The sequence below is a fragment of the Rhizobium sp. WSM409 genome (assembly GCF_057653825.1).
On record NZ_JBYGKP010000002.1, the window covers coordinates 56,349 to 168,762 of the forward strand.

General features: G+C 60.1%; 112 protein-coding genes and 1 pseudogene (1 of these 113 running past the window's edge). 51 read left to right on the forward strand and 62 right to left on the reverse strand.

The features are described from left to right. Positions 1–126 precede the first annotated feature (126 nt). The 5 genes from AC25BC_RS23800 to AC25BC_RS23820 form a co-directional block, all read right to left on the reverse strand. Positions 127–501, reverse strand: coding sequence for a DnaT-like ssDNA-binding protein (locus AC25BC_RS23800; RefSeq protein WP_128440188.1), 375 nt, complete (start codon positions 499–501; stop codon positions 127–129). An 11-nt stretch (positions 502–512) separates the two neighbouring features. Continuing rightward, complete coding sequence (locus tag AC25BC_RS23805) at positions 513–1,559, reverse strand: flagellar hook-associated family protein (protein ID WP_128440187.1); 1,047 nt, start codon at positions 1,557–1,559, stop codon at positions 513–515. Positions 1,560–1,561: 2 nt separating this feature from the next. Further along, entirely contained in the window at positions 1,562–3,022 is a 1,461-nt protein-coding gene (flgK, locus tag AC25BC_RS23810; RefSeq protein ID WP_128440186.1) for a flagellar hook-associated protein FlgK, read from the reverse strand. Between the two features lie 13 nt (positions 3,023–3,035). Further along, on the reverse strand, positions 3,036–4,328 hold the full coding sequence (locus AC25BC_RS23815; RefSeq protein WP_012755566.1) for a flagellar hook protein FlgE: 1,293 nt from the start codon (positions 4,326–4,328) through the stop codon (positions 3,036–3,038). Positions 4,329–4,655: 327 nt separating this feature from the next. Then, a complete protein-coding gene (locus AC25BC_RS23820) occupies positions 4,656–5,534 on the reverse strand; it encodes an EF-hand domain-containing protein (protein WP_128440185.1) in 879 nt (292 codons plus the stop codon). 163 nt (positions 5,535–5,697) lie between these two features. Here AC25BC_RS23820 and AC25BC_RS23825 point away from each other — a divergent pair, with 163 nt between their 5' ends. The 3 genes from AC25BC_RS23825 (at position 5,698) to AC25BC_RS23835 (ending at position 10,747) form a co-directional block, all read left to right on the forward strand. Continuing rightward, positions 5,698–6,345, forward strand: a complete 648-nt coding sequence (locus tag AC25BC_RS23825; protein WP_017996244.1) for a TetR/AcrR family transcriptional regulator — start codon at positions 5,698–5,700, stop codon at positions 6,343–6,345. Positions 6,346–6,554: 209 nt separating this feature from the next. Beyond that, positions 6,555–8,738, forward strand: a complete 2,184-nt coding sequence (locus tag AC25BC_RS23830) for a DUF1217 domain-containing protein (protein ID WP_128440184.1) — start codon at positions 6,555–6,557, stop codon at positions 8,736–8,738. A gap of 221 nt (positions 8,739–8,959) precedes the next feature. After that, positions 8,960–10,747, forward strand: coding sequence for a methyl-accepting chemotaxis protein (locus tag AC25BC_RS23835; protein WP_128440183.1), 1,788 nt, complete (start codon positions 8,960–8,962; stop codon positions 10,745–10,747). Positions 10,748–10,790: 43 nt separating this feature from the next. Here AC25BC_RS23835 and AC25BC_RS23840 read toward each other — a convergent pair whose 3' ends face one another. Continuing rightward, a complete protein-coding gene (locus tag AC25BC_RS23840; protein ID WP_017996241.1) occupies positions 10,791–11,594 on the reverse strand; it encodes a crotonase/enoyl-CoA hydratase family protein in 804 nt (267 codons plus the stop codon). 87 nt (positions 11,595–11,681) lie between these two features. Between AC25BC_RS23840 and AC25BC_RS23845 the strand changes: the two genes are divergently transcribed. The 5 genes from AC25BC_RS23845 to AC25BC_RS23865 all read left to right on the forward strand — a co-directional run bounded on the left by AC25BC_RS23845 (position 11,682) and on the right by AC25BC_RS23865 (position 15,604). Then, positions 11,682–12,266, forward strand: coding sequence for a TetR/AcrR family transcriptional regulator (locus tag AC25BC_RS23845; RefSeq protein WP_245459905.1), 585 nt, complete (start codon positions 11,682–11,684; stop codon positions 12,264–12,266). Between the two features lie 270 nt (positions 12,267–12,536). Beyond that, positions 12,537–13,376: a transporter substrate-binding protein gene (locus tag AC25BC_RS23850; RefSeq protein ID WP_128440181.1), complete on the forward strand. Its 840-nt coding sequence runs from the start codon at positions 12,537–12,539 to the stop codon at positions 13,374–13,376. Positions 13,377–13,493: 117 nt separating this feature from the next. After that, a complete protein-coding gene (locus AC25BC_RS23855; protein ID WP_017996239.1) occupies positions 13,494–14,156 on the forward strand; it encodes an amino acid ABC transporter permease in 663 nt (220 codons plus the stop codon). A gap of 5 nt (positions 14,157–14,161) precedes the next feature. Continuing rightward, a complete protein-coding gene (locus AC25BC_RS23860; RefSeq protein ID WP_011648868.1) occupies positions 14,162–14,821 on the forward strand; it encodes an amino acid ABC transporter permease in 660 nt (219 codons plus the stop codon). A gap of 12 nt (positions 14,822–14,833) precedes the next feature. Further along, positions 14,834–15,604 (forward strand): amino acid ABC transporter ATP-binding protein, encoded by a 771-nt coding sequence (locus tag AC25BC_RS23865; protein WP_012755576.1) that lies wholly within the window; start codon positions 14,834–14,836, stop codon positions 15,602–15,604. Between the two features lie 36 nt (positions 15,605–15,640). On the opposite strand, the gene AC25BC_RS23870 is transcribed toward AC25BC_RS23865, so the two are convergent. Continuing rightward, positions 15,641–16,069 (reverse strand): type II toxin-antitoxin system VapC family toxin, encoded by a 429-nt coding sequence (locus AC25BC_RS23870; protein WP_012755577.1) that lies wholly within the window; start codon positions 16,067–16,069, stop codon positions 15,641–15,643. Then, the gene (locus AC25BC_RS23875; protein WP_012755578.1) at positions 16,066–16,332 is read right to left on the reverse strand and encodes a type II toxin-antitoxin system prevent-host-death family antitoxin; all 267 of its coding nucleotides are present in this window, start codon (positions 16,330–16,332) and stop codon (positions 16,066–16,068) included. Before AC25BC_RS23875 ends, AC25BC_RS23870 begins: the two co-directional genes overlap by 4 nt. A gap of 258 nt (positions 16,333–16,590) precedes the next feature. Between AC25BC_RS23875 and AC25BC_RS23880 the strand changes: the two genes are divergently transcribed. The 5 genes from AC25BC_RS23880 to AC25BC_RS23900 all read left to right on the forward strand — a co-directional run bounded on the left by AC25BC_RS23880 (position 16,591) and on the right by AC25BC_RS23900 (position 20,239). After that, positions 16,591–17,352: a GntR family transcriptional regulator gene (locus AC25BC_RS23880; RefSeq protein WP_026157584.1), complete on the forward strand. Its 762-nt coding sequence runs from the start codon at positions 16,591–16,593 to the stop codon at positions 17,350–17,352. Further along, positions 17,346–18,131, forward strand: a complete 786-nt coding sequence (locus tag AC25BC_RS23885; RefSeq protein WP_128440180.1) for a transporter substrate-binding domain-containing protein — start codon at positions 17,346–17,348, stop codon at positions 18,129–18,131. Before AC25BC_RS23880 ends, AC25BC_RS23885 begins: the two co-directional genes overlap by 7 nt. 77 nt (positions 18,132–18,208) lie before the next feature. Next, complete coding sequence (locus AC25BC_RS23890) at positions 18,209–18,880, forward strand: amino acid ABC transporter permease (protein ID WP_011648874.1); 672 nt, start codon at positions 18,209–18,211, stop codon at positions 18,878–18,880. Continuing rightward, complete coding sequence (locus AC25BC_RS23895) at positions 18,877–19,536, forward strand: amino acid ABC transporter permease (protein WP_011648875.1); 660 nt, start codon at positions 18,877–18,879, stop codon at positions 19,534–19,536. The genes AC25BC_RS23890 and AC25BC_RS23895 overlap by 4 nt, the downstream gene beginning before the upstream one ends. Further along, positions 19,514–20,239, forward strand: a complete 726-nt coding sequence (locus AC25BC_RS23900; RefSeq protein WP_012755581.1) for an amino acid ABC transporter ATP-binding protein — start codon at positions 19,514–19,516, stop codon at positions 20,237–20,239. The genes AC25BC_RS23895 and AC25BC_RS23900 overlap by 23 nt, the downstream gene beginning before the upstream one ends. A gap of 270 nt (positions 20,240–20,509) precedes the next feature. Here the strand turns inward: AC25BC_RS23900 and AC25BC_RS23905 are convergent, their stop codons facing one another. The 6 genes from AC25BC_RS23905 to AC25BC_RS23930 all read right to left on the reverse strand — a co-directional run bounded on the left by AC25BC_RS23905 (position 20,510) and on the right by AC25BC_RS23930 (position 23,684). Then, the gene (locus AC25BC_RS23905; RefSeq protein WP_017996236.1) at positions 20,510–20,881 is read right to left on the reverse strand and encodes a type II toxin-antitoxin system RelE/ParE family toxin; all 372 of its coding nucleotides are present in this window, start codon (positions 20,879–20,881) and stop codon (positions 20,510–20,512) included. Further along, positions 20,881–21,138: a ribbon-helix-helix domain-containing protein gene (locus tag AC25BC_RS23910; RefSeq protein WP_003550229.1), complete on the reverse strand. Its 258-nt coding sequence runs from the start codon at positions 21,136–21,138 to the stop codon at positions 20,881–20,883. Before AC25BC_RS23910 ends, AC25BC_RS23905 begins: the two co-directional genes overlap by 1 nt. Before the next feature lie 109 nt (positions 21,139–21,247). Next, positions 21,248–21,754, reverse strand: a complete 507-nt coding sequence (locus AC25BC_RS23915) for an RES family NAD+ phosphorylase (protein WP_017996235.1) — start codon at positions 21,752–21,754, stop codon at positions 21,248–21,250. Further along, complete coding sequence (gene parS, locus AC25BC_RS23920; protein WP_012755584.1) at positions 21,751–22,236, reverse strand: type II RES/Xre toxin-antitoxin system antitoxin; 486 nt, start codon at positions 22,234–22,236, stop codon at positions 21,751–21,753. Before parS ends, AC25BC_RS23915 begins: the two co-directional genes overlap by 4 nt. Positions 22,237–22,506: 270 nt before the next feature. Further along, complete coding sequence (locus AC25BC_RS23925; RefSeq protein WP_017956566.1) at positions 22,507–23,241, reverse strand: PspA/IM30 family protein; 735 nt, start codon at positions 23,239–23,241, stop codon at positions 22,507–22,509. After that, on the reverse strand, positions 23,238–23,684 hold the full coding sequence (locus AC25BC_RS23930) for a YjfI family protein (protein ID WP_029871137.1): 447 nt from the start codon (positions 23,682–23,684) through the stop codon (positions 23,238–23,240). The genes AC25BC_RS23925 and AC25BC_RS23930 overlap by 4 nt, the downstream gene beginning before the upstream one ends. Before the next feature lie 103 nt (positions 23,685–23,787). On the opposite strand from AC25BC_RS23930, the gene AC25BC_RS23935 reads away from it, so the two are divergent. The 6 genes from AC25BC_RS23935 to AC25BC_RS23960 all read left to right on the forward strand — a co-directional run bounded on the left by AC25BC_RS23935 (position 23,788) and on the right by AC25BC_RS23960 (position 28,818). Next, the gene (locus AC25BC_RS23935; protein WP_017996233.1) at positions 23,788–24,843 is read left to right on the forward strand and encodes an ion channel; all 1,056 of its coding nucleotides are present in this window, start codon (positions 23,788–23,790) and stop codon (positions 24,841–24,843) included. After that, positions 24,840–25,496 (forward strand): YjfK family protein, encoded by a 657-nt coding sequence (locus tag AC25BC_RS23940; protein WP_017996232.1) that lies wholly within the window; start codon positions 24,840–24,842, stop codon positions 25,494–25,496. Before AC25BC_RS23935 ends, AC25BC_RS23940 begins: the two co-directional genes overlap by 4 nt. Before the next feature lie 35 nt (positions 25,497–25,531). Next, positions 25,532–25,933 carry a DUF350 domain-containing protein gene (locus tag AC25BC_RS23945; RefSeq protein ID WP_003550237.1) on the forward strand — a complete coding sequence of 134 codons (402 nt, stop codon included), beginning with the start codon at positions 25,532–25,534 and terminating at the stop codon, positions 25,931–25,933. Between the two features lie 12 nt (positions 25,934–25,945). Further along, the gene (locus tag AC25BC_RS23950) at positions 25,946–26,542 is read left to right on the forward strand and encodes a DUF1190 domain-containing protein (protein ID WP_012755589.1); all 597 of its coding nucleotides are present in this window, start codon (positions 25,946–25,948) and stop codon (positions 26,540–26,542) included. A 1-nt stretch (position 26,543) separates the two neighbouring features. After that, positions 26,544–27,701, forward strand: a complete 1,158-nt coding sequence (locus AC25BC_RS23955; RefSeq protein ID WP_012755590.1) for a glutathionylspermidine synthase family protein — start codon at positions 26,544–26,546, stop codon at positions 27,699–27,701. A 379-nt stretch (positions 27,702–28,080) separates the two neighbouring features. Next, entirely contained in the window at positions 28,081–28,818 is a 738-nt protein-coding gene (locus AC25BC_RS23960) for a hypothetical protein (RefSeq protein ID WP_026157583.1), read from the forward strand. A 6-nt stretch (positions 28,819–28,824) separates the two neighbouring features. Here the strand turns inward: AC25BC_RS23960 and AC25BC_RS23965 are convergent. The 3 genes and pseudogenes from AC25BC_RS23965 to AC25BC_RS23975 all read right to left on the reverse strand — a co-directional run. Continuing rightward, a pseudogene (locus AC25BC_RS23965) lies at positions 28,825–29,055 on the reverse strand (ISNCY family transposase); the annotation flags it as partial. A gap of 330 nt (positions 29,056–29,385) precedes the next feature. After that, positions 29,386–30,759, reverse strand: coding sequence for an ISNCY family transposase (locus AC25BC_RS23970; RefSeq protein WP_487778570.1), 1,374 nt, complete (start codon positions 30,757–30,759; stop codon positions 29,386–29,388). 216 nt (positions 30,760–30,975) lie between these two features. Further along, entirely contained in the window at positions 30,976–32,139 is a 1,164-nt protein-coding gene (locus AC25BC_RS23975) for a mandelate racemase/muconate lactonizing enzyme family protein (protein ID WP_113545653.1), read from the reverse strand. 88 nt (positions 32,140–32,227) lie between these two features. Here AC25BC_RS23975 and AC25BC_RS23980 point away from each other — a divergent pair, with 88 nt between their 5' ends. Both AC25BC_RS23980 and AC25BC_RS23985 read left to right on the forward strand, forming a co-directional pair. Next, the gene (locus tag AC25BC_RS23980; protein ID WP_164902996.1) at positions 32,228–32,542 is read left to right on the forward strand and encodes a hypothetical protein; all 315 of its coding nucleotides are present in this window, start codon (positions 32,228–32,230) and stop codon (positions 32,540–32,542) included. A 13-nt stretch (positions 32,543–32,555) separates the two neighbouring features. Then, positions 32,556–33,473 (forward strand): LysR substrate-binding domain-containing protein, encoded by a 918-nt coding sequence (locus AC25BC_RS23985; protein ID WP_012755598.1) that lies wholly within the window; start codon positions 32,556–32,558, stop codon positions 33,471–33,473. 190 nt (positions 33,474–33,663) lie between these two features. Here AC25BC_RS23985 and AC25BC_RS23990 read toward each other — a convergent pair whose 3' ends face one another. Then, positions 33,664–34,032: a winged helix-turn-helix transcriptional regulator gene (locus AC25BC_RS23990; RefSeq protein ID WP_017996224.1), complete on the reverse strand. Its 369-nt coding sequence runs from the start codon at positions 34,030–34,032 to the stop codon at positions 33,664–33,666. Between the two features lie 100 nt (positions 34,033–34,132). Here AC25BC_RS23990 and AC25BC_RS23995 point away from each other — a divergent pair, with 100 nt between their 5' ends. Further along, on the forward strand, positions 34,133–34,879 hold the full coding sequence (locus AC25BC_RS23995; protein ID WP_128438850.1) for an NADPH-dependent F420 reductase: 747 nt from the start codon (positions 34,133–34,135) through the stop codon (positions 34,877–34,879). Between the two features lie 164 nt (positions 34,880–35,043). Here AC25BC_RS23995 and AC25BC_RS24000 read toward each other — a convergent pair whose 3' ends face one another. Further along, positions 35,044–36,036, reverse strand: coding sequence for a LacI family DNA-binding transcriptional regulator (locus tag AC25BC_RS24000; RefSeq protein ID WP_017996222.1), 993 nt, complete (start codon positions 36,034–36,036; stop codon positions 35,044–35,046). A gap of 214 nt (positions 36,037–36,250) precedes the next feature. Here AC25BC_RS24000 and AC25BC_RS24005 point away from each other — a divergent pair, with 214 nt between their 5' ends. The 6 genes from AC25BC_RS24005 to AC25BC_RS24030 all read left to right on the forward strand — a co-directional run bounded on the left by AC25BC_RS24005 (position 36,251) and on the right by AC25BC_RS24030 (position 41,484). Continuing rightward, the gene (locus AC25BC_RS24005; RefSeq protein WP_128438849.1) at positions 36,251–37,198 is read left to right on the forward strand and encodes a sugar ABC transporter substrate-binding protein; all 948 of its coding nucleotides are present in this window, start codon (positions 36,251–36,253) and stop codon (positions 37,196–37,198) included. Between the two features lie 131 nt (positions 37,199–37,329). Further along, complete coding sequence (locus AC25BC_RS24010) at positions 37,330–38,451, forward strand: ABC transporter permease (protein WP_012755602.1); 1,122 nt, start codon at positions 37,330–37,332, stop codon at positions 38,449–38,451. A gap of 2 nt (positions 38,452–38,453) precedes the next feature. Beyond that, complete coding sequence (locus tag AC25BC_RS24015; protein ID WP_012755603.1) at positions 38,454–39,254, forward strand: ATP-binding cassette domain-containing protein; 801 nt, start codon at positions 38,454–38,456, stop codon at positions 39,252–39,254. Between the two features lie 21 nt (positions 39,255–39,275). Next, complete coding sequence (locus tag AC25BC_RS24020) at positions 39,276–40,073, forward strand: TIM barrel protein (RefSeq protein ID WP_012755604.1); 798 nt, start codon at positions 39,276–39,278, stop codon at positions 40,071–40,073. Positions 40,074–40,102: 29 nt separating this feature from the next. After that, entirely contained in the window at positions 40,103–41,125 is a 1,023-nt protein-coding gene (locus tag AC25BC_RS24025) for a Gfo/Idh/MocA family oxidoreductase (RefSeq protein ID WP_128438848.1), read from the forward strand. 32 nt (positions 41,126–41,157) lie between these two features. Next, on the forward strand, positions 41,158–41,484 hold the full coding sequence (locus tag AC25BC_RS24030) for a MurR/RpiR family transcriptional regulator (protein WP_012755606.1): 327 nt from the start codon (positions 41,158–41,160) through the stop codon (positions 41,482–41,484). A 310-nt stretch (positions 41,485–41,794) separates the two neighbouring features. Here the strand turns inward: AC25BC_RS24030 and AC25BC_RS24035 are convergent, their stop codons facing one another. From AC25BC_RS24035 to AC25BC_RS24045, 3 genes are read right to left on the reverse strand one after another with little or no spacing between them, the layout of a single operon-like run. Continuing rightward, entirely contained in the window at positions 41,795–42,088 is a 294-nt protein-coding gene (locus AC25BC_RS24035) for a type II toxin-antitoxin system RelE/ParE family toxin (RefSeq protein ID WP_012755607.1), read from the reverse strand. Then, positions 42,088–42,342, reverse strand: coding sequence for a type II toxin-antitoxin system ParD family antitoxin (locus tag AC25BC_RS24040; RefSeq protein WP_128438847.1), 255 nt, complete (start codon positions 42,340–42,342; stop codon positions 42,088–42,090). The genes AC25BC_RS24035 and AC25BC_RS24040 overlap by 1 nt, the downstream gene beginning before the upstream one ends. A gap of 47 nt (positions 42,343–42,389) precedes the next feature. Beyond that, a complete protein-coding gene (locus tag AC25BC_RS24045; protein WP_245459810.1) occupies positions 42,390–42,680 on the reverse strand; it encodes a hypothetical protein in 291 nt (96 codons plus the stop codon). A gap of 137 nt (positions 42,681–42,817) precedes the next feature. On the opposite strand from AC25BC_RS24045, the gene AC25BC_RS24050 reads away from it, so the two are divergent. The 3 genes from AC25BC_RS24050 (at position 42,818) to rsgA (ending at position 45,713) form a co-directional block, all read left to right on the forward strand. Beyond that, complete coding sequence (locus AC25BC_RS24050; protein ID WP_012755610.1) at positions 42,818–44,002, forward strand: MFS transporter; 1,185 nt, start codon at positions 42,818–42,820, stop codon at positions 44,000–44,002. Between the two features lie 447 nt (positions 44,003–44,449). Next, entirely contained in the window at positions 44,450–44,626 is a 177-nt protein-coding gene (locus AC25BC_RS24055) for a hypothetical protein (RefSeq protein ID WP_003549623.1), read from the forward strand. A 34-nt stretch (positions 44,627–44,660) separates the two neighbouring features. Then, positions 44,661–45,713, forward strand: a complete 1,053-nt coding sequence (gene rsgA / locus AC25BC_RS24060) for a ribosome small subunit-dependent GTPase A (RefSeq protein ID WP_128438845.1) — start codon at positions 44,661–44,663, stop codon at positions 45,711–45,713. A gap of 86 nt (positions 45,714–45,799) precedes the next feature. Here the strand turns inward: rsgA and AC25BC_RS24065 are convergent, their stop codons facing one another. Both AC25BC_RS24065 and AC25BC_RS24070 read right to left on the reverse strand, forming a co-directional pair. After that, the gene (locus AC25BC_RS24065; protein ID WP_128438844.1) at positions 45,800–46,048 is read right to left on the reverse strand and encodes a hypothetical protein; all 249 of its coding nucleotides are present in this window, start codon (positions 46,046–46,048) and stop codon (positions 45,800–45,802) included. Between the two features lie 327 nt (positions 46,049–46,375). Beyond that, positions 46,376–47,434, reverse strand: coding sequence for a LacI family DNA-binding transcriptional regulator (locus tag AC25BC_RS24070; RefSeq protein WP_017996211.1), 1,059 nt, complete (start codon positions 47,432–47,434; stop codon positions 46,376–46,378). A gap of 246 nt (positions 47,435–47,680) precedes the next feature. On the opposite strand from AC25BC_RS24070, the gene AC25BC_RS24075 reads away from it, so the two are divergent. From AC25BC_RS24075 to fba, 6 genes are all read left to right on the forward strand, one after another. Then, complete coding sequence (locus tag AC25BC_RS24075) at positions 47,681–48,664, forward strand: autoinducer 2 ABC transporter substrate-binding protein (RefSeq protein ID WP_012755619.1); 984 nt, start codon at positions 47,681–47,683, stop codon at positions 48,662–48,664. A 127-nt stretch (positions 48,665–48,791) separates the two neighbouring features. Continuing rightward, the gene (locus tag AC25BC_RS24080; protein ID WP_128438843.1) at positions 48,792–50,306 is read left to right on the forward strand and encodes a sugar ABC transporter ATP-binding protein; all 1,515 of its coding nucleotides are present in this window, start codon (positions 48,792–48,794) and stop codon (positions 50,304–50,306) included. After that, positions 50,299–51,327, forward strand: coding sequence for an ABC transporter permease (locus AC25BC_RS24085; RefSeq protein WP_128438842.1), 1,029 nt, complete (start codon positions 50,299–50,301; stop codon positions 51,325–51,327). Before AC25BC_RS24080 ends, AC25BC_RS24085 begins: the two co-directional genes overlap by 8 nt. Continuing rightward, positions 51,327–52,313: an ABC transporter permease gene (locus tag AC25BC_RS24090; RefSeq protein ID WP_128438841.1), complete on the forward strand. Its 987-nt coding sequence runs from the start codon at positions 51,327–51,329 to the stop codon at positions 52,311–52,313. The genes AC25BC_RS24085 and AC25BC_RS24090 overlap by 1 nt, the downstream gene beginning before the upstream one ends. Before the next feature lie 11 nt (positions 52,314–52,324). Further along, the gene (locus AC25BC_RS24095; protein WP_012755623.1) at positions 52,325–53,173 is read left to right on the forward strand and encodes a sugar phosphate isomerase/epimerase family protein; all 849 of its coding nucleotides are present in this window, start codon (positions 52,325–52,327) and stop codon (positions 53,171–53,173) included. 379 nt (positions 53,174–53,552) lie between these two features. Then, the gene (gene fba / locus AC25BC_RS24100; protein WP_113545731.1) at positions 53,553–54,617 is read left to right on the forward strand and encodes a class II fructose-bisphosphate aldolase; all 1,065 of its coding nucleotides are present in this window, start codon (positions 53,553–53,555) and stop codon (positions 54,615–54,617) included. Between the two features lie 7 nt (positions 54,618–54,624). Here the strand turns inward: fba and AC25BC_RS24105 are convergent, their stop codons facing one another. The 7 genes from AC25BC_RS24105 to AC25BC_RS24135 all read right to left on the reverse strand — a co-directional run bounded on the left by AC25BC_RS24105 (position 54,625) and on the right by AC25BC_RS24135 (position 63,305). Then, positions 54,625–56,376, reverse strand: coding sequence for a glycerol-3-phosphate dehydrogenase/oxidase (locus AC25BC_RS24105; protein WP_128438840.1), 1,752 nt, complete (start codon positions 56,374–56,376; stop codon positions 54,625–54,627). Between the two features lie 37 nt (positions 56,377–56,413). Next, entirely contained in the window at positions 56,414–57,943 is a 1,530-nt protein-coding gene (locus AC25BC_RS24110; RefSeq protein WP_128438839.1) for an FGGY-family carbohydrate kinase, read from the reverse strand. Between the two features lie 37 nt (positions 57,944–57,980). Beyond that, on the reverse strand, positions 57,981–58,823 hold the full coding sequence (locus tag AC25BC_RS24115) for a DeoR/GlpR family DNA-binding transcription regulator (RefSeq protein WP_003562490.1): 843 nt from the start codon (positions 58,821–58,823) through the stop codon (positions 57,981–57,983). A gap of 150 nt (positions 58,824–58,973) precedes the next feature. Then, positions 58,974–59,921 (reverse strand): D-ribose ABC transporter substrate-binding protein, encoded by a 948-nt coding sequence (locus AC25BC_RS24120; RefSeq protein WP_128438838.1) that lies wholly within the window; start codon positions 59,919–59,921, stop codon positions 58,974–58,976. Between the two features lie 111 nt (positions 59,922–60,032). Then, complete coding sequence (locus AC25BC_RS24125; protein ID WP_003562489.1) at positions 60,033–61,085, reverse strand: ABC transporter permease; 1,053 nt, start codon at positions 61,083–61,085, stop codon at positions 60,033–60,035. A gap of 22 nt (positions 61,086–61,107) precedes the next feature. Next, positions 61,108–62,652, reverse strand: a complete 1,545-nt coding sequence (locus AC25BC_RS24130) for a sugar ABC transporter ATP-binding protein (protein WP_128438837.1) — start codon at positions 62,650–62,652, stop codon at positions 61,108–61,110. Then, positions 62,649–63,305, reverse strand: a complete 657-nt coding sequence (locus AC25BC_RS24135; RefSeq protein ID WP_012755628.1) for a DUF2291 domain-containing protein — start codon at positions 63,303–63,305, stop codon at positions 62,649–62,651. The genes AC25BC_RS24130 and AC25BC_RS24135 overlap by 4 nt, the downstream gene beginning before the upstream one ends. A gap of 415 nt (positions 63,306–63,720) precedes the next feature. On the opposite strand from AC25BC_RS24135, the gene AC25BC_RS24140 reads away from it, so the two are divergent. The 11 genes from AC25BC_RS24140 (at position 63,721) to AC25BC_RS24190 (ending at position 73,706) form a co-directional block, all read left to right on the forward strand. Then, entirely contained in the window at positions 63,721–64,038 is a 318-nt protein-coding gene (locus AC25BC_RS24140; protein ID WP_157628364.1) for a hypothetical protein, read from the forward strand. 57 nt (positions 64,039–64,095) lie between these two features. Continuing rightward, positions 64,096–65,676: an FGGY-family carbohydrate kinase gene (locus AC25BC_RS24145; protein ID WP_012755629.1), complete on the forward strand. Its 1,581-nt coding sequence runs from the start codon at positions 64,096–64,098 to the stop codon at positions 65,674–65,676. 26 nt (positions 65,677–65,702) lie between these two features. After that, positions 65,703–67,214, forward strand: a complete 1,512-nt coding sequence (locus AC25BC_RS24150) for a glycerol-3-phosphate dehydrogenase (RefSeq protein WP_012755630.1) — start codon at positions 65,703–65,705, stop codon at positions 67,212–67,214. Positions 67,215–67,225: 11 nt separating this feature from the next. Next, positions 67,226–68,158, forward strand: coding sequence for a sugar phosphate isomerase/epimerase family protein (locus tag AC25BC_RS24155; protein WP_128438836.1), 933 nt, complete (start codon positions 67,226–67,228; stop codon positions 68,156–68,158). 70 nt (positions 68,159–68,228) lie between these two features. After that, complete coding sequence (locus AC25BC_RS24160; protein WP_128438835.1) at positions 68,229–69,164, forward strand: sugar-binding transcriptional regulator; 936 nt, start codon at positions 68,229–68,231, stop codon at positions 69,162–69,164. A gap of 101 nt (positions 69,165–69,265) precedes the next feature. Then, the gene (locus tag AC25BC_RS24165) at positions 69,266–70,042 is read left to right on the forward strand and encodes a DeoR/GlpR family DNA-binding transcription regulator (RefSeq protein ID WP_128438834.1); all 777 of its coding nucleotides are present in this window, start codon (positions 69,266–69,268) and stop codon (positions 70,040–70,042) included. Continuing rightward, positions 70,039–70,809: a triose-phosphate isomerase gene (locus AC25BC_RS24170; protein WP_128438833.1), complete on the forward strand. Its 771-nt coding sequence runs from the start codon at positions 70,039–70,041 to the stop codon at positions 70,807–70,809. The genes AC25BC_RS24165 and AC25BC_RS24170 overlap by 4 nt, the downstream gene beginning before the upstream one ends. 11 nt (positions 70,810–70,820) lie before the next feature. Continuing rightward, a complete protein-coding gene (gene derI, locus AC25BC_RS24175) occupies positions 70,821–71,276 on the forward strand; it encodes a D-erythrulose-4-phosphate isomerase (protein ID WP_017996196.1) in 456 nt (151 codons plus the stop codon). 352 nt (positions 71,277–71,628) lie between these two features. Continuing rightward, positions 71,629–72,669 carry a non-homologous end-joining DNA ligase gene (gene ligD / locus AC25BC_RS24180; protein ID WP_128438832.1) on the forward strand — a complete coding sequence of 347 codons (1,041 nt, stop codon included), beginning with the start codon at positions 71,629–71,631 and terminating at the stop codon, positions 72,667–72,669. Positions 72,670–73,036: 367 nt separating this feature from the next. Continuing rightward, positions 73,037–73,270, forward strand: a complete 234-nt coding sequence (locus AC25BC_RS24185) for a BrnA antitoxin family protein (RefSeq protein WP_113545621.1) — start codon at positions 73,037–73,039, stop codon at positions 73,268–73,270. A gap of 40 nt (positions 73,271–73,310) precedes the next feature. Next, on the forward strand, positions 73,311–73,706 hold the full coding sequence (locus AC25BC_RS24190) for a hypothetical protein (protein ID WP_012755637.1): 396 nt from the start codon (positions 73,311–73,313) through the stop codon (positions 73,704–73,706). A gap of 91 nt (positions 73,707–73,797) precedes the next feature. On the opposite strand, the gene AC25BC_RS24195 is transcribed toward AC25BC_RS24190, so the two are convergent. The 7 genes from AC25BC_RS24195 to ligD (AC25BC_RS24225) form a co-directional block, all read right to left on the reverse strand. Further along, the gene (locus AC25BC_RS24195; RefSeq protein ID WP_012755638.1) at positions 73,798–74,697 is read right to left on the reverse strand and encodes a carbohydrate ABC transporter permease; all 900 of its coding nucleotides are present in this window, start codon (positions 74,695–74,697) and stop codon (positions 73,798–73,800) included. 12 nt (positions 74,698–74,709) lie between these two features. Then, positions 74,710–75,642 carry a carbohydrate ABC transporter permease gene (locus tag AC25BC_RS24200; RefSeq protein WP_012755639.1) on the reverse strand — a complete coding sequence of 311 codons (933 nt, stop codon included), beginning with the start codon at positions 75,640–75,642 and terminating at the stop codon, positions 74,710–74,712. Between the two features lie 84 nt (positions 75,643–75,726). After that, positions 75,727–77,031, reverse strand: coding sequence for an ABC transporter substrate-binding protein (locus tag AC25BC_RS24205; RefSeq protein ID WP_128438831.1), 1,305 nt, complete (start codon positions 77,029–77,031; stop codon positions 75,727–75,729). Between the two features lie 150 nt (positions 77,032–77,181). Continuing rightward, positions 77,182–78,249, reverse strand: coding sequence for an ABC transporter ATP-binding protein (locus tag AC25BC_RS24210; RefSeq protein WP_012755640.1), 1,068 nt, complete (start codon positions 78,247–78,249; stop codon positions 77,182–77,184). Between the two features lie 154 nt (positions 78,250–78,403). After that, positions 78,404–79,390, reverse strand: coding sequence for a D-erythronate dehydrogenase (gene denD, locus AC25BC_RS24215; protein WP_012755641.1), 987 nt, complete (start codon positions 79,388–79,390; stop codon positions 78,404–78,406). Positions 79,391–79,411: 21 nt separating this feature from the next. Next, positions 79,412–80,137, reverse strand: coding sequence for a FadR/GntR family transcriptional regulator (locus AC25BC_RS24220; protein WP_003562459.1), 726 nt, complete (start codon positions 80,135–80,137; stop codon positions 79,412–79,414). A gap of 206 nt (positions 80,138–80,343) precedes the next feature. Further along, positions 80,344–82,989 carry a DNA ligase D gene (gene ligD, locus AC25BC_RS24225; protein WP_128438830.1) on the reverse strand — a complete coding sequence of 882 codons (2,646 nt, stop codon included), beginning with the start codon at positions 82,987–82,989 and terminating at the stop codon, positions 80,344–80,346. Between the two features lie 177 nt (positions 82,990–83,166). Here ligD (AC25BC_RS24225) and AC25BC_RS24230 point away from each other — a divergent pair, with 177 nt between their 5' ends. Next, positions 83,167–84,933 (forward strand): SLC13 family permease, encoded by a 1,767-nt coding sequence (locus tag AC25BC_RS24230; RefSeq protein ID WP_128406702.1) that lies wholly within the window; start codon positions 83,167–83,169, stop codon positions 84,931–84,933. 61 nt (positions 84,934–84,994) lie between these two features. Here the strand turns inward: AC25BC_RS24230 and AC25BC_RS24235 are convergent, their stop codons facing one another. The 7 genes from AC25BC_RS24235 to araD form a co-directional block, all read right to left on the reverse strand. After that, positions 84,995–86,050 carry an Ldh family oxidoreductase gene (locus tag AC25BC_RS24235; protein WP_128438829.1) on the reverse strand — a complete coding sequence of 352 codons (1,056 nt, stop codon included), beginning with the start codon at positions 86,048–86,050 and terminating at the stop codon, positions 84,995–84,997. A gap of 76 nt (positions 86,051–86,126) precedes the next feature. After that, on the reverse strand, positions 86,127–87,647 hold the full coding sequence (locus AC25BC_RS24240; RefSeq protein ID WP_012755645.1) for an ABC transporter substrate-binding protein: 1,521 nt from the start codon (positions 87,645–87,647) through the stop codon (positions 86,127–86,129). Positions 87,648–87,833: 186 nt separating this feature from the next. Continuing rightward, positions 87,834–88,739 carry a 5-dehydro-4-deoxyglucarate dehydratase gene (locus AC25BC_RS24245; RefSeq protein WP_012755646.1) on the reverse strand — a complete coding sequence of 302 codons (906 nt, stop codon included), beginning with the start codon at positions 88,737–88,739 and terminating at the stop codon, positions 87,834–87,836. A 17-nt stretch (positions 88,740–88,756) separates the two neighbouring features. Beyond that, positions 88,757–90,274 (reverse strand): aldehyde dehydrogenase (NADP(+)), encoded by a 1,518-nt coding sequence (locus tag AC25BC_RS24250; protein ID WP_012755647.1) that lies wholly within the window; start codon positions 90,272–90,274, stop codon positions 88,757–88,759. Positions 90,275–90,454: 180 nt separating this feature from the next. Further along, positions 90,455–91,165 carry a ribonuclease activity regulator RraA gene (locus tag AC25BC_RS24255; RefSeq protein ID WP_128438828.1) on the reverse strand — a complete coding sequence of 237 codons (711 nt, stop codon included), beginning with the start codon at positions 91,163–91,165 and terminating at the stop codon, positions 90,455–90,457. Positions 91,166–91,185: 20 nt separating this feature from the next. Beyond that, positions 91,186–92,376: an L-talarate/galactarate dehydratase gene (locus tag AC25BC_RS24260; protein WP_128438827.1), complete on the reverse strand. Its 1,191-nt coding sequence runs from the start codon at positions 92,374–92,376 to the stop codon at positions 91,186–91,188. Between the two features lie 9 nt (positions 92,377–92,385). Then, positions 92,386–94,122, reverse strand: coding sequence for an L-arabinonate dehydratase (gene araD / locus AC25BC_RS24265; protein ID WP_017996183.1), 1,737 nt, complete (start codon positions 94,120–94,122; stop codon positions 92,386–92,388). 143 nt (positions 94,123–94,265) lie between these two features. Between araD and AC25BC_RS24270 the strand changes: the two genes are divergently transcribed. Beyond that, complete coding sequence (locus AC25BC_RS24270) at positions 94,266–94,985, forward strand: GntR family transcriptional regulator (RefSeq protein ID WP_003562449.1); 720 nt, start codon at positions 94,266–94,268, stop codon at positions 94,983–94,985. A gap of 25 nt (positions 94,986–95,010) precedes the next feature. Here AC25BC_RS24270 and AC25BC_RS24275 read toward each other — a convergent pair whose 3' ends face one another. The 8 genes from AC25BC_RS24275 to AC25BC_RS24310 all read right to left on the reverse strand — a co-directional run bounded on the left by AC25BC_RS24275 (position 95,011) and on the right by AC25BC_RS24310 (position 101,845). Continuing rightward, positions 95,011–95,958: a 2-hydroxyacid dehydrogenase gene (locus AC25BC_RS24275; protein WP_128438826.1), complete on the reverse strand. Its 948-nt coding sequence runs from the start codon at positions 95,956–95,958 to the stop codon at positions 95,011–95,013. Next, on the reverse strand, positions 95,955–97,589 hold the full coding sequence (locus AC25BC_RS24280) for an ABC transporter ATP-binding protein (RefSeq protein WP_128406695.1): 1,635 nt from the start codon (positions 97,587–97,589) through the stop codon (positions 95,955–95,957). Before AC25BC_RS24280 ends, AC25BC_RS24275 begins: the two co-directional genes overlap by 4 nt. Then, positions 97,582–98,508 carry an ABC transporter permease gene (locus AC25BC_RS24285; protein ID WP_017996180.1) on the reverse strand — a complete coding sequence of 309 codons (927 nt, stop codon included), beginning with the start codon at positions 98,506–98,508 and terminating at the stop codon, positions 97,582–97,584. The genes AC25BC_RS24280 and AC25BC_RS24285 overlap by 8 nt, the downstream gene beginning before the upstream one ends. 3 nt (positions 98,509–98,511) lie before the next feature. Further along, the gene (locus AC25BC_RS24290) at positions 98,512–99,426 is read right to left on the reverse strand and encodes an ABC transporter permease (protein ID WP_012755654.1); all 915 of its coding nucleotides are present in this window, start codon (positions 99,424–99,426) and stop codon (positions 98,512–98,514) included. Between the two features lie 167 nt (positions 99,427–99,593). Next, positions 99,594–100,460: a DMT family transporter gene (locus AC25BC_RS24295; RefSeq protein ID WP_128438825.1), complete on the reverse strand. Its 867-nt coding sequence runs from the start codon at positions 100,458–100,460 to the stop codon at positions 99,594–99,596. Between the two features lie 273 nt (positions 100,461–100,733). Next, on the reverse strand, positions 100,734–101,015 hold the full coding sequence (locus tag AC25BC_RS24300; RefSeq protein WP_020487077.1) for a hypothetical protein: 282 nt from the start codon (positions 101,013–101,015) through the stop codon (positions 100,734–100,736). 173 nt (positions 101,016–101,188) lie between these two features. Next, positions 101,189–101,653: an NUDIX hydrolase gene (locus AC25BC_RS24305; protein WP_128438824.1), complete on the reverse strand. Its 465-nt coding sequence runs from the start codon at positions 101,651–101,653 to the stop codon at positions 101,189–101,191. Between the two features lie 24 nt (positions 101,654–101,677). After that, positions 101,678–101,845, reverse strand: coding sequence for a hypothetical protein (locus AC25BC_RS24310; RefSeq protein WP_164902768.1), 168 nt, complete (start codon positions 101,843–101,845; stop codon positions 101,678–101,680). 185 nt (positions 101,846–102,030) lie between these two features. Between AC25BC_RS24310 and AC25BC_RS24315 the strand changes: the two genes are divergently transcribed. Continuing rightward, positions 102,031–102,711: a redoxin domain-containing protein gene (locus AC25BC_RS24315; RefSeq protein ID WP_128438823.1), complete on the forward strand. Its 681-nt coding sequence runs from the start codon at positions 102,031–102,033 to the stop codon at positions 102,709–102,711. A gap of 99 nt (positions 102,712–102,810) precedes the next feature. Here AC25BC_RS24315 and AC25BC_RS24320 read toward each other — a convergent pair whose 3' ends face one another. The 9 genes from AC25BC_RS24320 to melA form a co-directional block, all read right to left on the reverse strand. Further along, positions 102,811–103,881 (reverse strand): ABC transporter ATP-binding protein, encoded by a 1,071-nt coding sequence (locus AC25BC_RS24320; RefSeq protein ID WP_128438863.1) that lies wholly within the window; start codon positions 103,879–103,881, stop codon positions 102,811–102,813. 67 nt (positions 103,882–103,948) lie between these two features. After that, entirely contained in the window at positions 103,949–105,247 is a 1,299-nt protein-coding gene (locus AC25BC_RS24325; RefSeq protein ID WP_128438822.1) for a D-tagatose-bisphosphate aldolase, class II, non-catalytic subunit, read from the reverse strand. Then, the gene (locus AC25BC_RS24330) at positions 105,244–106,197 is read right to left on the reverse strand and encodes an SIS domain-containing protein (RefSeq protein ID WP_128438821.1); all 954 of its coding nucleotides are present in this window, start codon (positions 106,195–106,197) and stop codon (positions 105,244–105,246) included. Before AC25BC_RS24330 ends, AC25BC_RS24325 begins: the two co-directional genes overlap by 4 nt. A gap of 11 nt (positions 106,198–106,208) precedes the next feature. Continuing rightward, positions 106,209–107,042, reverse strand: coding sequence for a carbohydrate ABC transporter permease (locus tag AC25BC_RS24335; protein ID WP_206615923.1), 834 nt, complete (start codon positions 107,040–107,042; stop codon positions 106,209–106,211). Positions 107,043–107,065: 23 nt separating this feature from the next. Then, entirely contained in the window at positions 107,066–107,983 is a 918-nt protein-coding gene (locus AC25BC_RS24340) for a carbohydrate ABC transporter permease (RefSeq protein ID WP_012755663.1), read from the reverse strand. Further along, complete coding sequence (locus AC25BC_RS24345) at positions 107,980–109,236, reverse strand: ABC transporter substrate-binding protein (RefSeq protein ID WP_032996979.1); 1,257 nt, start codon at positions 109,234–109,236, stop codon at positions 107,980–107,982. Before AC25BC_RS24345 ends, AC25BC_RS24340 begins: the two co-directional genes overlap by 4 nt. A gap of 30 nt (positions 109,237–109,266) precedes the next feature. Beyond that, positions 109,267–110,226 (reverse strand): N-acetylglucosamine kinase, encoded by a 960-nt coding sequence (locus AC25BC_RS24350; RefSeq protein ID WP_017996171.1) that lies wholly within the window; start codon positions 110,224–110,226, stop codon positions 109,267–109,269. Continuing rightward, positions 110,223–111,017, reverse strand: coding sequence for a DeoR/GlpR family DNA-binding transcription regulator (locus AC25BC_RS24355; RefSeq protein WP_017996170.1), 795 nt, complete (start codon positions 111,015–111,017; stop codon positions 110,223–110,225). The genes AC25BC_RS24350 and AC25BC_RS24355 overlap by 4 nt, the downstream gene beginning before the upstream one ends. Positions 111,018–111,205: 188 nt before the next feature. Next, a protein-coding gene (melA, locus tag AC25BC_RS24360) for an alpha-glucosidase/alpha-galactosidase (RefSeq protein ID WP_128438820.1) crosses the window boundary here: on the reverse strand, positions 111,206–112,414 show its 3' portion. 108 nt of this gene lie beyond the right edge of the window; the window shows 1,209 of its 1,317 coding nt (coding positions 109–1,317); its start codon lies off the right edge, out of view; it ends in the stop codon at positions 111,206–111,208.

Sequence of the window (112,414 nt, forward strand, 5' to 3'; positions counted from 1 at the left end):
GTCTCCCCTATGGGAAAGTCCAGACTGCCGCAACGGACGAGCCATATGCAAGACCGGCTTATGCCATGCTTCCTGGTGGCGCGGCCGTGATCGCGCCGCTATTCGGAAGATATTTTGCGCCTTCTGTCAATGCGTTACCGGATGCGGTTCGGGTGACAGCACTGCGCCATGGCGCCAGTCGATCAGCCGGTCGATGCGCGCAATCTTGTGGAAAACCTCAAAAACGTCGAAGGACGTGCCTTTCTCGATGTGGGCTGCCAGCAGCGCGCAAAGCTCAAATATTTCAGGGGGCGTACCGGTCATCTCGACGCCGTCATCCGTGAAGACACCCGATCGCGGCCATGCCCGCGTCTGTTGCTCGTCGAGTTTGCTGCCGACGAAGGGGATCGTATCGATAATGCCGGAAGCGAGCGCGAAGGCCGCTTCCGCCACGATTTCGGAACACGTCGTGTTGGGCTCCCTCGCTAAGGCCGGTATTTGCATCCGCTTGAATTCCCGCATTTTTCAATCCGTCAGAGATAGTTGACCAGGCTCAGGCTCTGGAGTTTCGAGACGAGCGTGTAGGCCGTTTCCAATTGCGTCTGCAGCTGGTTGACGAGCGTCGAAGCCTCATAGGTATCCACACCCTGGAGATCGACGAGGTTTCCCTGAAGCAGAGTGGATTGAGCGTCGAGGGCGTCATTTGCCTTTTCGAGCCGCTCTTGCGCGAGGCCGAGTTCGCTTTGCTGCGTCACGATCCCGGAGGTCGCCTGCGCCGCATAGGCGATCGCCTTGGATGCGACGGTGCTCTGTGCGTCGGAGCTGAGATCCTGGCCGAAGAGGGCGGAGACGACGACGGATGCCAGCGCGAGATAGCGCATGCCTTCGGAATTGGCGTTGGTCGACGAGGTGATGGTTTCCGATCCGCTAATCCGGCTCGTCATGTCGGTGCTGGAAGCGGTCGACCAGCCGTCGGAAGTGTCCGTCCAGGCGCTCTCGGAGAACATCGGCTCGACCGTGTCCGTGATGAAGCTGCCAATTTCCTCGCCTGTCAACTCGTTGACGTCTTTTCCGAGACCGGTTGCATAATCGTTCAGCGCCGAAACGATCGCATCCGAGACCGCCGAGGATTGATCGCTCAGAGGCTGGCTGTCGAGGTTCGTCCCGCCGAACAGGAATTCGCCATTGACCGACGTGTTTGCCGTCGAGACCAACTGCGAAATCGTGGCGCCCGCCGTCTGCAGGGCAACGGCGATGCTTGTCGTATCCTGGCTCGCCTGGAGCGCCGTCAGGTTTGAGACCAGGCTGTCGCCGGCATCCTTGAGGCTCGAAAGGGCGGTTTGCGATGCGTCCATCCGCAACTCGACGACGGCATTGCTCGTCTTGAACGAGGCAGCCTGGGCGATAGCGCTGGTGAGATTGATCGACTTTGCAGCGCCGTTGCCGAGGGATACGCCGATATCGGCGTAGGTTCCCGTCGTTGCTTCCGTCGAGGCCTGCTGCAGCTTGTTTTGGGACTGGCTGATGGTGAGCCGCAAAACATTCTGCATCGCCGATGATGAGACAAAAGATGCTTTCATGACTAGCTCGCTATGTCGAGGAGCGACTGGAACATCTCGTCGATGACGTTCAGGATCTTCGTCGCCGCTTTGTAGGATTGTTCGATGTCGAGAAGCAGCGTCAGTTCCTCGTCGAGGTTGACGCCGGTTTCGTTGGAATAGGCCTCGTCGGAGCGTGACAAGGCCGCAGCCGTTGTTTCGGAGGCCGACGTGGCATCGCTTCGATATTGTTCGAGCCAGCCGATGGAGGCGCTGGCGTAGTCCGTCAGGCTTTGTGACGTGGAGAGACCGGCGTCGGAAGAGAACGAGCGCTGTTCCGTCAGCGCCTGATACAGGGCGTCGAGATTGTCCGAGAAGCCGCTGTTTCCCGCGGTGTTGAGATCGGTGATGCCGCTGATGGAGCCATCGCGCAGCTTTGTCGCATCACCACCCTCGCTCGTGACGACGGCTAGATTGACCGCGATGGTGGAGGCGATCCCTGTCGTATCGTCGGAAGCAGCAGGTGTTGCCCCGGTTGCGCCCGGCGCCGTCGTCCACACGAAAAGTCCCGGCGCGCTCGTGCTGCCGTCGGTTTCCGAGAAGATCTGGACGAGCGATTTGGCGATCTCGTCGAGTTGGGCCTGGAATGTCGGGGCGATCTCGTCGCGAAGCTGCAGCAGCGCCTGCAGGCTGCCCGAGGCACTCGTCGTCGATCCCTCGCCGGCGTCGAGCGCAACACCGTCGATATAGATGGAATTGCCTTCGGTTCCGGCAACGTAGGTTGCCGTCGATACGAACGTGACGGTGCGGGGAATGGTCTCGAACAGCACGGTGCCATCAGAGGTATAGAGCGCCATATCGTTATCGTCGCGCACGGTTGAGGTGACGCCGACGAGCGAGGAGATCTGCTTCAGCAGCTTTTCACGCTCGTCGAGTGCCGAGGATGTATCGGTGCCGGTCGCTGTCGCCAGCTTGACCGCATTGTTGGCCGCCTCGAACTGCGACAGCAGCGTATTCAAGGTGGAGACCTGTGTGGCGATCTCCGCATCCGCCTCGGCTCTGATCGACTGGACGCCGTCGCTTGCGGTATTTAGCGAATTGGCGAGATCCTGCGCGGCGGTCACGGCCGATTGCGCGGCGGTCGTGCTGCTCGGCGACGTGCCGAATGTCTGGAGCGCCTGCTGGAATGCCGTGAGATAGGTACTCGGCGAGGTCTCGTAGTCATTGCCGCCCACCAGCGACTTCAGGCTTTCGAGACCGGTCACCAGCGTCTGCTGGGCGCTGTCCTTGGCATTCGTTTGCAGATACTGGGCAAGCAGCGCAGTTTCCTGCGCCCGGCTGATGCTGACGACCTGGGCGCCGGAAAGAGACGTCGTAACCGACGCCTCCCGTCTCACATAGTCGGAATTTCCGACATTGGCGATATTCGTCGAGATGACGCTGCTTTGCTGGCCCGTGGTGTTGAAAATACTTTGCACGCTGTTCAAGGCGGAGGTGAGCGACATGCCGGCGCCCTCCCTATCGTTTCAGATTGACGAGGACATCCATGATATCGGAGCCGGTCTGAAACACCTTGGAATTGGCGGTATAGCTTCGCTGCGCCTCGATCATCTCCGTCAGTTCGCCGGCGAGATCGACGTTCGAGCTTTCGAGAGCGCCGGACTGGATGGAGCCGAGCCCGTTCGTCTGCGGGAAGCCGGTGACCGTGACGCCGGACAATCCGTTGGCACTGTAGACGTTGCCGCTGAGCAGCGTCAGATTGTCGGGGCTGGCAACCGTCGCGAGAGGGATCTGATAGAGAGCCTTTGTCGCGCCGTTCGCATAGGAGACCGACACCACGCCGTCCGTACCGATAGACACCGAACTCACGGCACTTGCGGCCTGGCCGTCTGCTGAGCCCGTTGCCGAGAAGTCGGAGGAAAGCTGGGTGAAGTCGGAATAATCCATGGTGATCGTCTTGGCCGTCACCGGATCGACGATGTCGGTGTCGGTTGCCGAGGTCAGCTGGCCATCGGCGTCGAAGGAGAGCGTGGCAACGCTCACGGCATCGGAAGAGTAGGGAAAGGACGTCGTGCTGCCGGTGGATGCATCGGCATTGCGGTAAACGGCAACCTCCCAAGTGCTGCCGGTGACCGCGCCGCTCGCGTCCGTCGTGACGCCGGTCTTGGTGAAGTAATAGTCGTACTGGACGGTGCCGCCGAGGCTGTCATAGGCAACCAGCGACATCTTCTGCGTGTCGTCGGTGACGCTTGCCGTGTTGGCGCTCGGCAGCGTCGTCGTATCCGTGACGACGGTCGCTTCGGAGTTCAGGTTGCCGCTGAAGTAAGCGCTGCTCGAAGCGACGGCGCTCAAGCCCGATTGGGATACGTTGACCGGCACCAGGCCGTCGAAGCCGTTGACGACCACCGCCGGCACGCCGGAGTCATAGGAATATCCCATCAGCGTGAAACCGGCGCCGTTGACGAGATTGCCGTCGCTGTCGACCGAGAAGTCGCCGGCCCGGGTAAGCACAGGCGTGCCGTCGGCGCTTTCCACGATGAAGAACCCGTCTCCCGAGATCGCCAGGTCGTAGGCCGAGGTCGTATAGGAAATGTCGCCCTGCTGAGAAATCGCCTGGCGCACGGATGTCTGAACGCCGCCTGAATTATAATTGCCCGAGGAAGACGGCAGAACCAGTGACGAAAAGGACGTGGAAACGGCTTTGTAGCCGGTGGTGTTCGCATTGGCGATATTGTCGGAGACCGTGCTCAGCCGGTTTGCCTGGGCGCTCATGCCGGAGACGGCGGTTTTCATGCTTCCAAAAATGCTCATGGCTCGATTCCTTTATGGTCTGGGAACATGCCATGTGACGAGGGGCTTCCAGGGCGCCGGGATTGCGGGCGCACGACATCGCTGGCGCCGGGCAAGGCCGACACCGGTCGATGATCTGATTGTCTGGACTGACCCCGTGATGGCGATAGGCGCTTCGGCTCATCCGCGCGCTGGTTATCCGTGCGCCTGTGACGGCGCACCATTCGAACGTTTCCATATTTCGCAAGCGACCCGACTGAAGGCTCTGCCGGCTCGACTGCCGGTTCGCTTTAAAACCGTCTCAGTGCGGATCCTCCAGCGCCCGCAATGGCGACGGCTTAACGACCGTCAGCTCGTGGACTGTGCAGACAATAAACCGGTGCCTGACGCGTCGAGCAGACTAAAGAGCTGGCTCGCCTGGCTTTCGGTGACGTCGTCCGACTCACCCGCCATAAACTCGTCCAATGTCACAAGCCCGTCTCCGTCCGTATCGAGATCGGAGAGCAGGGATGCAAACTGGTCATCGTCATCGTCAGCGGACGGCGGCGGTCCTTCGGGACGTTCCGACCGCTGAGCGGACATGGCCTCGGTCAGCGTATCAACCGATAGCGAGCCGGAACTTTCGCTGTCGAAGCTGTCGAACAGCGTGCCGGCCTGCTCCTCGCTCACATCGGACGGCCGACCTGCAACGAACTCGGCTTTGCTCAGCTGCCCGTCGCCGTCGGTATCGAGATCGGAGAGCATGGATGTAAGATCGTCATCGTCGGAAGGTGGCGGGGGTGGCGGCCCCTCGGCACGTTCCGACTGCTGAGCGGACATGGCCTCGGTCAGCGCATCGACCGACAGCGAGCCGGAACCTTCGCTGTCGAAGCTGTCGAACAGCGTGCCGGCTTCATCCTCCGACACATCGGACGGCCGGGCTGTGACGAACTCGGCCTTGCTCACGTACCCGTCGCCATCGCTGTCCAGCTGCGCAACGTCCATGTCTGCGCTGCCGTCCTGCTGCTCGCTGGAAGCGGACTGACCGGCGAGGCCGTTCATCGTCAACGACATCAACTGCGACATGAGTTTCTCAGCGCTGTTGGTCGCGTCTTCGCTGAGCTGCTGGCTTGCGGTTGATTTTTTTGCCGAAACCGTATTACAGGATAGGATGTCCTGGGATGCTGACGTCGAACTCTTGCGGTACGAATAGGAAGAGATCGACGTTGCGGCAGAAATGGTCGTCATAAGCGCTCCATCGATAGAGGGTGGGGATGCAACGCATTACAGAACTGATGAGTTCTCTAAATCGAAATTACTAATGCCACAACCGAAAAAATCGTCCCTCAGAAATCGTAGTCTCCTTTCTGCGGGCGTCGGCTTGCGCTTCGTTGAGGCGGTCTAGATCATCATGGATGTTGCCGACGAGCCCGTAGATGAGCCGCGCAAGCGAGGCCGGCCGAAAGTCTCCAGCGACGAGGACAAGCGGGCGCATATCGTCGAAATTGCCCGCCGCGTTTTTGTAAAATGCGGCTATGCCGGAAGTACGACCGCAGTCGTCGCCAGCGAGGCGGGTGTTTCAAAACAGACGCTTTACAAGCTGTTTCAGAGCAAGGAAGAGCTGTTTGCCGCTGTGGTCGGCGCGCATCGGCGCCTGATGCTCGACCTGCCGCGGCCTGCTGAAGATATCTCGATCGCCGAGAGCCTCGAACGCATCTTCATGATCGATATGGATGAGGACAAGGACGCGGATCGTGCCGGTTTCCTGCAACTCGTCTTTCGCGAGGCGGGGCAGTTTCCCGAGCTCGTCGATATTCTGCAGCGCGAAGGCATGCTTGCCAGCCGGCAGGACCTCACCGACTGGCTGAGCCACCGTAGGGCGGAAGGCAAGTTGTCGCTTGATGATCCGGCCAGCGGAGCCCGGATGCTGATGGATATGATTTTCGGCGGCATGGGTCCGCCGGAAGGGCGCGCTCAGGCCTGGCCTGATCGGGCGGTGCTCCTTGCCCATCTCAGGCGTTGCATTGCAATCTTTGCGGCGGGCGTCGGGGCCGCTTAACGCGATGGAGCCGCGATCCCTCGGCTTTCGACCTCCTATTGCATTTTCGAATAATTATAGTACCATGCGGTTCTATTAAATTGATTCGGCCGCATGAAATGCGGTCCGTATGCGCCATGAGCGGCGGCAAACATCTCAGCAAACATGAAAAGTTTCAACCGTGACTGCCGGCAGGCTTTCGCGCGCGCGCTCATGCAAAGGGACAGACGATGGTTTCCACCTATGTGAGCTACCTCTCGGTCGCCAGAAATCTGAACGCCAGTCTCTCGAGTGTGGCTTCGCAGGCAACGGTTTCCCGCGACAGTGCCTATTACAAGGAAAACATCGACAAGGTCACGACCGTCGACGAGTTCATGAGCGATTACAAGCTCTATTCCTATGCCATGAAGGCCTACGGCCTTGAAGACATGACATATGCCAAGGCCTTCATGACGAAGGTGCTGGAGAGTGACCTCAGCGATTCATCGAGCTTCGCCAACAGCTTGAGCGACACCCGCTATGCCGAGTTTGCCGCCGCCTTCAAATTCGCCGGCGAGACGAAGACGGCGCAATCGGACGTGCAGCGGGACAATCTGCTCGATGCTTATGAGGAGTCCTTCGACACCGAGGCGGACGACATCGCGGACGCGACGGACTATTTCGAAGAGAATATCTCGTCGATCACCTCGGTCGACGATCTCCTGTCGAGTTCTAAGCTGAAGAACTATGTGCTGACGGCTTTCGGGCTCAGCACCGAATATACTTCGACCAGCTTCCTGAAGAGTGTTTTGACGAGCGATCTCGAAGACGCCGATAGTTTCGTCAACCAGCTCGACGACGCGGTCTATGTCAACCTGGCGAAGGCCTTCAACTTCAACGAGGACGGCTCGACCGACGGCGACGTGATGTCGGAAGATCAGATCTCGCTGGTCACGAGCGCTTATGCGGTGGCCTCGGCGACGATCGCTTCCTCGGAAACCGGGGAGGCCTATGACACCTACTTCGCGGCGCAAATCGGCAACATCACCTCCGTCGATGAGTTGATGAGCGACGACAAACTGGTTTCCTATCTGAGAACTGCCTACGGGCTTACCGATAGCGAGACCGACAACTTCATTTCCGCGGCGCTGAAAAGCGCCGACGTCGCCGACGCGATCGGCTTGTCCGACCTGCACGACGCCTTCAATTTCGATGAGGACGGCGATCTTGCCGATGGCGACACCGCCCAGACTTCAGACCAGACCGCCACGACCACGGCAGCCTTCGACGAAAATTATCAGGTGCTGGTCGCCAACGCCAGCACGGAAGATGCCACCGACAACTATACGACACGCATCGCCAGCGTCACCTCGATCGATGATTTCCTGGTATCGAACGATGACGATGATGACGACGACAACGACGATCTTCCGGAACTGTGGGAAATGGCGTTGCGCGCCTATGACATAGACCCGGACAGCGTTTCGAGAAGCGAAGTTCGGAAAATTCTCGAAAGCGATCCCGCGGACTCGAAAAGTTATGTCAACAGCCTCGACGACGACCGGTTCGTAGCCTTTCGCCAAGCCTTCAACTTCGACGACAATGGTGATGTCACCGTTCCCTTGCAGGCCATGTCGGAGTCCGTCGTCGACGACTATGCCGCCTATTATAAGCAGAACAAAATCCGCTACCTCGAACGCGACGAACTGACCGAGGCGACCGATGCAGCGAATGACGAGATCACCTATTTTCGCGAGCAGATGGCGACGATCACGACGGCCAGCGAATTTCTGGCCGACGATCGTTTGGTTAGCTTTGCGCTTGAGGCGAAGGGGCTCGACCCTGATGATGTCACGTCGGACGAGTTGGAGAAGATGTTTTCTTCCGACCTCGACGACGAAGACAGTTATGTCAACAAGCTGGACGACAATCGTTTCGCCGAACTCGTCGGCGCGTTCAATTTCGATCAGGACGGCAATATTTCCGCCGATCCGACCGGGACTGTGCAGCAGCGCGGCGATGTGCTGGAGACGATCGACGCCTATGTCAGGCTGACGCTCGAAGACGACCAAGGCGATAGCAACACCGGCGTGCGCCTTGCCCTTTACTTCCAGCGCAAGGCGCCGGAGATATCGAGCGCCTATAACATTCTAGGCGACAGCGCGCTCTTCGAGTTCTTTACGACGACCTTCAACCTGTCCAGTTACGTCTCGAACATGGACGTCGACAAGCAAGCCGAGATGGTCGACAATTTCATCGACATGAAGGATCTGTCGGATCCTGACAAAGTCGACGATCTGATCAAACGCTTCACCGCCATGTATGACATGGCCAACGGCACGGGCACCACGTCGTCAGCCCTTTCGATCCTGACCGGCTCGGCGACGATAAGCGCCGATACGCTGCTTGCTATGGCGCAATTGAAAAGCGGTTGAGCGGCAAGCCCCTTCCTCGGGGAGCCTGACAGAGGTGCATTGCCATCCACGGCAGGGCAGGGGGCCGGCTGCCTTTGCCAGGATGTGCCTGATCAACGCAGCGCTGGTTGAAAAGAAAATATCCTGCGCGTTATATTCATAATTAAATCCCCGTTAATAAGCATAAGCGAATATTTGCGACATGGCTGGCCCAACAGCAATGAAATCTAGGGGGATTGCGCGTGAGTATTCTTGGTCGTGGTGCAAATGCTGTGGCGGCTCTTGCCGCTTTATCAAATTCGCAGGCCATGATCGAGTTTGACTTATCGGGCAAGATCCTCACCGCGAATGAAAACTTCTGCCGGGCGCTCGGCTACGAGTTGAGGGAGATCGTCGGAAAACATCACAGCATGTTTGTCGAACCTGCCTACGCATCCTCGGCGGAATACAAGGCTTTCTGGACAAAGCTGTCAGCGGGGAAATTCGATCAACAACAATATAAGCGGGTCGGAAAAGGCGGGCGCGAGGTCTGGATCGAGGCATCCTACAATCCCGTGTTCCGACGCGGGAAGCCGGTCAAGGTTATCAAGATTGCAACTGACATCACTGCGCAGAAGCTGAAGTCTGCCGAGGATTCGGGCAAGATCGACGCATTGTCCCGGGCTCAGGCGATCATCGAATTCACGCCGGTCGGCGAAATCCTGACCGCGAACGACAACTTCCTGTCCGCGCTAGGTTATTCGCTTGCCGAAATCCAGGGCAAACATCATTCGATGTTCTGTGAAGCCGACTACTCGAGGTCGGAGGCTTATAAGGAATTCTGGCGGAGACTTGCGAGCGGCCAGCTGGTCGCCGACGAATTCATGCGTGTGGGCAAGGGCGGACGGAAGGTCTACATCCAGGCTTCCTACAATCCGATTTTCGACCTGAACGGCAAAGTGTTCAAAGTCGTGAAGTTCGCAACCGATGTCACGGCGCGCGTCGAAAATGTCGAACAACTTGCCCGTTGCCTGACGAATCTTGCGGACGGTGACCTGTCGCAGATGATCCAGAAGCCTTTCATTCCTTCGCTGGAAAGGCTGCGTGCCGACTTCAACAGCGCCTCGGAGAAGTTGAAGGGTGCAATGGCAACGGTTGCCGAAAATGCCAAGGCGATCTCAGCCGGTTCCAACGAAATCCGCACAGCCGCCGACGACCTGGCAAAGCGTACCGAGCAGCAAGCGGCATCCGTCGAGGAGACGGCCGCCGCCCTTGAGGAAATCACGACGACGGTCAAGGATTCGAGCCGCCGCGCCGAGGAAGCCGGTCAACTCGTGGGGCGCGCCAGAAATCACGCCGAGCATTCCGGCCAGGTGGTGCGTGACGCCATCGGAGCGATGGACCAGATTGAAAACTCGTCACGGGAAATTTCCAATATCATCGGAGTCATCGACGAGATTGCCTTCCAGACGAACCTTTTGGCGCTCAATGCCGGCGTCGAGGCGGCACGAGCTGGGGAGGCCGGCAAGGGGTTTGCGGTCGTTGCCCAGGAGGTTCGTGAGCTGGCGCAGCGGTCGGCGAAAGCTGCCAAGGAGATAAAGAGCCTGATCACAGCGTCCGGTTCCCATGTCGCAAACGGCGTCGCCCTTGTCACGAATGCCGGATCCGCGCTCCAGGAAATCGCCACTCAGGTTCACGAAATCAATACCAACGTCACGGCGATCGTGGAGGCGGCGCGCGAGCAATCGACTGCGCTCGGTGGGATCAGCCAGTCCATCAACACCGTCGACCAGGGAACGCAGCAGAATGCCGCAATGGTCGAAGAGCAGACGGCTGCAAGCCATGGTCTCGCACGAGAGGCTGCCGCGCTCTTCGAGCTTCTTGAACAGTTCCGTTTCAACGATGCGCCGAGATCCAGGTCTTCGTTTGCGCCGGCGGATCGTCACCCTGCCGCACCGACGCCTTTGAAAGTCGTTCGTACTTCGCCCCTCGCGTCCATCCAGCGCGGGTCGGCCTCCGTCGCGCTGAAGTCCGACTGGGAAGAGTTCTGATTACGCTGGCTGAGCCATTCTCAGCAGTATTGGCGACAATCAATCAATCGAGCGACCACGAGCCGGGATAGTTCGGCTTGCGGCGCTCGATCCACGCGTCGAGCCCTTCGCGCAGATCGGCGGTTGGCGCCATGCGGGCGAATTGTTCGCCTTCGATCAGCAGCCCCTCGGCAATGCTCTGGTTGATGCCGCGCGTCACCGCCGTCAAAATGCTCGCCGCCGCCAGCGGTGAATGACGCAGAATGCGCCGCGCGAGATCGTGGGCTGCCGGCATGAGAGCGTCATGCGGGACAAGCTGGTTGACAAGGCCGAGTTCGAGGGCGCGCTGCGGGGAGAATGCATCGCCCGTCAACAGCAATTCGAGCGCGCGCTTACGCCCGGCCAGCCTTGGCAAACGCTGCGTTCCGCCAAAGGTCGGCGGCATTGCGAGATTGATCTCAGGCTTGGCGAACAGGGCGCGTTCGCTGGCGATGGCGAGCGGCACTGCCTCGGTGATCTCGCAGCCTCCGCCAAAGGCAAGGCCGTTGACGGCGGCGATGACGGGTTTGTGGTAGGCTTCCAACCGCGCTGTCAATCGCTGCCCGCGCGCGACGAAATCGCGCATGGCGACATCGGCGCCCTGCGCCACGCTTTCTGAGAATTCGTAGATATCGCCGCCCGCCGAGAATGCCCGCTCGCCGGAGCCGGTGAGGATGACCACCCGGATTGATCTGTCGGTTTCGATGGCGTCGAGGATCGCGAGCAAGCGGTCTATCAAGGCGTAATTTAGCGCATTGAGTTTTTCCGGGCGATTGAGAGTGAGCATGGCGATTCCGTCGCGGCTGTCGATCAAAACAGTGTCGGCCATTCGGTTTTCCTTTCCGGTATGCTGCGTCAGGAGAGTATGCCGCCGCCCGATGCTTGTGTATACTCACTAGTCGGTATACATAGCGGCATGATCTCACCTGCAGTTCCAACGCGCGAACGCATCATCTCGGCCGCCGCCAAGCTGTTTTACAACGAGGGCATCAGAAGCGTCAGCGTCGATGCGGTGGCTGAAGAGGCCGGCGTCACCAAACGCACCCTTTACTACCATTTCGCCAGCAAGGACGATCTCATCGGGGCATATCTGGAGGCGCGCGATCAGCCCAACCTCTCTCTATTCAAGCGCTGGTACGCGGAAACGGCGGGCGAACCGGCGGATAAGGTCCAAGGCATTTTTCGCAATCTCGCCCGCGCGGCCCGCCATCCGAAATGGAAGGGCTGCGGCTTCCTGCGCACCTCTGCGGAACTCGTCAATATGCCCGGCCATCCAGCCATGAAAGTCGGGATTGAACACAAGAAGAGGGTCGAGACGTGGTTGCGGGTCACATTCGAGGCGGCCGGGATCAAGACGGAAGCGCCGCAGCTCGCCCGGCAGATCGTCCTGCTGCTCGATGGCTCGTTCGCCGTCGTTCTGTTGCATCGCGACCCGACCTACATGGAAGCCGCCGGCGAGGCGGCGGGTTCACTGATCCGCGCTGCAATCGCAAACCGGTAAGGCGCCGGATCCTGAGGCGCTCGCCGTAAAGAGCACATCTTGCGCCCTCGGCATGGCCTGAGGTCGCTGAGCGGGAAGGGCATGATGTTGAGCCTCTAAACAACAGAACAATGCTGCACTGCCGAAAAAATCGCCACGCGCGCCACTGCGCGTTTTTTCAGCATGGCCCATTGACAATTCACCCTTGATGGCACTTGATAACGTTGTTCCAGTAAAACAGACATGCGTCCATTATACTGGAACAATAGAAACCATGATAAGGGGAACGCCATGACTATTTCCTTTCGCACCGGCGTGATGTCGCTGGCCGTCGCCGCTCTGTTGTCCACCCCTGCGCTGGCCGACGGCAGCAAACTCGATGAAGTGCTGGCCCGCGGCCATCTCGTCCTCGGCACCGGCAGCACCAATGCGCCGTGGCACTTCAAAAGCGCCGACGACAAGCTTCAGGGCTTTGACGTCGACATGGGCCATATCATCGCCAAGGCGCTCTTCGGCGATCCTGAGAAGATCGAATATGTGAACCAGTCCTCCGACGCCCGCATCCCGAACATCACCACCGACAAAGTCGACATTACCTGCCAGTTCATGACCGTTACCGGCGAGCGCGCCCAGCAGGTTGCCTTCACCATTCCCTATTATCGCGAGGGTGTCGGACTGATGCTCAAGGCGGACGGAAAATATGCCGACTACGCAGCCCTCAAGGCGGCCGGTTCCTCCGTCACCATCTCGGTTCTCCAGAACGTCTATGCCGAGGCGATGGTGCATGCGGCGTTGCCGGAGGCGACCGTCGATCAGTACGATTCCGTCGACCTGATCTATCAGGCGCTGGAAGCGGGACGCGCCGATGCAGTCGCCACCGACCAGTCGTCGCTCGCCTGGTACATGACGCAGAATCCGGGCCGCTACAAAGATGCCGGCTATGGCTGGAATCCGCAGACCTACGCCTGCGCCGTCAAGCGCGGCGATCAGGATTGGCTGAACTTCGTCAACACCGCCCTGCACGAAGCCATGACCGGCGTTGAATTCGACTTTTACGCCAAGTCCTTCAAGACCTGGTTTGGCAAAGATCTGACGCCGCCGCAGATCGGCTTCCCGGTCGAATTCAAGTAACAGCCATGCGGAGCGGGACATGTTTCCCGCTCCGCATTTAAAGAGTGAAAGCATGACGCCGTCCGAAAACCGCTCATATTTTTCGGCATCCTGCTCTGGTCTGAAAGGGCGGCCCGTATGGGTTACACGTTGAATTTCGCTGCCGTCTGGCGCAACTTCGATTATCTTTTGAGCGGGCTCGCGCTCAGTCTCGGCCTTGCGGTGATCTCGATCCTGATCGGGGCCGCGATCGGCCTTGTGGTGGCCTTCGCGCTGACCTCCAAAAGCCGCTTTGCGGTGGTGCCGGCGCGAGTTTATGTCACTGTCATTCGCAACCTGCCGATTCTCGTCCTGGTGCTTTTCGTCTTTTTCGCGCTGCCGCAAATGGGTTTGCGCCTCGACAAGATAAAAAGCTTCGTCCTGGTTCTGTCGCTTTATTCCGGCGCCTATCTGGCAGAAGTGTTCCGCGCCGGGCTGCTGTCTATTCCAAGAGGGTTGACGGAAGCGGGGCTTGCCATCGGCCTGACGGGGATGCAGATCCGCAGCTCCATCATCGCTCCGCTGATGCTGCGCAACGTGCTGCCATCACTGTCCTCGACGATCATCTCGCTCTTCAAGGACACCTCGCTCGCCGCCGCCATCGCCGTGCCCGAACTGACGTTTGCTGCCCGCAAGATCAATGTCGAGAGCTTCCGCGTCATAGAGACCTGGATGGTGACGTCAGCGCTCTATGTCGCGGCCTGTTTCCTCATCGCCGCCGTGATGCGCTTCGTCGAGCGCAGTCTGGCCCTGCCGAGATAGACCTGATGTCCCACACTTTTCTCGAACAACTCTGGATCGCCCGATACGTCATCATGAACGGCATCGGCGTGACCGTGTCGATCTCCCTGCTGGCCATCCTTGCGGGTTCCATACTTGGCGTTTTCGTCGGTTTGGCGCTCGTCTATGGCGGCGTTGTTTTGCGGCTGGCCGTGCGTGCCTATACGGATATCATCCGTGGCACGCCGGTGCTCGTACTGGTGCTGGCGAGCTACTACGTCTCCGCCGCCGTCGGCCTCGATCTCGGGCCGTTCTCGGCCGGGGTGCTCGCCCTTGCCATCTTCTGCTCCTCCCATGTCGGCGAAATCGTGCGCGGAGCGCTTCAGGCAATCCCGAAGGGCCAGACCGAAGCCGCCAAGGCGATCGGCCTGACCTTTACCCAGACTTTCACCTCTGTGCTGTGGCCGCAGGCCATGCGCCAATGCCTGCCGGCCTGGGTGAATACGGCGGCCGAGATGGTGAAAGCCTCGACGCTGCTCTCCGTCATCGGCGTTGCGGAGCTTCTCCTACGCACGCAGGAGATCATCTCCCGCAATTTCATGAGCCTCCAGTTCTACTTCCTGGCCGGTGGTCTCTATTTCATCATCAACTACGGCATCGAGCACTTCGGCAAATACGTCGAGCGCAAGACCGCCCTGCCGTCCTGAGGAGTTCCCCCGATGGCCAAGACCATTCTCGACATCCAGGGTCTGCGTAAGACTTACGGCATCCACGAAGTCCTCAAGGGCGTCGATTGCGCCGTTGAGGAGGGCGAAGTCATTTCCATCATCGGCTCGTCCGGCTCCGGAAAGACCACCTTGCTGCGCTGCATCAACATGCTTGAGGAATTCCAGGGTGGCACGATCAGCCTCGACGGCGAGGAGATCGGCTACCGCGCCGAAGGCGCAACGCGGCGCCGCAAGAGCGAGAAGGAGATTGCACGCCAGCGCGCGCTGACCGGCATGGCGTTTCAGCAGTTCAATCTCTTCCCGCATATGAGTGCCGCTGAAAATGTCATGCTCGGCCTCGTCAAGGTGAAGAAGATGACGAAGCCGGATGCCCGCGCCATCGCGGAAAAATGGCTCGATCGTGTCGGCCTTTCCGCCCGCTCGAGCCATTATCCCGGCCAGCTTTCAGGCGGCCAGCAACAGCGCGTCGCGATCGCCCGTGCCATCGCCATGTCGCCGAGGCTGATGCTGTTCGACGAAGTGACCTCGGCGCTCGACCCGGAACTGGTTGGCGAAGTGCTCCAGGTCATCAAGGGGCTTGCCGCCGACGGCATGACCATGCTGCTCGTCACCCACGAGATGCGCTTTGCCTACGACGTTTCGTCACGCGTCATCTTCATGAACCAGGGCGTCATCTGCGAGGAGGGCGATCCGAAGGACATGTTCGTGCATCCGAAGACCGAACGGCTGGCGGAATTCCTCAAAACCTCGAGTTTCAACTAGACGAAAAGATCCCGTGGCGGTCCGCTCTGTGGATCGTCACGGGCGCTCGGTCCAAGGGTGGACAAGCTCGATCCCAAGGCCCTCGAAATCCTTTATATTGCGCGTGGCGAGGGTGAGATCGTGAGCAATCGCGGTGGCGCCAATTAAGCCGTCCATTGACGATAAGCCGCGTCCGCTTCGCTTTGCGAGCCCCATCAGGTCGCCCCAGGCTATCGCAACCGGCTGGTGCACAGGGATGACGCGCTGCTCGAAGCGCTGCGGCAGATCCTGGGCAAGCCATTCAGCCAGCGCGTCGCGCTTTCGCCCGCTTTCCATCAATGCGACACCACGCCGGATCTCCGCGATCGATACGGTGCTGATGAATGAGCGATCCTCGTCGAGACTGTCCAGCCATTGTAAGACATGTGCATCGGGACGCGGCCTTGTCACCTCGGAAAGCACATTGGTGTCGAGCAGAACTCTCACAGCTGGAGATCACGCGGTTCGTCGCGTTCACGCTCGAGATCGAGATCAGCGCCCCGCAGCGGCGATTGCATCAGAAACTCTGCGAGGGTGCCCTTGCGCGCGGTCTTCCGCTGCCATTCCTCGGCTGAAACGACGACGACGCTTGGTTTACCATTGCGCATGATCGTTTGCGGCGTTGCTTGCGCGCGTTGGATAACCTCAGACAGTTTGGCCTTCGCACTGGCGACGGTCCAACTTTTATCCTCTGGTCGTGATGGCTGCATTCGCTATATCCTGACTATAGTGACTAACATGACTATATAGGTCGAGCCGGTCTTGCCGCAAGCAACTCTTCCGATAGGGAAGGGGCTTCGTCGGTTTCGCGCGGCCGGCGCTGATTGGGGCTTGCAAGGAATTGCGGGCATGCGCTCAAATTACGCCCAGTCTGCATTCCCAGCGTGCAAATTCCAGGGGAGGGATCCGAGACATCTTGGAAGTCCTGAACGCCGAATTTTGGCACGAGCTTTGCTTTCCTGTCTTGTATGCAAGATAGCCAGACATCTGAGACCACGCAGAAGACCATCGAGGAGACGATCGTCTCCGGGATTCTTTCAGCCAAGATTCGGCCTGGGACGCGTCTCAGTGAAAACCAGCTGGCAACGCTCTTCAGCGTGTCTCGAACCCGCGTCCGTGAAGCCATGATGCGCTTGGAAACACGCGGTATCGTGCATGTCAGTCCGAGACGAGGCTGGTTTGTTGTCGAGCCGTCCGCTGAAGAGGCGATCGCGGTCTATGAGGCACGGCGCGTCATCGAGGCGGGATTGTTGCGCAGCATGCGCGTATTGACGAACGAGGGACGCGAAGCTCTCGACGCGCATTTGAACGAGGAAAAAAGCGCAATGGCTGCGGGCGACCGCCAGCGCCTGACCTATTTGATGGGCGATTTCCACATCCGCATCGCAGAATTGAGCGGGAACGCCATCATCGTCGATATCCTCCGTGATCTCACCGCGAGGACGATCCTCATTTCGATGCTCTATCAGTCTGAATTTCATGCAGCACAGTCCCATGACGGACACTGCCGCATCTTCGAGGCCATGCAAGCGGGCTATTTCGTCAGAGCTGCCGAGCTCTCTATCGAACATCTGGACGAAGTGGAAATGGGCCTCGACCTCACCACACGGCCCGATCCGCTCTCGGAACTGCGCAGTTCCCTGTCACTTCCTCGCAAGACCGTGCCCTCGGTCTCCCAACTGTCAGACCCAAAAAACCACAACTTCAAAGGAGCAATTAAAACATGCTGACAAGACGAGTCTTCTTCGCAATCGCGACCCTGGCTGCAACCTTCGGCTTCGGCTCCGCGTCTTACGCCGATGCTCTTGCCGACATCACGGCGCGCGGTACGCTGCGTGTCGCCGTCCCGCAGGATTTTCCGCCCTTCGGTAGTGTCGGCACCGATATGGCGCCGATGGGCTACGATATCGATGTGGCCAATCTCATTGCCGAAAAGCTCGGCGTCAAGACCGAGCTCGTGCCGGTCACCAGCGCCAACCGCGTTCCCTATCTGCAGACGAACAAAGTCGATCTGGTCATATCAAGCCTCGGCAAGAATGCGGAGCGCGAAAAGGTGATCGATTTCACCACGGCCTACGCACCCTTCTTCAACGGCGTGTTCGCACCGGCCGATGTTTCGATCGCCAAGGTGGAAGATCTCGCCGGCAAGAGCATCGGCGTCACGCGCGGCGCTGTCGAAGATCTCGAGCTGACGAAGATCGCGCCGGCCGACGCGACGATCAAGCGCTACGAGGACAACAACGGCACCATCTCGGCCTTCCTGTCCGGCCAGGTCGACACCATCGCGACCGGCAACGTCGTGGCCGCTGCGATCCTCGCCAAAAATCCTCCCAAGCGCCCTGAGATGAAGTTCCTCATCAAGAACTCGCCCTGCTACATCGGTCTCAACAAGGAACAGGCAGCTCTTCTGGAGAAGGTGAACGGCATTATCGCCGCCGCAAAAACCGATGGCGCGCTGAACGCCATATCGCAGAAGTGGCTCGGCGCCGATCTCCCGTCGGATCTCTAAGGGCCGGTCTCACGGATGTCATCCCGCGCCCGCGCGGGATGACATGACGCTCCGTCGCCACAAGAGGGGACAATTCCTTGAGTTACCATTTCGAATTCGGCTGGCTGCTTGAATATTATCCTGAGATCATCAAGGGCATACTGATCACGCTGGAGCTTATCGCGATCGGCGGAGTGCTCGGCATATCGCTCGGCATCTTCTGTGCCTGGGTGCGTGCACTCGGCCCGGCCTGGCTGAAGCCTGTCGTTGCGACCTATGTCGAACTGATCCGCAACACGCCGTTCCTGATCCAGCTCTTTTTCATCTTCTTCGGCCTTCCGTCGCTCGGCTTCAAGCTTTCCGAACTGACGGCCGCCAACCTCGCGATGGTCGTCAATCTCGGCGCCTATAGCTGCGAAATTATCCGCGCGGGCATCCAGGCAACCCCGAAGGGCCAGTTCGAGGCAGGCGAGAGCCTTGCCATGACGCGCTTCGAAACCTTCCGGCATGTCGTTCTCGTGCCATCCCTGCAGCGCATCTGGCCGGCACTGTCGTCGCAAGTGGTCATCGTCATGCTCGGCTCATCAGTCGTCTCGCAGATCGCCGCCGAGGATCTGACCTTTGCCGCGAACTTCATACAATCGCGAACCTTCCGCGCCTTCGAGGCCTACATCGTCTCGACAGCCATCTATCTTGTGCTGGCGATCCTGCTTCGGCAGCTGCTGGCGGTGGTCGGCGGGTTCATTTTCCCGAGGAGAGCAGCACGATGATCGAGTTCACACTCTGGGACATCCTGCGCAACCTGCTGCTCGCCACCCGCTGGACGATCCTGCTTTCGCTGGTCTCGTTCATCGGCGGCGGCGTGGTCGGGCTGGGGCTGCTGTTCCTGCGCATCAGCAAGCGCAAGGCATTCAGGACAGTCGCGAAATATTATATCGAGCTCTTCCAGGGCACGCCGTTGCTGATGCAGCTCTTCATCGCCTTTTTCGGTCTCGGCCTCTTCGGGATAGACGTGCCGGCCTGGCTTGCTGCGGGTTTCGCGCTGATCTTGTGGAGCGCTGCCTTCCTCGCCGAAATCTGGCGAGGCTGCGTCGAAGCGGTCGTGAAGGGTCAGTGGGAAGCCTCCGCCAGCCTCGGCATGGGCCGGTTGCAGCAGATGCGTTATGTCATCCTCCCGCAGGCGCTGAGGGTCGCCATACCGCCGACGGTCGGTTTCTCCGTTCAAATCGTCAAGGGAACGGCGCTGACCTCGATCATCGGTTTCGTCGAATTGTCGAAAGCCGGCACGGTCGTCACCAATGCCACTTTCCAGCCCTTCACCGTCTACGGGCTCGTCGCTCTCATCTACTTCGCCCTTTGCTGGCCTTTGTCAAAAAGCAGCCAGATCCTGGAAAGGAAGCTCAATGTCGCTCATCGAAATCACTGAAGTCCGCAAGAGCTTTGGCACCACCGAGGTGCTGAAAGGCATCAATCTCGATGTGGAGGCTGGCGAAGTCATCGCCATTATCGGCAAGAGCGGTTCGGGCAAATCGACCCTGCTTCGCTGCATCAACGGCCTGGAGACCATCACTGACGGCTCCATCTCCGTGGCCGGCGCGCAGCTCCTCGATGATGAAGTGCATCTGAAGGCACTGCGCCTCAAGGTCGGCATGATCTTTCAGCAGTTCAACCTCTTCCCGCACCTGACCGTCGGCGGCAACGTCATGCTGTCGCAGACCGTGGTAAAGAAGACGCCGAAAGCCGAAGCCGAGGCGACCGCCCGCAAGATGCTGGAGCGGGTAGGGCTGGGTCACAGGTTCGACGCCTATCCGGACGAGCTCTCGGGCGGCCAGCAGCAGCGTGTCGCCATCGCCCGCGCGCTCGCCATGCAGCCGACAGCACTTCTCTGCGACGAAATCACCTCCGCGCTCGATCCGGAACTGGTCGCCGAAGTTCTGGCCGTCGTGCGCGAACTCGCCGCCGAGGGAATGACCCTCCTGATGGTGACGCACGAGATGAAGTTCGCCCGCGACGTCTGCAACCGCGTCGTCTTCATGCACCAGGGCCGAGTCCATGAAGCAGGCCCGCCGGAGGAAGTCTTTGCCAATCCGCAGACAGCGGAGTTGAAGCAATTTCTCGGGGTCAACTAAAGCATGTCGCGCAAAAGTGCGCAGCGGTTTTGCGACAACGACATGCGTAAAAACAAAGAGCTAAAGCGCGACAAGCGAATCTGAAAGATCGCGACACGCTTTAGGAGGCAGTGAGAATAGCCGACTTGGCGGATCGAGCATTTTTATGGCGTGCTGCGTTTGCGCGTCGACTATCCGCTTGGTCTCGGTAAGCGGGGCGCCTCTCGCCTATCTAACGCGGCTTGCTGCTGGATCTGCTGCCGCGCCGCCGGTGATCGCGGCCGACCGTCCTCAGGACTTCGGCCGAGGATGTCCCATCAACGCTTCATACTCTCTGTCGGTCAATCGTTCGATTGTCCTCAGCTGTGCGGGAATATCCATCCGCTCATGCAAGACCGCGGCAATGACGAAGGTTGAGTCGTCAACGACGATGTATACGGCGTAATGGTGCTCTATCTTGTGGAGCCGGAAGAGCGAATTCCCGGCGCGCTCGTCTTTCTTTATCCTTACGCGGGCGTAGGCTTCGGGGATGCCTTCAAATCCCGCCCGCAGCAAGCGGCCATATGCTTTGGCCTGTTCGGTGGACCATTTTCGCGCCGTTTCGCGGACTGCCAGACGGTAGTTATCAAGGGCGGTCGGCAGGATGAGAACGCGAGGAGCCACTAGCGCAGTTCTTCATCCAGCTCCGCGTCGATAGCATCCAGAGCGGAAAGGGGCAGCATCTCTCCGCGCCGGAATTCCTCTTCCGCCCGCAGCAGCGAGCGGATGGCATAGCGGCGATCTTCTTCGCGTGCCATATCTTCGCGAATAAGGGCGCGTACATATTCGCTCGGCGTCGTGTACTGGCTCTTCCCGTTGGCGCGCATATCGACGAAGGCGCGCATTTCATCGGGCAAACTTACATGCAGGCTGCTGGTCATGAAGCACCCTCCTTATCAAATTCCTGAAATTGTTCTGCATCCGGGTCGCGATGTCAATATTTGACATTGAATTCGGTCCCTTCCAAATAGCCCCGTGGCTCCAAGACGTTCATGACGTGGGCGGATGCAGCCGCGTATCGAGGGCAAATGACTCCTGGAACTTCAGCGCATAGGCGCCCGTCGCACCGCCTGCCAGAAAAATCAGGTTCCAGCTATGCCGCGAGACCGCGCTCGGGATCGCAACGAAACGATGTTGTCGAAGCAAATCGTCTCCGAAGATCTGCTGTCCGGCGCTGGGAATGCCCGGGCGCAACCAGTTGGGATTGGGCACGTTTCCCGGATCGACAACATGGATATCGCCAGCATCGGCAATGACAGCTGCCGTCATCCTGTGCGCCACGGTGTCGAGCGCCCGGAACCCGTTGTGGACCGCGACTTCAAGGATCGCCGTCGCGGGATCGAGCGAGCAGTAGACCGCGCGAACCCCCTTGCTGTTCCAGCGGCCGCCAACCCGATAGGCGCCTTCTCCGCTATCCCAAGTCGGCGCATGGACAGCCTGATCGAGCCGCCACGCGACCAGCTCGGTCCCGCCGAGCGCGATCGGCAAAAGGGTCATGCATAGACGCCGTATTCCAGGCGATCGAGATGATCCTCGACAAGCTCGACACCAGCGGGCGTCCCGAGAAGATCGATCGGGCGGCGCTGCTCAAGTCCGACTGCCGGACGCTCCAGCCATTGTTCGGCTTCTGCTTGCGATCCGAAGATATCCGTTGCCTTTGCGAGGATCTCGGCGAATTTCCACGCGCGGCCGCTCTGTTCCTGGCTGAGCGGCTTGGAAGGCGTGTCCTTCCGCCGCTGCCAGGTGCGCAAGCTCATGCCCACCGCCTTTTCGAGGGACTCGTTCTTGCCGAGGACGACGAGAGTGCCGACAAGATGATCCAGTGCTGTTGCAGGCAGGCCGTGCAGGAGCAGCTCATGGGCGTCGAGGGCATTGGTCAGGCTACGCGACAGAATGCGCGAACCGCCGAGCAATGCTTCGATTTTTTGCAGTTCTCCACCGCCTGCCGCTGAAGAGGGTGCTTTTGCTGCGACGGCCATGATCTTTCTCCTGCGTCATCTGTCGCTTTTTATATGTCATGTGTCGCGACAAATTTCAAGATCTGACGGGCGTATCCGGCGTATCGGCCGCGGAACCGTGCCTTTCTCGCTGCCGGCGCCAAACAAGCGGGCAGGCGTACATGGCACCGCCTGCCAAGGGCAGCTTGCAGCGGATTGAAATGCCGCGATCCCCACAGAGGCTGGGTCGCGGCGCTCCAATTCCGTAAGCGCGCGCGGCAATGGCAGGCAGGGCTGCCGCTCCCGGGATTATCAGTCTTTTTTGCTGGTCGGCGCTGGCAGCAAGATGGGCTCTACCGAATGTTTCGGTGCCATCAGCTGTGCAAGAATGTCATCGGCCGAGTGGCTCGAACTGCCAATGCCGGCCTCGCGCAGTTGACGATCGAGGTCGCTGCCGTTTTCCAGCGCGGCCAGTTCAGCACCGGCTTCGATGCGGCCGGCAGTGATTTCCTGGCGTTTCTTGATGCGTTCGAGACTTTCGACGGCGCTACCGAGGCGGGTATTGATGCCCGACTGGCTATGGGCGATCGCCGATTGAGCGCGCAGCAGCGACTCATTGGCTTTGACATTCCCCACCTCGCGCTTCATCTGAGCAATGCGCGCTTCGGTCTCCTGGATCGTGCGCAGCATCTGCTGCTGGCGAGGCAGCAGCCGGTCGAGCTCTTCCTGGTCGCGCTGCACTTCGGCACGGATACTAGCAATGCGCTGAGCCAGACCTTGAGCGAGATCCGTGCGGCCCGCGGAGATCGCAGCGCGAGCGCTGTCGGTATCCTTGGTCTCCTTGGCGCGGTTTTCGTCAAGTCGGCGCATGACGCTCTTGTTGGACGCCATGATGCCGGCAAGATCGGATCGCGCACTGCGCAGCGACTGTTCAGCGTCGCGGATTTCTTGATCAAGGACGCGCATGGACTGGCTGTCGGCGGCCGCTTCCGCTGCCTCGTTAATGCCGCCGCGAATGGCGGTGAAAATCTTGCCCCAAGTGCTCACGCTGCAATCTCCCCGCTTTTCCACTCTTCAATCATGTGTGCCGCATCGACGGCATTGGCAGCCAGAATCGCGACTTCCTCGACCACCGTCTCGGCCGGCGAGCGGGCTGACAGCGAGCCGAACAATTCATACCATTCCTCACCGTCGATTGTGGTGATGCCGAAGCTGGAGAGCGGCACGAACTTATGGGTCTTCAGCACCATCCGTTCGAAGGCTTCTCGATTGGACACGTCCTTGCACGGCACCAGAACAGCGCTGACGAGGATGTCGCGCTCCCCGCTCACCGCGACGAAGACGTCGAGATCGCCCTTTTCCTTAAGAGTCACGCATATGACGTCGCCCTGTTCGGGTACGGCTACATCCACATCGCCCAGTGCGTCGGGATCGGCGGCGAACAGGCGCGTTAAAGTGGTGAGGTTCCAGGTCTCCAAAAAGTCCTCCATCGGTTGGAACGTCAAAATATTTGGGTAATCGGTTTGCAACTTAAAGATCTGGTGCGCTAAATAAATTTCGCTAGGGTACGCGTTGGGAACGGGGGCGAATCGCTTGCCATTTATCGCTTCATTGATGCGGCGTGTATATCTCTCGCTCAGCGAATTGGCCTGGTCAGCCCTTTTTGTTATCCTCGTGATCCACCTGGTCGCTTCTTACCTGCTCTTCATGCTTGCCGGCGAAGCCGATCTCGTCGGCAATCCGGTCGACTTTCTTTATTACTATATGGTGACGGCAACGACTGTCGGCTATGGCGATCTTTCTCCAAAATCGGGGGCCGGCCGATTAATTGCCGTCCTGTTCGTTCTTCCCGGCGGCATTGCCATCTTCACCGCTGTTCTTGGCAAGTTGTTGACAAATATCGGTACGATCTGGAGGAATCGCATGCGCGGATTGGGTGATTACAGCGAACGCGCCGGCCATATCATCGTCCTGGGCTGGCAAGAGGGGCAGACATACCAGACGCTGCGGCTGCTGCATGCCGAACGGCAGGCCAACGAGCCGATGAGTGTTCTGGTTGCCAAGGACCTGCCGGAAAATCCCGCCAGCAATTACGCCGACTATATCAGAACCGAGCGGCTTGCCGATGCCGATGCTCTGGTGCGGGCCGGAGTGGCCCAGGCGCGCGCGATCATCGCGCGCGGTGCAAATGACGACGAGACGCTGGCCGCCGTGCTGATTGCCGAAGACCACGCGCCCAATGCCCATATCGTGGCCTATTTCGCCGACGACCGCACGGCACAGATGGTCAAACAACGCCGGCCGCGCGTCGAGGCGGTGGGCTCGCTCGCCGAGGAGCTGCTGTCGCGTTCCGCACGTGATCCGGGCTCTTCGGAAATCGCCGCACGGCTGCTGTCGGCCGCTTCCACCGACACGGCGTTTTCCCTGCCGGTGCCGCCTTTGCAAACGCCGCTACTCTATGGGGACGTGTTTTTAAGGCTCAAGCGTCAGCATAATGTGACGCTGGTGGGCATGCTGAGCCAGGGCATGACCGACCTCAATTGCCAGGACGAGACGCTGATGCGGGGCGGCGAGACCCTTTACTACATCAGCGGAATGCGGCTAGATCCCGCTGCCATCGCTTGGGCTCGAATGGGAGAGGTATCATGATCGGCTGGTTCGGCAGAGACAAGAACGAAAGGCCCTTACCCAAAGAACTTGGCCCGTTGAGCGCCGCCATCGGCGGGGCGTTGGAGATCGATTTCCTCTCCCTCGAAGCCGATGCTTTGGCCGGCCAGCCGGCCATGCCGCTGCCACGGAGCGGCCCGTTCATCATTGCCGCCTACGGTGAGGTTTCGCTCGATGCCGCGACGGTTCTGTCGCGCTATTACGATGAAGACCATCGGATGATTCAGGTGATGTCGACGTCGGGCCAGCCGGGTGATGTCGACGACATCAGCTTTTATCAGCCCTGGGACAGCGTCGTGCCTGCCGGGCAGGGCGAATGGAACCGCTGGACCGGGCCGGACGGCCTGATCGGTCAGCCAAGCTACGATGCCGATGGCATCCTCTATAGCCGCTTCTGGGGCGAGGGCACGGAACGCACCCCATTGGCGGAGTTTGTCGAGAAGGTCGACGACGGTGAGGCGCAGCGCTCCATTCACCAGACCTGCATGCTATATTATCGCCCGCTTGGCTCGACGCGCGAGATGCTTTTGATCAATGTCGAGCGCGACCTCGATCTCGGACAGAGCCAGGCAGGCAGCTCGGTGGAATTTCTGATCGGCTATGGACTCGCTCCGGCCGATGTTCGCCGCGTCTGAGGGGATCCTATCAATTTCAACGGAGGACTTTTTCAATGCTCGATTACGTGGCGGGTCTGCCTGCCTTCCTCGGCTATTTCGCCGTTGGTCTTGCCGCTTACGGCGTTTTCGCGGTGATCTACACATTCCTGACGCCGCAGAAGGAAGTCCAACTCATTCGCGCAGGCAATCTTGCCGCCGTCACGGCATTCTTGGGCGCGCTTGTTGGTTTCAGCCTGCCGCTGGCTTCGGCCGCAGCCAATTCGGTCAGCATAGTCGATTACATCATATGGGCGGTGGTCGGCATTCTGGCGCAGATCCTGGCTTACTATATTGCGAATTTCACCATGACGGATCTGCATGAAAAGATCACTGCCGGCGATATCGCCGCGGGCATATGGGGCGGCGGCATCGCGCTGGTCATCGGTATTCTCAACGCCGCCTGCATGACCTATTGAGGGGAGGGAACGATGCGCAGACGTAAGAGCGGGCACAAACGACCTTTCCTGGCCCTCGGCACCATCGCTGCCTCGACCCTGGCCCTGTCCGGTTGCGGCGATCAGACTCCCTCGGAGACAATGTTCACCTCCGTCGACCAATGCGTGACTTCCGGCATGGACCGGCAGGTCTGCCAGGCCGGCTATCAGGATGCCATGCGGGCCCATCTCGCCGCCGCGCCGCGCTTCAACGGCATGGCCGCCTGCGAGGCCGAATACGGCTCAGGCCAGTGCACGGAACAGTCGGCCAGTGCCGTCCCCAACAATACCGGCGGAGGCGGCAGCTTTTTCGTACCGTTCCTGACGGGCTACATGCTGTCTTCCGCACTGAACAACATCGGCGGCTATTACGATTATCGCCGGCGCCAGGAGGAGAGTGGCTCCTACGGCTCGACGCCGATTTATCGCAATCGCTCGGGGCAAACGGTGACAACGACTGTTCGCTCGGGCGGTCGCAACGACACCGTGACTGCGCCCTCACGTCAGAGTGTCAAGCCGGTCAACGTCAACACCCGCACCGTCGCCCGTCAAGGCTTCGGGGGCCGTTCGTCGTTCAGTTTCGGCGGCTGACATGAAGCGCATCACCCTTCCGGCGCGTCCTGATTGGCTTGACAAGGCGCGCGCCGTCGGCTTCGGGTTTCACGTCATGTACGGCGAGCCTTACTGGCTCGACGATGCCGCCTATACATTCACGCTCGATGAGATCGAGACACGGATTGAAGAACCGAGCCAGGAACTGCACGACATGTGCATGGATCTGGTCGATGATATCGTCAGAAGCGAAGAGTCGCTCGACAAGCTGGCTATTCCGGAGGACCTGCGCGATGTGGTGCAGCGCTCCTGGCAGCGTCGCGACCGGCACCTCTACGGCCGGTTCGATCTTGCTTATGACGGCACTGGCCCGGTTAAGTTGCTCGAATATAACGCTGATACTCCCACTTCGGTGTTTGAGACAGCCTATTTCCAGTTCAACTGGCTGACCGACCAGGTGGCTTTGGGTATCCTGCCCAAGGATGCGGACCAGTACAATTCCTTGCAGGAAAGCCTCGTCGAGGCGTTCGAGCAATTTTCCAAGGAGCCGATCTTCCACTTCGCGGCGATGACCGACAATGAGGAGGATCGCGGCACGACGGTCTATCTGATGGACTGTGCAGTGCAGGCCGGCCATCGCGTCGAGCTTCTGGACATCCGCGAAATCGGCATCGATGCACAGGGCCGTTACACCGATCTCAAGGATCGGGTGATCGACCGCTGCTTCAAGCTGTATCCGTGGGAATTCATGCTGCGCGAGCCGTTCGCCCGCGACCTCGTGCGCTCGGGTGATGTTTTCGTCGAGCCCGCCTGGAAGGCCGTGCTTTCCAACAAAGGGCTTCTGCCTCTGCTCTGGCAGCGCCACCCCAATCATCCCAACCTGCTCGCTAGCTATTTCGCAGACGACCCGGCGGCGTCCAGTTTGAGCGATTATGTGCGCAAACCACTGCTGTCGCGAGAAGGCGAGAACGTCACGATATTCCGAGATGGCCGGGAATTGATTTCCGCCCCCGGCGATTATGGCGACGAAGGCTTTATCGTCCAGGCCTATGCTCCGCTTTTCGAAAGCGATGGTGGCTTCGCCGTGCTCGGCAGCTGGATCGTCGGTGATCGCGCCTGCGGTCTTGCCGTCCGCGAGGATCGCTCGCGCATAACCGCCAACTTGTCGCGTTTCGTACCGCATGTCATCGTCGGATAAGAGAAGGTATATCGCGCCATGCGCGGCTATCTTCTTTTAATCGTCGAGCGACGCAGCCCCAGTTTCAGCGGCGATGTCGCACTTGGAAATAGAATGTACCCCCTACAGACCGTGTGGCGGCAGGGTTGGAATGTCCGTTTGTGTGCAAAGTAGAAGTGTCACTTTGGGCGCTTCTTCAGCCATTTGCAAATGCGTCACTCGGCATGTCCACTTGCGCTGAGGCAAGCCCCCGACCGGACCGGCTGGACCGGGTTGCAAGGGAAGGGAGGGGGCGGGTGAGATGCTCCCCATCGGCTTTAGCTTTCTCAGTGGCAATTGTTCCGTCGCCGGTTGTACTATTGGCAGCTGTCTGTTGCAGGGTAGGGATCAAAGCCGCACGATGCTTCCAGAAATCAAGCTGCAGGGTGACATCGACGTCGCCGCGCTGTCACCACTTCTTCGCGGGATGATCCTTTCGGTTGCCTATGCTGACGGTGAGGGTGGCATAGGATTGACTGCGACCGGCGCCATGAACCGCAAGTTCGTGCATTGGGCCGCTGTGCACTTCCTCTGGCCAAGCTTCACAGCCGAAGACCTCTACAGCATGAACAAGGTGCTCAATGAAAGCGACATGCCGCCGCTTTGGGTCGTGCGCGACATGACCCGCCACCTGAAGCTTCTTCGCCGGAAAAAGGATGTGCTGCTGCCAACTAGACGAGGCCGGGAGTTTTTGGCAAAACCGCAAGCCTTCTTCGATCTGATCGCCACGGATTATCTCTACTCGTATGTCCACGAAACCGATCGTGAAGAGGAGGTGCGGGCGCGGTTACGCTGGTGGCGCCTATTCCTCAATCTTCTCAATATCGCGGCCAGAGAAGGTTGCACGTCAATGGAGGTTGTGGAGATCCTCTATCCAGACCTGGCGCCTCTGTCGGACACCGAAATAACCCTGGAAGCCTGGAAGTTGAAATCCGATCTCCAGCACGGCGTCTTTCGACGCTTATGCTGGCTCGGCTTGCTCTATGAGGCACGAGAGGGGCTCACTCTTCTCCAGGACGGATCCTTCCACAAGACGCCACTTTGGGCAGCCTGCCTGCAGTTGGAATCGGATACGCAAAGCGACATCGGCGTGCACTGACGAACTTCATTCCGTTGGCTGCCTCATCAACGCCTTCTGCCTTTTGGGAATCACCTCCGGATCATTCATGAAGTCCGTCCGCCGACCAGGCTTGCGGCCGCGCTTGTGATAACCATTGCCCTGGCTGCCATCGGGAATGCCGAACATATGATCCGTCTGGCCGGCGCGGCGAGGGCCGCTCTTGCTGCGCTGCTGTTCCCGCCCAGCCTGCAGCTCGGCGACGATGGAAAGCATGTCTCGACCAGACTGGAGGTCGTCATCCTTGCTCCCAAGGTTGGCATTGACCAGCGCGTCGAGGCGAGACTGTCGCATCTCTAACTGGCCCAACTGTCGCATTACTAAAAGCCCTTACACAACTGTGGCGGGGAAGTTGGAATGTCCGTTTGTGTGCAAAGTAGAAGTGTCACTTTGGGCGCGTCTTCAGCCATTTGCAAATGCGTCACTCGGCATGTCCACTTGCGCTGAGGCAAGCCCCCGACCGGACCGGCTGGACCCGGTTGCAAGGGAAGGGAGGGGGCGGGTGAGATGCTCCCCATCGGCTTTAGCTTTGACAGTTGGAGCAGCCAGTCATTCCGCCGCATCGAGGTCAGAGAGTGCTTGTCGCCGTCGGGCAATGACGGCGGGATCGTTCATGAAATCCGTCTTCCGACCCGGCTTGCGGCCCCGCGGCGTGTAGCCATTCTTCTCGCTGTTGGTCCTGACCTTGGGCGCCGGCAGTTGCTCCTGACGCTCCTTGATATAGGCCAGGACATCGCCGAGCCGCTTGTTCTCGGTGATCGCCGCATGCGTCACCCGCTGGTCCTTGTCGAACGTCTTGTAGGGCAGGGAATGACCTTTCCAGCGCACGTCCAGCCGGCCATCGGCATAGGCGTAGGTCTCGACATAGCGACCCGCCAAACCGCGCGTCACCTCGCTCTCCTCCAGCATGATCCGCTGGCGCTCAAACGAAAACGTCAACTGCGATCCGACATAGCGCTGCTCGCGCTTGCACAGAATCTCGCTGAGCCGATCCGGCGCCAGATTCATCGGCCGGTGCAGATTATCGGACCGGGCAGGGACAATCGCAAACCGGGCATTGTAGTCCTCCATGAAACCGGACAGGAAAGCGTTGCCGTCGTCCATGCCGGAAATCCCCGCCAGCCGCAGTTCCTTGACCAGTCGATCCTGCAACGTCCGGTTCATCCGCTCGACACGACCCTTCGCATGGCTCGAATTTGCGCAAAGAATCTCGATGTTTAGCTCACAAAGCGCCCGCCCGAACTGGGTCATGCCCTGGCCACCCTTGGCCTCCTTCTTCGCCACCCGGAACACCGAATGCTTGTCGGAGTAGAAAGCCACAGGCGCGCCGTGATCGCGCAGGTAAAGCGCCAGCGCCTCGAAATAGCTGAAGGCGCTTTCCGAGCGCACGAACCGCAACTGCATCAGCTTGCCCGTCGCATCGTCGACGAACACCAGCAGCGAGCATGGATCACCGCGGTCCTCGAACCAGCGATGCTCGGACCCGTCAATCTGCACCAACTCGCCATAGGCTTCACGCCGCAAGCGCGGCTGATGAAACGTCCGCCGCTGCTTGCGCGAGAGCCACAGGCCCGCATCCACCATCCAGCTGCGCAACGTCTCACGCGACACCCGCAACCCATCGCGCTCGGCAAGCTTCTCGGCCGCCAAGGTTGGTCCGAAGTCTGCATAGCGTTCGCGAACCAACGTCACGGCGTAATCCCGAACACCGTCGCTGATCCGGTTGTTCGACGGTCGGCCGATCGCCTTGTGCCGGATCGACGCCGCACCACCCGTGTTGATCCGCTCCAGCAGACGACGCACCTGGCGCGTACTCAGATCAAGCACATGTGCCGCCGACGCCATCGTCATCCGGCCGGCGATCACTTTCGATAGAATCTCGATCCGCTGCAGATCACGCTCGCTCATCGCAATCAGTCCCATCCGCAATCTCCCAGGTCATCAAACAAGGGGAGAGTGACATTCCAACTTTGCAGAAACAGGACACTTTAACTTTGCGGCTACAACAACTGTATCGCATAAGATAGCTTATGGAACAAAGTGATTGCACTGGCGTACGCGTGATCAGCGAACCGAAGTTCGTTAGACTATGCTCTTCATCGCGATCGCGCGACCGTCCTGGTCCCCCGGAACACGCGACTATTCGGCGAGTTCGCGCATGACCTTGATAAGGTCGGACTTGCCTTCGAAGCCGATGCCCGGCAGCTCAGGCATCGTGATATGCCCGTCGATGACCTTTACGCCGTCCGGGAAGCCCCCGTATGGCTGGAAGAGATCTGGATAGCTCTCATTGCCACCGAGGCCGAGGCCGGCCGCGATGTTGAGCGACATCTGGTGACCGCCATGCGGGATGCAGCGGGACGGCGACCAACCGAACTGGCGCAGGACGTCGAGGGTCCGGAGGTATTCGACGAGACCGTAGGACAGGGCGCAGTCGAACTGCAGGAAGTCGCGGTCGGCGCGCATGCCGCCGTAACGAAGCAGGTTGCGGGCATCCTGGTGGGAGAAGAGGTTCTCGCCGGTTGCCATGGGAGCGTCGTAGAATTCGGAGATGGCCGCCTGCAAGGCGTAGTCGAGCGGATCGCCGATTTCCTCGTACCAGAAAAGCGGGTAGTCACGCAGCATCTTCGCGTAGGCGATGCCAGTCTCCAAATCGAAGCGGCCGTTCGCATCGACCGCGAGTTTCGCCTCGGAACCGATCTCTTCCAGCACGGATTCGATGCGGCCTCGGTCCTCGTCGATCGAGGCGCCACCGATCTTCATCTTCACGACATTGTACCCGCGGTCGAGATAGCCGCGCATCTCCTTGCGAAGCGCACTGTTGTCCTTGCCGGGATAGTAGTAGCCGCCGGCGGCGTAAACGAAGACCCTGGGGTCCGCCTCGCGGCCCTTCTTGTCGGCCAGCATGCGGAAGAGAGGTTTACTTTCGATCTTCGCAACCGCATCCCAGATGGCCATGTCGATGGTACCGACAGCCACGGAGCGCTCGCCGTGACCGCCGGGCTTTTCATTCATCATCATGGTCGACCAGATCTTGTGCGGATCGAGGTTGGTGCCGGCGTCGTTGATCAGGCTGTCCGGGTCTGCCTGCAGGATGCGGTCCTTGAACCGTTCGCGGATCAGGCCGCCCTGGCCATAACGGCCGTTCGAGTTGAAGCCATAGCCAACGACGCGGCGGCCGTCCCTGACGACATCGGTCACGACGGCAACGAGACTGGCCGTCATCTTCGAAAAGTCGATATAGGCGTTGCGGATGGGCGACGCGATGGGCTTGGTAACTTCGCAGACGTTTACGATACGCATTTTGATCTCCGGTTTCTGAACATTTGGATGTCTGGCTAGTGCTGGGCTTCGTCAGCGACAACAGTGATCCGGCGGGGAACGTCCCCGCGTGTTCGGCGTCGACGGTGGCCCGGTCAAAAGCCCCTTCCCACTTGGCGATGGCTATTGTTGCAACCCCGTTGTCGATGAGGTTCATGAAGCGATCGACGCCGAGCAGGAGGATGAGACCTGCGATGGGAATGGCATGAAAGCTGGGCAGCGTGGCAGCAAGGGTAACGAAGCCTGCGAGGTGACCGAGATCGATGGTGACTTCATTTCTTCCTCCCATTGCCGTCGCGTCTCCAACAACGGCGTTCCTCAACGCAACATTCGCGAACAAGCGATTGACCGTCCAATGCCGTTTCGGCTTCAATTGATGCCGTAAGTGAGAGGATGAGATGGATACTGCCTGGCTTTTGGATTTGCGAGCTCTCGCCGACACCCTCAATTTTTCGAGGGCGGCGGAGTTGCGCAATATTACGCAGCCCGCCTTTGGTCGCCGGATAAAGGCCTTTGAAGATTGGAGCGGATCCGTTCTGGTCGACCGATCAACGCACCGCATCAGGATTACGCCTGCTGGCGAAATTATGCTTGATGCCGCAAATGACATTCTTCAAAGGATCGAAAGGGCTACCCACGACTTGAACCAGGAACGATCCGCCACTGCGACCCTGACGTTTGCGGCGACGCACGCTTTATCCTTCACCTTTTTTCCGGGTTGGGTGCAAAGTCTGGGCTCGTCGGTAGCGACAGTGCCAATCCGGCTTCTTTCCGACAACATGAATGAGTGCGAAAAGATGATGGCGGAAGGCAGGGCGCAGTTTCTCCTGTGCCACTTCCATCCAGACAGCGAAATTCGTTTGCATGAAGCCGACTTCAAGTACATGGAACTTGCCAGCGACGTTCTTGTCCCCGTTGCTCGAAGAGGCAAGGAGGGCGCGCCAATCCATAAGTTGCCCGGTACACCGGAGATTCCCGTCCCTCATATATCGTTTGACGAGAAATCGGGAATGGGCCGAATACTGGCGGCCAACCTTTCGCCGGTCGAGAGCGAATTGCATCTGGTGCGCGTCTTCACATCGCATTTGGCAATGGTCTTGAAAGCGCTGGCACTTGAGGGAAAAGGCGTGGCCTGGATACCGCGCAGCCTTGCCAGCTCTGAGCTGGAACCAGAAGGGAACCTGGCAGTCGCCGGCGACGAACGGTGGATGGTGCCGGTCAAGATCGTACTGATCCGATCGAGGACCCGGATGACGGAGTTGGCAGAGAAATTCTGGATGACGGTCGAAAGTGCATCGAAGCGAACGCCAGTATGAACAGTCTTTACTTGCGACCCGTGGCCCCTCATAGGGGGCAATTGAATTTGATTTGGCATTCTATTTTGCAAGCCAGGGGCAAAGGTGCGTGCTTCTTCCCGTACTCGCCGGAACCGTGAGAACGATTGACGAGGACCTACTGGCCGAGCCACTCGATAAATGGATCCGCGGACTTCAATCCTTCGCCGCTTCAGTCACCATTCATGCCAGCGCGTCGCAGTAGTGCCCAGTCGATCAACGCTTCCATCGCCGGACCCAGTGCAACACCAAGTTTGCTTAAGTTGTACTCTACCCGTGGGGGCACCTCCGGATAAACGGTTCGTACGATTATTCCGTCCTTCTCCAGCTCTTTCAGTTGTTGGATGAGCATTTTCTGGTTCACGCCGTCGACACGCCGTTCCAACTCAGAAAAGCGGAGGGGACCATGCGCTGCAAAGAGCTGGCAGATGATGACAGTCTTCCACTTGCCCTCGAGAACCCGCAGCGCCTCACTGGTCGCCGCAGCCCATACCTTCCGCTGCTCGGGATTCTGGCAGTTCCAGTCGTGCTCAGTCCGCATACATACCTCAATCGGCGGTAACACACCAAAAGGTGGGTTCTTGCCTGCTTAGCTATCTACTCCTATTTTCATTAGTACAGAAATGCGGAAGGAATAGCTTATGAAAATCGGCATCTTTGGCACCGGCAATATCGGCGGTACCCTCGCACGCAAGCTTGCCGCCGCAGGGCATGATGTCCGGATCACCAATTCAAAACCCTCCGAAAAGCTCAACGCATTCGCTGCTGACATCGGCGCGACCCCGGTTGATGCACAGGGTGTGGTGGATGGCGCTGATATGATCATCTTGTCGATCCCATTCCCGGCCGTTGCAGAGCTTCCGCAGGATCTATTCGCAAATCTTGCCGCCAACGTCCCGGTCGTCGATACGGGCAACTACTATCCTGGCATGCGCGATCCGCACATTGCCGAGATTGACGACGGATTGCCGGAAAGCGTCTGGGTTTCGAACCAGATTAGCCGCCGCGTTATCAAAGCCTTCAACAACATTCTGGCTGCGACCCTTGCCGATGGCGGGCGTCCGGTTGGTGCACCCGATCGCATTGCAGCGGCCGTTGCGGGCGACGACGAGGCTCAGAAAAGAATCGTCATGGGCATCGTGGACGAGGTCGGTTTTGATCCCATCGATTCAGGGTCTCTCGACGACTCCTGGCGCCAGCAGCCGTCGACGCCCGTCTATTGCTGCGACTGGAACGTCGAGGAGACGCGCAAGGCCCTTGCTCAGGCCGTGAAGGGAAAGGCCGCTGCAACGCGGGATAAATTGCCCGAACAATTCGCGGCACTCGGCCCCAACCCAAAGCACGCCGATGTCATCGCCTCCAATCGGGAGAACAATGCCCCGGCGTAAGGAAATTAACCAACGACACCACTCATCAGATGCCCAGTGTCTCTGGTTTAGCAAGCTTACGCGTTAAAGCGCTCACTTGCTCGAGATATTTGTTTGAACGATGTGGTTTTCCGCGTGGAGGATTTTGCCCAAATACGTTTTGGCCTATTCTATTGCTTGATCAATCAGGCTGAATCTCTCACCACAAGCTTGCCTTGGAAATTAACTGTCTCCCTCGGCGCTCTTTCCAGAATCATGTCTATTGCCGCTTTGACCATCTGGTCGGTGGGTTGCTCGTAGGTTGTAAGGCTGTATGCGGGGGATGCCGCAGGGGCAGCGTTGTCGAAGCCCACAATGGCGAGATCATCCGGCACACGTAAGCCGAACTCGCTTCGGGCAACATCGATCGCTCCGAACGCGAGAGCATCGTTTTCGCACATGAGGACATCGATCCGGTCTTCCGGCGCAACGTTAGACAAATAGTCCCGGGCGGCTTGCGCGCCTGCTTCTGCGCTGTAGCGCTCGGCAGACATTTCTACGAGTTCGACGCCGAGAGCGGTTCGCCAGAACGCCTTGAAGTTTCTCCGCCTGCCAAGCGCTGTAGACAATGTAAGCGCCCCGGCCATAAATCCCGGTCTCCGATATCCCCGTTTTAATAGGTGCTCGCCGATCTCGGCAATCGCCACGACGGCATCGCAGGAGATGGCGGGAACACCTTCGATCTGGCTATCTCGAGCAAGAACAAACATCGGAGGCCCGCCGCGTCCCAGCTTATGATCCGTCAACATCTCGTCGCGAAACGCTGTGCCAAATAGCACGATCGCATCAACCTGCCGCTGGTCGGCATTCAATATGGCATGCACGTGGCTGTAGTGCTGATTGATATTGATCAACATGGTCACGAGCCCCTCCGCCTGCAGGCTGGCGGTTAGCTTTTCAAGAAACGGAAGCTTGTGCGGGTTTGCGAAGTCATCAACGAGAACCGCGACCTGATGTGTAGAATTGGTGGCAAGGCTCCTGGCCAACAGGTTAGGCCGATAATTGAGCCGCTCTGCCGCCTCCAGCACTTTGGCTTTGCTTGCTTCCGTGATCGAGGCACCCGGCGTAAATGCGCGGATGACCGTCCACTTTGAAACGCCGGCCTCCATCGCCACGTTCTGCGCCGTCGCTCGCTTCATAGTCGAACCTCTCCGTTTCGAAACGTTTATTCCATTTCTGCCGGAACGCGAAATGAATGGTTGATTTCTTTTAGCAAGAATCTTATAGCTATGCACGTTTGCTACCGGTAGCATAAAATGTGCACCCGGTAGCAAATTGGAGGACGCGCCGTCTGAGGCGTTTTTGGTGGTTCTCGCGCTAGGAGGCGCGGGACACCCTTTGGGAGGAGTTTTTATGAAATCGTTTCTTCGTAAAATTGTGCTGGGCGTTGCCGTGGTTAGCGCACTTGGCGCTGCATCTGGCGTTGCCATCGCACAGGATATCAACATCATCGCCGTAACGCACGGCCAGGCCAACGACCCCTTCTGGTCGGTTGTTAAGAACGGGGTAAGCGCCGGCGCCAAGGATGCCGGTGTCAGCATCGACTATCGTGCGCCGGAAACCTTCGACATGGTGGCCATGAGCCAGCTGATCGACGCCGCCGTCAACCAGAAACCAGCCGGCTTGATCGTCTCGATCCCGGATTCGTCCGCATTAGGCCCGTCGATCCAGAAGGCGGTCGCCGCCGGCATTCCGGTCATTTCCATCAATTCCGGCTCCGACGTTTCGAAGTCACTGGGAGCGCTTCTCCATGTCGGCCAGGACGAATACAGCGCCGGCAAGGCAGCAGGTGAAAAGCTCAAGGAGATGGGCGGCAAGGTTGCCATCTGTGTCAACCAGGAGGTCGGCAACGTCTCCCTCGATCAGCGTTGCCAGGGCTTCTCCGACGGCTTTGCAGGCAGCGTTACGGTCCTGCCCGTCTCCAACGATCCGGCGGACGTTCGGGCCAAGGTGAAGGCTGCACTGAGCTCGAACGCCGCAATCGACACGATCATGGCACTCGGCGCAAGCACTGCCGGCGAACCGTCTCTGGCTGCCGTCGCCGATGCAGGCATGACTGGCAAGATCAAAGTCGCCACTTTCGACCTTTCTGCAGACTTCCTGAAGGCTGTCGCTGCTGGCGATGCCGCTTTCGCCATCGATCAGCAGCAGTTCCTCCAGGGCTATCTGCCCGTGGTCTTCCTCGCAAACTATGCCAAGTACGGCCTGATCCCCGGCGGCAACGTGCCTTCCGGTCCGAACCTGATCACCAAGGAAAAGGCCGCCCAGGTCGTCGAACTATCGGCAAAGGGCATCCGCTAATCCACGACTGCCGAAAGGCGTGATTGTCGAACACCCTCCCCGCTTTCGAAGAGGGTGTTCGACAGACGACGTGCGCCGTGAGGAATGCCCTCGGCGCTTCGGCGAATTGCATCCATTGGGAGGTAGGTATCATGGCTCCGATCGAGCAAAAAATAGGAGATGCGTCAAACTCCGACGAGCGCATCAAACAGGTGGGCTTTCTCACACATATGATGCGTCGGCCCGAGCTCGGCGCGGTTGCTGGCCTCGTCCTGGTGGTGACGTTCTTCTTTCTTACCGCAGACCGTTCGATGTTTTCGCTTTCAGGTGTGATGACGATCCTGGCCCCAGCCTCACAGCTGGGAATTCTCGCCATTGCGGCAGCTCTGCTGATGATTGGTGGCGAGTTCGATCTTTCGATCGGCTCGATGGTGGCCTTCGCCGGATTGATCTTCGGCGCGGCCCTGACCAATTTCGGTCAACCGCTCTGGATTTCCATTATCATCACGATGCTGCTTGCAGCCGCCATGGGCGCGGTGAACGGACAGATTGTGATCAGGACACGGCTGCCGTCGTTCATCGTCACGCTTGCCTTCCTCTTTATTTTGCGGGGTCTAACCCTTGTTGGCCTGAAATGGGCGACAGGCGGCTCAACTCAGCTTCGCGGGATAGGTGAGGTCGTCGGCGACGGTCCCTTGAAGCGCCTGTTCTCAGGCGTCGCCTTCCAGGATCTTTTCAGCTGGCTTGCAGCCCATGGCCTGATCGAGAAGTTCGACAACGGCGTTCCGAAAGTCACGGGCGTGCCGGTGTCCGTGGTCTGGTTCATCGCCATTGCCGGGCTCGCCACCTGGGTTCTTCTGCGCACCCGGATCGGAAACTGGGTTTTTGCCGCCGGCGGCGATCCCAATGCGGCAAGAAACTCCGGGGTCCCGGTCGATCGCGTGAAGACGGGGCTCTTCGCGCTCACAGCCTGCGCCGCGGCGCTTGTGGCAATTATCACCGTGCTGGATGCCGGCTCGACGGACGCGCGCCGCGGTTTCCAGAAGGAGTTCGAGGCGATCATCGCTGCCGTGATTGGCGGATGTCTGCTGACCGGCGGTTATGGATCGGCGATCGGCGCCTTCTTCGGCGCCATCATCTTCGGTCTCGTCTCGATCGGCCTGACCTACACGAAGTTCGACTCGGACTGGTTCCAAGTCTTCCTCGGCTCCATGCTGCTGCTGGCCGTTCTCTTCAACAATTTCATTCGCCGCAAAGTGACAGGGGAGCGCTGATCATGACTGATAACCAATCAGAAACCGCTCCGCCGGTCATTGAGGTCAAAAATATCGTCAAGCACTACGGCTCCGTCATCGCGCTCTCGGGCGTTTCGATGAAGGTATCACAGGGCGAAGTGCTCTGCCTGCTTGGAGACAATGGAGCTGGGAAATCCACACTCATCAAGACGCTGTCGGGTGTGGTCCGTCCCTCGGGCGGCGATTTCCTGGTCGAGGGCAAGCCGGTCGCATTCACCAGTCCGCGCGATGCACTCGATGCCGGCATCGCGACCGTCTATCAGGATCTGGCGATGATCCCTTTGATGTCGATCACTCGAAACTTCTTCATGGGACGCGAACCCGTGAAAGGCATTCCGCCGTTTCGCCATGTCGATTTCAAGTATTGCAGCGAGGTGACTCGCGAGGAGATGCACAAGATCGGCATCGATATCCGCGACCCGAACCAGGCGGTCGGCACCCTTTCCGGCGGCGAGCGGCAATGTGTGGCGATCGCGCGGGCCGTTTATTTCGGAGCCAAGGTGCTCATCCTCGATGAGCCGACGTCCGCATTGGGCGTTGCCCAAACCTCGATGGTGCTGAAGTACATCCATCAGGTTCAGCAGAAGGGCCTCGCTGTGATCTTCATCACCCACAATGTTCGCCATGCCTTTGCTGTCGGCAATCGTTTCACGGTTCTCAATCGCGGAAAGACGCTCGGCACTTTCGACAAGAGCGAGATTTCGCTTGAGGAACTGCAGAACCTCATGGCTGGCGGCAAGGAACTGCAGGTGCTCTCCGCCGAACTCGGCGGCACGATCTGACATATTGCATGAGGAACAATCATGAAAACGACTACAAAAACATCACCTTTCACGCTAGCGGTCTGCGCCGAAATGGTGTTTCGCTCCCTGCCCCTCCTCGATCGGTTGAAGCGCATCACCGAACTCGGCTTCCAGGCGGAAATCTGGGATTGGACGAAACACGATATCGAGGCGATCGCAAAGTCTGGTGCCACTTTCTCGTCAATGACAGGATACGTGACCGGCACGCTGGCAGATGACGCCGGAGCCGATGAGCTGCTGCGCACTGCGCGCCAGTCGATCCCGATCGCCAAGGAACTCAATTGCCCGCGCCTCAACTTGCATGGCACGGGGCTCGACGGACAGGGCCTGCCCGTCGTCAAGTCCGAGGTCGTCACCGGCGCCATGTGGCTGAAGGCCGCCGATACGCTAAACCGCATCGCTGATCTCGGCGAGGAGGAAGGCGTTACCTTCGTCCTCGAAAACCTGAACGAGGCTGTTGACCATCCAAAGACGCCGTTTGCCAAGGCCGCCGACACGCTTGCATTGGTCGCGGCCGTCAACCGGCCGTCGCTGAAGCTCAACCTGGATCTCTACCATGCGCAGATCGGTGAAGGGAACTTGATCGAGCTTTGCCGCACCGCTCTTCCACATATCGGTGAAATTCAGGTCGCCGACGTTCCCGGCCGCAAGGAGCCGGGCACTGGTGAAATCAACTATCCGGCGATCGCACGCGCCCTGAACGAGATGGGCTACCGGGGCACGATCGGCATGGAAGCCTGGCCATCCGGCGATGACGAACTTGCTCTTTCCCGCTTCCGCGACGCGTTTTCCCTTTGATCCGACAGCAGCATTTTCAGGAGCTTTCCATGCCCGCCCACCGTCCCGTCAATCTCGCTCTCATCGGTGCCGGCCGCATCGGTTCGTTCCACGCCGAAAGCGTCGCCCGGCGCCTGGTTGATGCCAATTTGCTCGCCGTCGCCGATCCGGCGCCGAGCGCTGCCGAAAAACTGGCGGCAGCGCTCGATGCACCCAAAGCCTATACCAGCGTGTCGGAGCTTCTCGCCAATCCGGAGATCGATGGCGTCATCATCGCCACGCCGGCGCGTTTCCACACGAGCGTCGTCGTGGAAGCCGCGCGGGCCGGAAAAGCGGTCTTCTGCGAAAAGCCGATGGCGCTGACGCTCGGGGAAGCAGACGAGGCTATCGCTGTCACAAAGGCTGCGAAGGTGCCACTCCAGGTTGGCTTCAATCGACGTTGGGACCAGGCTTTTTACGAGGGCCGCGCAGCGATCGACGCTGGCAAAGTTGGTTCCGTCCAACTTCTTCGCTCGTTGACGCGAGACCCGGGTCCCTACGACGGCAACCCGGAAAAGACGCCGCTATGGACGATCTTCTATGAGACACTGATCCATGACTTCGACACGCTGCTGTGGCTGAACCCGAAAGCAACCCCGATCGAGGTGACGGCGATTGCCGATGCGCTCGTGGTACCGGACTTTGCCAGAAAGGGTTTTCACGACACCGCCGTCGTCACCATCCGCTTCGACAACGGTTCGATCGCCGTGGCGGAGGCGAATTTCTGCGCCATGTACGGCTACGACATCCGCGGCGAGGTCTTTGGCTCCGGCGGCATGGTGACGATGGGCGATGTACGCCGTTCCTCGATGACGCTCTACGACAAGAACGGAGTTTTGAACGATACCTGGCGGCGTGACACGGATCACTTTGTCCACGGCTACACCGCCCAGCTCGCCTCCTTCGTCGAGGCCATAAGGACAGGCACCGTCACTGGCCCGACCGGTGAAGATGCCCGCAATGCGCTTGCCATCGCGCTTGCCTGCATCACGTCGGTTACCGAGCGCAGGACGATCCAGCTTTCCGGTCTCTAGGCCGGATCGCAAAAGACGGAGTGTGCCACGAAATGCCGCAGCATATCCGCAGTCTGAGCAGCCCGCCGGCTAGTTTCGAAGAGCTGAAGTGCGCTATCGCCTGCCGCCAGGTCACCTTCCCTCTTCGTGTCGAGAATGTCGCGAAGAGGGTCCTGGCCAAACCGGAACTCATGGCCTTTGCTAGCACGACCTCAATCGCGAACGACTGCGGCGTCTCCGTCTCTACGGTCATGCGCTTTGTTGCGCATATCGGCTTCCACGAGATCGGGCAGGCACGCGCAATTTTCAGAAATGAGTTGCGCCGCCGCCTGGCTGTGTTGTTGCCCGGGCCGGGTATGAAAAACGGGAGCGATGGGTAGATGGCCGTCGCCACAGTCGGTACGCTCAAGCGCAGGTTCGTGCTTTACGCTTGATCTGAAGATTAGTCCGATGAAGGCCACTGGCGCATTCATTGGTGGGTTCCTGTGCGTCACCACCCGCGGCCGCCCTACTCGCCACTATCGGTTTGAAAGCGGATAGGCCCTCGCATTGAAGGAAAGCGAGCGCGGACCCGTTGTCCTAGTCACGTGGGATAACAATGATTTATGGATGCCAGCTCATTTGAGAGGCGTTACATTCCTGGCTACATGAACCCGATGCAACTGTGCTTATGCGCTCAATCGGCGAGGCCTAACCAGGATCGCCGGCCCAGTCTTCATGTCCATGGCGTATTCGGATCACGAAAATGGCTCCGTTCTCTTCGATCCGGTAGACAACGAGATGCGCTTTGAACGGATGGATCCTAACGTGCGGCCAAATCTCTTCTCGTTCACGCGCCATTTGCGGATTCGCGGCAATCAGGTCAAGCACCGCGAACAGCTCGTCATGATACCTTCTAGCCTGTGCAGATCCGAAAATGCGGACACTTTGCTCGGCGATTGCAATGATGTCCTCTTCCGCTTCGACAGAAAGGCTAAAACGCATTATCTGCTGCCGCAGGTCGTTTCCGCGCGCGCGACTGCCGCTGCAAAGAGTTCGTCCTTCGAGCGACAGCCAACACCACTTTTGACACCTTCGTCGACAAAGCGTTGCATGGCAGCAATCTTATCACTGCGTGCTTGGTCCCTGCGAATCAAGTCGCGCACATAGTCACTGGCATTGGAATATCGCCCGGTCCTCGCTTGCGCCTCGACCCAATCTTTCATTGGATCTGGTAAAGATACGTTCATAGTAGCCATTCAAGCCTCCATACTGCGCATAGGTTAAGTGAAATTGGCAAAGTTTGTCAAACTGGCTCCTCATTCTCTATATAGGCGAAAAGCGACGCACCTGGTTTGGACCAAAGGAGATCGTTGGGAGGCTTGATGTGAGATAGCCCCACGAACCGCGCGGGGTTGCAACCGATCCTGCCCGAGGAAGGCAGCAAGTTCGGCTTGAAAACACGTTGCACGCAGGCCTCGTCCGGCACGAGCACATGGTTCTTGCTCTCAAGCGGTACGAAGCTCGCATTCGGAATCGCGGCGGCAAGCTTGCAACCTTGATCAAGCGGCACGCGCACGTTGCCGCGGCTCGGCAAATCGCGCCGGTCCCCAATATCACATTCTCCGACGCATTCCCTCAGAAACCAGTTTCGATCTTGGGCTCTGTGAGATAGACATCCCAGGTCCATACGCGCGTGTTTTGCGTCGACGCGTCAATCCCCGGAGTTGCATCATGAAAATCGCCCCGCAGCAGCGGATCTATGTCTGCTTCTTTCTCTTCGCTGTGTCGCTGGGGGCGCTGCTGTCGAGGATGCCGGATTTGCAGGTTGCACTTGGCGTCAATAAGTCCGAGCTTGGGTTGACCCTGATAGGGGCTGCGATCGGCGCCTTGATTTCGTTGACTTTGTCTTCGCCCTTGATCGCCCGGCTCGGCGCGCGTACGACGGCATTCATTACTGTTCTCGGCACGTCTGCGCTGCTATCTCTGGTGCCGTGGATTGGTGCGGCGCCGGTCGTGTTCTGTGTGCTTTTCGTCGAGGGGCTGCTCGCCGGGGCGCTGGAGATCAATCTCAATGTTGAGATCGACCGTATCGAAGCGCAGCTAGGACGCGGTGTGATGAACAGGGCGCATGGTTTCTGGAGCCTCGGCTTCTTCGTCACAGCACTTGTCTCCTCGGTCGTTCGCCAAGCCGGGATTTCGATGGAACTCCATCTCGCCGTGACCTTTGTCGCGGTTGTTGTCATCGGCATCTGGGCGATTTCCGGCATGCGGAATGCGCCGGCGCGGATCGCGTTGCATGAAGGCAAGGCACCGCTGGTAGCGCTTCCCACCTGGGGCCTCATGCCGCTGTGCGTGATCGGCATCGCGGCCTTTCTCGTCGAAGGCGCCGGGATCGACTGGTCGGCGATCTATATGCGCGATGTGTTTTCGGTCGAGCCCTTCATTGGCGGACTGGGATTGACGCTCTTTACCTTCTGCATGGCGCTGGCGCGCCTGTTCGTCGATCCGCTGGTCGATCGGTTTGGCGCGCGGGCCGTCGCCACGATGTTGCTTGTTCTTTCGGCCATCGGCATCTGCGCCGTGTCGGGGGCGCCGCATCCCTATGTCGCGCTGGCGGGCTTTGCCTTGATGGGCGCCGGCTGCAGCGCGGTCTATCCTCTCGCTGTCTCGGCGGCGGCCCAACGCACCGATCGCGCGGCGTATCTCAACGTCGCCGCCCTCGGCCAAATGAGCTTTGTCGTCTTTTTCCTGGCGCCGCCGCTGCTCGGTTTCATTGCCGAACATGCTGGCATACGGACATCCTATCTCGTTTGCCTTCCCCTTATCATTTACGCGCTCTTTTCGGCCAAGGCGCTTGCTACGCGCCGGGCTGCCGGCGGCGGTAGCGCTGCGACTGCTCGGAGCGTCAACGGGTAACGGCCTGGGCTACCGGTTTTGGCCGCGCGATTGGTTCGGCGAAAACCCGAGGACGTCGTTGCGGCGTGCTCGGTGCTCTCCCTAAGCAATACGGCTGGCTCTGCTGGTCGAAGTAGATCGCCTTGCGAGTCGCGCGTCTGGTCGAGGGAAATGCGGGCGCAGGCGCGAGGCCACTTGCTTGCCGCCGAGTTTGTTGACGGCAAGGGTATCTGAGCCGGCGGGCTCGACCACGTCGATTGGGCGATCGCCCTCGCCATCGTGCCCATTGATCACCGGTAATACAGCCTGGCGGTGGCTCTTTGTCGAATTTGCAGACGAACGGTGGTCTGGACGGTATCGAACTGGCGTTGGCTAATCGTGAAGCACCTGATACGTCATAGACCGCTGAGTATGAGGTATTGGCACCATCTTCAGAGACAACCCTCGGACCGGACAGGAGAGCTTTTGATGGGCTGGAAAACACCGAAGATCGAATACGTGAACGGCTATAAGATCGTTGAAGTTGAGGGGCCTGCCTTCAAAGTCTACGATGGCGACCGTCAACTCGGGGACGATTTCCCCTACCCCGGCGAAGCTGCTGCTTACGCAACCTCGTTGCCAAAACGGGATCATCCACGCAGCTAGGCAAAAAGCCGCGGAAGATCATTGAAAACCCTTTATGGCAGCCTTACCGAAAGTGGAACAAGATTTGACCAGCTCCCAACTTTCTTCACCGCTAGAACTGCTTGGGTGGTCTGAATTCTTCGCGGACCAGGTCCAGCCCAGCGAAGCGGACTTGATCCCCCGACGCATCGCTTCAGTTCACCGGGCACGCATCGAGGCAATCGATGTCACCGGGCCGGTCGGACTGGAATTTCCATCCAATACCAGTACTGGTGACTACGCCGTGGGCGACTGGGTTCTTGCCGATGCATTGACTGACATGCTTGTCAGACGTCTCGATCGAAAAAGCGTCTTTCAACGACGCTTGGAAGGCGGGCGTGGCCAGCAACTTGTTGCCGCCAACATCGACACCCTGTTGATCGTGACCTCGTGCAATGCCGATTTTAATCTTGCTCGGCTGGAACGTTACCTGGCCATGGCCAACCAGGCCGGGAGCAATCCGGTGATTGTGCTGACAAAGGCTGACACCGCGGAGGATGCCGGCCTGTTCCAGGCCCAAGCCGAGGCCTTGCAACGCGATGTGCCTGTCATTGCCTTGAATGGGCGCTCCGCGGACGCCGTTTCCCTGTTAAGGCCCTGGTGCGGCGTTGGCCAGACGGTTGCGCTAGTGGGATCTTCTGGTGTCGGAAAATCAACGCTGGTGAACACCATGACCGGGCCTGAATCTGACACAAAGCAAAAGACAGGCACCATCCGCGAATATGACGCGCAGGGCCGACACACCACCACGGCGCGATCCCTGCATGCAATTTCAGGGGGCGGCTGGGTCATCGATACGCCGGGAATAAGAACGCTTTACGTGAGTGATGTTGCCGACGGTATAGACACCCTCTTTGCTGAAATAACTGAACTGGCGCCGCTGTGCCGCTTTCGCGATTGCACCCATGCCCATGAACCTGGGTGCGCGGTCCAGGCAGCTGTCGCAAGCGGTGCCCTGGGCGTCGATCGCCTCGAACGCTGGCGGAGCCTGCTTGCCGAAAACAGCGACCGAACACCGGTCGTGAGCGGACCCCGCGGCAACAAAATCGTTCGCAAGAAGAAATATTGAAAGTGTTGAACGTTTGCGACGGTGCTCATCGGCGTCAGCCACAATCCGCTACCTGAATTGGCTGGGCTGGAGGATGGCGTGAGCGCTCAATGATTGGGATTGCGGTCAAGAAGAAGACCCTGCAAGCGGCTGCTCCCGCTAGTGAGGGATATGTCCTTGAACAGCCGCGATATGAGACGCGGTCGCAATCCTTGCCTCTCATCGATGAGGAGGAATGACATCCTCTTTAGCTCGATCGTGATCACGCCTGCATTGTCATGGCGACAATAATTCCCGGAATCCATCGCATGGAATCCATTTTCCACCGCCCAGGCGGCTATCATATCCGCGTTCATCAAGGTCCTGCTTTAGGAGATGCGGACATGCTGTCTCTAGCTGTCCCGCTCGCGCAAATCGCTCGCAGTTCTACGGATACCGTAACTGAATCGCTCTAATCCAGCCAAATCCGTCCAAGATTTCAGTTCCTGGTCAGGTGTTGCGAGAAAGACTCGAAGCACTCGTTGTAAATCGGTACCACTCAGCCGAGGCCCCGCCCGTTTTAGTGCTCTTGAAGGGGTGTATCGGCGCGCGGCACTAGGGTCATCAGGCGCGCCTATGTGGTGCAAGCTGCACGCCCAGCATCCTCCCCCATCGTTGATCGTAGCGAAACGCGGCAGGACGCATTACTCAATATCTTTCAGCGCATCGAGCGGGCCGGTCAGCGCCGTGCGGGGTGGGACGAGCGTCGGCCGCACCAGATGCGTGATTGGCGGCCCGCGGCCCGCATCGAGGATCGCAAACCCCTTGGTGATCATTGCCTCGCTGTCCTGCCGGATCATGAAGACGGGGAAAGGCAGGAAGGAGCCGAAGGGATCGTAGTCATAGCAGCCGACGACGATATCGGCGAAGGTCTCGTGCGGGTGCAGCGCGAGGAAGCGCATCAGCCCTTCGAGATTGATCGAGGAATTGACGAAGAATGCGCGCGGCAGCTTTCCGTGGCCTTCGTAGAAGGCTTCGAAGGCGCGGGCCGTCATGGCGGGTGAATAGCCGGTCGGCTGGATGCAGACGTCGGGATCCGCGCCCAGCAATGCGCGCTTTACGTCCCGGAAACCGCGAATTCGCTCATGGCTGGCATGGTCGTTGCGGCCGCCGAACAGGTACAGATCGTCGGGTGAAAGCGGGCCATCCTCTTGCGAGCGCTCGATGATCGCCTGTGTCAGCATGCGCGCACCTTCATGATTGTCGCTGATGATCGACGGCGCCAGCGTGCCCGGCAGATCGATGTTGACGTGCTTCAGCCCAGCCTTTTCGCAAACCTTGTGCACGCCATCCGGATCGGTTGCGCCGGCGATGAAAAGCTCATCGATCGAATAGGAGATCAGCGTCTCGACGACCTTGCGTTCCTCCTCCGGATCGCGACAGGCACTGACGACGAGGGGGCACTGGCCACGGCTTCTGACCTGCGCCTCGAAAGACTGCGCCATGGAGGAGAAATAGCGGTTGTCGTGCACCGGCAGCAGAAGACCGACGAGACCGGAGCGGGACGAACGCAGGCCACGGGCCTGCAGGTTTGCCGTATAGCCGTGCTCGTTCGCCAGGTTCTGAATGAGCTGCGCCGTCGCCTCCTTGATACGCCTCTTCCGCCAGCTCCCGTTCAGCACGGCGCTCACGGTCGAAGGCGACGCACCCGATAGCATCGAGAGATCGTAGATCGTCGCCTTCTTCTTGCCGATGTCGGTCATATCTCGCCTTTCCTTTGTCGCTTCCCTTAGAAACAAACCCCTCTTGACGAAAGCTCTACCTTGATCGATAGTCATTGCACCATCGATTGTGCAAAAAAGAAAGATCGATTGTGCAAAAGATGGTTCGCCGGAGGAGGCGGGATGGGAGGCAAGGGTATTCCCTCGCCAAGAAGCAACCAGGAAAAACCTGCCGCGAACCGGCCGGTGGTCGTCGTTCGTATGAGCGACCTTTGAGGAGGAGTGAGGATGAGGAGCCTTATCGTAGCGGCATTTGCCGCATCGCTGTCGCTTGCCGGGGCGGTGGTCGCGTTTGCGCAGGACGCGCCGAAAGTCGGCGTTGTCGTCAAGATCGGCGGCATTCCCTGGTTCAACGCGATGGAAGCCGGCATCAAGGAACAGGGTAAGAAACTGGGCGTCGATGCCTTCATGATTGGCCCGACCAGCGCCGACCCGGCGCTGCAGGTGCGCGCCATCGAAGACCTGATCGCCCAGGGCGTCAAGGTTATCGGCGTGGTCCCGAACGATGCCAAGGTGCTCGAGCCCGTACTCACCAAGGCGCAAGCCGCCGGCATCAAGGTCATTACGCATGAATCGCCCTCGCAGAAGGGCGCCGACTGGAATTTCGAACTCGCATCGGCCACCGGTTTTGGTGAAGCGCATGGCAAGCTGCTCGCTGAGAAAATGGGCGGCAAAGGCGAATATGCCGTCTTCGTCGGTTCGCTGACCGTGCCGCTCCACAATGCCTGGGCGGACGCCGCAATCGCCTATATCAAGGCAAACTACCCAGACATGAAACTCGTCGGCGAGCGCTACGGCGTGGCGGAAGACGTCGACAAGAGCCGCTCGACGGCGCTCGATCTCATCGCTGCGCATCCGGATCTGACCGGCTTCCTCGCCTTCGGTAGCCAGGGTCCGATCGGCGCCGGGCGCGCTATCGAGGAACGCCGCAAGACCGGCAAGATCTTCGTGCTCGGCCCGTTCTCGCCAGGCCAAGGCCTGAAGCTGATCAAATCAGGTGCGATATCGGGCGGCTTCATGTGGAATCCGAAACAGGCCGGCGAAGTCTTCGTCACGCTCGCCGATCGCCTGATCAAGGGCGAGAGCGTCAAGGAAGGTGATGACATTCCGGGTCTCGGCGTGATCAAGCCTGTTGGTAACGACATCATCGTCGATCAGCTGCTGCCGATCAACAAGGATACGGTCGACGACCTGGCCGCTATGGGCCTCTGAAGAGGCCCCCTCCCCGGGTGTCGGGCCGGTCCATGTCGACCGGCCCGGCGTTCGGGAAAAGAGAGCGGTATTCGGCCATGGCCGGACCATTGATCTTTCATGGCATTCGACTGGACAGGCAACCGGCATGAGCACGGCAACGGATGATGGTGTGAAGGCCCAGCCGCTTCTTTCGCTTCGCGGCATCAACATGACATTCGGCGGTGTGAAAGCGCTGAAAAACGTCTCCTTCGAAGTCTTGCCCGGCGAAGTGCATTGCCTCGCCGGTGAAAATGGCTCCGGCAAGAGCACGCTGATCAAGGTGATCTCCGGCGTCTATCGGCCTGCTGACGGCGCCGAGATCGTCTTCGATGGCGAGACGATATCCCACATGACGCCAGGCATGGCTCAGTCCCGCGGCATCCAGATCATCTGGCAGGACCTCGCGCTCTTTCCGGAGATGAGCGTGGCTGAGAATATCGCCTTCCAGACCCTTTCCGGTTCGCGCCCGCGCTTCGTCAATTATGCCGCGATCCGCAGGATAGCCGAGGACGCGCTCGCCCGGCTCGGCATCACCCTCGACGTCGACAGACCCCTCAAGGACTTCGCCATCGCCCAGCGCCAGATCGTCGCAATCGCCCGCGCGCTGGTCGGAGAGGCCCGCATCGTCTTCATGGACGAGCCGACCGCCTCGCTCACCCAGTCCGAGACCGATCATCTGCTGGCGATCGTGCGCACGCTGTCGGCTTCGGGCGTTGCCGTGGTCTTCGTCAGCCATCGTCTTGCGGAAGTGCTGGAAATCTCCTCGCGCATTACGGTGCTGCGCGATGGCGCGCTGGTCGGGGTCTATCCGGTGGAGGGCATGACCCAGTCTAAGGTCACCGAGCTAATGACCGGGCGCACCTTCGACCAGAACGTTCGCGCCCGCGACCGATCGCAGAACCCGGTCCTGCTCTCCGTCAGCAAGCTTTCCCGGGCTGGCGAGTTCGAGGACATTTCCTTCGATCTGCGCCGTGGCGAAACGCTCGGGATCACCGGCCTGCTCGGCGCAGGGCGCACCGAACTTGCGCTGACGCTCTTCGGCATGCGCCGTCCCGCCGCCGGAACGATCGTGCTGGAGGGAAAGCCGATGCGCTTTGCCTCCAACCGCGAGGCGATCACATCAGGTGTCGCCTATCTCTCCGAAGACCGCCTTTCGCTTGGTCTCAACCAGCCGCAATCCATCGCCGACAATCTGGTCATGGCCTCGCTCAACCGTATCCTGGGCGGCCGGCTCATTTCGCCGGAAAAGAAGCGCGCGCTCGTCGCGCGCTGGATCGCCGATCTCGGCATCAGGATCGGCAAGCAGGACGATGCGATCTCGACGCTTTCGGGCGGCAACCAGCAGCGCGTCGCGATCGCCAAATGGCTCGCCACCGATCCAAAAGTGTTGATCCTCGATGCGCCCACCGTCGGCGTCGATGTCGGCGCGCGCGCCGGCATCTTCGAAATCGTTGCGCGTCTGGCCGAGGCGGGGCTTGCGATCATCCTCATCTCGGACGAGGTGCCGGAGGTCTATTTCAACGCCGATCGGATCGTCCATATGGAAAAGGGCCGGATCGCCGGCTGGCACGATCCCCGCACGACCACACTGAAGGACCTGGAGGCGGCGGTCTATGCGTAAGCTGTTTCTGGCCTATACGACCGAATTCGTGCTGTTTGCCGTCATCATCGCGATGAGTGTTGTCCTCGCTTTTACGACCGACCGCTTCTTCACGCTCGGGAATGGGTTCGACCTGCTTAATATCAGCGCGGTCAACATCATCTTTGCCGTCGGCCTGCTCGTGGTGCTGATATCAGGCGGGATCGACATCTCCTTCGCCGTCGCCGCCTCGATCGTACAATATGTCACCGCACTTGCGCTCGAGAGGATCGGCGGCGGTGGATGGCTATCCGGCTTCCTGATGGCGGCCGGCATCGGCATCGTGCTCGGCATGATCAACGCCTTCCTGATTCATCGCTTCCGCATCATCTCGATCGTCGCGACGATTGCCACCTTCAACGTCTATTTCGGCCTGCTGATGTTCTTCACCAAGGGCGTGTCGATCTACAATCTGCCCGACTGGCTGACGAGCCGCGTCATTATCTACGAGCGCGAAATGGCCGATGGGAGCTGGGCTGAGATCACCTTGCCGGTTGTCGTCATGGCCGTCTGCACGCTCGCCACCTGGTTCTTCATTACCCGCACGACGACCGGACGGCAGCTCTATGCCTTCGGCGACAATCCGGAAGGCGCGCGCCGCTTCGGCATCAATATCGGCGCCATGCAGTTCATCGCCTTCGGCTGGCTTGGATTGATGGCAGGCATCGCCGGTCTCATGCAGGCGCATTATGCGCAGGAGGTCGTGCCGAACGCACTTTATGGCCGCGAGCTCGATGTCCTGGCCGCAGTGGTGCTCGGTGGGGCGCGGCTGGGCGGCGGCAAGGGCTCGGTGCTCGGTTGCGTGCTGGGCGTGCTGCTCGTCTCGATCACCCAGAACGGCCTTAACCTAATGGGCGTCTCGCCCTTCGCCTTCAAGATGATCGTCGGCGCGATCATCCTCGTTGCGATCACCTTGTCGAGCGCCCGCATCGGCAATCTGGTGCCGGTGTTTGCGACCCGCAAATCGACCGGTGACAGGACTGTAGACAGAGGAGAGAGCTGATGGACGCGCTCGCCGCCCGCTTCAACGCCGTCTTCGGGGCCGACATGGCCGGCCCCCTCGCCGCGCTGGCGGCGGTGCTTGTCGTCTTCGGCTTCGCCTCGCCGCATTTCCTGACGGCCGCGACCTTCGGATCGGTCGCCTTTCAGCTTCCCGAGCTTGGCGTCCTGACGCTCGCCATGCTGATGCCGATCCTCACCGGTGGCCTCAACCTTGCGATCACCTTCACCGCCAACATCGCCGGCCTGACGCTCGCCTGGACGCTGCAGGCCAATGGCGGCATCGATGCAGGCCCGGGCGCCTTTCTGCTCGGTTCGGCTCTGGCACTCGCCATCGGCGCGGCAAGCGGCCTGGTCATGGGCCTCGTCATCGCCTTTACCCGCGCCCATCCGATCCTCGTTTCGCTGTCGATGATGATCTTCCTGCGCGGCCTCGGCGAGTTTCTGACGCGCGGCGGCGATATCTCGGGCTTTCCCACCTTCGTCGCTCCGATCGGCCACGGCAGCATCCTCGGCATCCCCGTCCCGTTGTTGATCCTGATCGCCTGTGTGATCGCCAGCCACATCCTGCTCTCGCGCTCCAAGCTCGGCTTTTCCACCTATATGATCGGCTCCAATATCGAGTCTGCCCGCTATTCTGGCATCAACACCCGCAAGGTCCTGGTGCTGGTCTATATGCTTTCCGGCGTGATGGCTGCGGTTGCCGGCATTATTATGCTTGCGCGGTTCAATTCGGTGCGTGTCGGCCACGGCGAATCCTATCTGCTGATCACCGTGCTCGCCTGCTTTCTCGGCGGCATCAATCCCTTCGGCGGCTTCGGCCGCGTCCTGCCCGTCTTCGTGGCGCTCATCGTGCTGCAGCTCCTCTCTTCGGGGCTCAACCTGCTCGGCGCCAACCAGCACCTCACCACTGCCGTCTGGGGCATCCTGCTCATCGTCGTGATGGTGCTGCGCTGGCTCTCGGCCAAGTTCATCAAAATCGTCAAATAGGAGATACGACCATGGAAGGTTTCGGCGTTCACACCAGCATGTGGACCATGAACTGGGATCGCGCAGGCGCCGAAAAGGCAATCGCCGGAGCCGTGCACTACAAGATGGACTTCATCGAGATCGCGCTGCTCAACGCGCCGGCCGTCGATGCCAAACACACCCGCGACCTGCTTGAAAAGAACGAGCTGCGCGCCGTCTGCTCGCTCGGCCTGCCGGAGCACGCCTGGGCCTCCGTCCGCCCGGATGCGGCGATCGAGCACCTGAAGGTTGCTATCGAAAAGACTGCGGAAATGAACGCCGAGGCGCTCTCCGGCGTCATCTTCGGCGGCATCGGCGAGCGCACCGGCCTGCCACCGACGCAAGGCGAATACGACAACATCGCCAAGGTGCTCGACGCAGCAGCAAAACACGCGAGGAAGTACGGCGTCCAGCTCGGCGTCGAGGCCGTGAACCGCTATGAGAACCACCTGATCAACTCGGCGCAGCAGGCCGTCGATATGGTGGAGCGTGTCGGCGCGGACAACGTCTTCGTTCACCTCGACACCTACCACATGAATATCGAGGAGAAGGGTGCGGCAAACGGCATCCTGATCGCCCGCGACCACCTCAAGTATATCCATCTTTCCGAAAGCGACCGAGGCACGCCGGGCTACGGCAATATTCCTTGGGATGCGATCTACGCCGCGCTCGCTGCGATCGGCTTCAAGGGCGGACTTGCGATGGAGAGCTTCATCAATATGCCGCCCGAGGTCGCCTATGGCCTGGCCGTCTGGCGCCCCGTCGCACGCGATATGGAAGAGGTCATGGACAAGGGCCTGCCATTCCTGCGCAACAAGGCGGAACAATATGGTCTTATCTGACCCCAGTTGCCGGATGTCGCCCATTCGGTTGCATCAGCTTTAGATCGAGGCTGATGCTGGCCGTCTGCCATTGGTCACAAGCCGCAACCGTAGCGTCCACATGGGGTGTTGACTGAAGAGATCTCGCCATCGCTGGCAGAGGACCGTGTCGGCGGCCCGCCTCTTCAGCACATCCCCTGAATATCACTTGGCCTCGGGCAGGCGAAATGACTGTCAAGAAATATCATACTGTTTGTGATATTGTTATTATTGCTTGTTACATTCTTTCTCCTATGCCATTTTGCCTATTAAAATAAGAGGCTTGAACGGCTCACGCCCGGGCTCTAGTTTCGAAGAGATGGCGGCGTTTCGATCGACCATCGATATGGGGGAATCTTGGATGGCACGCATTACGCTGAGGCAACTGCTCGACCATGCTGCGGAGGAAGGCTACGGCGTTCCCGCTTTCAACATCAACAACATGGAGCAGGCGCTCGCCATCATGGAAGCCGCCGACGCGTGTCATGCGCCGGTTATCATGCAGGCGTCGCGCGGAGCCCGCGCCTACGCCCATGACATCATGCTGAAGCATATGATGGATGCTGTCGTTGAAATCTATCCGCATATTCCGGTCTGCGTGCATCTCGATCACGGCAATGATCCCTCCAACTGCATGACGGCGATCCAGGCGGGCTTCACCTCGGTGATGATGGATGGTTCGCTGAAGGCCGACGCCAAGACGCCCGCCGACTGGGCCTATAATGTCGGCGTCACCAAGATGGTGACCGATATGGCGCATTTCGGCGGCATCTCGGTGGAAGGCGAACTCGGCGTTCTCGGTTCTCTCGAGACCGGCATGGGCGAGGCCGAGGACGGCCACGGCGCCGAGGGCAAGCTTTCGCACGACCAGCTGCTGACCGATCCAGACGAAGCCGTGAAGTTCGTGCGTGAAACCAAGGTTGATGCGCTTGCCATCGCGATGGGCACATCGCATGGCGCCTACAAGTTCACCCGCAAGCCGGACGGTTCGGTGCTGGCGATGAACGTCATCGAAGAAATTCACCGTAAGCTCCCGAACACGCATCTTGTCATGCATGGCTCGTCCTCGGTCCCGATCGAGCTGCAGGAGATCATCAACAAGTATGGCGGCCAGATGAAGCCGACATGGGGAGTGCCGGTCGAGGAAATCCAGCGCGGCATCAAGAATGGCGTGCGCAAGGTCAATATCGACACCGATGGCAGAATGGCGATGACCGGTCAGATCCGCCGCGTGCTGCAGGAAGACCCAAGCGAGTTCGACCCGCGCAAATATCTGAAGCCGGCAATGACGGCGCTGACCAAGCTCTGCAAGGAGCGGTTCGAACAGTTCGGCACTGCCGGCATGGCGGGCCGCATCACGCCGCTTGCCGTTTCGGAAATGGCGAAGCGTTATAAATCCGGTTCCCTCGATCCGGCTTTCTCTTGAAACTGGGTTAGCCTGAGGCCGGGCGGGGTGCCTTTTCCGGCTCGGCGGCCGCAGGCTTGCCCGTCAGCGTTTGGCCGTGGAAACGGCTCAGCTGGCTGACAAGCTCTTGGATTTCGCTTGCCGTGCGTTCGCCGTCCCAGCCCAGCGCTGCCTCGGCAACGCCGGCGATTTCCCGCAAGCCTTCCAGCGTCAACCGACCCTGGATCGCAAGCGTCGTGCGGCGCATCACGATGTCCGACAGGTGGATAACGAGTTCATTCCGGGCGATCCAGTCGATCTCGCGGAGGCTGTAATGCGGCGCACCCGTCAGGCGCTGTTCGTCGGAATAGCTTGAAGGGGAAGAAAGCAGGGCCGTTGCCGTCGTGCCGTAGCGGCCGAGCAGTTCGTCGGCTCGCTCGGCAACAACAGCGCCGCGCGCCGCGGCATCGCTGATCCAGGCGTGACGCTGCTCAGCATCCGCCGGAAAGGCCTTACCGCCGCCGATCGCCAGATAGCGTGTCGAATGGCTGCGGCTGCGCTGTAGCCGGGAGAGAACGGTGTCGGCGACCTCTTCCGCAAATCCGCGGAACGTCGTCCACTTGCCGCCGACCAGTGAAACGATCGGAAACGGTCTGCCGCTTTCTGGCTCCTTTACCGGCGCGGAGTGATCGCGGCTGATCAGCCCCGGTGCTGTCGCATCCGATGCCGGCAGCGGGCGGATGCCGCTATAGCTGTAAACGATCTGATCGCGATCGAAGCGAAGCGTCGGCAGCAGCGAGCGGATGCTTTCGAGGAAATACTCCGTTTCCGGCTCCTCGCAGGAGACATTGTCCGGATCACCGGCCGGAATGTCGGTCGACCCGACCAGGGCCAGCCCGAGATAGTCGTAGACCAGGCAAATGCGGCCGTCGTCGGCCTCGAAATAGATCATATGGCCGTTGAGGCTTCGCACCAATTCGGGATGGTTAAGCAGGATATGGGAACCCTTGGTGCCGCCGATCAGCCGCGATGGAGCGCCGAGCAAAGTGTTGACCTGATCGATCCAGGGACCTGCCGCATTGACGACCAGCTTGGGAGCGACGCTGAACTCGCGGCCATCGGGCTGACGGAAGGTCAAACGCCCTTCTGAAACGGCAGCCAGTGTCGCGAAATTTGCCGTGAGGCTTCTCGCGTTCGCGTCGAGACCATCACGCACGAGCTCATAGACGAGCCGCTCCGGCCTGCTGATCTTGGCGTCGTAATAGATGCCGCCGGCGACGATGGCGGGGGTAATATGCGGCATTTCTCTGCGCGCCTGTTTCTTCAGGATCAGCCGGTGGCGCGGCATGACCTGATCGCGCGAACCGAAGAAGTCGTAGAGCCGAAGCCCGATCTTGATGAGAACCGCACCACGGCTGCGTGGCGCCGTCTTCGACCCAAAGAGCGTCCGGATCGCTGCCCAGATGCCGCGGGTCCAGGAAAAGACCGGAATGAAGGTCGGCAGCGGCTCGACGCAATGCGGCGCGTTCTTGAGCAGGAGGTTGCGCTCAAGCGTCGACTGCGCAACCAGTCCGAACTCACCCGTTTCCAGATATTTCAGGCCGCCGTGAATAAGCCGCGATGGTGCGGCGCTCGTGCCGGAGCCAAAGTCGGCCTTGTCGACGATCAGGCAATTGACACCCTGTAGTGAGAGGTCGCGGAACAGGCCGGCACCGTTGATGCCCGCCCCGATGATCAAAACGTCGATATCGTTCTCGCCGAGATTCGAGAAGCGCTGCTGCAAATCGGAGGTCATGCTCATCGTCCTAAATCGCCCGCCGCAGCAGGCATCTATCTTTTCAGTTTGCCGATTGCTCCGGCGCAAGCGCGGCAATCCTAGGCCAAAGGGGGACCATCGCGTCGGCAATGTCGCGGAACACCTGATAACGCTTTTCATAATCCGCGCTGCGCACTGCATCCGGCCGGCAAGTCTTCGCGATGGAGGCGGTGTCGCGCGGATCGCTCTGCGGATCGGCAAAGATACCCACGCCCGAGCCGGCACAAAGCGCAGCACCCCAGGCGGCCGCCTCATCCGTCTCGGTTACCGTCACTGGCATGCCAAGCACATCGGCAAACATCTGCACGACGGCAGGATTGCGCGAGACGCCCCCGGCGAGCCGCACCTGATCGAAGGCAAAGCCGTCGCGAAGCGCATCGACATGGATGCGATGATTGAAAGCGATGCCTTCAAGCACGGCGCGCAGCATGTCGCCGCGGTCGTGCCATCCACCGAGCCCGAAGAAACCGGCGCTGGCGGCTGCGCCATAAGGCGAGCCGAACAGATAGGGATGGAAGAGCGCCGTCGAGGGGCGCTCGAAGGCGGCGTCGATCTCGGGCGCCAGCAGGGCGTGGATCGAGTTGCCTTGGACCTCGCCATTCGTTCGCTCGGCAGCGCAGAGCGTATCCAGAAACCAGTCGTAATTGGCTGTCGATGCCGGGGAGATCGACATGCTGTTCCAGATCCCGGGCGCAATCCCGTTGCGGCAGAACCAGCGCCGATCGACACGCGGTTCCGACGAAAGCGTCTCGTTGATCGAATAGGTCCCGGCAATGACCGCGACAACGCCCTTGGCATAGCCCCCTGCCCCGAGCGCCGAGGCGGTGACATCGTGCAGACCGGCAACGACAGGCGTCCCTTCGGCAAGGCCCGTCAGCTGCGCGGCTTCACGGGTCACGCGTCCGACCATCTGGTCGGAGCGCGAGGCTGGTGGCAGGGCGTGGACGAGATCCTGCAATCCAAACAGCCGCAGGGCGTCCTCACTGTAGTTCTGCGTTTTGACATTGGTGAAGGAGGTGCTGGCTTCGGTGCGGTCCGTACCGATGATCCCGGTCAGGCAGAACCGCAGCCAGTCCTTGCAGCTGCAGAAATGGCCAATGCGCTTGTAGCGCTCAGGCTCCATGTCGCGGATCCAGGCAAGCAAGGCCGATGGAGCGGAGACATGCGGGATCTGCCCGGTCAGCTCGATCGCCAGGTCGGCGACATCGCTCTGCGTCCACCGGTCGACGATCGCCCCTGCCCGGCTGTCCAGCGAAAGAATGGCCCGGCCGAGCGGCTTTTGGGCGTGATCGAGCAGGTAGATGCCGTCTCCATGTGCGGTAGCGGCAATGCCCTCTATGTCGCTTGCCGGTCGCCCGCTGAGCGAAATCGCTTCGCGGATGGCATCGGCCGTCGCGTTCCACAATTCATCCATGTCACGCTCGATATGGCGGGCCTTCGGAATGAACTGCGTGACGCGGCGCCGGGCGGCTGCAAGCGGCGTGCCGTCGATATCGAAGATGACCGCCTTGGTGACTGTCAAACCACTATCGATCCCGAGCAGTGTCGGCATTTAAATTTACCTCACGAGGAGCAACGGGCCGGCGCCGTCAGGAGCGCCCTCCGGCGCCCTTGGCGATGACCACGTTGATATCTCTGGACCGCATGCGGTCGATGTGCACCGGCTGGGTCTTGTCGTCGACGATAACGACGTCGAACTCATCCAGTGCTGCGAAACTGTGGAGCGCACGCCGTTCGAACTTGGTATGATCGGCAAGCAGGATGCGCTTTACGGAGCAGTCGAACATGGCGCGCTTGGTATCGACTGTCTCGGGAGACTGGTGCAGCACCGTGCCATCGCTGATCGCCGACATCGAGATGAATGCGACATCTGCCCTGAGAGCCTTGATCTCGTTGATGGTCATGCGACCCATGAAGGCATTGCACCAATTGTAATATTGGCCGCCGAGGGCGAGCAGCGTCACGTCGTGCAGGCCCGTCAGCGCATTCATCAGGGTCAGGGAATTGGTAATTGCGGTGACCGGTACCTTCGAAGGCAAATGCGCCGCCATCTGAAGTACCGTGGTCGAGTCATCGAAAAAGATCGCCTGTCCCGGTTCGACGAATTGCATTGCCGCCTCGGCGATCAGCTTCTTTTCCGCCGACTGGCGGTTGGAGCGGTAGACGTCGCTGGATTCGATGAGATTGGTCGCAGCCGCAGTGACGATGCCGCGTGTCTTCCTGAAGAGGCCGCGGCTGACGAGTTCATCGACATCGCGGTGAGCCGTCATCAGGCTGATCCCAAAGCGGTCGGTCAGGTCTTCAATCCGCATCGAGCCTTCACCCATCACGGCTTCTGCAATCATGCGGCGGCGCGCAATCTGGCGCGTCTGCCGGCTGTCGCTGGTGAGCTGGTCCAACAGATCGTCGTCCCGGCTGGTCTTCTGTGTCACGGGTCACCCCTGTCGCTGAATAATGGATCCCAGCTTCGTACAGCGATTGCCGCGCCAAGGCAAAAAGGCGAAACACAACTGGCGGTTGGACCGCCGGCCGTAGCTTCGAGCATGAAAATGAGGGCGCTCTTGCGAGCGCCCTTTACCGTTTTACTGCGACAGGACGAACGGGCCAGTGTATTTGTCGATGTTGTCCTTGGTGATCAACAGGCAATCGAAGAGCTGCTTCTCGCTCTTGGCACCCGTGTTACCCGTCTTGATCAGATTGTCGGCCTGCTTGACCGCTTCTTCGGAAAAGACGGCAACCGGTTGGAGGACGGTGTATTGGAGTTCGCCCGCCTTGATGGCAGCAACGGCATCCGGTGAACCGTCGAAGCCGCCGACCTTCACATTGGCGAGCTTGCCGGCTTCCTTGAGTGCGGCAATCGCACCAAGCGCCATTTCGTCATTGCCCGAGATGACGCCGACGATATCCGGGTTGGCCTGCAGCATGGACTGCATCTTGTTGTGGCCCTGGGTGCGGTCCCAGTTGGCAACTTCCTTGGCGACCTTCTTCAGATCCGGATACTGCGAAAGGACAGTCTCGTAGCCATTCGACCGCGTTGCCGCGTTGTTGTCGGACGGAGCGCCGAAGAGTTCGGCATAGTTGCCCTTGTCGCCGATTGCTTCGACCCATTGCTGTGCGCCGAGGGCGGCGCCCTGTGCGTTGTTGGAAACAAGCTGCGCCTTGGCCAGGCCTTCCTGGTTGATTTCGGCGTTGACGAGGATGACCGGGATGCCGGCAGCAACGGCCTTCTTGACCGCACCGACGGAACCGTCGGCGTTTGCCGGGTCGAGGATAATCGCCACCGACTTGTTGGTGATCGCCGTATCGATCAGGTTGCTTTCGGTATTGGTGTCACCCTTGTGGGCGTTGACCGAGGCCGTATAGCCGAGCTTCTCGGCGGTTGCCTTGGCGACATTGCCTTCCGTCAGCCAATAGGGATTCGACGGATCGTTGACGATGATCGTCATCATGCCCGCTGCCCAAGCCGAGCTTGCCAGAAGCGGTGCTACGGCCGCGGCGGTTAGAAGTATGCGCATGCCTTTCTTAAACATAGTCTCTCTCCCATTCGTGAGCTCAGTTATTGCCGGTGATCCGGCGTTGCTTTCCCCAATCGGCTTTCTGGACTCCAGGCTGCCGTCGTGGATAAGTTTCGGTCTCAGCCGTCAGGACGATTTGACCCGGCGGCCGTATTGGATGCTGTTCATGAGGACGGCGAGAACGATCACAGCGCCGGTAAATACTGTCTGCCAGTAGGCCGAGACACCGATGATCACGAGGCCGTCCGAAAGGAAACCGATGACGAAGGCGCCGAGCATCGTGCCGCGAACCGTACCGCGGCCGCCGGTCAGCGCCGCGCCGCCGATGACCACGGCTGCGATCGCCGTCAGCTCGTAGGTTGTGCCTGCCGTCGGGCCGGCGGAGGTCAGCTGCGAGGAGAGGACCAGGCCGGCGATTGCGGCACAGACGCCCGAAAGCACATAGACGATGATCTTCACGCGCTTCACCGGAACGCCGGAGAGATCGGCAGCACGCTCGTTCCCACCTGAGGCGTAGAGCCAGCGGCCGAAGGCGGTGCGGCTCAGCACGATGCCGCAAATGATGGCGAGAACCGCAAGCACGATGACGCCGATCGGAATGCCTGCGAGGCGGTTGAAGCCGAGCCAGTCGAAGCCGGTATTGCCGAGTTCCGGACGGCCACCGAGATTGTTGTAGGTCAGGCCGTTTGTCATCAAGAGCGCGATACCGCGGGCGACGTAGAGCACGCCGAGCGAGGCGACGAAGGCCGGCACCTTGAGATAGGCGATCAGCACGCCGTTGACCGCACCGACCAGCGCGCCGAGCGCACATGTGATGACGACGACGGCCCAGACCGGCGGGTAGAGGATGACGCCGAAATAGGTGAGCGTGACGCCGTGCATCAGGAAACCGGCAATGCAACCCGCAAGCCCCAGTGTCGAGCCGACCGACAGATCGATGCCGCCATTGAGGATAACGAGCAGCATGCCGATCGCCAGAATGCCGAAGATCGCGACGTGCGACGCCATGATCAGGAAGTTGTTCAGCGTGAAGTAATAGGGCGACAGGAACGAGAAGACCGCGATGATGACGATCAGCGCGAAGAAGGCCCGGCCCTCCAGGATGAGACGCACGATATTGGTGTTGCGCTTCGGCCCGCTGGAAACTGATTTCTTTTCGGTGACGTTCGTGACTGACATAATCAGTGCTCCATAATCCAGGCTAGTGCGCGATCACGGCTTCGCCGGAGGCGGCCATGATCTTTTCCTTGGTGACATCCGAGCCGAACTCGGCCGATATCCTGCCGCGGTGCATGACGATGATGCGGTGTGCGATACTCAGGCATTCATTGACTTCGGACGTCGAATAGATGACCGCCAATCCCTGCTTGGCGCGCTCCGCGAGCAATTTGAAAACTTCCGCCTTGGCGCCGATGTCGATGCCGCGGCTTGGCTCATCAAGCAGGATGACCTTCGGCTGGGTTGCCAGCATCTTGCCGATGACGACCTTCTGCTGGTTGCCGCCGGAGAGCGAGCCGATCGAAGCCGCACCGCCATCGGTTTTCACATGCACCCGCCGGATCGCGTCATTGACGAGATCGCGCTCCCGATGGCCGGAGGTGAAAAGCCCTTTGGTGAAGGCGCGGATACTCGCAAGCGACAGATTGGAGCCGACCGTCATCGTCTGGACGAGGCCGTCGCGCTGGCGATCTTCGGGCACGAGCACGAGACCGCTGGCAATGCGCCTGGCGATGCTGAGCGCACTGACGTCCTGTCCTTCGAGCAGAACCTGTCCGCCACTTGCGCGCAGACGTCCGGCAATGCACTCGAGCAGTTCCGTGCGCCCCGCCCCCATCAGCCCGTAGATGCAGACGATTTCGCCGGCACGCACCTTGAGAGACAGACGATCGACTGCATTATAAGCAGCGCCGGAGGGACCGGGGACACTGAGGTTTTCGATGGAAAGCGAGACGTTTCCGAACGGGTGATCCTCCGGTGGGCTGCCAAGGTCGAAATTCTCGCCGACCATGTTGCGGACGATCCATTCGAGATCGATATCCTTGCGCTCGGCATAGGCCGTCATGTTTCCGTCGCGCAGAACGACGGCGTGATTGGTGATCTGCAGCGCCTCTTCCAGATGATGCGATATGTAGACGATCGACACGCCGCGGCTCGTCAGGTCGTGGATGACCTTGAAGAGCACTTCCACCTCCGTCGCGCTCAGCGCCGAGGTCGGCTCGTCCATGATCAGGATGCGCGAATTGACGGAGAGTGCCCGTGCAATCTCGACGATCTGCTGCTGGCCGAGGCGAAGATCCTCGACGCGCGTCAGCGGATCGATGTCTTCCTCGAGCTCTTCCATCAGCGCCCAGGTCTGACGCTCCTCTTCAGCGAAGTCGACGACACCGCCCTTGATGATCTCCCGGCCCATGAAAATATTGTCGCGGACACTCAGATTGGGGGCCAGGCTGAGCTCCTGGTGAATGATCGAGATCCCGCACTCGCGCGCATGGGTCGATGAGCTAAAGCTGATCGGTGAGCCGTCGAGAATGATCTCGCCGGAGCTTGGCTGCGCCACACCCGAAAGGATCTTCATCAAGGTTGACTTGCCGGCGCCGTTCTCTCCGAACAGCGTTGTGACCTGGCCGCGATGGATGTCGAAGTTCACTCCCTTGAGGGCGTGAACGCTGCCGTAGGATTTTGCGATATGGCGGGCGGCGAGGACGACCTCGCCTTTCGGCCCGTTGTTGCGTTGCGGCTGGCTCATTTGAGCTCAACCTTCACCGGCGTGACCAGCCAGTTCTTCGGGTTGATGAGCTTGAAGACGCCGACCACGGTCGCCTGCTTTCCGTCCAGGGCGTCAGCATCCAGGCCCGCAAAAACCGCCTTCTTCATCTCGTTATTGATGGCCGAGCCGGCATCCTGATACTGGATCTGGTTGGTAAACTGGCCGAATTCGATGGTGCCGGTTGCATCGCGGAGGTCCGTGCCGTTGACCGCAGGGCCGGTCTGGACACGGACCACCGTCTCGGGAGGCAACCCATCGATCTTCATTTCGTTGGTGTTCGACTTGCGGGCGCCGAAAACGCCGGTCAGCGTGACGGGAATGACCGGTCCGGTGCTCGTCGCAGTGCCGTATTTCTCGGCCGCCGCCTTCTTGTCGGCGGCAATGGCGGCCGCGAGATCGGCGGCTGCAATCGCCCGCTCCTCGACATTTGCCTTGATCTTCGGGAATTGCTCGGCGCCGAAGGTTTCCGGAGAGAATGCCTGCTGGCGCACATCGTTTTCGGAGCCGATCTTGACCACCGTCGTGTCGAAGGCGATCGCTGCAACGACGATGACCGCCAACGCCGCGCTGACAAGGAGCCCGCGATTGCCGCTGCTCGGCTTTGATGCTGCATGATCGGGCGAGGTACTCATGTCCGGACGGCCTTTGGCTTGGAATGGCAAGATGGAGAGGGCTAGCGAGATGATGATCGCAGGCGGCCTGGAGCATTGCGCCGCACCGGATCACAAACCGGCGGGCCACCCGCAAGAGCGCAACTCTGGACGAATATTCGCATTGGAAGCCTCCTCAACAAGACCGGCGGCTGTCTCCTCCAACCGCCTGGGCCTGCAAATTCTCCATCAGGAAGCGCACTTCCGTGATAGAAGTATGTTAGTTATGCCGTAAATCATGTTATATATTTTATCAGCTGTCAACGGCACTTTCGCGGCAACTCGACTGGAATGCACGACCTCACATCTTGTTAATCACGCTGCAGCGCAGCAAAAAGCGACGGAAAATGCAGACATTTTGACATTTGTCACTCAGCCGTAAAGTGGCGCCATCCATATGTTTTTAATGCAATATACGACAGATGAAACATTGCGTGCACTGCCGCTTTTGATGCCGCCCCCCGCTGGCGCGACGGCGCGCAAGCAAACTCCTTGCTCTTCTATTTTAGATGAAAAAAATTACATCGCTAGAAAAATTTTACTGGCATTGTGGTATCTTTATGTTATCTTTTCGAGCGAGCTCAGGGAGGTTTCAGCTGCGCGCCGTCTGGAATTTGTCAAAAGCGGCGCGCTTGCCGTTGCCCATGGACGAGCCGACGTTGGCAGCCGGATGCATCATCCCAGAGAGTTTAGGGATCGGGAGGACTTCAGATGAATTTGATGCGCGTATTGCCCGCCGCGGCGCTTGCTGTGGTGGCGAGATAGGCCTGCGATGACATCGACCCAGAAGATCATCATTGGCATAGATGCCGGCACCTCGGTCATCAAGGCCGTCGCCTTCGATCTGTCCGGCCGCCAGATCGCCACGGCCTCCGTTCGCAACCGATACGCCACCGGAGACGATGGGTCGGCAACGCAGTCGCTGGATCAGACCTGGCTCGATTGCGCCAGCGCGTTGCTTGGTCTCGGCGAAAAAGTCGCCGATCTTGCGTCACGCACCGCAGCCATCGCCGTCACCGGACAGGGCGACGGCACCTGGCTCGTCGGCCGCGCCAATAGGCCCGTTGCCGATGCCTGGCTATGGCTCGACGCGCGCGCCGCAACGACGGTTACGGCACTCGCCGGCGGAACGCAGAATCGTGCCCGCTTCGAGGCGACCGGCACCGGCCTCAACACTTGCCAGCAGGGTGCGCAACTCGCCCATATGGACCGCTTCACGCCGGATCTTCTCGATCGGGCGGAGACGGCACTGCACTGCAAGGACTGGCTCTATCTCAACCTAACAGGCGTGCGGGCAACCGATCCATCGGAGGCAAGTTTCACCTTTGGCAATTTCAGGACGCGCCAGTATGATGCCGTCGTCATCGACGCGCTCGGCCTTGACCACAGGCGCGGGCTCCTGCCCGAAATCATCGACGGCAGCGAGATCAGTCACCCGCTGACATCGGAGGCGGCGAAGGCCTGCGGGCTTCTTGCCGGAACGCCGGTCTGCCTCGGCTATGTCGACATGGTGATGACGGCGCTTGGTGCAGGTGTGCGCAGCGGCGCTCGCAACGCTGCCTGCTCGACGATCGGCTCCACCGGCGTGCATTTGCGCGCCAAGTCCGTTGCCGACGTTCAGCTCAATCGCGAGGGCACCGGCTATGTGATCGCCCTGCCTATCCCCGGCATCGTCACTCAGGTCCAGACCAATATGGGCGCCACGATCAACATCGACTGGATCCTTAATGTCGCCGCCTATCTGATGGCCGAGGCAGGCAAGCCTGCTTTGCATGCAGACCTCATTGCACGCATTGACGGCTGGTTTGCAGAAAGCCGACCGGGGTCGGTACTTTACCACCCCTACATTTCCGAGGCGGGCGAACGTGGGCCTTTCGTCAACGCCAATGCGCGCGCGGGCTTCACTGGGCTTTCGATGCGTCACGGCTTCCCTGACCTGCTGCGCAGCGTGGTCGAAGGGTTGGGTCTTGCCACCCGCGACTGCTACGCGGCGATGGGTGCGATGCCCGAAGAACTGCGGGTCACAGGCGGGGCAACACGCTCCGTCGCCCTTCGCCGTTCACTCTCGGCCGCCGTTAACGCACCGATCCGCCAGTCGCGCCGCGAGGAGACGGGGGCGGCCGGCGTGGCGATGATGGCCGCGGTGGCTGTCGGCGTCTATTCCAGCATGGACGATTGCATTGCCGACTGGGTGACGCCGCTGCTCGGCGATCCGGAGACACCGGATGCCAGCGAGGCCCACCGGTTCGACCGGCTCTTTTCTGCCTATACCGATGTGCGCCAGGCAATGGCGCCCGCCTGGGACAAGCTTGCCGCAGCCGCAACGACGTCGCCGGTGGGCGCGCAATTCTGATGCAGCAGGCATCGAAGGAGCATGACATGACCGAACCCGAACTCCTGGATCTCTTCGTCATCGGCGGAGGCATCAACGGCGCGGGGATAGCACGCGATGCTGCCGGCCGCGGCCTGAAGGTCGTGCTGTGCGAAAAGGACGATCTAGCCCAGGGAACCTCGTCGCGCTCGGGCAAGCTGGTGCATGGCGGCCTGCGTTACCTCGAATATTACGAATTCCGCCTGGTGCGTGAGGCGCTGATCGAGCGTGAAGTGCTGCTCAACGCCGCGCCGCATATCATCTGGCCGATGCGCTTCGTCCTGCCGCACAGCCCGGAGGATCGCCCAGCATGGCTCGTGCGGCTCGGCCTCTTCCTCTATGATCATCTCGGCGGCCGCAAGAAGCTGCCCGGGACCCGCACGCTCAACCTGCTCCGCGACCCGGAAGGCACGCCGATCCTCGATCAATACACACGCGGCTTTGAATATTCCGATTGCTGGGTCGACGACGCCCGCCTCGTGACCTTGAACGCGGTCAGCGCAGCGGAAAACGGCGCTCTGGTTCTCACCCGCTCGCCGGCCGTGTCGGCCCGTCGCGAGAATGGCGGTTGGACCGTGGTCACGAAAAGCAACGCCACGGGCGAGATGCGAACCTTCCGTGCCAAATGTCTGGTGAACTGCGCCGGCCCCTGGGTGATGGACATCATCAATCGCGTCGCCGGTTCGAACTCCGGCCGCAATGTCCGCCTCGTCAAGGGCAGCCACATCATCGTGCCGAAGTTCTGGGCAGGCGCCAATGCCTATCTGGTGCAGAACCACGACAAACGCGTCATTTTCATCAATCCCTACGAGGGCGACAAGGCGCTGATCGGGACGACCGACATCGCCTACGAAGGCCGGGCCGAGGATGTCGCCGCCGACGAGACGGAGATCGAGTATCTGCTCAAGGCGGTCAATCGCTACTTCAAGGAAAAGCTGCGTCGCCACGACGTGCTGCACAGCTTCTCCGGCGTGCGCCCGCTGTTTGACGATGGCAAGGGCAACCCGTCCGCCGTTACCCGCGACTATGTCTTCGATCTCGACGAGACAGGCGGCGCTCCGCTGCTCAACGTCTTCGGCGGCAAGATCACCACATTCCGCGAGCTTGCCGAACGCGGCATGCAGCGTCTCAAGCATATTTTCCCGAATATGGGAGGCGACTGGACTGAGAAAGCGCCGCTGCCGGGCGGCGAGATTCCGAATGCCGATTACGAGAGCTTCGCCAACAGCCTGCGCGATATTTATCCCTGGATGCCGCGCAAGCTCGTGCATCACTACGGCCGTCTCTATGGCGCCCGCGCCAGGAATGTGGTTGCCGGTGCGACGGGCATAGAAGGGCTCGGACGGCATTTCGGCGGACAGCTCTATGAGGCCGAGGCCCGCTATCTCGTCGCCACGGAATGGGCCGAAACGGCGGACGACATCCTCTATCGCCGCACCAAACACTACCTCCATCTGAACGAAGCGGAGCGCGCGGCCTTTGGCGAGTGGTTTGCTTCAACCCGCCTTGCCGCCGCCTGAAGGATGCCGCCATGCCGCTGACCCTTTCGCTCAATACCAATCCGCTGGTGAACCGCTTCGCCGACCCAGACGATCTGATCGATACGGTTGCGCGTGACCTGCGGATCCGCGACCTTCAACTGACCCACGAGTTCATCAATCCGAGCTGGCAGGCGCCCGTGATCAGCCGCCTGACGCGCACGATGAGCGCTGCACTGAATCGCACCGGCGTGCGGGTCACCTCGGGCATGACGGGCCCCTATGGGCGCCTCAACCATTTCGGACATCCGGATGCCGATGTGCGCCGCTACTACGTCGACTGGTTCAAGACCTTTGCCGACATCACCGCCGATCTCGGCGGCCATTCGGTCGGCACGCAATTTGCGATCTTCACCTATAAGGACTTCGACGATCCGGCCAGACGCGAGGAACTGATCAAGATCGCCATCGATTGTTGGGCCGATGTCGCCGATCATGCGCGCGCCGCAGGCCTCTCCTACTTGTTCTGGGAGCCGATGAGCATCGGCCGCGAGTTCGGCGAGACGATCGGCGCTTGCCTGTCGCTGCAGGAGCGTCTAACAGGCGCCGGGATGGCTATCCCGATGTGGATGATGGCGGATATCGATCATGGCGACATCACCTCCGCCAATCCCGACGACTACGACCCCTATGCCTGGGCACGCGCCGTCCCGCCGGTATCTCCGATCATCCACATTAAACAGAGCTTGATGGACAAGGGCGGGCACCGGCCCTTTATCGCCGAATTCAACGCCAAGGGCCGCATACAGCCGGCAGCTCTGCTCCAGGCGCTGGCCGAAGGTGGGGCGAAGGACAATGAAATCTGCCTGGAACTTTCCTTCAAGGAACGCGAGCCGAACGATCGCCAGGTCATCCCGCAGATTGCCGAAAGCGTCGCCTTCTGGGCGCCGCATATCGACACCGGCGTCGCTGACTTGAACATCTGAGGCGGAGATCTTTAAAAGGCAGCACTGCGATACGGCGGAATCGCCGCATGACCTTCGAAAAGGAGCCGTGATGACGGACGCCGATGATACGCTTGCCGTGCGTGCTGCCTGGCTTCACTATGCCGGTGGTCTGACGCAGTCCGATGTTGCTCGCCGCCTCGGCGTGCCGTCGGTAAAGGCCCATCGCCTCATCGCCAGAGCGGTCGCCGATGGCGTCGTCAAAGTCACCATCGACGGGGATATCGTCGAGTGTGTCGAGCTGGAGATGCGGCTATCGGAACGGTTCGGGCTTCAATATTGCGAGGTCGCACCCGATCTCGGCGAGGAAGGCTTGCCACTGCGCGCACTCGGCCATGCCGGCGCCGGCTATCTCAAGCGCGAGATCGAGCGCGGCGACAATACGGTCATCGGCCTTGGTCATGGCCGCACGCTTTCCGCCGCCGTCCAATATATGCCGAGGGTGAGCGCGAAGAACCTGCGTTTCGTCTCATTGCTTGGCGGGCTGACACGAAATTACGGCGCCAATCCCTATGACGTGATGCATCGCATCGCCGAAAAGACCGGCGCCCATGCCTATGTCATGCCGGTTCCCTTTTTCGCCAATACCGGCGAGGACCGCGAAGTGCTGAAGGCGCAGCGGGCCGTCAAGGAGGTCTTCGACCTTGCCAATAATGCCGACCTGAAGCTCGTCGGCCTGGGCACTGTCGATGCCGAGGCGCAGCTGGTTTTGTCCGGGATGGTCGAACCCGGTGAAATCGACGACATTGCCACTGCCGGCGGCGTCGGCGAGATCCTCGGACATTTTTTCGACGCCGACGGCCACATCCTCGACACCGCGCTGACGGCACGCACGCTCTCTGCGTCTTTTCCCAAGACCAAGAAAGAGCGGCTCGTGGCGCTGGCGGGCGGACAGTCGAAGGTGCCGGCCATCCGGGCAATTTTGAATAGCCGCCGTCTTTTCGGGCTGATCACCGACGAACGAACCGCGCAGGCGCTGCTGAGGTAGCTACGGAAACACAACAATATTTTGATCGCAAAATCACAGAATAAATGTTGATTATCACGCAAACTCCGTTATCTTAACATTAAGCGAGGGTGGAGACCGGGATGAGGCGGGAAGAGCGGCAGCAGTTGATCGTCAACCTGCTCGTCGAAAACAAGACCGTCGATCTCGACGACCTTGCCGATCGCTTCACTGTGTCAAAGATGACGATCCATCGCGATCTCGACGATCTCGAGCAGGCCGGCGTCCTGCGCAAGGTTCGCGGCGGCGCGACCATTGACGCCGGAACGCAGTTCGAAAGCGACTTCCGCATTCGCGAACGCCAGGGCAACGAAGCCAAGCTGGCTATGGCTCAGACCGCGCTGGAACTGGTCGAACCGGGGATGACGGTGATGGTAAATGACGGCTCGATGGCGGCCGTGCTCGGCGAAATGCTGCTGCAGAAGCGGCCGCTGACCTTGATCACCAACAACGCGGCGATCATGGAGCGGTTGAAAGGCGAAGCCGGCATCGCGCTGATCGCGCTTGGCGGTATCTATTCGGCGAAATTCAACGCCTATCTCGGCGTCGTCACCGAGGAGGCACTGTCGCGGCTGAGGGCCGACATCGCCTTCATTTCAACGCCCGCCGTCAGCGGCGGGCGCGCCTATCACATGGACGATAACGTCGTGCGCGCCAAACGGGCGATGATCGCGTCGTCGACCAGGACCTGCCTTCTGGTCAACCATCAGCGCATCGGCCACACCGCCCTGCATGTCATGGCGGACCTGGCCGACTTCGACGCGATTATTACCGACAGCGCACCGGATGCTGCTGTCCTGGAAGAATTCGAGCAGGCGGGCATTACGCTCACCATCGCATCAACGCAGGATCCGACATGACCGAAAAGCCGCGCTTCTGGATTGGCACCAGCTGGAAGATGAACAAGACGCTTGCTGAAGCCGAACACTTCGCCCGCGGTCTCGAAGCTGCCGACGCCGCACGCGACCCGCGTATCCAGCGCTTCGTCATTCCGTCTTTCATCGCCGTGCGCGAGGTCAAGGCGATGCTTGCCAAAACTTCGGTGAAGGTCGGCGCCCAGAACATGCATTGGGCCGACCAGGGTGCCTGGACCGGCGAAGTCTCGCCGGTAATGCTGAAGGACTGCAATCTCGATCTCGTCGAGCTCGGTCATTCGGAACGGCGCGAACATTTTGGTGAGACCGACGAGACTGTGGGTCTGAAGACTGAAGCGGCCGTTCGCCACGGTCTCGTTCCGCTGATCTGCATTGGCGAGACGCTTTCCGACCGCGAAAGCGGAAAGGCTGCCGACATCCTCGCGACCCAGGTGCGCGGCGCGCTTTCGAAACTTTCGGGCGCCCAGAAAAGCGCCGAAATCCTGCTCGCCTACGAGCCGGTCTGGGCGATCGGCGAGAAGGGCATTCCGGCGACTGCGGATTATGCCGATGCCCGCCAGTCTGAAATCATCGCCGTTGCCGAAACGGTGCTGGGCCGGAAGATCCCCTGCCTTTATGGTGGGTCGGTCAACCCGCAGAACTGCGAAGAACTGATTTCGAGCCCGCATATCGACGGGCTCTTCATCGGCCGTTCGGCCTGGAATGTCGAAGGTTACCTCGACATCCTGGCCAAATGCGCCGCCAAACTCTGAGGAGAAAGACAATGAAACTTGCCATTGCAGGAGACAGCGCCGGCGAAGGCCTCGCCAAGATTCTGGCTGACCATCTGAAAGAGCGCTTCGACGTCTACGAAGTCTCGCGCACGAGCGCCGGTGCCGATCCTTTCTACGCCAACCTCTCGGACCGCGTTGCCTCAGGCGTCATCGACGGCACCTACGACAAGGCGATCCTCGTTTGCGGCACCGGCATCGGCGTCTGCATCTCGGCCAACAAGGTTCCGGGCATCCGCGCCGCCCTGACGCACGACACCTATTCTGCCGAGCGTGCCGCGCTTTCCAACAATGCGCAGATCATCACCATGGGAGCCCGCGTCATCGGCACGGAGCTTGCAAAGTCGATCGCTGACGCGTTTCTTGCCCAGACCTTCGACGAGAACGGCCGCTCTGCCGGTAACGTCAAGGCCATGGATGATCTCGACGCGAAATACAGCGCCCGCTGAAGAATGACGATGCCGGGCAGGGGTGTGTTCGATGTCACTGAGGCCGCACCCGAGGACTGCTCGACCCGATCCAGATCCGGCAGCGAATTCGGGACGCGGAATACGGGAGGCATCTCCGCGTTAAGTCGTTGAATTGAGATTCGTTTCGACTCGGAACAATCCGCCGTGTGATTCGGTTGAGTCGCGTTGTTGCCATCGAAGCGAAGAAGAAGCAGATGAAAAAGCCGAGCAGGACAAAGTCCAAGGCTGGGGAAAAGCAAGGGCCGGCACCGGGCAATGTCATCAGAATCATGAGTGCTCGGCGCAAGCCGGTCGAAGTGGAAAACCGCTCGGGGAGGCGTCAGACTTAATCATGAAGCGCACGCGCCGCCCACTGCCCTTGCTCGACGAGTCTCACTCAACGCTGCATTCTCGTCCGATCCGCAGACGCGATCCTGACCAGCCCAGCCTGCCCTTCGATCCAATGCCATCGCGCGTCGAGCCCTGCCTCGCGCTGCTGAAGCCGACTGTGCCCATTGGGCCGGATTGGCTCTATGAGGTGAAGCTGGATGGCTATCGATTGGCAATCCACGTTGAGCCGAAGGGCGTGCGGGTCATCACCCGTGGCGGCCATGACTGGACCCATCGCTTCCCCACCATCGCCGCGGCAGCGAAAGAGCTTGGCGTAACGACCGCCATTCTCGACGGCGAGGCCGTTGTACTCGATGATAACGGCCGATCGGATTTTGGTGCCCTGCAGCGTTCGCTCGGCGGGCGGGGAGGCAAGCGAGTATCGACCGAGTCGATCCTCGTCGCCTTCGACCTTCTCTATCTCGATGGACACGATCTGACCGGCACCGAGCTTGACGTACGCCGACACCTGCTCGAAGACCTGATACCGGGCGGCGACGATCAGACGATCCGCCTCTCCGAGCAGATAGAGCTGCCGGCCGAAGAACTCCTCGAGCACGCCTGCCATCGTCATCTGGAAGGTATCATCGCCAAGCATCGCGACCGGCCCTACGGCAGTGGCCGTACGGGCGACTGGCTGAAGATCAAATGCGTCCAGAGCGAGAGCTTCATGATCGTCGGTTATGAGCAGTCCGCATCCGCCCGCGGCGGCATCGGCAGGCTACTGCTGGCCGGCAGACGAGGGCTCGACTGGATTTACGTTGGCTCCGTCGGAACTGGTTTCGGTGCCAGGGATGCTGAATACCTGAAAAAGACGCTGGACCGGTTAAAGACCAACCGGCCGGTCGTTCCGCTGAATGGCAAGCGCCTCGTCCTCGTCCAGCCGACGCTGATCGCTGAGATCGAGTTTCGCGGCTGGACGGATGACGGCAATCTCCGCCATGCTTCGTACAAGGGGCTGCGCGAGGTCCAGGATAATGCCGCAGTCTTCGATATGACCTAACCGCTCATACTTTTCGGCTTCATGCTCTAGATTTGAGCGCTTGCAGCAGGTCAAAACGTCGATCAGAGGCCCTTCAGAAGAAGCCCAAAAATGTGCCGTCCATTGGAATATATCGACGCTCACGTAAACACCGAGCGGACGAAGGCATCTCCTGCGCTCATGAGTTGCTGTATCGCAAAAAGGCTGATTGATGGTCAGATTCTCGGCAGGTCTGGCATCCAGAACCTGCCGGAAAGGCTCTAGCAGACCGGCGGTCGAGCAGGTCGGCTAAATCGTCCTGATAAAACAAGCTAAATAGTCGACGAAGCAGCCGAGATCCCGTATGCCGCTCATATGTCGATCCGACAGGCAATAGAAAGTCACAACGATGGCAAACACGCCCCGCAGACCTGTCAATCCAATGGATGCTGCCGAAGCGTTGTTCAAACCCGCGAAGAAGAAGCCCGAACAAGCTGTTGAGCGGCCAGCGCTGCCGAATATCAAGGAGCTCGTTTCGCTCAAGATCGACAGTGATGTGCTTGCCCTTTTCCAGGAAGATGGCCCCGGTTGGCAGGATCGGATCAACGATACATTGCGCGCCGCGATGAAGAACAGGCTCTGACCCTGTTGCGCCATCTTGTCCGCCACGGGTGGTCGCTGTGATGCCGAATGCGCTGCACCGGCTTCTCCGCAGTGGCGTTGTCCATGTTCTCTTCGCCTTTTTGGCAATGGGCAGCTGGGCGGTTTTCGCCAATCTCGCGCACGCCATGCCATTGCCGCTCTATGCCGGCCTTGTGCAGGGGACGATATCCGCCTGCCTGACGCTGTTCCTGAAATCTGTGATCGACTGGCTTTCGAAGCGCTTCGTCGGATCTGCGCGATTTTGGGCGCCGCCTCTCATTGCTTGTCTCGGCTCCGCCAGCATTCTCGTGGCAATCCATGCGGCGACCGGTACACCGGAAATACTCAAGACCATCGCACTTCCGCTGCTCGTATCGACGAGCTACGCGGCGATTTACAACTATTCGATCTCGCCAAGACGAGGTTTCGATACATAACGGGCAGGCAACTGATCCCATTGGCGGACACGCCTCCTGCGATAACAAGCAGTCGCATGCTGGAGGAAGCAAGGCGTGTCCGCGGTACATGTCACTCCTTCACTGCCCCGGTCATCGATGAGACGTAGTAGTCCACGAAGAACGAGTAGAGGATGACCACCGGGAGCGAGCCGAACAATGCGCCCGCCATCAGTGCCCCCCATTCGAAGACGTCGCCGCGCACCAGTTCGGTCAGCACGCCGACCGGGATGGTTTTGTTTTCCGACGACTGGATGAAGGTTAGCGCATAGATGAATTCGTTCCAGGACAGCGTGAAGGCGAAGATGCCAGCCGAAATCAGTCCGGGTACGGCGAGCGGCAGGATGATCTTGGTGAGAATCTGCCATCTGTTGGCGCCGTCCACCAGCGCGCTTTCCTCCAGCTCGAATGGGATCGAGCGGAAATAGCCCATCAGCAGCCAGGTGCAGAAGGGAATGAGGAAGGTCGGATAGGTGAAGATCAGCGCCAGCCGCGAGTCATAGATCCCGAGCTTGAAGACGATGAAGGCAAGCGGGATGAAGAGGATCGACGGCGGCACGAGATAGGCGAGGAAGATGACGAGGCCAACCGAACGGGAGCCTGTAAAGCGGACGCGCTCGATCGCATAGGCGCCGAAGACTGAGGCTACCAGCGAGAGGAAGGTGGAGCAGACCGCGACCAGCATCGTGTTCCACAGCCAGCCCGGATAGGATGTCTCAAAGAACAGGTATTTGACGTGATCGAGCGTCGCGCCTACCACCCAGAAGGGGCTGTAGTTGCTGTAGTCGGTCAGCTGGTCGTTCGGCTTCACCGCGGTGATCGCCATCCAGTAGAACGGGAAGAGCAGCACGACGACGAAGACGGCCATCGGCAGGTAGAGCATCACGATCCGCCGCGGCAGGCGGTTCAGATAGCTCATGCCTTCGGCATTGTCGGTCACGACCTGATCGGCGGCGTTTGAATTTATCGACATCGTCACTCTCCCCTAATCCTGGCCGCCCTGTTGCCATTTGCGCCGTTGCAAGCCGAAGAAGCTAAACATGATGGCGCCGAGCAGGAAGGGCACCATGGCGACTGCGATGGCCGCACCTTCTCCGAGCTGACCGCCCGGAATGCCGCGCTGGAACGATAGCGTCGCCATCAGATGCGTCGCGTTGACCGGTCCCCCCTTGGTCAGCACGTAGATGAGCTGGAAATCCGTAAAGGTGAAGAGAACCGAGAAGGTCATCACAACGGCAATGATCGGCGTCAACATCGGCAGCGTCACATAGCGGAACCGTTGCCAGCTCGTGGCGCCGTCGAGAGAGGCGGCCTCCTGCAGCGACGCCGGAATCGTCTGCAGCCCCGCAAGCAGCGAGATCGCCACGAAGGGAATGCCGCGCCAGACATTGGCGACGATGACGGATATGCGCGCATTGATGGGGTCGCCGAGAAAATTGATCGGTCCGTTGATCAACCCCAGCTGCATCAGCGACCAGGAGATGATCGAAAACTGGGAATCGTAGATCCACCAGAAGGCCAGCGCCGAAAGCACCGTCGGCACGACCCAGGGAAGCAGCACGATCGCCCGGAAGAAGGACTTGAACGGTAGGTGCTGATTGAGCAGCATCGCCAGCCAGAGGCCGAGCGCGAATTTCAGCACCGAGGCAACGGAGGTATAGAGAATGGTGTTGAAGACCGACAGCCAGAAGACGCTGTCGTCCATCAGGAACTGGTAGTTCTCCAGGCCGATGAAGACGCCGTCGCGGCCGATCCTCGTATCGGTGAAGCCGAGCCAGACACCGAGCCCCAGCGGATAGGTCAGAAAGCAGACGAGGAACACTGCCGCTGGCAGCATGAACAGGAAGCCGAGAACATTGTTGTTCTGCAGGAGCGAGGAGATCGGCCCGCGTCTATCCTCCGGATTCACCATCGACATTGCTTATCTCCCAGATTGCACTTGAACTCTCAGAGGACGTTGCGGCATGCCGCAGCCGGCATGCCGCTTGCTTTGAAGCGCGGCTCAGACGCGGTAGTAGCGGTTGGCCCGCCGTTCAGCTTCCTTCATCGCATCCTCGGGCGACATCTGGCCGGTGACGGCGGCGGCATACATGTCGACCAGAACGTAATCGGCCATGGTCGCTGCCGAGGCATAACCGAGTGGGCCGGCATAGCCGTTCGGACGCAGCTTTTCCGAGGCACGTGCATAAGGCGCGTGGATCGGATCGGATGTCCAGATCGGGTTCTTGGCGAAAGCCTTGAGCGGCTGGCAGCAATAGGCGCTTGAGCCCTGGATCCAGGCATTCATCTGGTCGGCTTCCATCATGAACTTGATGTAGGCCTTCGCCGCTTCCGGATATTTCGTATGCTTGAAGAGAAGCAGCGAGCTCGTCTGGAAAAGCTCGACGCTCTGGCCAACCGGGCCGATCGGGAAATTCGTCGTGCGGATGTCCTTGGCGATCTCGGCGAGCTTCGGGTCGTTCTTGGCCGTGTAATAGACCGAGACGCCGTTGGCGATCAGCGACACCTGGCCGGCGAGGAAGGCGCGGTTGTTGTTGACGTCCTGCCAGCTTTCCGTGCCCGGAATGAAGGTCGCATAGAGTTCCTTGGCATAGTTGATCGACGCCAGCGTTTCCGGGCTGTTGATCGTCACCTTGCCGCCTTCGTCGACCATCTTGCCGCCATGGCTCCAAAGCAGCCAGTGGGCGTAGTTGTTGCCGTCGCCGACGGCCTTGCCGTGCGGGAAGCCGGCCGGCGTGCCCTTGGCTTTCATCGCCTTGCAAAGCTCGAGGAAGCCTGCCGTGTCCTTCGGGAACTCGCTGAAGCCAGCTGCTTTCACGTGAGTGTCGCGATAGACCACCGCATTGCCGATTGCCGCCAGCGGCATGGCGATGAAGGTATCGCCGCGCGCGGCATAGCCCTTCACACCGTCGTACCAGCCGCCATATTTGTTGCCGAGATAGTTGGCGAGTTCGGTCAGGTCGACCAGCTTGTCGGGATACTGGTGAGCGTCGTCGAACCAGCACATGATGAGGTCCGGGCCGGAGCCGACATTGGCCGCGACGGCAGCCTTCGGGCGTATATCTTCCCAGCTTTCCTTGTCGATGCGCACCTCGACGCCGGTCGCTTCGGTGAACTTCTTGGTGTTTGCAATCCAGGCCTCCTCGTCGCCCTTGACGAAGGGTGTCCAGCGCAGCAGCCGCAGGCTGGCGCCGCTTTCCGGCGTGTAGGTCGGTTCAGCCTGCGCGAAGGTCGGCCGGATGCCGAGGCCGGCGGCGCCGGCGACGGCAGCCGAGGCGGCAAGAAAGTCACGTCTTCTGATCCTCATGAGATTCCTCCTCATTAAAAAGCGGGTGCGAACTCCCCGTCGTTCACTTCCCGCTTGGTGAACGACGGTCCTTGCATCCCTGACAGGGGATGCGTGCCTGTCTGCGGGTGACGAGAGGGCTCCTCCGCCCCGCGCCGCCGCCGGCCGGCCTCAGTCTGTCAATCTCCGCCCGGTTTCGGTGTCGAAGAGATGAACATGCGCGGCGTCGATAGAAACGCGCAGGGTTTCGCCCGGCCGCGCGCTGACGCGTTCGCGGAAGACGCAGCTGAGGTCGCTGCCGCCGAGCCTGAGGATAAGATGCGTCTCGTAGCCGGTCGGCTCGATCACCACGATTTCGCCGGGCAACCCGTTGGCATCGAGTAAAATGTATTCCGGGCGCAGCCCGTAGACGAGGTCGCGGCCGATGGCGTCGGCTGGCGGATTGGCGACCGGGAGCGCAGTGCCGTCGGATGCCCTGAAACTTGTCGGGTTTTCGGGTTCGAGCCTGCCCTTGATCATGTTCATCGCCGGCGAGCCGATAAACCCGCCAACGAAGAGATTGGCCGGCTTGTCGTAGAGCTCGAGCGGTGTGCCGATCTGCTCGACGACGCCGTCATGCATGACGACGATCTTGTCGGCCATGGTCATGGCCTCGATCTGGTCGTGGGTGACATAGACCGTCGTCGTTTTCAGCCGCTGGTGCAGTTCCTTGATTTCGGCGCGCATGGCGACGCGCAGCTTCGCATCGAGGTTGGATAGCGGTTCGTCGAACAGAAAGACTTCCGGATCGCGGACGATCGCCCGCCCCATGGCGACACGCTGGCGCTGACCGCCGGAAAGCTGGCGCGGATAACGGTCGAGCAATTTGTCGAGACCGAGGATGCCGGCGGCATATTTCACCCGCTTCTCGGCTTCCGCCTTCGGTGCCTTGTTCAGCATCAGCGAGAAACCCATGTTCTCCTGTACCGTCATATGCGGATAGAGCGCATAGTTCTGGAACACCATGGCGATGTCACGGTCCTTGGGCGGCAGCGTGTTGACCACGCGCCCGCCGATCTTGATCTCGCCGCCGGAAATATTCTCAAGTCCCGCCAGCATCCGCAGAAGAGTGGATTTTCCACAACCCGACGGGCCGACCAGGATCACGAACTCCCCGTCGGCAATGTCGATATCCACGCCTTTGATGACCGGAAATGTCCCGAATGATTTCCGCACATCCGCGAATTGAACGCCTGCCATACCCACTCCTCCCAGAAATCGAGCGCTACATGCTATGTATTCGTATTTTCGTATCTCTTGCCGGCGGCCTTATGTTCTCAAGTCCTTTGCCAGGGCAATCCCGAATATGCGGGTGTGCCCTGGCGGCACTCTCCTCCTATGGGGCGGCTCAACCTCATTTGGACGCACCCGGAGCGTCTTCGGCGAGGTAGACCTCGATCAGCTCGTCCACCGTGGTTTCGGCGACGAAACCCAGTTGCGTCGCCCGTTCGGGCGTAAAGGACTTCGGCCATCCGGCGACGATCCCTTCAATGACCTCGTCGCGGCGACGATCGATCAACTCCGCCGCCTCGGGACCGGCAGCACGGCGTAAGGCGGCAATCTGGTCGGCAACGGTGGCGGCGACGCCCGGCATGGTGAGCGTGCGCCGGACACCCAGCGCCGCGGTGTCGAGCGTCGCCGCATGGATCAGGAACTTGATGGCGGAACGCGGGCTTGCCAGCCAGTGCTTGACCGTTTCCTCGACCGGAAGAACAGCCCGCTGGCCTGCAAGCGGTTCACGCAGGATTCCGGAAAAGAAGCCCGATGCGGCGGCATTCGGCGCACCCGGCCGGATCACGATGGTCGGCAGCCGGATTCCGACGCCGTCGATAAAGCCGCGCCGCGAATAGTCGGCAAGCAGAAGCTCGGAAATCGCCTTCTGGACTCCGTAGCTGGTCAGAGGTGCGAGCACGTAATCATCGGGAATGGGATCGGGAAACGGCGAGCCATAGACCGCGATCGACGAGGAGAATACGAACCGGGGAACATAGGCTTGGCGGCTTCCTTCCCGGCGGATCGCTTCCAACAGCAATCGCGTGCCGTCGAGATTGACCTTGTAGCCGAGGTCGAAATTGCGCTCGGCTTCGCCGGAAACGATCGCGGCGAGATGGAAGATCACATCGGCCCGGCGAGCCGCCAGGGCTTCCGCTGCGCCGCTTTCGGAAATATCGGCAGCCAGCGCTTCCACCGGCGCAACGACACCGGCGGGTATCGGCGGAGGCGCGATATCCACGAGCGTCATGCGCGTGATTGTATCGCCGCCGAGTGACCCGCTGCGCCCCAGCGTGGCTGCGAGCTTCCGGCCGATCATTCCTCCCGCCCCGATAATGAGAATATGCATCGTGTTTCGCCTCCTTGCGAACTACGAGAAGAGTAACTTGGTCGTCGTATAAATACGGGTTTCGTGGATTGCGAAGGCCGTGCATGCGGCATCCGGGTCCCGCGTCTCCAAACCAGCGAGGATCAACCGGTGATCGGCGATGCTCGTGGTGATCGTTCCGGGCTGCGATACGACGCGCCTTCGGTGGCTCAGAAGATAGGAATAGAGGTCGGCGGCCATATCAGCCAGCACCGCGTTGCCGCTGGAACGGTAGATAACGGTGTGAAATTCCCGGTCACATATCAAAAAACGCACAGGATCGTCACAGGCGGCCTCCTGCGCTGTGATCGACTTGCGGAGATAATCAAAAGTTGAAGGCTCCATCTTGAGCGCGGCAGCCCTGACGACCTGCGCTTCAATAAGAAGCCGGGCCTCATGAACATTGTCGAGACTGTAGGCCGCGATGTCGCGATAGCGCGCAGCCTGGACGGCCAATTCGCCGACGTCCTCCGATGCCACTACCGTGCGCGTTCCGTGCACAACCGAGAGAATCCCATGGGTGGAAAGGATAAGGATCGCCCCACGGACGGTCTCGCGGCTGACCGAGAGTGCGGAGGCGAGTTCACGTTCGCTTGGCAACGGATCGCCTACCTTGAGAATGCCGGTGGCAATGAAGGTCGCAATCTTCTGGACAACGAAGTCTTTCATCGACTTCTTCGGCGCTCCACCGAGCGCCGCAACGTCTTCGAGCATCGCTCGAACGTCCATTGCTTTTCCCCTCCCCGCTCAGGTCCACTGGTCCGGTAAGTGGACCAGTAGACCTGAGCGAAAGAGGATTGTCAACGCATGATGGCTGCGATTTACCCACCGATATTTGGAGCAGTTTTTTGAATGGCAATATCAGCGCGCCGAGAAAATTCACGCCGAGAAAGCCGGCTGATCACAGTGCCGGACGGTCCATAGTCCGATAACGCTCAAGCCACTTTGGAGACTTTGCCGAGCCGCTTGATCGCCTGTTCCAGCGGACGCTTGCCATCGCCGTAATCCTCCCAGGCAGAGGACTTCGACAGCAGCGTCGGGACGGTGCGAATGGTGAAGCGCTTCGGGTCAAGATCAGATTTGACCTGGGTCCAGGTCAGCGGCATCGAGACGGTGGCACCCGGCCGGGCGCGCGGCGACAAAGGTGCAACCGCCGTCGCCATCCGATCGTTGCGCAGATAGTCCAGGAAGATCCGGCCATCCCTCAGGCTCTTCGTCATCTTGATCAGATAGAGTTCGGGATTGTCGCGTGCCATCTGCTGGCAGACGTCGTGGGCAAATCCCTTCGCTTCGGCCCACGAAAGCGGCTTGCGTTTGTTGATCGCAAGCGGAGTGACGACGTGCAGACCCTTGCCCCCAGTGGTCTTGCAAAAGCTGATCATTCCCAGCGCGTCGAGACGGTCCCGCATTTCGCGGGCCGCCGAAACGACCGCGGAGAAGGGCACATCCGGACCTGGATCAAGGTCGAAGACGAGCCGGCCGGGCACCTCAGGCTGACGCGGTTCGCAATTCCAGGGATGCAGCTCGACGGCGCCGATCTGCGCGACGGCAGCAAGGCCTTCGATACGGTCGATCTGCAGGTATGGTTTTTTGTCGCCGAAAACCTTGACCAATTCGACAAGATTCGAGGTGCCGGGCATCGCATGACGCTGAAAAAACTGCTCGCCGCCGATCCCGTCGGGTGTACGGATGATCGAACACGGACGTCCCTTGATGTGCTCGATCAGCCACGAACCGACGGCTTCGTAGTAGCAGGCCAGGTCCTCCTTGGTAACGGTTTTGCCGTCATTGGCATCCGGCCACAGCGGCTTGTCCGGGTTGGAGATCAGCACCCCCATGACCTCGGCCTTGGCGCCTTTTTTGCGGACGGGTCTGGTTTTCGCCTCCACCGTCGGCTGTGGCACGTCAGTTTGCGCGGGCTTTGCCGGCCGTTCGGCCTTGACCTCTTTGGCCGGCTTGTCTTCCCGCAGTCCCTTGAAGGCCGCCTGCCGGACAATGCCGTCTGCGGTCCAGCCTGCGAATTCGATTTCCGCCACTAGCTCGGGTTTTAGCCAGATGACCTCGGCCTCCTTCTTCGGCGCGCCGATGCCGGTGAACGGCGATTTCGCCGTCTCGAGCGCTTTCAACTTCGGAAGCAGCGTTTCCACTTTCTTCGCGCCATATCCCGTGCCGACGCGGCCGACATAGACGAAGTGGTCGCCGTGGTAGACGCCGACCAGCAGGGATCGGAATTTCCCGTTGGTCTGGGCATAGGCGCCGATCACCACCTCGTGGCCGGAGCGGCATTTCGACTTCGCCCAGCTTTCGGTGCGGCCGGATTGATAGGGTGCATCCGCCTCTTTCGAGACGATGCCTTCCAGTGAAAGCTTGCAGGCAGACTGGAGAACTGCATCACCGCCGGTGTCGAAATGCTCGACGAAACGGACGCGCGGATCATCGCCGGCGTCGGACAGAAGGCTTTGAAGCCGCGCCTTGCGCTCGATGAGCGGCAGCGATCGCACATCCTCGCCACCCTCATAGAGAAGATCGAAGGCGAAATAGACGAGCTCGCCGGTCTTGCCTTCCGAAAGGGCCGCCTGCAGGGCCGCGAAATCAGGAGCGCCATGATCGTCGAGGGCGCAGATCTCGCCGTCGATGATCGCATCGGGCAGTGTCGATGCCGCCTCGGCGATCTCGGGATATTTTGCCGTCCAGTCGAGCCCTTTCCTGGTCTTCAGCGTCGCCTCGCCATCCAGCACTCGCATCTGGATCCGGTAACCGTCGAATTTGATCTCGTGAACCCAGCCAGTGCCTGCCGGAGGGCGTTCCAGTGTCCGGCAGAGCTGCGGCGCAATGAAATCCGGCAGATCGACCTTTGTGGCCGGTTTCGATTTCCGACCGCCTCCGGTGTCGTCTTTTCGCTCTTCGGCAGCCAGTCCGTGATTGCTGTCCCAAACGGCATCAGCCTGAACGTCGCCACCCTCGATCATGAAAGGCCTGGGCTTTCGTCCCTTGCCGCCGGCAATCATCTCCATGGTTCGGCCGGAGGCGACAGAGGTGTCGTTCTCCTCGAGGACCGCTTCGCCTTTGTTTTCGACGGAGAACTCATCATGGTGTTTGATGAGCAGCCAATTTGTCCGGTTGCCGCCGTTGCGATCATTGCGCATGCGCACCAGCACGAAGCTACCGTGCAGGCGTTTGCCTTCCAAGGTGAACTTGAAGTCACCCTTGGCGAGGGCCTGCTCGGGGCTCTTCTTTCCTTCCGGTTCCCAATAGCCCCGGTCCCAGAGCATGACCGTCCCACCGCCATACTGGCCCTTCGGAATGGTGCCTTCGAAGTCGCCATAGTCGAGCGGATGATCCTCGACCTCAACTGCCAGCCGCTTGTCGTGCGGGTCGAGAGACGGGCCTTTGGTGACCGCCCAGGATTTGAAGACGCCATCCAGCTCGAGCCGCAGGTCGTAGTGCAGCCGGGTGGCATCATGTTTCTGGATGACGAAGCGACGGCGATTGCTGCGCGCGAGGCGTTTTTCACCGCTCGGCTCATCCGTTTTTTTAAAGTCGCGCTTCGACCGATAGGTCGATAGTTTGTCACTGGCCATGGTCGTTCCCGAAAGCAGCCCCGACAGCGAAATGCCGCCTGGCGGCTGGAAGTTCCATCAGGGTGCTCCTCCAGCCGTCAGCGGATGAAACGGCTGGGATAGACGAGAAAAAATTTCTCGGCCTCGCCGCATCGTTCTCTTGCTTGAAACGTTAATTGCTACCACCGGGATGCAAACATGCGCGCTGATCAATGGCTATCTCTTCTCATCATCGCGCTGATGATGGGCGCGTTCCTGTGGGGTCGTTATCGATACGATATAGTCGCCGTGAGCTCTCTTCTCGCTGCAATCATTGTCGGCATCGTTCCCGCCAAGAATGCTTTTTCCGGCTTTTCCGATGACATTGTCATCATCGTTGGCAGCGCGCTCGTCGTCAGTGCGGCGATCTCCAGATCGGGGATCATGGATGTCGCCTTGCGCCGATTTTCTCCCGAACGACGCGGACCACGGATGCAGCTGATCATTCTGGTTGCCATTGTCGCAGCCCTGTCGGCTTTCATCAAAAACATTGGTGCGCTGGCGATCATGATCCCGGTCGCTGTGCAGATGGCCCGGAAATCACGCGTATCACCGTCGATGTTCCTGATGCCGATGTCTTTCGCCTCTCTGCTCGGAGGGCTTATGACGCAGATCGGCACGTCGCCGAACATCATCGTTTCCCGGGTGCGCGAGGAGATCACCGGGCAGCCGTTCATGATGTTTGACTATACGCCTGTCGGCCTGGCGCTCTCGGTCGCCGGCGTTGTCTTTCTGGCGCTGTTCTACAAGCTGCTGCCTGAAAGATCACGGGTCGAAACGTCGATGGATGAGGCGGTGGCGATCAAAAACTACACGACCGAGGCCAAGGTCACCACGCCATCAGGGGCGATCGGGCGGTCCGTCAGCTGGCTGCAGAAGCCGGCGGGCGGCGATGCGATGGTGACTGCGATTATCGGTGGCAACGGCCAAAGACGAACGCCCCTTCCCGACACGGTGCTTAAGGATGGCGACCTTCTTATTATCGAGGGGGAGCAGAGCGCCCTCGACAAGATCGTCAGTGAAGCCAAGCTTCAACTGTCCGACCGTAAACACGAGCCTGAGACGCGCCAAGACATCAGTTCAGTCGAAGCTATCGTTGGCGAACATTCCCGCTTGATCGGCGTCAGCGCAAAAGACGTTTCTCTCTTTCACAATACCGGCCTCAACCTTCTTGCCGTCAGCCGCCGCGACAGGCGCTTCACCGAGCGCCTGGGCGAGATCAAGATTCGCAATGGCGACGTCGTGGTCTTGCAGGGCGACTTGCAGAAACTACCGGATCTTCTACGCGAATGGGGATGTTTGCCGCTGGTCGAACGAGATATGAAGCTCGGCAACGCCCGCAATGGCATGATCCCCGTCATTATCCTGATGGCAACGATGGGAGCAACAGCCTTCGGGGGCATTCCCGTTGCGACAGCGTTTTTCGCCGCCGCTTTTCTGATGGTGGTCACCGGATGCGTTCCTTTGCGGGAAGTTTATCAGCATCTCGATGCGCCCATTCTGATCATGCTGGCCGCTCTCATTCCGATCAGCGACGCGCTCAGGACCACAGGAACCACCGACATCATCGCGGACCTCCTCTCGCGAACCGCCGAAATGCTCCCGCCCTTCGGTGCTTTGGCTCTGATCCTGGTTGCGGCCATGGCCGTAACCCCGTTTTTGAACAACGCAGCGACGGTTCTGGTCATGGCCCCGATCGCCGCGACCTTTGCCGAGAAGCTGGGCTTCAGGCCCGATGCCTTTCTGATGGCGGTGGCAATTGGAGCCGGCAGCGACTTCCTCACGCCCATCGGACACCAGTGCAACACGCTGGTGATGGGACCGGGCGGATATCGTTTTGGTGACTACGCCCGACTGGGTCTGCCGCTGTCGCTCATTGTGGTGCTCGTCAGCGTGCCGATCCTGTTATTGGTCTGGCCGATCTGATTGCACCTGACACCGGATGTTGCGGTGACCGATAAGAAATTTCGAAGCAGAGTTGTGTTCCTCACGCGGTGACGTCGGGAATAGGCAAGCCTAGGATCTCGGCATGTTTGCAAAGCTTTTGCCAAGCTGCATCGCCGACCGGCACGCCCTCTTCTAACGCCGAGCGGCGCTTTTGCGCTGCGCTGTCGCCCGGCATGCGAACGGGGCCATTGTTCCAGGGCGCCGGAGGATTGCTGCGGCAGGCAGAGGCGAGAAAGTCAGACTGCGCTGTAAAGGCATCGAGCCCGGCAAAAAAAGCCGGATCGATGACCTGAAGGAAGGCGCTTTGCGAAAAGACACCGGATGGCGTGTTCGCCCGTCCCTTGCCGGAAAGCCCCTGCCCCAGCAACTCGACGATCAGTCCGAGCCCAAAACCCTTGTGCCCCTTCAACTGGCCGCCGAGAGGCATCATCGTCCCGCCCCGTTCCGTCACCTCGCGCGGATCATCGGTCGGCTCGCCTGCGACAGTGAAAGCCCAGGCCTCAGGAAATTTCTTGCCGGCCTTCGCCAGGTTTTGCGTCATGGTCGTGGTGGTGATCGAGGCCGAGACGTCGATCAGGATCGGATCCGCAGATGTCGGGAAGCCGGCCGCCATAGGGTTGGGCGTCAGAAGCGGCTTCGTGCCGCCATAGGGCGCAACGCGGCTCGCCGCGGGATGCGAGACCGACAGCTGTACGATGAGGCCCCGTTCGGTTACCTGCCGCATGAAGGCTGAAAGCGCGCAGGTATGGTGGCAGTTGCGGATCGCGGCGGTGACGACGCCATGATCGCCGACCCGTTCGCAGGCCTGCTCGATCGCCTTCGTCAGCAGCCATGCGCCCGGCAGGGATTTGCCGTCCCAAACAAAGGCTGCGCCGCGGTCATTGACGATCTCATAGCTGCCGGACTTTGCCAGCGAGCCGTCTTCCAACGCCTCGACATACCAGCTCAAAAGACTGACGCCATGGGTTTCGTGGCCGATCATGTCGCCTTCCACCAGGATGGCGGCAGTCGTTTCGGCCTTGTCGGCCTCCATGCCGGCGCGGGTCAATATCTGCTTTGCGAATTGAGTCAGGGCAATGCGGTCAATCAGCGGCATCGGCGTTTCTCCCTCACGTCATGGAAAGCACGGGCCGCTGTTTGCGGCGGCCCGTGGTTAAGTGCGGCATACCGGCTTACTTGAAGCGGATCTGCGACAGCTGCAGTTCGGAATTCGTCGCGATCGTCGGCTTGAAGTCGAGACGCGGCGAGACGCGGGTGAAACCGACCATGTGAAACATCGGGATGTCGGCGATGATTTCGGTGTTCACCTTGGCGAAAAGCTCCTTCCAGAGTTTTGTGCGCTCGTCGCCGGTGGCAGACGTCGCCTTGGCGATCAGCGCGTCAACGGCCGGATCGCGAACCATGGAGTGGGAACCGTCGGTCGCGTATTTCACGAATGCGGTGAAGACGGGGTCGCCGGTCGCATTGTCGTGCTGCGACTGGGTCAGCGTCGGACCGGAATCGGCGACAAAGGGTGCAACGAAGTAGCCGTTCCACACGGACACGTCATACATGTCGAGCTTTACGTTCAAGCCGACTTCCTGAAGCATCGCCATCATCGCTTCCATCGCTTCGGTTGCGTTTGGATATTGTCCATTGCGACCGATGATACGGATCTCACGATCGACCGGGACGCCGTCCGCTTTCGCTGCTGCGACCAGTTCCTTTGCTTTTTCGGGATCATAGGGCCAAGCGGGGATATCGGCATTGTAACCGATCGTGGTCGGCACAACGAGCTGTGTCGCGATCTTTGCCTGTTCGGGGAACAGCGTTCCGAGCATCGCCTGACGATCGATGGCGAGGTTCATCGCTTCGCGGATGCGCCGGTCGTTAAGGGGTGCTGCGCGCGTATCGATGCGCAGCGATGTCGTTTCCGAATTCGGGTAGGCGAAATCGGTTTCCTTGTTGGTGGCATCCTGTACGGATACGGCCGGAACGATATCGGCTTCGCCAGCATCGACCATGGCGGCTGCAACGGCGCTGTCTGAGCGGAACAGATATGTCGCCTGTTCCACCTGGGGTTTCTCCCCCCAATATTCCGGATTGCGTTTCAGCACGATTGACTGGCCGATTTCCCATTTGTCGAACGTATAAGGGCCAGTGCCAATCGGCTTGCGGGTGAATTCGTCGGCTGGTGTCGCCTCGGCCGATTCCACAGCCATCACCGTCATCAGAAGCGGAAGAATCGGCTGCGCCGGTTTTGTTGTAATGCGGATCGTGTTGGCATCGGGCGTTTCGAAGCTGAACTCCGTGCCGCCGAAATATTTGCCGCCGGTCTCACAGCTGAGCTTCTTATTCTTGTTGCGCTCGATGGTGAATTGGACATCCTTGGCGGTGAACGGCTTGCCATCGTGCCATTTGACATTCGGGCGCAGCTTGAACTCCCAGGTGTCGTCATCGATCTTCGACCATTCCGTCGCCAGGCGAGGTTTGAGGCCGCCATTGACGTAGTCGAACTCCACCAGCATCTCGTTGACGTTTTCAGAAATGACCCGGCCGACGTCCTGGCGCGCTGCCATACAGGGTTCGACGACATCGACGGTTTCGGCAAGCACAACAGTGACGTTGCTCTTGGCATCCTGAGCGTGTGCCGTACCGCCGCTCAACGCGAGCACCGTTGTTGAAAAGCAGGCAGCTAACAAATGCAGTTTCATTTCGTTCTCCTCCCATGCGCCTTTGGCGCTCCTCACAGTGAATCTGCGTCCCGTTTCCGGTGCTCCGGCATCTATCTCCTCATAGTTCTACAAAGCACAAGTGCACTAATATACTAGTTAGCGACGGCCTTCAACCCTGGCGCTCCGAAGCACGGAGCCCTCAACCGTGTCTGGAACCCTTCATTTTTACTGGGCCGAAGCAATCAGTTGGCGCATCATCTCGACTTCCTCGTCGGTGAGATCCGTCAGCGGCGCCCGCACCGGTCCCGCCTCAAAGCCGCGCAATCGCACGCCTGCCTTGACCGCGGATACCGCATAACCGGCTTTGCGATCGCGAATACGGGCAAAGGGATAGTAGAAATCGCGCAGCATCTGTTCACAGGCAGCGTCGTCACCGGCAAGGAATGCCTTGTGGAATTTCAATGCCGTTTCAGGCACGAAATTGAAGACCGCGGAGGAATAGGTCGGCATGCCGGCTCCGCGATAGGCCTGGGCAAACAGTTCGTGTGTCGGCATGCCGCCGATATAGGAAAGGCGGTCGCCGAGCGCGATCGTGACACGGCGCACTGTATCGATGTCACCGGTTCCATCCTTGAAGCCGATCAGATTCGGGCATTCGTCGGCAAGCTGAGCAAGCTGCTCGGCCGAAACCCGCGCCTGGCCACGATTATAAACGATAACGCCCATATTGGTGGCCTTGCAGACGGCCCGTACACGCGCGGCGATGCCATCTGCCGGCGCCTCGGTCAGGTAATGCGGCAGCAGAAGAATGCCGTCGCCACCGGCCGCCTCGATCTCGCGCGCCATGTCACAGGCAATCCGCGTGCCGTAGCCGCATCCGGCAATAACCGGCGCGTCACCGGATACGGCGCGGGCGGCCTTTACCACCTCGACCACCTCGCCCGGCGTCAGCGAGAACAGCTCACCGGTGCCGCCGGCAACGATCAGGCCGGCAACGGGATAGGACGACAGCCATTCCAGATGCGCTGAAAACGGCTTGGCGGCAAACCGGTCCTCGGCATCGAAAGGAGTGACGGGAAAAGACAGCAGGCCGTTGCGAATGATCTCGCGAAGTTCCGTCGGGGCGATCAATTTGGTACTCCTCGGTTTCAGTTGCGCAGGTCTTGCGGCAACAGGTCGGCGGGGAAATTCTGATAGGCGACGGGGCGCAAAAACCTGCGGATCGACATGGTTCCGACGCTGGTCGCGCCGAAGTTGGTCGAGGCCGGGTAGGGTCCGCCATGCACCATGGAATCGACAACCTCGACGCCGGTTGGAAAGCCGTTGACCAGCACCCTGCCGGCCTTCCGTTCGAGGATTGGCAGCAGGTCGCGGGCAAGGCCCAGATCGGCGTCGTCCATATGGATCGTCGCGGTCAGCTGTCCCTGAAAGCTTTCGGCAAGGGTGAGCAACTTTTCAGGCGAGCCGACGCGCACGACGAGGCCGAGAGGACCGAATACTTCTTCGCTGAGCGAGTGATCGGCAAGCCAGGCCGAGCCGTTGGTCTCGAACAGGTTCGGCGTTGCTTCGCGGCCAGCACTCTGTGCCGCCAGAACCGGCGCGACAGCATTGCTTGTCCGCATGCGCTCGACACCTTCGTGATAGGCCGAGGCGATGCCTTTGGTCAGCATCGTCTGCGGCGCCACCTTTTCAAGAGCCGCCTTGGCGGCACTGGTGAACTTGTCCGCTTCCGGCCCATCGACGACGACGGCGATGCCGGGTTTGGTGCAGAACTGGCCGGCACCAAGCGTCAGTGAACCGGCCCAGCCTGAACCGATTGCCTCGGCCCGGGCAGCGGTAGCGGCCGGCAGCAGGAACATCGGATTAACGCTGCCGAGTTCCCCGAAAAAGGGGATCGGCTCAGGGCGCTGGGCGCAAAGGTCAAAGAGCGCCCTTCCGCCGGCAAGTGAACCGGTAAAGCCAACGGCTTTGATGGCCGGGTGCGTCACCAGCGCCGTTCCGACATCACGACGGCCGCCCTGGATCAGGCTGAAGACGCCGGCCGGCATTCCAGTGCGCTCGATAGCGGCTGCAATCGCCTCGGCAATGATCTCACCTGTGCCGGGATGGGCCGAATGTCCCTTCACCACGACCGGGCAGCCCGCGGCAAGCGCGGCTGCCGTATCGCCGCCGGCCGTCGAGAATGCCAGCGGAAAATTCGAAGCGCCGAAGACGGCGACCGGGCCGATCGGCCGTTGCACCAGACGGATCTCGGGCCGCGGCGCCGGCTGCCGATCGGGTTGGGCTGCGTCGACGCGTGCGTCGAGATGCGCGCCCTTGCGGATATGGTCGGCAAACAGTTTGAGTTGGCCGGTGGTGCGGGCGCGTTCGCCGTTGAGCCGGCCCTCCGGAAGCCCGGTTTCCTGCGTTCCGATGAGGGTGACGGCCTCGCCGCGCTTGTCGATCTCCTCGGCGATTGCCTCGAGGAAAATGCCGCGCTCCTCGCGTGTCGTTGCCGAAAACACTGCAAAAGCAGCTTCGGCGGCGCGGCAGGCGCGGTCGACCAGTTCCGTTGTGCCGACAGCAAAGTCATGTGCCTGCCCATGCGCCGGCTCTGACCGAAATGTCGTCGTTCCGGCAATCCACTCGCCGGCGATGAAATGCCTGCCTGAAGGGGTCCAGCTCATTGTTCTTCTCCTCGGCGGAGCCTCGCTCCGTCCTGATGCGTGAAGTGTTGTCCAAGTTTGGGTCGCCTTAGAACAGGATGATTTTAGGCCAAGTCGGCCTAAAATCTGAATCCTGTTCTAAATTAAATAGGTAGAGCATGATGTCGTCCGAAAACCGCTCACACTTTTCGGCATCATGCTCTAGCGGCCATTCGCCTTCCGCCATTCGGCAAAGAGCGTCAGATTGCTTTCGTCGGTGGCCGGGTAGAGGCCGATGATCGTATGACCTTGCTTGACGCGCTCGGTGACGAAATCTTCGTAAGCGGTCATCTCGACCGCTTCATCAGCGATCTCGTCGGCGATCTCAGCAGGGATGACGATCACGCTGTCGTCGTCGCCAACCATGATGTCGCCGGGGAAGACCGCCACATCGCCACAGCCTATCGGCACATTGATGTCGATTGCCTCGTGCAGCGTCAGGTTCGTCGGGCTGGAGGGACGATTGTGATAGGCGGGGATATCAAGACCGCCGATGGTCATGGCGTCCCGGAAGCCGCCATCGGTGACGACGCCGCCGCCGCCGCGCATCATCAGGCGGGTAATCAGGATGTCGCCGGCAGAGGCTGCGCGCGGATCCTTGCGGCTGTCCATCACCAGAACAAAGCCTTCCGGGCACGTCTCGATGGCGAGCCGTTGCGGATGTTTCGGGTTGCGAAAGACATTCATTGCGTTACGGTCTTCGCGCGCCGGCATGTAACGCAGCGTAAAGGCTGGTCCGACCATATTGCGGCCCTTTGGCTGCACCGGCCGAACATCCTGGATCGTCTGGTTTCTCAGACCGCGCTTGAACAGTGCCGAACAGAGCGTTGCGACAGAGACACCCATCAGTTTATCACGGGTTGCGGGGTTCATTTGCTTCTCCTCGTTCTCATTCAGGCGCCGAAACTGCGCGTTTCCACGGTCCAGTCGCGGGCTTTGCCCGTCAGGCTGCAGCCGAGCCCCGGACGGGCCGGCACGATCATCCGGCCGTCCTTGATCTCGAGTTGTTCGTTAAACAGTGGCGCCAGCCAATCGAAATGCTCTACCCACGGCTCATGCGCATAAGCGGCGGCCAGGTGCAGATGGATTTCCATGGCGAAATGCGGGGCCAGGCGCATACGTTTCGCCTCGGCGTGTGTGCAGATGCGCAGAAAGGGCGTGATGCCGCCGACCCGCGGCGCATCCGGCTGAATGAAGTCGACCGCATCGGCCCGGATCAGCGCCATGTGTTCGTCGGCGCTTGCCAGCATTTCGCCGGTGGCGATCGGCGTGGCGAGTTCGCGTGCCAGTGCCGCATGGCCCTCGGCGTCGTAGGCATCGAGCGGCTCTTCGATCCATTCGAGGTTGAGCGGTTCGACCAGCCGGCCGAAACGCAAGGCCGTCGTGCGGTCCCATTGCTGGTTTGCATCGACCATCAACGGGACACGGCCATCGATATGGCTGGTCACCGCATCAAGCCGGCGAAGGTCGATCATCGGGTCCGGCTGTCCGACCTTGATCTTGATGCCGCCTATACCGGAAGCGATCGAGTGGTCGATGGCATCGCGGATTTCCTCGACGCTCGATGACAGGAAGCCGCCGGAGGTGTTGTAGCAGGCGACACTGTCGCGATGCGCGCCAAGCAGTTTTGCAAGCGGCAGGCCGGCGCGTTTCGCCTTGAGGTCCCAGAGGCAGATGTCGATGGCGGCGATTGCCTGCGTTGCAATGCCGGAGCGGCCGACCGAGGCCCCGGCCCAGCAGAGCTTGTCCCAGATGCGCGCGGTATCGTTGGGGTCTTCGCCGATCAGGTTGTCGGCAAGCTCGCAGGCATGTGCATAAAGCGCAGGTCCGCCTGCCCGCTTCGAGTAACTGAAACCAAGCCCACTATGGCCAGCCTCGGAGACGATCTCGCAAAATAGAAAGGCCACCTGGGTCAGCGGCTTCTGCCGGCCGGTCAACACCTTGGCATCGCTGATCGGCCGCGCCAAAGGCAGGTAAGCGAGCGACAGGGTGACCGATCGGATGGCGTCCAGTTTGGACGGACCGGCAGCGAAGCCAGCCTTGGGCGGCTGTGCGGGGATCGTGCGTTGATTGGGATCAAACATCGTGGTGCCTCAGTTGATGGCCGGTTCCGGCGTCTTGCCACCGAATTCGGTTGTCAGGAAATCAAAGTCGCAGCCTTTGTCGGCCTGCTCGATATGCCCGGAGAACATAAAGCCGTAACCGCGTTCATAATGCCGCGTCGGCGCCACCCAGGCGGCCCGCCGCGCTGTGATCTCTTCTTCGGAAACCAGCATATTGAGGCTGCGTGCCGGAATATCAAGCTCGACCATGTCCCCCGTCCTCAGCAGCGCCAGAGGCCCGCCAACATAAGATTCCGGTGCGACATGCAGCACGCAGGCGCCGAAACTGGTTCCGGACATGCGGGCGTCCGAGATGCGTACCATGTCGCGCAGGCCGAGTTTCAACAGCGCCTTTGGCATCGGGATCATGCCCCATTCCGGCATGCCTGGTCCGCCCTGTGGGCCGGCATTGCGGAGAACGAGAACCGTGTCCGGCGTCAGCGGATAGTCGGGATCGTCGATGATCTTCTTCATCTCCGCATAGCTGTCGGCGACCAGCGCCGGGCCACAATGACGATGGAATTTTGGGTCGCAGGCCGCCGGTTTGATGACCGCGCCGTCGGGACACAGGTTTCCCTTGAGCACGGCCAGCGAACCTTCGTGATAGACCGGGTTCGACAATGGCCGGATAACGTCGTCATTGTAGATCTTCACCTGGTCGAGACCATCCACCAAGGGTTTTCCCATAACGGTAATCGCGCTGGGATCCAGCTTGTCGCCGAGCTGCTTCATCAGGGCGCGCAAGCCGCCGGCATAAAAGAAATCCTCCATCAGATAGGTCGAACCGGAAGGCCGGATGTTGGCGAGAACCGGCGTCGTACGACCGATGCGATCGAGATCATCGAGCTCCAGCGGGACGCCGGCGCGTCGCGCCATGGCGATCAGGTGTATGATGGCATTGGTGGAGCAGCCGGTCGCCATGGCGACCGTGACCGCGTTGTCGACAGCCGCCGGAGTGATGATCTGGTCCGGTGTCAGATCCTCCCACACCATATCGACGATGCGCCGGCCACAGGCCGCAGACATGCGCTGGTGGTTGGCGTCGGCAGCCGGGATCGAGGATGCGCCCGGCAGCGTCAACCCCATAGCCTCGGCGATCGCCGTCATCGTCGACGCCGTGCCCATGGTCATGCAATGGCCGTAACTGCGGGCGATCCCGCCTTCGATGCCCTGCCACTCCTCCTGGGTGATCGTGCCGGCGCGGCGCTCGTCCCAATATTTGAAGCCGTCGGTACCAGAACCCAGCGTCTTGCCGGCATAGTTGCCGCGAAGCATCGGGCCGGCCGGCAGATAAATGAAGGGAATGCCCATGCTGACTGCGCCCATGACAAGGCCTGGTGTGGTCTTGTCGCAGCCACCCATCAGAACGGCGCCATCGACAGGATGGCTCCGCAGCAGTTCCTCAGTCTCCATCGCCAGCATATTGCGATAGAGCATCGTGGTCGGCTTGACGAAGTTTTCGGAAAGGGAAAGAGCGGGCAGTTCCATGGGGAACCCACCCGACTGAAGAATTCCCCGCTTCACCCATTCGGCGCGTTCACGGAAATGCATGTGGCACGGCTGCGCATCGGACCAGGTGTTGATCACGGCAATGATCGGCTTTCCCTGCCAATCCTCCGGCGCGTAACCCATCTGCATGGTCCGCGACCGGTGGCCGAACGAGCGTTGATCATCCGGCAGCATCCATCGGGCGGACCGCAATTGCTCGTAGGTTTTCCTCGCGGTCACGGCTTTCTCCCACCTTTTCGCTTGCTTACTTCAGCGTTTGCACCAACTGATATTTTAGTTTGACATATATATCAATGGCAAGTTTGCGTTCTTGTGCATTAGGTCATGCAAAGCTATGAATGGACTCGAATAGGACGCCTCAGATGAATTCCCAGTTCGCCTCTACATTCGGCCTGACCGCGCCCGGCTTTCCAGTCGTTGCCGGCAGTACCGTCCAGCGGGTCTATGATGACCTGCGAAAGCGTATCATTACTATTCAGCTGCCGCCGGACACCACACTGTCGCGCACTGAGCTCACCGAGACTTATGAAGTCAGCCAGACGCCCATCCGCGACGCATTGCAGCTCCTCAAACAGGAGGGTCTGGTTCGCATTTATCCGCAGTCCCGCACTGTGGTGACCAGGATCGACGTCCTGCAGATTTACGAGGCACATTTCCTTCGCGTGGCGCTGGAAACGGAAGTTTGCCGCCGCCTCGCAACCGATCCGGATCCGGATCCGAGCGTCGTTACCCGCGCCCGGTCGATCATCAAGATGCAGGCGGCAGTCGCCGACGACGTCGATCAGGTCGCGATCTTCCAGGAACTCGACGAGCTCTTTCACCAGACATTGTTCGCAGGCGCAAAGCGCAGCAGCCTCCACCAGTTGATACGCGAGCGGTCCGGCCATCTCGAGCGCATTCGTCGCCTGCATCTGCCCGAGAAGGGCAAGATCGTCAGCATTCTCGATGGGCACCACGCCATCATCGATGCGATTGCCGCGCGCAACGAACAGGGTGCGGTCGATGCAATCCGTGAACATCTCAGCCAAACCGTCGCAAAAGTGGAAGACCTCAGGAAGGAGTTCCCGGACTACTTCGTCTGATCTGCCGCGCCGCGGGTTTGCCGGATCAATTGACCGGCGTCAGCAGCGGCCTGCCTGCGAAGAAGGCGGCAAGGTTGTCGACCGTCAATTGCGCCATCCTGTCGCGCGTTTCCTCGGTACCGCTGGCATGATGGGGATAGAGCACAACGTTGTCGAGCGCTGCAAAGCGCGGATCGGGATTGGGTTCGTTGAGGTAGACATCGATGCCGGCCGAGGCGATCCGCTTTTCCTGCAAGGCCTTGATCAAGGCCGGCTCGTCGACCACGGTGCCCCGGGCAATGTTGATGAAGCTGCCCGTCGGTCCGAGCGAATTCAGCACGTCCGCCGAAATCAATCCTTCGGTCGAGGCCCCGCCAGGCGTCGCGACGATCAGGATATCGGCCCAGTCCGCAAGTTTGACCGGCGTGTCGAAATAGGCAAAATCGTTGCCGGCTTTCTTCGTCCTTCCATAATAGCCGACCGTCAGCCCGACAGCTTCGCATCGCTTGGCAATCGCCATCCCGATGCGGCCGAGGCCGACGATCCCGGCCTTCTTGCCCCACGTCGATGTCGTCAGCGGCATCATGCCCTTCTGCCCCCAATCGCCGGAGCGCACATAGCGATCGCCTTCCGGCAGGCGCCGGCGTGCCGCCAGCATCAGAAGCAGTGCCATGTCAGCAACGTCGTCGCACAGCACCTCGGACGTGTTGGTGAGCTTGATGCCGCGCCGTGTCATCGCCTCGACGTCCATCTGGTCGTAGCCAGCCGAGGAACAGGCGGCGAGCTTTAATGCCGGCAATTTCGAAAGCAAGGCTTCGTCGATCGTCACATGGCCGTTGCAGACCAGGGCGGAAGCGATCGGGCCGGCTTCCCGCAAGAGAGCATCGCGCTCTTCGCCTTTGACAAGATCCAGCCGGTGCAGCGTGTAGGTCTCCTCCAGGATCGCCATCTGATGGGGCCGGAGCGGATAGGCGACGATGACATCGGGCTTCATGCGGAAACGAGTCCTTCCTGTCGTTGGCGGGCGGCGCGTCGGGTGGCCTGGATCTCCGGATCGGGGTCGAGGCTCGCGGCAAGAAGTGCCTGCGTGTAGGGGTGGGAGGGCGCGGTGAAGATCTGTTCGACCGGCCCCTCCTCGACAATCTCGCCGGCCTTCATGACGATGACACGATCGGCGAAATCGCGAACCACCGGCAGGTCGTGCGCAATGAAGAGGTAGGACAGGCCGAATTCGCGACGCAGGCCCTCAAGCAAGGCGATTACCTGCGCCTGGATCGACACGTCGAGCGCCGAAACCGCCTCGTCGCAGATGATCAGTTTCGGCTCCATCGCCAGCGCCCGGGCAATCGCGATGCGCTGGCGCTGGCCGCCGGAAAACTGATGTGGATACCGGTCGGCCATATCCGGTTTCAGGCCAACCTTGACCAGCAGTTCGGCCACTCTCTCCTTCCATCTCGCTTTCGGCAGGATATCCGGGTGAATGACCCAGGCCTCTGAAATCAACCGGAACACGCTCATCCGCGGGTTCAGTGACTGGGTCGGATCCTGAAAGACCATCTGCAAATCGCGACGCAGCCCGAATATTTCTCTGGGGGTCATCGCAAGCAGATCGTTGCCGCGATAGAGAACCTGGCCCTCCTGCGGATCATCGAGGCGAACGATTGCCCGGGCAAGGGTCGACTTGCCGGAACCGCTCTCGCCGACAACGGCAACCGTCTCGCCGGGCATGATGACGAAATCCACGCCCTTCAGCGCCTGGAATGCGCCGAAACTCTTTTTCAAGCCGATGGCGCGCAACAACGGCTCGCCCTGCCGGTCACGCTCTTGCGCCATCGCACCCTTCCCCGGCGCGGCAGCTATCAGCTTCTTCGTATAGGCGTTCTGCGGGTTGCGATAGACTTCGGCCGCATTGCCGGTTTCGACCACGCAGCCGGAATTCATCACCACCACCCGGTCGGCGATCTCGGCAACGACGCCCAAATCGTGGGTGATCAGCAACAGGCCCATGCCGGTTTCCTGCTGCAACTCCTGCAGAAGTTCGAGCACCTGCGCCTGCACCGTCACATCAAGCGCGGTGGTGGGTTCATCCGCGATCAGGATATCGGGCTTGCAGGCGATCGCCATGGCGATCATCAGGCGTTGCCGCTGGCCGCCGGAGAACTGGAATGGATACTTTCGCATTGCCGCCTGCGGATCGGTTATGCCGACGCGCCCGATCAATTCGAGCGCCCTCGCGCCGGCGCGCTCCGCCGACTGGCCATGCGTCGTCATCATCTCGGTGATTTGCCAGCCGACCGGATAGACCGGATTGAGGTGGGCGAGCGGGTCTTGAAAGATCATGGCGATCTTGGCACCGTTGATCGAGCGCCGCTCCTCGGGCGTCATTTTCAGCATGTCGCGCCCATTGAGGAGGATTGTGCCGCTGGTGATCTTGCCGGGTGGCATGTCGATCAGGTTCATGATCGCCGAGGCCGACACGGATTTGCCCGAACCGCTTTCCCCGAGGATCGCCAGCGTCTCGCCGCGATCGAGATGCCAACTGACATCCTGCACCGCCTTGACGGTCCCGCTGGCGGTGTGGAACTCGACCGAGAGGTCACGCACTTCCAAAAGATGTTCAGCCATTTTTCCTGCCCCTCATTTCAAGGCGCCAGCGTTGTGTCGGATCGAGCGCGATGCGCAGCCAATTCGACAGAAGGTTCAGCGACAGCGTCGTCAGAATGATTGCAAGGCCCGGCCAGAAGGAAAGCCACCAGGCATTGGTGAGATAGGGTCGTCCTTGCGCAACCATGAGACCCCAGGTGATCTCCGGCGCCTGAATGCCGATTCCAAGGAATGACAGGGAGGATTCGGCCAGCATGACGAAGGCGAAATCGAGCGTCGCGATGGTCACCAGCGTGGGGAAGATCACCGGCAGGATGTGATGGAAGACAATCCGCCAATACGATGCTCCCATCACCTTCGCCGCCTGCACGAACATCCGCTCGCGCACTTCCAGCACTTCGGCGCGCGTGGTGCGCAGATAGATGGGGATGCGGGTGATCGCCAGGACGAGGACGATATTGGTGACCGAGGGCTCGAGCATGTAGAGCACGATCACCGCCAGAAGCAGCGACGGAAAGGACATGATGACGTCGCCGAGGCGCATGATCCATTGAGCAGCAGAAGAGCGGCTGTAACCTGCGACCAGACCGAGCGCCGTCCCGACGACGGATGATGCAAGCACGGCTGCCGCGGCAACCAGGATGGTGTTTTGCGCCGCCACGATAACGCGGGCAAGAAGCGGCCTGCCCAGCGCATCGGCGCCGAGGACATAAAGCATTCCGCGGGTGATATCGAACGGCGGCGCGTTCCGGCCCCGCAGGTTCTGCTTGGTGGCGATGGCTTCCAGCAGGAGCGGGCCAAACAGCGCACAGAGCAGAACGATCAAGAGGAACAGAGCCGCGAAGAAAGCGAGCTTGTCCGCCCACAGCATCGTCAGCCAGCGCCCGATCGGGCCGCTTGGTTTTTTCTCGGCGAGGATTTGTGTGTCGGCCATCGTCATCGCTCAATACCGGATGCGCGGATCGAGCAGCGCATAGGCGATGTCGATCAACAGGTTCATGATGAAGATCGCCAGTGCCGAGACCATGATGACGGCCAGCACGACGGCGAAATCGCGAAGCAGGATGGAATCGATCATTAGCTTGCCGATTCCAGGAAAGCCAAACACCGTCTCGACGACGACGGCACCGTTCAAGATGGCGGCCGCCTGGTCGCCGATGACTGTGATCACCGGCAGCATGGCGTTGCGCAGTCCGTGAATGAAGATGATTGAGTTCGAGCGGACCCCCTTGGCGCGGGCCGTCTTCACATAGGCGGAAGACAGAACACTGATCATCGAGCCTCGGACCACCTGCAGGATCAGGCCGAAAGGCCGGATGAACAGCACGCTGACCGGCAGGACCCAGTGCCAGAAAGTTCCCGTTCCCGATGTCGGCAGGACATGCAGTTTAACGGCGAAAATGACGATTGCCACGATGGCCAGCCAGAAATCCGGCGCCGCAGCGCCGATCAGCGAGAAGAAAGTGGCAAGACGGTCGAAGACGCCGCCGACGCGAAACGCCGCAAGCGAACCGATGACGATCGCGGCGATCGTGACCAGCACCATGGTGATGGCAGCCAGCCAGAAGGTCCAGACGAAGGCCTCCAGCACGACATCCATGGCCGGACGGGCCTGCCGCAGTGACTGACCGAAATTGCCCTGGGCAAGATCCGAGACATAACGGCCGAACTGGATGATCAACGGATCGTTGAAACCGTTCATCTCACGGAATTGCTGGCGCATTTCGGTGGTCGCATCGATCGGCAGATAGAGGTCGGTCGGATCGCCCGTCAGCCGGGACAGGAAGAACACGATGACGATAAGCACCACGAGCGATACGCCACTGGCGATCGCGCGTTTGCCGATGAAACTCTTCATGCCACTCCTCCCGAGTGAACCCCATGGGGTCGTGATGTCCGGTTTTTCGTCTTCGTTTGTGCTGCCTGTGATACCCCTCCGGCAACAGGCACGGCTCGACGACCAGTCCCTGTAACTGAAATATTAGTGCATCTAGAATTTTTGTGAACCCCAAAAATGATCGGGGCTTATCGCGGCGGCTTGCGTCGCCATGTCATGCCGCGGGTTCCAATAATGGCCGCGCCGAAGATCACAGCCGCGCCGATCCACGTCTGTACGGCTGGAACTTCCGCGAAAAATGAGAAGGCCATAAGGGCGACGACGGGCAGTCGGAGAAAGTCGAGCGGTGCCAGAACGCTTGCGGTCGCCATACTGAAGGCGCGCGTGATCAGCGTCATGTTGAGTGCGCCGAGTGCCCCTTGGAGGGCAAGCAGTCCGAGTTGGCTCCAGGTCGGCATCGACCAGACCGGCAGCATAACGATCAGGCCAAGCGGTACCGTCGCTATCAGATTCCATGCAACCAGCCGGTCGGCACTATCCCTCAATGCCATCCGCCGGAGCATCAATTGGCTGGCCGCCGTCAAGACCGCTCCTGCCAGCGCAAAAAGCAGCCATTGGTCGAAACCGGACGCTCCAGGGCGAATGATGATCATGACGCCGATAAAACCTGCGACAATGCCGGCCACGCTGGAGATGCCGACATGTTCCTTGAGCACCAGCCACGCACCGAGAACGAGAAACATGGGCATGGTGAAATTGATCGCCGTGGCATCGGCGAGTGGCGCGTGGGCAAAGGCGACGAACAAAGCAACCAGTGAGGCAAGCTTCAGACCCGCACGCACGACATGCAGAACACGATAGGGAGAGGATTTCAGGTCGACCCGCGACACGATCCAGGGCGTGACGACAAGAAGCCCGAAAAACGACCGGAAAAAGCCGATCATCAATGGATGCACCTCGCCGGCCAGCAAACGCACAATGACTGCGTCGAAACTATTTAAAAAAGCGGCGGCCACCATCAAGCAGACGGCAAGGCCCGTGCGACCAGGCTGCATCACGCTTCTCCTGATCGAACAAGGGTGAACCCTGCTATATGGGCCATTCGATACAGCTGCGCGTTGAACCGGCAATCCATTGGAAATAAAGCCTTCCTGGCGTGTCTGCTAATCTCCGGTCTCCCAACGGTTTGCCGCGGCTGAGACCGCTCATTCTTGCCAGGGGCCGGCAGCATCCATTATCTCCGGCGCGGATTAACGGCTTTATCTCAATCCATCGGCCGCCGTCCACACTGACAGAGCGCACTGCTGACGGGGCCGCCCTCGCCCCCGCTAGTGGATCACTCCGTTCGTTTTCGCCCGGTTCGAGAACTGGTGGACGAGCATGATGCCCTGCTCAAGGAGTAACTCGGCGGCCTGCAGATCGCGCGGCGTGAGATCGCCGGATAGACCGCGAATCGTATTGGCGACGCAGATGGAGTTGGCGACGAAGCGGGCGTCGCCCTCCCCTTCCGCCTCCTCGGCCGTTGCTTCCAAGGCGTCGGCGACGGTGTCGAGCAGGCTCGAGCGTTCGACGAGCGTCATGTCGTTCAGGGTTTTGGAAATGCCGTTCATGATTGTCTCCTCGCGTGTGCTCAAGGCGGATCGCAGCTCCGTTTTCTCGATTTCAGTGACGTGGCGGTGACTGTCAGATAGGATGGTTGTTTTCAGAAGCAACTCATGGCTGCCGCGCACCTCACGCATGAGTGAAGCGAGATCGGACGGCTCAATCAATAATTTCGGGCCGATCATTCCAGATGGGTCAGGAGGTCGGCAAGCATCGGTCGCTGCCCTTTCAACAGCTTTATGGCTGCGTAGGGCGGGGAAAACCATCCCGCGCGATCGACCTCCGGAAAGCTCTTTACCCGGCCTGACCGTGGTGGCCATTCCATTTCAAACTCGGAACTCTGTATCGCGTTCACGTCCAGTACCGGATCGGCTTCGATCGACCACGCGACAACCATCTTTCCGCCAGGTTGTCGGTATTCGCCCAACGGTGTGAACCTGCCATCGACTGCTACCCCCAGCTCTTCGGCAGTTTCCCTTATTGCCGCCGCGAGCTCATCTTCTCCAGGTTCGATCAACCCCTTCGGGATCGACCACGCAGCCTCGTCTTTCTTAGCCCAGAAAGGACCGCCCGGATGGACGAGAAGCACTTCGATGTCCCTGGAAACACGTCGGTATAGCAGAAGTCCGGCGCTACGGATGACCATCGTTTTGTGCCCTTCTTGCGTCGATCACGAGGCCAGGCATTCCTCACAGATGCCGCAGCCGTCCTCGTCCATCCACCGACGCCGGCGCTTGCAGCAAAGGCAAGCACGACTATCCGGTTGTTCCTTTGTGTCTTCCGGTGGAATGATCTCGATCGTCGTGTCGATTAGAGTGTCGGCCACAAGCTCCGCCATCTCGTCGCTCCATTAGTCTGTTCTAAATAAGATAGGAGCGGCAATCGATACCGGCAAGCTCTCGACGCCGGTCGGAGGGCCAAATGGCATGCCGAACCCACATTCGAGCGCTGGGCCTTCTTGCGACAAGTGATATAGTTAAATTTCGGTTGTCCACCTGGACGATACGATAAAGGAATTATTCCATGGGAGACCAGAAACGCCCGCTGCAACCAGGAGAAACTGCCCCCGCCTTCGCACTCGCCACGGCCAACTTCGACGGAACCGTCTCTTTCGCCGACTTGAGCGGTCGCCCGTTCGTGATCGGGTTCTTTCGCGGGTTGCACTGCCCGTTCTGCCGGCGCCAGCTAGAACAGCTTGCCGGCGTACAGCCGACCCTGCGCGCCGCCGGGGTGGAGACCGTGGCCGTTATCAACACGCCGGTAGAACGTGCCCGCCTGTATTTCCGCCACCGGCCGACGCCAATAACACTTCTATGTGATCCGGACTGCCGCACGCATCGGGCCTACGGCGTGCCGCATGGCGAGTTCCTGCCCGAAGGGAGCTGCGAGCAGCCCGAATGGCCCTATGGCGCAACGATGGCGCAATTCCAGGCGGCACGCATCAACCCCACGGGTGAGCTACCGGAACCGCTGCACCCGATGGAAGCCAACACGGCGCTCAACGCCAAGGACGGCTTCCAGCTTGACGAGGCCGATAATGCGATCTTCGCGAACCATGCTACTCAGCTCGTCGGGCACTTCCTGGTCAATGCGAACGGCACCATCGGCTGGACACAAATCGAGGCGCTCGACGGACCGAACAGCCTCTCCATCTTCCCGACCGCGGCGGAGATCATCGCCGCCGCTGACAGCCTTGGACGCTGACTGCAGCGAACCCGTCCGCCAGTGTTGGCGAACTCGTCTCCGACCTGTCATCAGCTTGAGCTCCATGTCACGTTCCGCCAGTCCGCAAAAATCATCAGGTTAGACGGACCTCAACCGCTTTTCGGTTTTCGCGTCGAACAGATGCAGTTTGCTAAGGTCCGGGGTAATGACGATCTGGTTGCCGGCGTGGAGATCAAGGCGCTCTCTTACCGTCGCAACGAGGTGATCCGCACCAAACTTCGTGGTTACCTGGATCTCGGCACCGGTGGGTTCGACGAGGACGACCTCAGCGGCAACAGGACCCTGTCCGATTGTAAGGTGCTCAGGGCGAATGCCGTAGATAAGCTGCGCGCCGCGTTCCAATGGCGCTGCTTCGGGCAGCGGCAGCCTAGCTCCGCCGTCCGTGATCAACTCCAGCGGCCCTGACGTGCTGACCTGGCCTCGAATAAGGTTCATCGCCGGCGAACCGATGAAGCCCGCCACGAAAAGGTTTGCCGGCCGGTCGTACAGATCCAGTGGCGAGCCTATCTGCTCGACGAAGCCGTCCCGCATCACAACAATCCGATCGGCCATTGTCATGGCCTCGATCTGATCGTGAGTGACGTAAATGGTCGTTGTCTTCAGTCGCTGATGCAGTTGCTTGATTTCCGAGCGCATCTGCACCCGCAGCTTCGCGTCCAGGTTCGACAACGGTTCGTCAAACAGGAAGACTTGCGGATTTCTAACGATGGCACGGCCCATCGCCACACGTTGGCGTTGGCCACCCGACAGATTTCTCGGATATCTGTCGAGCAGATGTTCGAGCCCAAGAATTTCAGCGGCTGCTCGAACACGTTGCCTGGTCTGTTCCTTGGGTGCTTTCGCCAGCTTCAGCGAAAAACCCATATTCGCCTCGACTGTCAGATGGGGGTAGAGCGCATAGGACTGGAAAACCATCGCGATATCGCGTTCTTTTGGTGCGACATTGTTCACGACCTTGCTGCCGATCGATATCCGGCCAGCTGAAATCTCTTCGAGGCCGGCGATCATCCGCAACAATGTCGACTTCCCGCACCCGGACGGACCGACCAGGATCACGAATTCGCCGTCTTGGATATCGATGTCCACCCCATGCAGAACCTCGAAGTGACCGTAGCTCTTGCGGGCATTCGCCACACTTACTGACGCCATAACTTTCTCCGGCTGAATGTTGATATCTTCGGGACGCAGCCGCTTGTCTGACACGGCTGTCGATTGCTCATCGGCTTGCCGTGGCGGCTGAATAAGGTGCCAATACCGTGTCGACCGCAGCAAGGCAGAGTTCGCGGGCCTTCGGAGCGACCCGCTTTGACACCACGTCGGAATAGAGTCGACCGAGATATTGGCTGATCAGAGTTTCGGGAATTTCGTCGGGGAGCCGGCTGAACAATTCGCCGACCGCGGCGGATGCGCGAGGATCCGGCCAGTAATAGCGAATTCGATCACTATAGCTGAAATGCCGTTGCAGTCGCTCCTCATCGGGACTGCCGCCATAATGGCCCGTCCAGCTTGCCGGCTGCTCGACCATGATTTTTTCCATGGTCGTCCCCAGTCCGGTTCGTGGCGTCTTCCCGGCAAGCACATCAGCGATCGCATCGAGACCGTATAGCGCTTCGCGCAGCGCGAAAGTCAGCCCCGGCCCGACCTTGAGGATTGCAAAGCCGCCGTCAACGAGAGCAGACAAGGCTTCGGCCGGTTGGTAGTCGGTGGAATGTGCTTCGAAAACCAAGCCGGGCATGTCGTCCAGCGAACCAATGAGGCTCTTGGCCCGTTCAGGCTTGTAGAGCGCCACGTCCGTGTTGCCAAATTCCACGCCCGGCTGAACCACGATCCCAATGACCCGCTCCATTGCCGACGCCAAACCTACTTCGGCAAACGACGCCCGATGAACTGCCAGCGTTTTCATCGCCGCATCGGCCCGCGTAATTTCGATGTCTTCGAGTGCGTGCGTTGCACCACCCGGAGGCGGCACCTCGGTTCCGATGATATAGACCGGCGGACGGCGGCCTGAACGAAGAGCGGCCTCCTCAGCGGCCTTTGCCAATCGAGCGGCTCGCGCCGCGGTCAATTCGTCATCGAGCGCCGTTGGTTCACCGGCACAGCCCATCGACGTGTCCAGGTGAATCTTTTCAAACCCTGCCTCGACATAGGCCGTCACCATAGCGGTAGCGCGCAGCATTGCCTCCTCGGCCGCCAACTTTCTCCATGGGTTGGGACCGAGGTGATCGCCTCCCAGGATGATGCGTTCGGCCGGAAAATCAGTCGCTGCGGCGATGTCCTCGATGAACCGGCGAAAGTCCACAGGCGTCATCGCCGTATAGCCGCCCTCCTGATTGACCTGATTGCAGGTGGCTTCGATGAGGACAGCCCGGTGCTCCATGCCGGCCCGCCGAAGGGCTGCCTCAATGACCAGCGGATGCGCCGAGCAGACCGAAGTGACGCCATGGGGAAAAGGCAGGTTCCGGGCACCGAAAAGCTTTCGCAACGCGATCTGCCGGTTCTCTTCGATCGACGTCATGCGAGCGTCACGACCTTCGTCAGGTGACGGGGAGAGACCGTGTCGATTTGCCGAGCCTGCGCGGCCCGTTCGCCGAGGACCTGCAGCGCCGGAAGGACAACGAGACCCGCAAGCGACAGATCGACACCGACGGCGAGTTCCAGATCGCCTGGACCACCCACACCGATGACGACTGCGCCTTTTTCTCTCAGTTCTCCCACCAGTTTCGTCTCCGCCTCCCTCTGGTCGGAGCTGTACAGCATGACCGCAACCGTCTTCCCGTCAACGAGGCTGATCGGCCCATGCCGGTATTCCAGCGGGTGGAAGGCCTGGGTCATGATCTGGCTCATTTCCATGAGCTTGAGCGCTCCCTCCAGGGCGACGCCGAAGAGCGGCCCGCCACCGAGAAAGACGAAGTGCGACCGGTCGGCGATAATTCCAGGAAGTGCGGCATCGAGAGCGCTTGCGAGCTGGCGGGCCGAATTCACGACGGAGGCAGGAACCTTCTGCCCGATCATCTGCAAACCGAGAAGGACCATGAGGCTCGCCGATACCGTCATGACGATCCCTTCGTCCGGATGGGTTTCGGCCGCGATCATCCGATCGCAATTTTTTGCCAGAGAGCTTTTCGGTTCGACGGTTATCGCCGTCACGAAGGCGCCGGCGGCGCGGCTTGCCTTTGCCGCGGCGACCGTTTCTGTCGTCTCGCCGCTGCGGGAAAGCGCGACGACGTGCGTGTTGCGCCACTCCGGCCAGAAAGCCGACGGCCGGTTTTGCCATTCGGCGCCGGGCACCGCGATTGCCCTTCGTCCGGCCATATTGGCATAGGCTGCCAGCGAAAGTGCAAGATTGAAAGACGTGCCGCAGCCGACGAAGACGAGCAGCTCCGCGCTCTCGATAGCTGAATTCGAGCCGATCGCCTTCTCCCAGTAGGGAAATTGCTCGAAAATGACTTTTTCGGTCGTGTTCATGAAGTCTCCGATTATTTGACTGAACCAGCCAACAGGCCGCTGACGAGGTAACGGTTGAGGAAGATGACGACGAGGGCGGGGATGACGATGGCGATCGAGCCGCTCGCTGTGATCAGGCCGTAGTCGATGAAGTTCTTCGTTACGAATTCCGGAATCAGAACCGTTAGCGGCTTCGTCGCCTGCGGCGAAAAAATGAGCGGTACGAGATACTGTCCCCAGGCACCCAGAAACGTAAGGATTGCCGCTGCCGTCAGACCCGGTCCGGCCAACGGCAGGACGATATTGAAGAAGATGTAGAGCCGGCCGGCTCCGTCGAGTTGTGCCGCCTCTTCCAGTGAGATCGGAAGAGCTTCGAACACGCTCCGCAGCAGCCATAACGACAGGGGCAGGAAGGCCGAGACATAGATCAGCGAGACGCCCAGATAGGTATCGACGAGATGCAGCTTGATCATGATCTGATAGAGCGGGATCAAGACGGCGTAGGCAGGAATGGCGAGGGTCGCGACGACCGCGACAAAAAGCGCTTTGCGGCCGGGAAACTGCAGCCTGGTGAACGCGTAAGCCCCAAGTGAGGATATCGCGACGCAAAGCAGCGTAGCGGCGATCGATGTCACCACGCTATTGAGCAATGCGGCACGGAACTGTTTGAACACCTCCACACCCCCGATCCGGGCGATATTGATGCCGAGCAGCCGCGAGTAGTGATCGAGCGTAAAGTGCTGCGGAAAGAAGTTGATCGGTCGGGTCGAAAAGTCTTCGCTGGGCGTAACCGAACTCGCGATGGTCCAGTAGATCGGCCCCAGAGACCAGATCAACAGGACGACGACACCGGTCCAAATCATCATTCGATAGGCAATAGTGGATCTCATCAGTCGAACCGTGTGTTGCGATAGACACGAAGGACGTAGACCAGCGAAATCAGCAGAGATACGAGAGTGATCACGACCGATAGCGCCATGCCATACGAGAAGCGGAGATTCTGGAAGGTTTCGAGGTAGATTTGGACGAGCACCGGCCGGGTCTCGAGGCTGGCACCCGCCAGAACCCAGGCCTCGTCGAAGAGATTGAAAGCGTTCACGGTTGCGTTGGTCATGGCGACAGCGATCGCACTGCGAACCAGCGGAAGGGTTACCCATCCAAACATCTGAACGCGCGTGGCCCCATCGATCCGCGCAGCCTCGTAGAGATGGGCAGGTATGCTCTGCATCGCGGCAAGAACGATGACGATCGTCAAAGGCATCATGCGCCAGACATGGACGACCGTTACGGCGACGATGGCGCTGGTGCGATCGTTGAACCAGACATGATTTTCGAAGGGGAGCCCGAGCGCCGAAAGAATACCGTTCAACAGACCCGCACCCGGTTGATAAATCCAAAGCCAAATGACCGAATTCACAACGCCGGGCAGCGCCCAGGGCAAGATCACCGCTGCGAGAACCCACTGCCGCCCGACCTTGATCTGATTGATGAGAGCGGCGGCAAGAACGCCGAACACGGTTTCGGCGGTGACGGCCAGAACAACGTACATGAGCGTGTTGCTCCAGGTCGTCGCGAGTTGGCCATCCGACAGCATTCGGCTGTAGTTTTCCAGGCCGATGAATGGCGTGCCGGCCTGCATGGGGTTGACCCTGTGCAGGCTGTCCCAGACGGTTCTTCCCATCGGGTAGAAGACCAAAGCTGCCATCGTGAGAACGATGGGCGACACCAGCAGCAAGCCGAGTGTGGTGTCGGCGTTGAAGCCGACCCCACGTTTGCTCGTGGCCTCTTCGGACGCCAAAGCTGTCATTGCGCCATTGCCTGCTTGGCGGCGGAAGCGATGGCCTCCATCGCCTGGTCGACGCTCATCTGTCCCTTGGCAGCGCTATTGATCGCTGTGTTCACGCCGCTGGAAAATTGCGGGTACCAAGGCGGCGTGCCTTGCGGGAACAGCGGCTCAACCGTCTTCGATTGCGCCACCAGAGCGTCGCCGCTGTTCAGCTTTCCGGACTCGTTGAGTTCGGAAAGCGCCGACGTGCGTGTCGGCAGGAAGCCGTTCACGGCATTCTTCTTCTGGAAGTCCTTGCTGGTAAACCATTTGACGAAGGCAATCGCCGCCTCCTTGTTGGGAGAGACGTTTGGAATAGCCAGCGCTTCCGGAAGGCCGAAACTGCGCGTTTCGCCGCTTGCCGTCGGCACGAGGATCGCCTCTACCTGGCCGGCGACTTTCGACTGCTTGGGATCGTTCATCTGGCCAAGACGACCAGGCTCGCCGGAGATCATGATGCTGGTGATGCCCTGCGCGAACATGCTCTCATTGATTTGGCTGTCCTTCAGGCCGGTAGACGCCGGATCGACCAGGCCTTCCTTGAGGAGCATCAATTCGAAAGCAAGCGCCTTGTAACCAGCCGAATCCGGCGAGGTGAAGAGCGGATTGAAGTCCTTGTCGAAGAGTTCGCCACCGAAGGCCTTGGTCAGCAGGTACCAGCTCGTTGACGCGCCTTCGGTCGCTGAAACCGGCAGGCCGACCGGATACTCGACAATACCCTTTTCCTTGATCTTCTTAGCTGCAGCGACCAGGGCGTCCAATGTTTTCGGCATCTCGGTGATGCCTGCATCCGCGAAATGCTTCTTGTTGACGAGCATCACCCGGAAGTCGTTGGTGTAGGGAATTCCCAATAATTTGCCGTCAACCGTGAAGATCTTGGCAACGCCGATATCTTTCACCGTATCGGCGTCGATCACGTCGTTGAGCGGCATATACCAACCGGCCGCGCTGAACTGACCGGTCCAGGACCAATCGAATTCGGTCACATCCGCTGGCGCTGTACCGGCAACCAAGGCTGTCACCAGCTTCGGGCGGATGTCGTCCCACGACAGGGTCTGCAGGTCGACGTGAATGCCGGTTTCGGCCTCGAAGTCAGAGGCGATGTTCGGTCCCTGCGGCGATGGCATGAGCACCGTGATCGACTGACCGGCAAGCGGCTTGGCGTCCTGGCCCAGAGCGGGTGCGGCGATTGCCAAGGCCGCCGATGCAAGTAGAGGCAAGATCAATTTATGCATGTTCCCATCCTTCATTATTCTTGAGCTCAATTACTGGGATGCGCAGTCACCGCCTTCGGCCGTGGCCACGATTTGCCCGAACCAGCCGTCGTCTAACGGCCAGTCGAGAAGTTGGGCGGCAGCCAGGAGCGCGCCGCCAATCGGGGGAAGTTTCGGCAAAGCCGGAGGCCTGCCAATTCGCCGTTCAAGCGCCTGCAAAAGAAGCCGGCTCGAAAAAGTACCGCCGGCATAGGTCCAGTCGGCATTCGGATCACAATGGCCGGCAATTGCCGCATGATGCTTCGCCAGTTCATCGGCGGCCTGCTCGATCAAGCCGACCGCCCCTTTATCGCCGCCAAGTGCGACCTGATCGACGAGGGCCGAAATTGCTGCAATATCCGCTCGTGGGTTCGCCAGGGAGCTGGCCCAATCGCCGAGCCCATTCATCGGATTGCTCAAGTCGATGCGAAGATGGTCAAACAAGGCCTTTGCGAGAGCCGTTGTCGGGGCACGCCCGTCCAGGCTTTGGCTGACGAGATTGAGCGCCCTCTGCCCGATCCAATGGCTGCTGCCCTCGTCACCGATGAGGTCTCCCCAGCCGCCGGTGCGCGCCGACTGGCCTTTGGAATTACGCGCCCATGCCATTGAACCCGTGCCGGAAAGAAGGAGGATACCCGGCTCGCCGGCAAAAGCACCAAGGTGCGCCGCGTCGACATCGTTGAGGACGCGGCGGTGGACGTTTAGGAACAGGCGCTCGATCGCATCGCGCTGTAGAGCCGACAAGCGCTCAACCTCGCCGTAGGCCGGCAGCGCCGCGGCGACGGCCGCCAGATTTCCTTCATCGAGAAAGGGAAGGAGATGCTGCTCCAGCTCCTGGAGCCAATTCGGATTGTCCATGGGATTGACGCCATGGCCACGGGAACGCCGCAATATCCGGCCACGCTTGTCCGCGAGGGCAACCAGCACCTTGCTTCCGCCACCGTCGATGCCGAGGATCAGCTCGTTGCTCACTCTTTCGCCCTCAGATCGGCGATCGTTGCGTCGACGCCGAAGTTGACAAGCTCGTCACGCCAATGCCGCGAAAGCCCGGAATCGGTAATGACTTTCGCGGTGTCCAGCGGCGCGACCTTGTAGGTCGCCGTGGTTCCGAATTTCGAGGAATCGGCCAGGACGAAACGATTGGCCGACCGAGCCAGCATGCGCCGGTTGAGGCTCGCTTCCGCACTGTCCACGCTGTAGATCGAGCCGTCGGAACTAATGGCGCTGGCGCCAAGAAAGAGCTGGTCGAACCATAAAGTTTCCAGCATTGCCTCCGCCTGAGGTCCGACAAGCGACGCATTCTCGCTGCGCAACTGACCGCCGAGAAGCACCACTTCCAAATTCGGAATATTCAGGAATTCCTGCGCTACCGTCAGGCCGTTGGTGAATATCCTGAGCGGCATGGGGTTGATGCGAACGAGGCGCGCAAGCTGCAGGACGGTGGTTCCCGCGTCGAGAAAGATCGCCGTACGCGGATGAAGCAAGTCGTAGGCGGCGGTGGCAATCGCCCGCTTCGCCGATAAATGGCGCTTTTCCCGCTCCTGAAATGCAACCTCAACCGACGATCCTTCGGCAATGCGCGCTCCACCATGCACGCGATCAATGGCGCCCTCCTGCTCAAGGATCTGCAGGTCTCTACGAACGGTGGCAAGCGATGCTCCGATCGCATCGGCAAGCGCCTGAATGGTCGAAAAGCCGTTCGCGTAGAGGTGGCTGCGAATGGCATCCAGTCGATCGACCTTCACTCCAACTGCCTGGCTCAACGAAAACCTCCCTCACGGCCGATCCCAATTTCAATCATGCTTTCATTTCAAATGATCAATGTCAATCAATTTCCTGACGTTTTTTGATTTATTGGAGGGCGCTGGAATGAAAAAAACGCGCCGTGAATTCACGACGCGTTTAAACGAATGAACTGCCATGCGCTTGTGGCTGGCTTATCCGCGGGATCTCACTGATATCTCGGCAACAAATCGCCGTGTGCGACGATCAGGTCGTCGACAAGGTTCCAGATTTGGTCTGGCGACAATTCCGCAGACGTATGCGGATCGAGCAGAGCGGCCTGGTAGATGCGCTCGCGGTTTTTTGTAAGAGCCGCCTCGACCGTCAACTGCTGAACGGAAACGCTCAAGTTCATGACGGCGGCAAGCTGAGAGGGGATCCGACCGACCCGGACCGGCTGAATTCCGTTTCTGTCGACATGGCAAGGCACTTCCACGATGCATTCATCGGGCAGATTCTCGATCAGGCCGTTGTTTGGGACATTGCCGTATATCAGCGCCGGGTTGCCGGTTACCGCGGCATGAATGATGCCGGCGGCATACTCATTGCTGCGGCACACCTCGATCGGCTTGTCGCCTTCCAGTTCCTTGCGCAGGGCATGCCATTCATTGATCTGCACCTCGCAGCGCCGGATGTATTCGTCCAACGGAATATTGAGCTGATCGATCAGATCCCCTCGTCCCTCCTTGATGTACCAGGAGGTATACTCGGAGAAATGTTCGCTGGATTCGGTGACGAAGTGGCCGAGCCGTTTGAGCACATCGAACCGCACCCGATCGTCCGACGGGACGCGGCCATCGGCGGCGAGCGCGTTCAGTCTCGGATAAAGATCTTCCCGCCGTCCGTCGCTGTGAACTTTCTCATATTTCAGGAAGAAGCCGACGTGATTGATCCCGGCCGAAATATAGTTCACGTCGGCAATGTCCTCGCCGAGGCATTGCGCGAGATGCCCGGCTGTGTGCTGCACGCTATGACACAAGCCGACGGTGCGGATTTCCGGGGCCAGATCCTTGATCGCCCAGCAGTTGATGGCCATTGGGTTGACGTACTGCATCAGAAGAGCCTGCGGGCAAACCTCCTGCATGTCTCGGCAGATCGCCTCAAGGACTGGTATCGTCCGCAAACCGCGGAAAATGCCGCCAATGCCAAGGGTGTCGGCGATCGTCTGACGCAAGCCATATTTTTTTGGAATGTCGAAGTCCGTGACGGTCGCCGGTTTGTAGCCACCGACCTGCATCATGAGGATGACGAAATCGGAACCGCGCAGCGCTTCCCGCCGGTCGAGCGTGGCGTCGATCCTGACGTTTGAAAGCTTAAGCGACTCGCACATCCGGCGAGCGACGATCTCTGAGGTCTTCAGCCGCTCTGGATCGATATC

What these genes read in the sequence shown, in the direction of transcription:
- AC25BC_RS23800 (WP_128440188.1), bottom strand. Translation starts at nt 501, where the DNA reads ATGCGGGAATTCAAGCGGATGCAAATACCGGCCTTAGCGAGGGAGCCC.
- AC25BC_RS23805 (WP_128440187.1), bottom strand. Translation starts at nt 1,559, where the DNA reads ATGAAAGCATCTTTTGTCTCATCATCGGCGATGCAGAATGTTTTGCGG.
- flgK (WP_128440186.1), bottom strand. Translation starts at nt 3,022, where the DNA reads ATGTCGCTCACCTCCGCCTTGAACAGCGTGCAAAGTATTTTCAACACC.
- AC25BC_RS23815 (WP_012755566.1), bottom strand. Translation starts at nt 4,328, where the DNA reads ATGAGCATTTTTGGAAGCATGAAAACCGCCGTCTCCGGCATGAGCGCC.
- AC25BC_RS23820 (WP_128440185.1), bottom strand. Translation starts at nt 5,534, where the DNA reads ATGACGACCATTTCTGCCGCAACGTCGATCTCTTCCTATTCGTACCGC.
- AC25BC_RS23825 (WP_017996244.1), top strand. Translation starts at nt 5,698, where the DNA reads ATGGATGTTGCCGACGAGCCCGTAGATGAGCCGCGCAAGCGAGGCCGG.
- AC25BC_RS23830 (WP_128440184.1), top strand. Translation starts at nt 6,555, where the DNA reads ATGGTTTCCACCTATGTGAGCTACCTCTCGGTCGCCAGAAATCTGAAC.
- AC25BC_RS23840 (WP_017996241.1), bottom strand. Translation starts at nt 11,594, where the DNA reads ATGGCCGACACTGTTTTGATCGACAGCCGCGACGGAATCGCCATGCTC.
- AC25BC_RS23845 (WP_245459905.1), top strand. Translation starts at nt 11,682, where the DNA reads ATGATCTCACCTGCAGTTCCAACGCGCGAACGCATCATCTCGGCCGCC.
- AC25BC_RS23850 (WP_128440181.1), top strand. Translation starts at nt 12,537, where the DNA reads ATGACTATTTCCTTTCGCACCGGCGTGATGTCGCTGGCCGTCGCCGCT.
- AC25BC_RS23855 (WP_017996239.1), top strand. Translation starts at nt 13,494, where the DNA reads ATGGGTTACACGTTGAATTTCGCTGCCGTCTGGCGCAACTTCGATTAT.
- AC25BC_RS23860 (WP_011648868.1), top strand. Translation starts at nt 14,162, where the DNA reads ATGTCCCACACTTTTCTCGAACAACTCTGGATCGCCCGATACGTCATC.
- AC25BC_RS23865 (WP_012755576.1), top strand. Translation starts at nt 14,834, where the DNA reads ATGGCCAAGACCATTCTCGACATCCAGGGTCTGCGTAAGACTTACGGC.
- AC25BC_RS23875 (WP_012755578.1), bottom strand. Translation starts at nt 16,332, where the DNA reads ATGCAGCCATCACGACCAGAGGATAAAAGTTGGACCGTCGCCAGTGCG.
- AC25BC_RS23880 (WP_026157584.1), top strand. Translation starts at nt 16,591, where the DNA reads ATGCAAGATAGCCAGACATCTGAGACCACGCAGAAGACCATCGAGGAG.
- AC25BC_RS23885 (WP_128440180.1), top strand. Translation starts at nt 17,346, where the DNA reads ATGCTGACAAGACGAGTCTTCTTCGCAATCGCGACCCTGGCTGCAACC.
- AC25BC_RS23895 (WP_011648875.1), top strand. Translation starts at nt 18,877, where the DNA reads ATGATCGAGTTCACACTCTGGGACATCCTGCGCAACCTGCTGCTCGCC.
- AC25BC_RS23900 (WP_012755581.1), top strand. Translation starts at nt 19,514, where the DNA reads ATGTCGCTCATCGAAATCACTGAAGTCCGCAAGAGCTTTGGCACCACC.
- AC25BC_RS23910 (WP_003550229.1), bottom strand. Translation starts at nt 21,138, where the DNA reads ATGACCAGCAGCCTGCATGTAAGTTTGCCCGATGAAATGCGCGCCTTC.
- AC25BC_RS23915 (WP_017996235.1), bottom strand. Translation starts at nt 21,754, where the DNA reads ATGACCCTTTTGCCGATCGCGCTCGGCGGGACCGAGCTGGTCGCGTGG.
- parS (WP_012755584.1), bottom strand. Translation starts at nt 22,236, where the DNA reads ATGGCCGTCGCAGCAAAAGCACCCTCTTCAGCGGCAGGCGGTGGAGAA.
- AC25BC_RS23930 (WP_029871137.1), bottom strand. Translation starts at nt 23,684, where the DNA reads ATGGAGGACTTTTTGGAGACCTGGAACCTCACCACTTTAACGCGCCTG.
- AC25BC_RS23940 (WP_017996232.1), top strand. Translation starts at nt 24,840, where the DNA reads ATGATCGGCTGGTTCGGCAGAGACAAGAACGAAAGGCCCTTACCCAAA.
- AC25BC_RS23945 (WP_003550237.1), top strand. Translation starts at nt 25,532, where the DNA reads ATGCTCGATTACGTGGCGGGTCTGCCTGCCTTCCTCGGCTATTTCGCC.
- AC25BC_RS23950 (WP_012755589.1), top strand. Translation starts at nt 25,946, where the DNA reads ATGCGCAGACGTAAGAGCGGGCACAAACGACCTTTCCTGGCCCTCGGC.
- AC25BC_RS23955 (WP_012755590.1), top strand. Translation starts at nt 26,544, where the DNA reads ATGAAGCGCATCACCCTTCCGGCGCGTCCTGATTGGCTTGACAAGGCG.
- AC25BC_RS23960 (WP_026157583.1), top strand. Translation starts at nt 28,081, where the DNA reads ATGCTTCCAGAAATCAAGCTGCAGGGTGACATCGACGTCGCCGCGCTG.
- AC25BC_RS23970 (WP_487778570.1), bottom strand. Translation starts at nt 30,759, where the DNA reads ATGGGACTGATTGCGATGAGCGAGCGTGATCTGCAGCGGATCGAGATT.
- AC25BC_RS23975 (WP_113545653.1), bottom strand. Translation starts at nt 32,139, where the DNA reads ATGCGTATCGTAAACGTCTGCGAAGTTACCAAGCCCATCGCGTCGCCC.
- AC25BC_RS23985 (WP_012755598.1), top strand. Translation starts at nt 32,556, where the DNA reads ATGGATACTGCCTGGCTTTTGGATTTGCGAGCTCTCGCCGACACCCTC.
- AC25BC_RS23990 (WP_017996224.1), bottom strand. Translation starts at nt 34,032, where the DNA reads ATGCGGACTGAGCACGACTGGAACTGCCAGAATCCCGAGCAGCGGAAG.
- AC25BC_RS23995 (WP_128438850.1), top strand. Translation starts at nt 34,133, where the DNA reads ATGAAAATCGGCATCTTTGGCACCGGCAATATCGGCGGTACCCTCGCA.
- AC25BC_RS24000 (WP_017996222.1), bottom strand. Translation starts at nt 36,036, where the DNA reads ATGAAGCGAGCGACGGCGCAGAACGTGGCGATGGAGGCCGGCGTTTCA.
- AC25BC_RS24005 (WP_128438849.1), top strand. Translation starts at nt 36,251, where the DNA reads ATGAAATCGTTTCTTCGTAAAATTGTGCTGGGCGTTGCCGTGGTTAGC.
- AC25BC_RS24010 (WP_012755602.1), top strand. Translation starts at nt 37,330, where the DNA reads ATGGCTCCGATCGAGCAAAAAATAGGAGATGCGTCAAACTCCGACGAG.
- AC25BC_RS24015 (WP_012755603.1), top strand. Translation starts at nt 38,454, where the DNA reads ATGACTGATAACCAATCAGAAACCGCTCCGCCGGTCATTGAGGTCAAA.
- AC25BC_RS24020 (WP_012755604.1), top strand. Translation starts at nt 39,276, where the DNA reads ATGAAAACGACTACAAAAACATCACCTTTCACGCTAGCGGTCTGCGCC.
- AC25BC_RS24025 (WP_128438848.1), top strand. Translation starts at nt 40,103, where the DNA reads ATGCCCGCCCACCGTCCCGTCAATCTCGCTCTCATCGGTGCCGGCCGC.
- AC25BC_RS24030 (WP_012755606.1), top strand. Translation starts at nt 41,158, where the DNA reads ATGCCGCAGCATATCCGCAGTCTGAGCAGCCCGCCGGCTAGTTTCGAA.
- AC25BC_RS24035 (WP_012755607.1), bottom strand. Translation starts at nt 42,088, where the DNA reads ATGCGTTTTAGCCTTTCTGTCGAAGCGGAAGAGGACATCATTGCAATC.
- AC25BC_RS24040 (WP_128438847.1), bottom strand. Translation starts at nt 42,342, where the DNA reads ATGGCTACTATGAACGTATCTTTACCAGATCCAATGAAAGATTGGGTC.
- AC25BC_RS24050 (WP_012755610.1), top strand. Translation starts at nt 42,818, where the DNA reads ATGAAAATCGCCCCGCAGCAGCGGATCTATGTCTGCTTCTTTCTCTTC.
- AC25BC_RS24055 (WP_003549623.1), top strand. Translation starts at nt 44,450, where the DNA reads ATGGGCTGGAAAACACCGAAGATCGAATACGTGAACGGCTATAAGATC.
- rsgA (WP_128438845.1), top strand. Translation starts at nt 44,661, where the DNA reads ATGGCAGCCTTACCGAAAGTGGAACAAGATTTGACCAGCTCCCAACTT.
- AC25BC_RS24065 (WP_128438844.1), bottom strand. Translation starts at nt 46,048, where the DNA reads ATGAACGCGGATATGATAGCCGCCTGGGCGGTGGAAAATGGATTCCAT.
- AC25BC_RS24070 (WP_017996211.1), bottom strand. Translation starts at nt 47,434, where the DNA reads ATGACCGACATCGGCAAGAAGAAGGCGACGATCTACGATCTCTCGATG.
- AC25BC_RS24075 (WP_012755619.1), top strand. Translation starts at nt 47,681, where the DNA reads ATGAGGAGCCTTATCGTAGCGGCATTTGCCGCATCGCTGTCGCTTGCC.
- AC25BC_RS24080 (WP_128438843.1), top strand. Translation starts at nt 48,792, where the DNA reads ATGAGCACGGCAACGGATGATGGTGTGAAGGCCCAGCCGCTTCTTTCG.
- AC25BC_RS24085 (WP_128438842.1), top strand. Translation starts at nt 50,299, where the DNA reads ATGCGTAAGCTGTTTCTGGCCTATACGACCGAATTCGTGCTGTTTGCC.
- AC25BC_RS24090 (WP_128438841.1), top strand. Translation starts at nt 51,327, where the DNA reads ATGGACGCGCTCGCCGCCCGCTTCAACGCCGTCTTCGGGGCCGACATG.
- AC25BC_RS24095 (WP_012755623.1), top strand. Translation starts at nt 52,325, where the DNA reads ATGGAAGGTTTCGGCGTTCACACCAGCATGTGGACCATGAACTGGGAT.
- fba (WP_113545731.1), top strand. Translation starts at nt 53,553, where the DNA reads ATGGCACGCATTACGCTGAGGCAACTGCTCGACCATGCTGCGGAGGAA.
- AC25BC_RS24105 (WP_128438840.1), bottom strand. Translation starts at nt 56,376, where the DNA reads ATGAGCATGACCTCCGATTTGCAGCAGCGCTTCTCGAATCTCGGCGAG.
- AC25BC_RS24110 (WP_128438839.1), bottom strand. Translation starts at nt 57,943, where the DNA reads ATGCCGACACTGCTCGGGATCGATAGTGGTTTGACAGTCACCAAGGCG.
- AC25BC_RS24120 (WP_128438838.1), bottom strand. Translation starts at nt 59,921, where the DNA reads ATGTTTAAGAAAGGCATGCGCATACTTCTAACCGCCGCGGCCGTAGCA.
- AC25BC_RS24125 (WP_003562489.1), bottom strand. Translation starts at nt 61,085, where the DNA reads ATGTCAGTCACGAACGTCACCGAAAAGAAATCAGTTTCCAGCGGGCCG.
- AC25BC_RS24130 (WP_128438837.1), bottom strand. Translation starts at nt 62,652, where the DNA reads ATGAGCCAGCCGCAACGCAACAACGGGCCGAAAGGCGAGGTCGTCCTC.
- AC25BC_RS24135 (WP_012755628.1), bottom strand. Translation starts at nt 63,305, where the DNA reads ATGAGTACCTCGCCCGATCATGCAGCATCAAAGCCGAGCAGCGGCAAT.
- AC25BC_RS24140 (WP_157628364.1), top strand. Translation starts at nt 63,721, where the DNA reads ATGTTTTTAATGCAATATACGACAGATGAAACATTGCGTGCACTGCCG.
- AC25BC_RS24145 (WP_012755629.1), top strand. Translation starts at nt 64,096, where the DNA reads ATGACATCGACCCAGAAGATCATCATTGGCATAGATGCCGGCACCTCG.
- AC25BC_RS24150 (WP_012755630.1), top strand. Translation starts at nt 65,703, where the DNA reads ATGACCGAACCCGAACTCCTGGATCTCTTCGTCATCGGCGGAGGCATC.
- AC25BC_RS24155 (WP_128438836.1), top strand. Translation starts at nt 67,226, where the DNA reads ATGCCGCTGACCCTTTCGCTCAATACCAATCCGCTGGTGAACCGCTTC.
- AC25BC_RS24160 (WP_128438835.1), top strand. Translation starts at nt 68,229, where the DNA reads ATGACGGACGCCGATGATACGCTTGCCGTGCGTGCTGCCTGGCTTCAC.
- AC25BC_RS24165 (WP_128438834.1), top strand. Translation starts at nt 69,266, where the DNA reads ATGAGGCGGGAAGAGCGGCAGCAGTTGATCGTCAACCTGCTCGTCGAA.
- AC25BC_RS24170 (WP_128438833.1), top strand. Translation starts at nt 70,039, where the DNA reads ATGACCGAAAAGCCGCGCTTCTGGATTGGCACCAGCTGGAAGATGAAC.
- derI (WP_017996196.1), top strand. Translation starts at nt 70,821, where the DNA reads ATGAAACTTGCCATTGCAGGAGACAGCGCCGGCGAAGGCCTCGCCAAG.
- ligD (WP_128438832.1), top strand. Translation starts at nt 71,629, where the DNA reads ATGAAGCGCACGCGCCGCCCACTGCCCTTGCTCGACGAGTCTCACTCA.
- AC25BC_RS24185 (WP_113545621.1), top strand. Translation starts at nt 73,037, where the DNA reads ATGGCAAACACGCCCCGCAGACCTGTCAATCCAATGGATGCTGCCGAA.
- AC25BC_RS24190 (WP_012755637.1), top strand. Translation starts at nt 73,311, where the DNA reads ATGCCGAATGCGCTGCACCGGCTTCTCCGCAGTGGCGTTGTCCATGTT.
- AC25BC_RS24195 (WP_012755638.1), bottom strand. Translation starts at nt 74,697, where the DNA reads ATGTCGATAAATTCAAACGCCGCCGATCAGGTCGTGACCGACAATGCC.
- AC25BC_RS24200 (WP_012755639.1), bottom strand. Translation starts at nt 75,642, where the DNA reads ATGTCGATGGTGAATCCGGAGGATAGACGCGGGCCGATCTCCTCGCTC.
- AC25BC_RS24205 (WP_128438831.1), bottom strand. Translation starts at nt 77,031, where the DNA reads ATGAGGATCAGAAGACGTGACTTTCTTGCCGCCTCGGCTGCCGTCGCC.
- AC25BC_RS24210 (WP_012755640.1), bottom strand. Translation starts at nt 78,249, where the DNA reads ATGGCAGGCGTTCAATTCGCGGATGTGCGGAAATCATTCGGGACATTT.
- denD (WP_012755641.1), bottom strand. Translation starts at nt 79,390, where the DNA reads ATGCATATTCTCATTATCGGGGCGGGAGGAATGATCGGCCGGAAGCTC.
- AC25BC_RS24220 (WP_003562459.1), bottom strand. Translation starts at nt 80,137, where the DNA reads ATGGACGTTCGAGCGATGCTCGAAGACGTTGCGGCGCTCGGTGGAGCG.
- ligD (WP_128438830.1), bottom strand. Translation starts at nt 82,989, where the DNA reads ATGGCCAGTGACAAACTATCGACCTATCGGTCGAAGCGCGACTTTAAA.
- AC25BC_RS24230 (WP_128406702.1), top strand. Translation starts at nt 83,167, where the DNA reads ATGCGCGCTGATCAATGGCTATCTCTTCTCATCATCGCGCTGATGATG.
- AC25BC_RS24235 (WP_128438829.1), bottom strand. Translation starts at nt 86,050, where the DNA reads ATGCCGCTGATTGACCGCATTGCCCTGACTCAATTCGCAAAGCAGATA.
- AC25BC_RS24240 (WP_012755645.1), bottom strand. Translation starts at nt 87,647, where the DNA reads ATGAAACTGCATTTGTTAGCTGCCTGCTTTTCAACAACGGTGCTCGCG.
- AC25BC_RS24250 (WP_012755647.1), bottom strand. Translation starts at nt 90,274, where the DNA reads ATGAGCTGGACCCCTTCAGGCAGGCATTTCATCGCCGGCGAGTGGATT.
- AC25BC_RS24255 (WP_128438828.1), bottom strand. Translation starts at nt 91,165, where the DNA reads ATGAACCCCGCAACCCGTGATAAACTGATGGGTGTCTCTGTCGCAACG.
- AC25BC_RS24260 (WP_128438827.1), bottom strand. Translation starts at nt 92,376, where the DNA reads ATGTTTGATCCCAATCAACGCACGATCCCCGCACAGCCGCCCAAGGCT.
- AC25BC_RS24270 (WP_003562449.1), top strand. Translation starts at nt 94,266, where the DNA reads ATGAATTCCCAGTTCGCCTCTACATTCGGCCTGACCGCGCCCGGCTTT.
- AC25BC_RS24275 (WP_128438826.1), bottom strand. Translation starts at nt 95,958, where the DNA reads ATGAAGCCCGATGTCATCGTCGCCTATCCGCTCCGGCCCCATCAGATG.
- AC25BC_RS24280 (WP_128406695.1), bottom strand. Translation starts at nt 97,589, where the DNA reads ATGGCTGAACATCTTTTGGAAGTGCGTGACCTCTCGGTCGAGTTCCAC.
- AC25BC_RS24285 (WP_017996180.1), bottom strand. Translation starts at nt 98,508, where the DNA reads ATGACGATGGCCGACACACAAATCCTCGCCGAGAAAAAACCAAGCGGC.
- AC25BC_RS24290 (WP_012755654.1), bottom strand. Translation starts at nt 99,426, where the DNA reads ATGAAGAGTTTCATCGGCAAACGCGCGATCGCCAGTGGCGTATCGCTC.
- AC25BC_RS24295 (WP_128438825.1), bottom strand. Translation starts at nt 100,460, where the DNA reads ATGCAGCCTGGTCGCACGGGCCTTGCCGTCTGCTTGATGGTGGCCGCC.
- AC25BC_RS24300 (WP_020487077.1), bottom strand. Translation starts at nt 101,015, where the DNA reads ATGAACGGCATTTCCAAAACCCTGAACGACATGACGCTCGTCGAACGC.
- AC25BC_RS24305 (WP_128438824.1), bottom strand. Translation starts at nt 101,653, where the DNA reads ATGGTCATCCGTAGCGCCGGACTTCTGCTATACCGACGTGTTTCCAGG.
- AC25BC_RS24310 (WP_164902768.1), bottom strand. Translation starts at nt 101,845, where the DNA reads ATGGCGGAGCTTGTGGCCGACACTCTAATCGACACGACGATCGAGATC.
- AC25BC_RS24315 (WP_128438823.1), top strand. Translation starts at nt 102,031, where the DNA reads ATGGGAGACCAGAAACGCCCGCTGCAACCAGGAGAAACTGCCCCCGCC.
- AC25BC_RS24320 (WP_128438863.1), bottom strand. Translation starts at nt 103,881, where the DNA reads ATGGCGTCAGTAAGTGTGGCGAATGCCCGCAAGAGCTACGGTCACTTC.
- AC25BC_RS24325 (WP_128438822.1), bottom strand. Translation starts at nt 105,247, where the DNA reads ATGACGTCGATCGAAGAGAACCGGCAGATCGCGTTGCGAAAGCTTTTC.
- AC25BC_RS24330 (WP_128438821.1), bottom strand. Translation starts at nt 106,197, where the DNA reads ATGAACACGACCGAAAAAGTCATTTTCGAGCAATTTCCCTACTGGGAG.
- AC25BC_RS24335 (WP_206615923.1), bottom strand. Translation starts at nt 107,042, where the DNA reads ATGATGATTTGGACCGGTGTCGTCGTCCTGTTGATCTGGTCTCTGGGG.
- AC25BC_RS24340 (WP_012755663.1), bottom strand. Translation starts at nt 107,983, where the DNA reads ATGACAGCTTTGGCGTCCGAAGAGGCCACGAGCAAACGTGGGGTCGGC.
- AC25BC_RS24345 (WP_032996979.1), bottom strand. Translation starts at nt 109,236, where the DNA reads ATGCATAAATTGATCTTGCCTCTACTTGCATCGGCGGCCTTGGCAATC.